We start from the raw sequence: 100,503 nt of genomic DNA, 5'->3' as shown, positions 1-100,503 counted from the left end.
CAGAAGTGAAACGCCGTAGCGCCGATGGTAGTGTGGGGTCTCCCCATGTGAGAGTAGGGAACTGCCAGGCATCAAATAAGTGAAGAGGCCATCCGAAAGGATGGCCTTTTTGCGTTTCTGCGCTGCACAAACTAATCCCCCAACGCCCTGCTTATACGGTAAACTACCTGCGTTTTTGCATCAGGATAGCGTCTATGAACCACTCCCTTAAGCCCTGGAATACCTTTGGCATTCAACGTAATGCTAATCAAATTGTACGTGCCGATACTGCACAGCAGCTGCTGGATGCATGGCAAAGCGCAACAGAAAATAACGAACCCGTACTGATTCTGGGCGAAGGAAGCAATGTCCTGTTTCTCGACGATTTCGCGGGAATGGTGATCGTTAACCGCATCATGGGCATTGGTGTGGAAGAGCATGCCGATAGCTGGCATCTGCACGTGGGGGCCGGAGAAAACTGGCATCAGTTGGTGCAATTTACCCTCGAAAAAGGGATGCCGGGTCTGGAAAACCTGGCGCTTATACCAGGCTGCGCCGGATCGTCACCCATCCAAAACATCGGTGCCTACGGCATCGAACTGAAACATGTCTGTGAATATGTCGACTGCATCGAACTGGCGACCGGAACGGCTAAGCGCTTAACGGCAGAACAGTGTCGGTTTGGCTATCGTGACAGTATCTTCAAGCATGAATATCAGGATCGCTACGTGATTGTCGCCGTGGGCCTGCGTCTGCCAAAGAACTGGCAGCCGGTGCTGACCTATGGCGATTTAACGCGTCTCGATCCAGCAACCGTCACTCCCCGCGACGTATTTGACTCAGTTTGCCATATGCGAATGACCAAACTTCCCGATCCGAAAGTAAACGGAAATGCAGGAAGCTTCTTCAAAAATCCGGTTATTAGCAGCGAAAATGCAAAAGCCTTTCTTGAAGGATGGCCCACTGCGCCACATTATCCTCAGGCAGATGGCAGCGTGAAGCTGGCCGCTGGCTGGCTGATCGATCAATGCCAGTTAAAAGGCACGTCCGTAGGTGGCGCTGCCGTTCACCAGCAGCAGGCTCTGGTACTGATTAATCAATGCGATGCGACCAGCGATGATGTTGTACAGCTGGCGCATTATGTTCGTCAACGTGTGGGCGAAAAGTTTAACGTCTGGCTGGAGCCAGAAGTCCGCTTCATTGGCCGCACAGGTGAAGTGAATGCCGTGGAGACCATTGCGTGAAGGACAATACCATTCCGTTAACCCTGATTAGCATCCTTGCTGACGGGGAGTTTCACTCTGGCGAACAGCTGGGCGAGCAGCTGGGCATGAGCCGTGCCGGCATTAACAAGCATATCCAGACGCTTCGCGACTGGGGCGTCGATGTGTTCACGGTGCCGGGAAAAGGCTACAGCCTGCCGGAGCCAATTCAATTGCTGAATGAAGACGTCATCCGCAGCCAGCTTGGACACGGCAACGTTGCGGTGCTGCCGGTGATTGATTCGACGAACCAGTACCTTATGGATCGGCTGAGCGAACTCTCGTCCGGCGATGCCTGTGTTGCTGAATACCAGCAGGCCGGTCGTGGCCGTCGCGGTCGCAAATGGTTCTCGCCATTTGGCGCCAATCTCTATCTGTCCATGTACTGGCGTCTGGAGCAGGGGCCTGCCGCAGCCATTGGCCTGAGTCTGGTCATTGGTATCGTCATGGCGGAAGTGCTGCACGATCTGGGTGCCGATCGGGTCCGCGTTAAGTGGCCAAACGATCTGTACCTTAACGATCGTAAACTTGCCGGTATTCTGGTCGAACTGACGGGTAAAACCGGTGATGCGGCGCAAATTGTTATTGGCGCGGGGCTCAATATGGTGATGCGTACTGTCCAAAACGACGTGGTGAATCAGGCTTGGACCAATCTCCAGGAGGCGGGGATTGTTATCGATCGTAACACCCTTGCCGTGCGCATGATTAAAGAGCTGCGCAGTTCACTCACGCTTTTTGAACAGGAAGGCCTGGCACCGTTCCTGTCTCGTTGGGAAAAGCTGGATAACTTCATCAACCGTCCGGTGAAGCTGCTGATTGGTGATAAAGAGATTTACGGCATTTCCCGCGGTATTGACGCACAGGGCGCGCTGCTTCTGGAGCAGGATGGCGCGATCAAGCCCTGGGTGGGCGGTGAGATTTCCCTGCGAAGCGCCGAATAACCGGATGGAGTGAACGATGCGAAAATCCGTCTGCGCTACCCTGGCATTTAACGATGGGGCAGCCTTCCGTAGAGCCCGAAATCACCTCTAAAGAAGACGATTCGGCAAGTCTGAAAATGCAGGTGTGGATTTCAGCGCAATAATGACGCACTGACTATCCCCTCTCCCCTGTGGGAAGAGGGGGAAATCAGTTACTGCGGATACGGTACCCAGTCCCCGCCGTTCAGGCGAACGTACGGTTTGTTCTGATACTGAATCACCACCGCGTTGGCGTTCTCGGAGACTTCAGCCGTTTGCGGCAGGTTGCTGGTGAGCTGATCCCAGTTCACGCTATCTTCCACAAACAGCTTCCCGTCAACGGCGCGGGCAACCAGTTCTGAAATCGCCAGATAGCTGCTTGGCTGGGTAATCTCAATTGGTGCGCCCTGGTGCGGTGCCTTCATACCAAAGAATTTAATGCCTGCAGGCACGTTGGTAATGGACGGGCTTGGGATATCGCGCAGACCGGATACCTGCATTCTGTCGCCTTTCAGCGCGCCACCGTGCTCAGGTACCACGACCACCATCACTTTACGGCCAGATTTTTCCAGCTCCGTGAAGAACGCGTCCAGCTCGTCGAAGAATTTCTGCGCCCGCACTTTGTAATCCGCCGTTTTACTCACCCCCGGGAAGTGGTTACCGTCGTGAAGCGGCAGGGTGTTATAGAACGTTGCACTGCGCGGATTACTGTCTTTTTCGATGGTCTGCAGCCAGCGCTGCAGCACGGCGGTATCGTCATAAACCGGCGAGCCATCGAAGCCCAGCAGCGTAACGGGAAGACCGGTTTGATCCATCAGTGGCGCCTGCATGCCTCCCTGTTCACGTACCTCTTTCAGGAAGTTACCGAACTGACCGTTATGCCCCAGCATCAGGTGCTGCGTAAAGCCCAGCTTCGCGAGATTATCGAATAAATAACACTGGTTGCCAGCGGGCTGATACAGGTTTTTATGCGATGCCTGACCGCAGCTTGCTCGCAGCAGGCGGATTGCCGCCGGGCCGCTGTACGAGGTGGCAGAGTTAAAATCTTTAAACTGGATGTCAAAGTGGGACCACAGCGGGTGAGACATCAAACCGGCGGCATCCACGTCAGCCCAGGAGAGGGAACAGATGTTAATCACCAGCAGCTCAAACGGCTGCGCATCGGCTGGCAGCGCATCCGGGAATTTCGTCTGTCGCTTATCTTCAGCGGTATAGAAGCTGGAGAGCCAGGCATTAAGATTGGTGGAGGTCGGCGGTGCAGTCTGAGTTGGAATATCGCCCACCACCGGCGTATCGCCTGCTGTTGTAACGGTAGCCGCTGCGCTTCCTCCCGTCGTGGTCACCGTTGTCGTCGGCTGGCCGGCAGGCCACAGCGAAAAGCTTGGCCCCGCCAGCGTCAGCACGTTAAGCCAGATCATAATGGCGACGACAAACACCGTGACGCGGATCCACTGAGACAGGAACAGCCAGGCAACCAGCAGGACAAAGACGGCGCCAATCATCTGCCAGTTAATGAAACGCTCAGCCAGGTCAAGCATATAGTCTGCGCTGAAGCCCGCGACCTGCGATCCCTGGCTCATTATGCTTTCCGGACCAGGCAGCCAGGTATCGTGCCAGAACAGCGCAAAGCCGATGGGGATGGCCACCCAATGGCGTAAACGATGCAGCCTGATGTTCGGCAGAGGCATCAGCAGGAAGGCCATAAACACCAGGTTAAGCAGGGGATGGAAATTCAGATAACCTGCCCAAAGCAGGCCAAACTTCACCAGAAAGTAGAAGTTCCAGCCGGAAAGGCCGCGCCAGTATTGCCAGAGCGGCGAGGGTGACGAAGCGGTATAGGAAGAATTAGTCATGTTTACGGTCTGCCTTGACGTGTGATGCCCGTGTCAGTGTTCCGGCTGGTTTTACATAGCGAGGTTTTACAAACATTACTCTGGCCGTATCACGGATACGGCGTATGGAATGGCGTGCATAGTAGCCAAGCGGGAAAAAGATCAGCGCGCAGAATACGAACAGTTGGATGATATCGCTGATATTCATGATGGTGCGTTCTCCCCGTTCTCAGTTAATAAGCGAAGGGGTTCCGGAACCCGACGCCAGACATGTCCGTCATGTCTGGCATTGAGGATCGGTTTTACATCGCTCGTGATTGCGAGCGGTTTAACCCATTGTTCAGGCTGGAGAGCGCGCATTTGCACCAGCTCTGCGCTGATAGCATTATCTTCGAACCAAATCATACGGTTCGAGAAAATATCCCCGGTAGGCAGGGGGAAGATATGGTTAAGCGCGGTATCAAGATCGTTGACCCGGCAAAACGACAAAAATAGCACCAGGCGATTGTCGCCAATGGTCATGATGTCCCCTGTACGGTTCGGGCGACACAGGGTGAGCGCCTGCTCAACGCGAATGCCCGGGACCGGCCGCAGGGCAACCATAACCCCTTTCCCGTCCGCCGGAAGTAACGTGTTGCTCATCATGTTGCCGACGGCATCGCAGAACGTATCCCATTTCTGGTAGCCACGCAGCTTCATCGGCTGGGTCATGGAGAGCAGCGTGGAGATATCTTCCGGTACATGGCGGCTGAACTGCTGGCCCTGAACGCTTTCAATAAGCGTCAGGCAGCGTGACAGTGGCGCATTCCAGGGGATAACCATATTTGCCCCGCAGCCCAGAAGCAGACGCTCATCGGTAGCGCGCAGGCTGGTATTATTTTCGCGCACCACAATTTTTAACGCGCTGCCGCGCTGGCGGCGCAGGGTGTGAATTTGTCTCGCCAGCGTTTCAATCTGATTATTCTGCATCAACGAGAAAACGAGGGTGGCTGCCTGGGTGGTGCGGGCTTCATGAAAAAGCGCTTCGTTAGACTCAAACAGTGACCAGTTTTCCGAAAGCGCGGGCGCGCCCTCTAAAACCGCAATATGGCTCAGGATGCGCTTTTCATCGCTGCGCGGCTGCACTACGGTTTCTTCCTGCTGTGCCAGGTGCCATTTCCCCTCAATAGGTTTAAGAGTCAGCTGTTGCCTGGCGCTCACGCCCTTTTCATTGCACCAGAAGGCAATATCGTAGAGATAGCTGCCTGCCTGATCACGAAGACTTGCCAGTCCGAACAGGGAGCGATATTCGCCCATCAAAAGTGAGAACAGCTTGTCATTATTACTGCCGGGGTTGACGACCAATAGCGTGCAATTTTGAAACTTTGCCCATTTATTGATTTTTTCCAGCCACGACAGCAGTTTTTCAGCAGGAATATTTTGCAGTATGTTATTTGCACATTTAAGAATCACTAAATAGTGATCCGGATCTATAGAGCACTGAACGTCGCGGGACAAAAAGTATAGACTATCCGCTTCCGCTGACATAGAAAACAAACGTACTTTCTGGGGGCCGCTGTCGCTTTCGAGCGTAATTATTTTCTTCGGCTCTTCGCCCATGCTAATGACGGCCACGCGGGAATCCTTATCCTGAGCGGCAATTGTCTGGTTTACCAGGCTGATAGCGTCTTCATTACGATCCGTATTAATCCACCAGACTCCACCGACTGGCATGTGGCTCAATTCGTCCCATAATGACTGGATGCCAATAGAAAATATGGAGTCCACGATGTCCCTCTTTTCGTCTAATTTGCCTGTATCTCAGTTTACTAGCGAAAGCGTAGAAATAAACCTAACATTGAAATTAAAGAACATCAGATTTAGCATGTAAATGAAATTTGTCAGGGCAGGATGCCCTGCAACTTCCGAGCGTGCGATTTTCCTCAAAGGGATGGAATAAGAATGGATAATAACGAACCTGCAACCCCAGTCGACTCGACTCTGGGTTACACATTCCAAAACGATTTTCTGGCGCTGGCGCAGGCCTTTTCTCTACCTGAAATAGATTACACCGATATTTCCCAGCGGGAACAGTTGGCTGCTGCTATTAAACGCTGGCCGTTATTAGCTGAATTCGCCCATCAACATTAAGGGAGCCATTGATGGCCATACTCGGATTACAGGGCGTCCGTGGCGGTGTGGGTACCACATCTGTTACCGCGGCGCTGGCGTGGTCATTACAGCTTTTAGGTGAATCGGTGCTGGTGATTGACGCCTGCGCCGATAATTTGCTGCGTATGTCGTTCAACGTCGATTTCACTCGCGAAGAGGGCTGGGCCCGCGCGCTGCTTGATGACAAAGACTGGCGGGATGCTGGGCTACGCTATACCTCCCAGCTGGATTTACTGCCTTTTGGCCAACTGACCACCACAGAACGCGAGAATGAAGCCGCCTATCAGCGTCTGTTCTCGCAGTTCACGCTTGCGCTGCAGAGCCTGAAAGAAAAGGGGCACTACCAGTGGATCCTCCTGGATCTGCCGCACGGCGCCGGGACGCTGACCCGGCAGCTCATCGCCCAGTGCGATCATGTACTTTCCGTGGTGAACGTCGATGCGAACTGCCATATTCGCCTGCATCAGCAGGGGCTGCCTCAGAACGCACATCTCCTGATTAACGATTTACGTATCGGTAGCCAAATCCAGGACGATCTCTATCAGGTGTGGCTGCAAAGCCAGCGCCGCCTGCTTCCCATTGTGATTCATCGGGATGAGGGGATGGCGGAATGCCTCGCCTCCAAGCAGCCGCTGGGCGAATACCGCAGCGACTCGCTGGCAGCAGAAGAGATCCTGACGCTGGCGAACTGGTGTCTGCTGAACTTCGCCAGCAAGGCGGAGCCTGCTGGGAGTTCGGTATGAGTCGACTCGCCAGCTGGCTTCTTATCCCGCCGGTCAGTTCGCGTTTGAGCGACCATTACCGGCACTTTCGCCGGCATGGTGCTCCGGCATTCAGCGCCGCGCTCGGCTGTTTCTGGCTGATTCTGGCCTGGACGTTCATTCCACTCGAGCACCCGCGCTGGCAGCGCATCCGTGCGCGTCACGGCGAATTATACCCACACATTAACCCCGACCGACCACGGCCTTTGGACCCGGCGCGCTATCTTATTCAGGCCGTCTGGCTGGCAATATCGTCATCCCGAACGGAGAAAATAACGCCGCACTGGCGCAGCTATTCCCGCGTACAGCAGTTACGTGAACGCTATCACCAGTGGCTGGATAAACTGCCCGCTAGCGTCAGCGATAAGACCAGCCATCTGGATAACCATAAAGAGCTTGGGCATCTCCACCCAGGCTTGCGGCGTTTTATTCTCGGCGTGATTGTCGTGTTCTCGCTCATTCTGGCGCTGGTCTGTATCACGCAACCTTTCAACCCGCTGGCGCAGTTCATCTTCCTGATCCTGCTGTGGGGCGTGGCGTTACTGGTTCGTCGTATTCCGGGCCGTTTCTCGGCGCTGATGCTGATTGTGCTGTCGCTGACGGTTTCCTGCCGCTACATCTGGTGGCGTTACACCTCAACGCTGAACTGGGACGACCCGGTCAGCCTGGTGTGCGGTCTGGTGCTGCTGTTTGCTGAGACCTACGCGTGGATTGTGCTGGTGCTAGGCTATTTCCAGGTGATCTGGCCGCTCAACCGCCAGCCGGTTCCGCTGCCTAAAGACACCACGCAGTGGCCGACCGTCGATCTCTTCGTCCCGACCTACAACGAAGACCTGAGCGTGGTGAAAAACACCATCTATGCCGCGCTGGGCATCGACTGGCCGAAAGATAAGCTCAAAGTCTGGATCCTGGATGACGGCAACCGTCCGGCGTTTCGCCAGTTTGCGGAAGAGGTCGGCGTTGAGTACATCGCCCGCCCGACGCATGAACACGCTAAGGCGGGGAACATCAACAACGCCCTGAAGTATGCCTCCGGGGAGTTCGTCTCGATTTTTGACTGTGACCACGTGCCGACGCGCTCGTTCCTGCAGATGACCATGGGCTGGTTCCTGAAAGAGAAAGAGCTGGCGATGATGCAGACGCCGCACCACTTCTTCTCGCCGGACCCGTTTGAACGTAACCTTGGCCGCTTCCGCAAAACCCCGAACGAAGGCACGCTGTTCTATGGGCTGGTGCAGGACGGGAACGACATGTGGGATGCCACCTTCTTCTGCGGCTCCTGCGCGGTTATCCGCCGTAAGCCGCTGGATGAAATTGGCGGAATAGCCGTTGAAACGGTAACGGAAGATGCGCATACCTCGCTGCGCCTGCACCGTCGGGGCTATACCTCTGCCTATATGCGTATCCCTCAGGCCGCCGGTCTGGCGACGGAATCACTCTCCGCGCACATCGGTCAGCGTATTCGCTGGGCGCGCGGCATGGTGCAGATTTTCCGCCTCGATAACCCGCTGATAGGCAAAGGGCTCAAGCTGGCGCAACGTCTCTGCTACGTCAACGCCATGTTCCACTTCTTGTCCGGCATCCCGCGGCTGATCTTCCTGACCGCGCCGCTGGCGTTCCTGCTCCTTCACGCCTATATCATTTACGCCCCCGCGCTGATGATTGCGCTGTTCGTTCTGCCGCACATGATCCACGCGAGCCTGACGAACTCGAAGATTCAGGGCAAATACCGGCACTCCTTCTGGAGTGAAATCTACGAAACGGTGCTGGCGTGGTACATCGCGCCGCCGACGATGGTCGCGCTGATTAACCCGCACAAAGGGAAATTCAACGTCACCGCGAAGGGCGGTCTGGTGGAAGAAGAGTACGTCGACTGGGTGATCTCCCGCCCGTATATCTTCCTCGTGCTGCTGAATATTGTCGGCGTGATCGCCGGTATCTGGCGCTACTTCTACGGCCCGGAAAACGAAATCCTGACCGTCTTTGTAAGTATGGCCTGGGTGTTCTACAACCTGATTATCCTCGGCGGCGCGGTGGCGGTGTCGGTAGAGAGTAAACAGGTTCGTCGCGCGCATCGCGTTGAAATCTGCATGCCTGCGGCGATCGCTCGTGAAGATGGTCACCTCTTCTCCTGTACGGTGCACGACTTCTCTGACGGTGGCCTGGGGATCAAAATCAACGGCCAGGCGAAAGTGCTGGAAGGGCAGAAGGTTAACCTGCTGCTTAAGCGCGGTCAGCAGGAGTATGTTTTCCCGACGCAGGTTGTGCGTGTGGCAGGCAGTGAAGTGGGTCTGCAGCTGATGCCGTTGACCAAAAAGCAACACATTGATTTTGTGCAGTGTACGTTTGCCCGTGCGGATACATGGGCTCTCTGGCAGGACAGCTTCCCGGAAGATAAACCTCTGGAAAGCCTGCTGGATATTCTGAAGCTGGGGTTCCGTGGCTATCGTCACCTTGCAGAATTTGCCCCGTCGTCGGTGAAATTAATTTTCCGGTCACTTACTTCGCTGGTTTCCTGGGTCGTGTCGTTCATTCCTCGTCGTCCCGAGCGGGATGAGACGAAGCAGGCGGACCCGGTTATGGCTCAACAATGATGATAACGCGATGAAAACAAAACTTTCCTGGTTATGTGCAGTGGCAATGGGAGTGAGTGCACTTCCCGCAACAATGGCTAACGCAGCACCCGGTAACGCAGCGGCGACGCCTGCGCCGACGGTACCTGTCGTCGCGCAGGCAACCGATCCGGTTGTTACGGCGGCACCCGGTCAAACAGAAAACATCATTCCGAACCAGCCAACGGAGGGGAACACCCTGCCGGTCGAGAATCCGGTCATCGGGCAGGTGATGCCGGGCGTGCGGGGGGCTAACGCGCCCGTTGTCGCGGATAATGTGCCGTCGCGGGACGTGAAGCTGACCTTCGCGCAAATCGCGCCGCCGCCGGGCAGCATGGTGCTGCGCGGCGTCAACCCTAACGGCAGCATTGAATTTGGTATGCGCAGCGATGAGGTTGTTTCAAATGCGGTACTGAACCTTGAATACACCCCGTCGCCATCCCTGCTGCCGACGCAGTCTCAGCTGAAGGTCTACCTGAACGATGAACTGATGGACGTTCTGCCGGTGACCAAAGAGCAGCTGGGTAAGAAAACACAGGCGCAGGTGCCGATTAACCCGCTGTTCATCACCGACTTTAACCGTATCCGTCTGGAGTTTGTTGGTCACTACCGCGATGTCTGCGAAAACCCCGCCAGCAACACGCTGTGGCTGGACGTCGGGCGTAACTCCTCGCTGCAGATGACCTACCAGCCGCTGGCGCTGAAAAACGATCTGTCGGCGTTCCCGGTTCCGTTCTTCGACCCGCGTGATAACCGTCCGCTCACGCTGCCGATGGTGTTTGCATCATCCCCTGACGTGACCGAGCAGCTGGCGGCGACCATTGTGGCCTCCTGGTTTGGCTCCCGCTCCGGCTGGCGCGGTCAGAACTTCCCGGTAATGTATGACAAAATGCCGGACAGGAACGCGATTGTCTTTGCAACCAACGCGAAGCGTCCGGGCTTCCTGCGCGACCACCCGGAAGTCAAAGCGCCAACCATTGAGATGGTAAGTCACCCTGATAACCCGTACGTGAAGCTGCTGGTGGTCTTTGGTCGTGATGATAAAGATCTGGTCCAGGCCGCGAAGGCGATTGCTCAGGGCAACGTCCTTTTCCGCGGCAACAGCGTGGTGGTGGACGAAGTTAAGCCGCTGCTGGCGCGTAAACCTTATGACGCGCCAAACTGGGTGCGTACCGACCGCGCCGTGACGTTTGGTGAACTGAAAACCTATGAAGAGCAGCTGCAGGCCTCCGGCCTTGAGCCATCGCCGATTAGCCTGTCGCTGAACCTGCCGCCGGATCTGTACCTGCTGCGCACCAACGGCATTGATATCAATCTCAACTACCGCTATACCGCGCCAGCGACGAAAGACAGCTCGCGCATGGATATCAGCCTGAACAACCAGTTCCTGCAATCGTTCAGCCTGCAAAGTACCCAGGACACCAACCGTCTGATGCTCCGCCTGCCGGTGCTGCAGGGGCTGCTGGACGGTAAAACGGACGTCTCTATTCCGGCGCTGAAGCTTGGCGCGATCAACCAGCTGCGTTTTGATTTCCAGTACATGAACCCGATGCCTGGCGGTTCGGTGGATAACTGCATCACCTTCCAGCCGGTACAAAACCACGTTGTGATCGGCGATGAGTCGACCATCGACTTCTCGAAGTACTACCATTTCCTGGCGATGCCGGATCTGCGTGCCTTTGCTAACGCGGGTTTCCCGTTCAGCCGCATGGCCGATCTCTCTGAATCCATTGTGGTGATGCCAAAAGCGCCAAACGAAGGCCAGGTGACGACCCTGCTCGACACCATGGCAACCGTAGGCGCGCAAACCGGATTACCGGCAGTTAACGTCACGTTGACGGACGATGGCAGTCAGATCCAGAACAAAGATGCGGATATCATGGTGATTGGCACCATCCCGGACAAGCTGAAGGATGAAAAACGTATCGACCTGCTGGTGAAAGCCACCGAGTCGTGGGTTAACACGCCGCTTCGCCAGACCGAGTTCCCAAGCATTATGCCGGACGTGAACGACCGTAAGGCCAGCGCGCAGACGGCCGTAACCTCTCAGGGGGCGATGGCTGCGTTGGTGGGCTTCCAGTCTCCTTACAACGATCAGCGTAGCGTGATAGCCCTGCTGGCGGACAGCCCGCGTGGCTATGAACTGCTGAATACCGCGATGAACGACAGCGGCAAACGTGCCGCGATGTTTGGTTCTGTGTCGGTGATTCGCGAGTCCGGCGTCAACAGCCTGCGCGTGGGTGATGTATATTACGTCGGCCATCTGCCGTGGTTCGAGCGCCTGTGGTATGCGCTGTCGAACCATCCGGTTCTGCTCGCCATCCTGGCTGCGGTCAGCGTGGTCTTGCTGGCATGGGTGCTGTGGCGTCTGCTGCGCATCATCAGCCGTCGTCGCCTTAACCCGGATGAGTAAGACGTGATGAAAGCCTTTCGCTGGTGTGTAGTCGCAGCGTTGATGCTGGCGGCGATCCCTCTTCGCGCCGCCTGTACCTGGCCTGCCTGGGAGCAGTTTAAAAAGGATTACATCAGCGAGGGCGGGCGCGTCATCGATCCGAGCGACACGCGTAAAATTACAACGTCGGAAGGGCAAAGCTATGCGTTGTTCTTTGCCCTGGCCGCTAACGATCGCAAGGCGTTTGACCAGTTGCTGACGTGGACGCGCGATAACCTCGCCAGCGGCAATCTCAACGATCGTCTACCCGCCTGGCTCTGGGGACAGAAAGACAAAGAAAACTGGGGAGTGATTGATACCAACTCCGCCTCAGATGCCGATGTCTGGATTGCCTGGTCGCTGCTCGAAGCGGGCCGGTTATGGAAAGACCCGGACTATACCCAAACGGGCAAGGCACTGCTAAAACGCATTGCCAGCGAGGAAGTGGTGAAAGTGCCGGGGCTCGGCTCAATGCTGCTTCCCGGTAAAGTCGGTTTTGCCGAAGAAAACGCCTGGCGCTTTAACCCCAGCTACCTTCCTCCACAGTTAGCGAGCTATTTCACCCGCTACGGTGCCCCGTGGACCACGCTGCGTGAAACCAATCTGCGGCTGCTGCTGGAAAGCGCGCCGAAGGGATTCTCGCCGAACTGGGTGCAGTATCAGAAAAACAAAGGCTGGCAGCTACAGCAGGATAAAACGCTGGAAGGGGGCTATGACGCCATCCGTGTCTATCTTTGGGTGGGCATGATGAGCGATAAAGATCCTCAAAAAGCCCGGCTGCTGACGCGCTTCCAGCCGATGGCGGCAAAGACAATCAAACAGGGCGTGCCGCCGGAGAAAGTGGATGTAGCGACGGGTAAACACACCGGCAATGGCCCGGTCGGGTTCTCTGCCGCGATGCTGCCGTTTTTACAGCAGCGCGATGCCCAGGCGGTTCAGCGCCAGCGCGTGGCAGATCATTTTCCCGATAACAATGCCTACTACAGCTATGTATTGACTCTTTTTGGTCAGGGATGGGATCAGCATCGTTTTCGCTTCACCGCTAAGGGTGAATTAATACCGGATTGGGGCCAGGAATGCGCAAGTTCACAGTAAATCTACTCACTCTATCGCTTGGGCTGGCACTGATGCCGCTGGCGCAGGCCGTTAACTCTCCGCAGCAGAAACAGCTGCTGGAGCAGGTTCGGCTGGGCGAATCGACCCATCGCGAGGATTTGGTTCGTCAGTCGCTCTACCGTCTTGAGCTGATCGATCCGAACAACCCTGACGTCATTGCCGCCCGCTTTCGCTACCTGCTGCGCCAGGGCGATAACGCCGGAGCGCAAAAAGAGCTGGACCGCCTGAAGGGGATCGCCCCTGACTCCGGCGCGTACCAGTCCTCACGCAATACCATGCTGCTTTCCACCCCGGATGGTCGCCAGCAGCTTCAGCAGGCGCGCTTACTCGCTACGACAGGGCACACGCAGGAGGCGATTGCCGCCTATGACAAGCTCTTTGACGGCAACCCGCCGGGCGGCGACGTGGCGACGGAATACTGGAATGTGGTGGCGAAAGATCCTGCCCGTCGCGCTTCGGCCATCAACCAGCTGAAAAAAATAAACAGCAGCAGCCCCGGGAATACCCAGCTCCAGACGACGCTGGCCCAGCTTCTGTTCCAGAGCGGACGCCGTGATGAAGGCTTTGCGGTGCTGCAGGAGATGGCTAAATCCACCGGCGGCCGCGGCCAGGCCTCTGACATGTGGTATGAGCAGATCAAAGACCAGCCTGCCAGCAGCGCCAGCGTCACCGCGCTGCAAAAATACCTGACCGTCTTCAGCGACGGCGATAGCGTCGCGGCGGCGCGCGCCCAGCTTGAGGCGCAGCAAAAGCAGCTCGCTGACCCGGCGTTCCGCGCGAAAGCGGAAGGGCTGGCGGCAGTGGATGCCGGGCAGGGGAGTAAGGCGGTGGCGGAGCTGCAAAAAGCCGTCAGCGCCAACCATGCCGACAGTGAAGCGGTGGGGGCTCTGGGGCAGGCCTATTCCCAGAAAGGCGATCGCGCCCGCGCGGTGGCACAGTTTGAAAAGGCGATTGCCCTCGATCCGCAGAGCGATAACCGCGGTAAATGGGACAGCTTGCTGAAGGTTAACCGCTACTGGCTGCTGATCCAGCAGGGGGATGCGGCGCTGAAGGCGAATAACCCGGCGCAGGCGGAGCGTTACTATCAGCAGGCGCGCAACGTCGACAACACCGACAGCTATGCGGTGCTGGGGCTGGGAGATGCCGCTGCGGCGCGTAAAGATAACGACGCGGCGGAGCGTTATTACCGCCAGGCGTTACGTATGGACAGCAGCAACAGCAATGCGGTTCGCGGCCTTGCCAATGTTTACCGTGCGCAGTCCCCGGAGAAAGCCTCGCAGTTTATCCAGTCGCTCTCTGCCAGCCAGCGCCGGAGTATTGATGATATTGAGCGTAGCCTGACTAACGAGCAGCTTTCCGCCCAGGCAGAACAGCTGGAGAGTCAGGGGAAATACGCTCAGGCGGCAGACATTCAGCGTCGCCGTCTGGCACTCTCGCCCGGTGACGTCTGGATAACGTATCGTCTCTCGCGCGATCTCTACAGCGCGGGCCAGCGCAGCCAGGCGGATACCCTGATGCGCCAGCTTGCCAGCCAGAAACCGTCTGACCCGGATCAGGTCTATGCCAACGGGCTCTACCTGTCCGGAAACGATCAGGACCGGGCCGCGCTGGCGCATCTGAATACACTGCCGCGCAGCCAGTGGAACGGCAATATTCAGGAGCTTGCCGACCGTCTGCAAAGCAATCAGGTGCTGGAAACCGCCAACCGCCTGCGCGACAGCGGCAAAGAGCAGGAGGCGGAAAATCTTCTGCGTCAGCAGCCTGCCTCCACCCGCATCGACCTGACGCTGGCGGACTGGGCGCAGCAGCGTGGCGATCTGAACGCGGCGAAAACTACGTACAGCGCCGTCCTGCAGCGTGAGCCGCAGAACAAAGACGCGATCCTCGGTCTGACCGAAATTTACAGCGTGGAAGGTAACAAAGATGCCGCCCGTGCGGAGCTCGTGAAACTGCCCGCCACGCAAAACGGCCAGCCGCTGTCGCTCAATATGCAGCGCCGGATCGCGATGGCGCAGGCAGGTCTGGGCGATTCCGCTGCCGCAGAACAGACCTTCAGCAAAATCATTCCGCAGGCCAAATCGCAGCCCGCCTCCATGGAAAGCGCGCTGGTGCTGCGTGATGCTGCCCGCTTCCAGACGCAAAACGGCCAGCCGCAGCAGGCTCTGGAGACGTATAAAGATGCGATGGTGTCGTCCGGCATCACCACGACGCGTCCGGTGGACAATGACAGTTTCACCCGTCTGACGCGTAACGATGAAAAAGATGACTGGCTGAAGCGCGGCGTGCGCAGTGACGCCGGTGATTTGTACCGTCAGCAGGATGTTAACGTCACGCTCCAGCACGACTACTGGGGCTCCAGCGGCACGGGCGGCTATTCCGACCTGAAAGCGCATACCACCATGCTCCAGGTGGACGCCCCGCTCTCTGACGGGCGCATGTTCTTCAGAAGCGATCTGGTCAACATGGACGCTGGCACCTTTGATAACAATAACGGAACCTACGACCCTAAATGGGGGACCTGCTACGACACGCCGTGTAGCGGCAACACCAGCCAGAGCGACAGCGGCGCCAGCGTCGCCGTTGGCTGGCAGAATAAAACCTGGGCGATGGATATTGGTACCACGCCAATGGGCTTTGACGTCGTCGACGTGGTGGGGGGTATCAGCTACAGCAGCGATTTAGGCCCCATCGGCTACACCGTCAACGCCCATCGTCGGCCTATCTCCAGCTCTCTGCTGGCGTTCGCCGGGCAAAAAGATACCAATACCGGCACCACCTGGGGCGGCGTGCGCGCGACGGGCGGCGGGGTAAGTATCAGCTATGACAAAGGCGAGGCGAACGGCGTCTGGTCAAGCCTGAACGCGGAAACGCTGACCGGTAAAAATGTGGAAGATAACTGGCGCGTCCGCTGGATGACGGGTTATTACTACAAGCTCATTAATAAAAACAACGAGCGCCTGACGGTCGGCGTCTCCAATATGCTCTGGCACTACGATAAGGATCTGAGCGGCTATTCCCTCGGTCAGGGCGGCTACTACAGCCCGCAGGAGTATGTCTCCTTCGCGCTGCCGGTGACCTGGCGTAAGCGTACGGAAAACTGGTCCTGGGAGCTGGGTGGCTCGGTGTCCTGGTCCCACTCCAAAACCAAAGACGAGCTGCGTTACCCGATCCAGAGCCTGATCCCGACCGATGAGCCAGGCCGCTATACCGACCGTGGCGCGATGGAAACCGGCAGCTCCTCCTCCGGGACGGGTTATACCGCGCGGGCAATTATCGAACGCCGGGTCACCTCCAACTGGTTTGTGGGCATGGGCGTAGATATTCAGGAAGCGAAAGATTACACCCCAAGCCATGCGCTAATTTATGTGCGCTACTCTGCTGCAGGCTGGCAGGGCGATATGGACTTACCGCCGCAGCCGCTTATTCCTTATGCGGACTGGTAATCGGATTTTCCTTAATCCATTTGTAAGTCTCTCTTAATAGCGCGGCAATCGGGTATACTCAGGCGCGCCAGGTTTACACCCTGGTGCGCCCTGCGCTTCGAGTTTTGTGGAGAGTCATTTTGCGTGTCAGCCGTTCCTTAACGATCAAACAAATGGCGATGGTCTCTGCCGTCACTATGCTGTTTGTACTGCTCTTCTGCGTAATTTTGCTGTTTCATTCCGTACAGCAGAATCGCTATAACACGGCTTCGCAGTTAGAAAGTATCGCCCGCTCGGTGCGCGGCCCGCTCTCCGCCTCGATCCTGAAAGGGGACATTCCCGAAGCGGAAACCATCTTAAAGCGCATTCAGCCTGCCGGCGTCGTTAGCCGCGCCGATGTCGTCTTACCCAACCAGTTCCAGGCGTTGCGGATGAGTTTTATCCCGGAGCGTCCCGTCCCGATGATGGTGATGCGCCTGTTTGAACTGCCGGTGCAAATTTCTCTGCCTCTCTATTCGCTGGAACGTCCTGCCAATCCGCAGCCACTGGCCTACCTGGTTCTGCAGGCGGACTCGTACCGGATGTATAAATTCGTCATGAGTTGGGTGGTTACGTTAGTGACCACTTGCTTACTTATGACCCTGATCATCAGCGTAGCGCTGACGTGGTGTATAAACCGCCTCATTGTTCACCCGCTGCGCCGTATCGCCCGCGAGCTGAACGGGCTTTCGCCGCAGGATCAACTGGGGCACCAGCTTGAGCTGCCGCGTCTGCATCAAGACGATGAGATCGGTATGCTGGTGCGCAGCTACAACCTCAACCAGCAGCGCATCCAGCGTCATCAGGATGAGCTAAACAACAGCGCCACGCGCTTCCCGGTGTCGGAGCTACCTAATAAAGCGTTTCTGATGGCAATGCTGGAGCAGACCGTTGCGCGGCAGCAAACCACGGCGCTGATGGTGATTGCCTGTGAAACCCTGCAGGACACGGCGGGCGTGCTCAAGGAGAGCCAGCGTGAAATGCTGCTGCTGACGCTGGTGGAAAAGGTGAAGTCTGTCCTTGCCCCGCGCATGGTACTGACACAGGTAAGCGGTTACGACCTGGTGGTGATTGCCAACGGCGTGAAAGAGCCGTGGCACGCCATCACATTAGGTCAGCAAGTACTCACTGTCATAAATGAGCGGCTGCCCGTGCAGGGCATCCAGCTTCGTCCGAGCGCCAGTATCGGTATCGCCATGTACTACGGTGATTTAACGGCGGAGCAGCTGTACCGCCGCGCGTTCTCGGCGGCGTTTACCGCCCGGCGCAAAGGGAAAAATCAGATCCAGTTCTTCGACCCGGAGCAGATGGAAAAGGCGCAGCAGCGCCTGACGGAAGAGAGCGATATCCTGACCGCGCTGGATAACCGTCAGTTCGCCCTCTGGCTACAGCCGCAGGTGAATTTACAGACGGGGGAAGTGAAAAGCGCCGAGGCGCTGCTCCGCCTGCAGCAGCCGGATGGCTCCTGGGAGCTGCCGGAGGGGCTGATTGAGCGCATCGAATCCTGCGGGCTGATGGTCACCGTTGGCTATTGGGTACTGGAGGAGTCCTGCCGCCAGCTTGCCGCCTGGCAGGAGCGCGGCGTAACGCTGCCGCTGTCGGTCAACTTGTCTGCCCTGCAGCTTATGCATCCGACGATGGTCTCCGAGATGCTGGAGCTGATCCACCGCTACCGGATCAAGCCTGATACGCTGACGCTGGAAGTGACGGAGAGCCGGCGCATTGACGATCCTAACGACGCGGTGGCCATCCTGAAGCCGCTGCGCAATGCCGGCATTCGCATCGCGCTGGACGATTTTGGTATGGGCTACGCCGGGCTGCGCCAGCTTCAGCACATGAAAGCCCTGCCGGTGGACGTGCTCAAAATCGATAAATCGTTTGTCGACGGGCTGCCGGAAGACAGCAGCATGGTGCAGGCCATCGTCCAGATGGCGCGCAGCCTCAAGGTGCACCTTATTGCCGAGGGGATTGAAACCGAAGCGCAACGCGTCTGGCTGGCAGAGGCGGGCGTCGAGAGCGGCCAGGGCTACCTTTTTGCCCCCGCGGTGCCGCCAGATGTCTTCGAGCAGCGGTACCTTTCTGGCGCTGACCATAACGCAAAAGTGTAATTTTGTTGCTGGCTTGTGCGAGCCAGTTCAAAGTTCTTAACATTTGTGTTTCAAATTTGAACCGGGTTTATTTCTGTCCTGTTATACGGGTGTTATTTTAGAGCCGCAGGTTAACCATAACCTTACAAAGCCTGTGGTTTTTCTTCCCAAGGACACCCTATGAAAACCTCACTCTTCAAAAGTCTTTATTTCCAGGTCCTGACAGCCATCGCCATCGGTATTCTGCTGGGTCACTATTACCCGGAGCTGGGCGCGCAAATGAAACCGCTTGGCGACGCGTTCGTTAAGCTCATTAAAATGGTCATCGCCCCGGTGATCTTCTGTACGGTGGTAACGGGCATCGCTGGCATGGAAAGCATGAAGGCGGTGGGCCGTACCGGTGCAGTGGCGCTTCTCTACTTTGAAGTGGTCAGTACCCTTGCGCTGATTATTGGTCTGGTCATCGTCAACGTGGTACAGCCTGGCGCGGGTATGAACGTTGATCCCTCTACGCTGGATGCCAAAGCGGTTGCGGTCTATGCCGAACAGGCGAAGGATCAGGGCGTGGTGGCCTTCCTGCTGGACGTCATCCCTGGCAGCGTCATCGGCGCCTTCGCCAGCGGAAACATTCTGCAGGTGCTGCTGTTTGCCGTGATGTTTGGCTTCGCCCTGCACCGTCTGGGCAGCAAAGGCCAGCTTATCTTCAACGTGATTGAAAGCTTCTCGCAGGTCATCTTTGGCATCATCAATATGATCATGCGCCTGGCGCCGATCGGTGCCTTCGGTGCGATGGCCTTCACCATCGGCAAGTATGGCGTTGGCACGCTGGTGCAGCTGGGTCAGCTGATCATCTGCTTCTACATCACCTGTATTCTTTTCGTGGTGGTGGTGCTGGGCTCCATCGCCCGTGCGACAGGCTTCAGCATTTTCAAATTCATCCGCTACATCCGTGAAGAGCTGCTGATTGTTCTGGGGACCTCCTCTTCAGAATCGGCGCTGCCGCGTATGCTCGACAAGATGGAAAAGCTGGGGTGCCGTAAATCGGTGGTCGGCCTGGTGATCCCGACGGGGTACTCCTTCAACCTTGACGGTACCTCGATATACCTGACGATGGCGGCCGTGTTTATCGCCCAGGCGACCAACAGCCATATGGATATTTTCCATCAAATCACCCTGCTGGTGGTGCTCTTGCTGTCGTCTAAAGGGGCTGCGGGCGTGACGGGCAGCGGCTTTATCGTGCTGGCGGCCACCATTTCTGCGGTGGGGCATCTGCCGGTGGCGGGTCTGGCACTGATTCTTGGTATTGACCGCTTTATGTCTGAGGCGCGTGCCCTTACCAACCTGGTGGGTAACGGCGTGGCCACGGTGGTGGTCGCGAAATGGGTGAAAGAGCTGGATCACAAGAAGCTCAACGATACGCTGAATAATCGCGCGTCTGATAGCAAAAATCCTGGTTTAACCTCCTAATCTTGTCACAATTGCCCGCATTCCCTTGTCGGGATGCGGGCTCCTGCGCATAATAACTGTTCATACCTGTCATAATTCGACAAGATTTTTTTTGGGTATATTTCACTTCGGACCGTGACGTTTTGCCGAACGCGCGGTCTAATCGACGTGTTTTCATCGTCATCTTTTAGAGTGCAGCGCGTCGCGAGACACTCTTTTTAACCAGGAATGTTGATCAGGGGTTCACATGCAGGGCACAAAAATTCGACTCTTAACCGGCGGTTTGCTGATGATGGCAGCAGCCAGTTATGTGCAGGCAGATGCGCTCCAGCCAGACCCGGCCTGGCAACAAGGCACGCTAGCGAACGGTTTTCAGTGGCAGGTGTTATCTACTCCACAGCGTCCCAGCGATCGTATTGAAATCCGTCTGTCCGTAAATACCGGCTCCCTTACGGAAAGCACTCAGCAAACCGGTTTTAGCCATTTTATTCCCCGTCTGGCGCTCACGCAGAGCGGCAGCTTGCAGGCAGTACAGGTGCGTTCGCTGTGGCAACAGGCCATCGATCCGAAACGCCCCCTTCCTCCGGCTGTGGTCTCCTATGACTACACCATGTTTAACCTGAGCCTGCCAAATAACCGTAACGACCTGCTTAAAGAAGCCCTTACCTATCTCTCCGATGCCTCTGGCAACCTGGCGATTACGCCAGACACCGTGAACTATGCGTTGAGCAACGGCGACATGGTGGCGACCTGGCCTGCGGATACCAAAGAGGGCTGGTGGCGCTACCGTCTGAAAGGCTCAACGTTGCTGGGGCACGATCCGGCAGAGCCGCTGAAGCAGCCGGTGGACGTTGAACAGGTAAAATCGTTCTACCAGAAATGGTACACCCCGGACGCGATGACGCTGATCGTTGTCGGCAATGTGGATAGCCGCGCGGTGGTTGAGCAGATCAACAAAGCGTTTGGCGATCTGAAGGGCAAACGTGAAACGCCAGCCCCTGTCCCGACGCTCTCTCCGCTGCGCGCCGAGCCTGTCAGCATTATGACGGACACCGTGCGCCAGGACAGGCTCTCCGTGATGTGGGATAACGCCTGGCAGCCTATTCGCGAGTCTGCGGCGCTGCTGCGCTACTGGCGTGCCGATCTGGCGCGTGAAGCGTTGTTCTGGCACGTTCAGCAGACGCTCAGCAAAAACAACGTGAAGAACATTGGCCTTGGCTTTGACTGCCGCGTGCTGTTCCAGCGTGCGCAATGTGCCATTAACGTTGAATCGCCGGGCGATAAACTGAATGCGAACCTGGGTGTGGTGGCGAAAGAGCTGGCAAAAGTGCGTAAAGAGGGGCTCTCTGAAGAGGAGTTCAACGCGCTGCTGGCCCAGAAAAAACTGGAGCTGCAGAAACTGTTTGCCACCTACGCTCGCGCCGATACCGACATTCTGATCAGCCAGCGGATTCGCTCCCTGCAGAATCAGGTTGTCGACATTGCGCCTGAGCAGTACCAGAAGCTGCGTCAGGACTTCCTGAACGGTCTGACTGTGAATATGCTGAATCAGGATTTACGTCAGCAGCTGTCGCAGGATATGGCGTTGATCCTTCTGCAGCCGAAAGGCGAGCCGGAATATGACATGAAGGAACTTCAGAAGACCTGGGATTCCATTATGGCCACCGCGTCGCAGCCGGCGCAGGCTGCAACGGCTGATGATCTACACCAGGACGCGTCGGATATTCCGCAGGGGCAGTAACCCCCTCACGCTGACCCTCTCCCCTTTGGGGAGAGGGTTAGGGGAAACTAAACAGGCATCGCCTCGCGCGGAATAATCGCCCCGCGATACTGAATCACGGTGCTGGCCGTCAGGTGCCCACGCTGTGCCGCCGCTTCCGGCGTTCCCCCCGTCAGGCGTACCGCCAGGTAGCCCGCGCTGAAGGAATCCCCCGCCGCGGTGGTATCAATCACTTTCTCTTTGGCCAGCTTCACCGCAGGGACCTCAATCACCGCTTCACCCGCAATCGCGACCAGGCACGACTCCGCGCCGCGCTTAATCACCACTTCGCTCACGCCTGCTGCGTGCGTGCGGGCAATCACGTCCTCAACCGATTTCTCACCCCACAGGGCGTCTTCATCATCGAGCGTCAGGAAGGCGATATCCGTGCACTGCAGCATCTGCTGATAAACCTGCTGCGTCTCTTCGCGGCTGGCCCACAGGCGCGGGCGGTAGTTGTTATCAAAAATCACCTTCCCGCCGTTGGCGCGGCATTCGCGCAGCAGCGAGAGCAGCTTTTCGCGGCTGGTCGGGCTTAAAATCGCCAGGCTAATGCCGCTCAGATAGAGATAGTCAAACGTCGCCAGCTCTTCGCAGATGGCCCCAGCGGCGTCGCTCTCCAGCCAGAATTTGGCCGCGGCTTCGTTACGCCAGTAATAAAACGTGCGTTCGCCGGTGCTGTCAGTTTCGATGTAGTAAAGCCCAGGCAGGCGGTTTTCCATACGCTGTATAAGCGAGGTGTCAACATGTTCACTCTGCCAGGCTTCCAGCATCTGCTGGCTGAAGCTGTCCGTGCCGAGGGCGGTGACGTAGTTCACGGTGAGTGCCTCAGGCGCAACCTGACGGGCAATGTAAACCGAGGTGTTTAACGTATCGCCACCAAATCCGCGGCTGACTTCCGGGCCTTTTTGTGACAGCTCAATCATGCATTCGCCAATCACGGCAATTTTTTTGGACATAGTCGTGAACCTGAACAGAAGAATTTTCAGCAGTGTGCGCCGAGTGAATTAGATGGTCAACTATATTAAAACGGTGTTCCATTATTTTATTTGAGCCAGCGCGTGTTCCGGCAAATTTCTGTCATCTTAATTTCATTTTCACGGTGAATTGAACATAAAGTTCTCAATTATCGCGCCGATAATCCTGTGACGAGTCCAGAAAGGCTATCCCAACAACAGGACATCTGAAATGAAGTCAGAGCAGGTTATCCAGCGGCTGAGCACTACGCCTGAGGCAAGTATTGAGAACTTGCAGGAGCATCGCTACTGGCTGCAATGTGAGCGCGCGTACACCTGGCAGCCGATCTATCGAACGGACGGTCGGCTGATGGCAATTGAAATTTTGACCGTCGTTACGCATCCCTCAAACCCTACTCAGCGCATCGCGCCGGATCGCTATTTTGCCGAAGTTGCCGTTCGCCAGCGTCTGGACGTGCTGGAAGAGCAGCTCCGTATGCTGGCGACGAAACAGGCCTTTTTCGAGCAGCATACGATCCTCGCCTCGGTGAACGTGGATGGCCCAACTCTGCTGGCGCTGCGTCAGAACGCGAAGCTGCAGGAGCTGATCGCCACCCTGCCGTGGCTGCGCTTTGAGCTGGTGGAGCACGTGCGCCTGCCGCAGGATTCCTCGTTTGCGTCAATGTGTGAATTTGGCCCGCTGTGGCTGGATGACTTTGGCACCGGTATGGCGAACTTCTCGGCCCTCAGCGAAGTGCGCTATGACTACATCAAGGTGGCCCGCGATCTGTTCATCATGCTGCGCCAGACCCCGGAAGGGCGGAATCTGTTTACGCTGTTATTGCAGTTGATGAATCGCTATTGCCAGGGGGTGATCGTTGAAGGCGTGGAAACGCTGGAAGAGTGGCGTGATGTGCAAAACTCTCCCGCAGCGGCGGCGCAAGGCTATTTCCTCTCTCGCCCCGTGCCGATGGATCTCCTCGAAAGCGCCAGAACGACCCTCTAATAGCCCCGTTTCCCTTTGTCTGGACTATAGTTTTACAGGACAGGTCATCAGGAAAGGGGATAAAAATGACAAAAACAACCAGGGTCATTTCCTGGATTACAGGGATTTTCTTGTTGTTGATCGCGATCGTCGTCATCATTATCGCGACGTTTGACTGGAACCGCCTTAAGCCGACCATCAACCAGAAAGTCTCAACTGAGCTGAACCGTCCCTTCGCCATTCGTGGCGATCTGGGTGTGGTATGGGAGCGTCAGAAAGAGGAGACCGGCTGGCGAAGCTGGATCCCCTGGCCGCACGTCCACGCCGACGACATTATTCTCGGCAACCCGCCGGATATCCCCGAAGTGACCATGGTGCATCTGCCGCGCGTGGAAGCCACGCTGGCGCCGCTAGCGCTCCTGACCAAAACCGTCTATCTACCGTGGATCAAGCTCCAGCAGCCCGATGCGCGCCTGATCCGCCTCTCTGAAAAAAACAATAACTGGACGTTTAACCTTGCCAGCGACGGCAAAAAAGATCCGAATGCCCAGCCCTCTTCGTGGTCATTCCGTCTGGACAATATTCTTTTCGATCGCGGGCGGATCGCCATCGACGATAAGGTCAGCAAGGCAGACGTGGAGATCCTGGTCGATCCGCTGGGTAAACCGCTGCCGTTTAGCGAAGTCACGGGCAATAAAGCGAAAGGCGATAGCGCCAAAGCGGGTGATTATGTCTTCGGCCTGACGGCAAAAGGGCGCTACAACGGTCAGCCGCTTAACGGGAAAGGGAAAATCGGCGGCATGCTGGCGCTCCGGAGCGAAGGCACGCCGTTCCCGGTGCAGGCGGATTTCCGCTCGGGGAATACGCGCGTGGCGTTTGTGGGGACGGTCAACGACCCGATGAACATGGGGGGCGTCGACCTGCAGCTCAAGTTCGCCGGTGACTCGCTTGGCGAACTGTATGAACTGACCGGCGTACTGCTGCCGGATACCCCGCCGTTCGAAACGGACGGGCATTTGGTTGCCAAAATTGATACCGAAAAATCGTCCGTTTTTGACTACCGGGATTTCAACGGCCGCATCGGTGACAGCGATATTCACGGCACGCTGACCTATACCACCGGAAAACCACGGCCAAAACTGGAAGGGGATGTCGAATCCCGCCAGCTGCGTCTGGCCGATCTTGGCCCGCTGATAGGCGTGGATTCGGGCAAAGGGACAAAGTCAAAAGAGGTTAAGAAGGACGTTCAGCCTGCGGGAAAAGTGCTGCCTTACGATCGCTTTGAAACCGATAAGTGGGACGTGATGGATGCAGATGTGCGCTTCAAAGGGCGCAAGATTGAGCATGGCAGCACGCTGCCGCTGAGCGATCTCTCGACGCATATCATCCTGAAAAATGCCGACCTGCGCCTGCAGCCGCTGAAGTTTGGCATGGCGGGCGGGACGATTTCCTCCAACATTCACCTGGAAGGCGATAAAAAGCCGATGCAGGGGCGGGCGGAGATCCAGGCGCGTCGATTGAAGCTGAAAGAGCTGATGCCAAACGTGGAGCTGATGCAGAAAACCCTCGGTGAAATGAACGGCGATGCGGACATTCGCGGGGTGGGGAATTCCGTGGCGGCACTGCTGGGCAGCGGCAACGGTAACCTGAAACTGCTAATGAACGACGGTCTGGTCAGCCGCAACCTGATGGAGATCCTGGGGCTGAACGTCGGTAACTTTATCATCGGGCAAATCTTTGGCGATGACGAGGTGCGGGTGAACTGCGCGGCGGCGAATGTGGATCTGGTTAATGGCGTGGCGCGTCCGCAGATTTTTGCCTTCGACACGGAAAACGCGGTGATTAACGTGACCGGTACCGCCAGCATGGCCTCCGAGCAGCTGGATTTGACCATCGATCCGGAAAGTAAGGGAATTCGTATTATTACCCTGCGCTCGCCGCTTTACGTGCGTGGGACCTTCAAAAATCCGCAGGCGGGCGTCAAGCCCGGGCCGCTGATTGCGCGTGGCGCGGTGGCCGCAGCCCTCGCGACGTTGGTCACCCCGGCCGCCGCGCTGCTGGCGTTGATTTCGCCGTCAGAAGGCGAGGCGAATCAATGCCGGACGATTTTGTCGCAGATGAAGAAGTAACGCCTTTCTCCCTCTCCCTGTGGGAGAGGGCCGGGGTGAGGGCATCAGGCCGCAATTAATTACAGCGCCTGATGCTTAGTTTCATGCGTCAGCAGCAGCGCAATCAACGTCAGCGCCGCCATGGCCGCCAGATAAACGCCCACGTAGAACAGACCATAATTTGCCTGCAGCCAGGTGGCGATATACGGTGCCACGGACGCACCCAGAATAGACGAGACGTTATAGGAGAACGACGCGCCGGTATAACGCACTTCCGTCGGGAACAGCTCCGGCAGCAGCGCGCCCATCGGGCCGAAGGTCAGCCCCATCAGGCTCAGGCCAATCAGCAGGTACGCCATCACCAGCGCCGGGCTACCTGAACTCAGCAGCGGCGGGAAGACGAACAGAGCAAACAGAATGATCAGCGTGGTGATCGTAATCATGCTCGCACGACGACCAAACTTATCCGCCAGCAGGCCGGCAATCGGTACCATCACGCCAAACCCAATCACCGCCATCATCAGCATCCACAGCACTTCGTTACGCGGCAGGCCCAGCCCAACCGGTGCGGCAGCGGTACTGTAGGTCATGGAATACACCGTCATGATGTAGAACAGCGTGTAGGTAGCCAGCATGATAAACGTGCCCAGCACGGTCACGCGCACGTGTTTTGTCAGCAGGGTGCCCAGCGGCACTTTTACCTGTTTTTTCGCCGCGGCTACTTTTGCGAACACCGGCGTCTCATGCAGGGAAACACGCACATACAGGCCAATCAGCACCAGCACGGCCGAGAAGACAAACGGAATACGCCAGCCCCAGCTCATGAACTGTTCGTCCGTCAGCAGCCAGGAGAGCAGCAGGAAGGTCCCGTTGGCAAAGAAGAAGCCAATCGGCGCGCCAAGCTGCGGGAATGAACCGTACAGCGCGCGTTTACGCGGCGGGGCGTTCTCGGTCGCCAGCAGCGCCGCGCCACCCCATTCACCGCCCAGCCCCAGACCCTGACCAAAACGCGCCAGCGCCAGCAGGACCGGCGCCAGAATGCCGATGGTTTCGTAGGTCGGCAGCAGGCCGATCGCCACGGTGGAGATGCCCATTGTCAGCAGCGAGGCCACCAGGGTGACCTTGCGCCCAATACGATCGCCGAAGTGTCCAAACAGCGCGGAGCCAATCGGACGCGCCACAAACGCGATAGCAAAGGTCGCCAGAGACTGTAGCGTCGCCGCCGTCGGGTCTCCCTGCGGGAAGAAAATATGCGGGAAAACGATGACCGCTGCGGTGGCGTAAATGTAAAAGTCGAAGAACTCAATGGCGGTGCCAATCAGCGATGCGACGACAACTTTATTGCGCGAGTTTACCGGGACGTTTTCCGCACCAGAGTCGAGTGTTGTGGCTGTTGATTGCATAATATTTTCTTATTTTTTGTCGAACGAAAGGCCATATTACGCACAGCAAAAGCGACATTTCAATCTGTAACAAAATAGCTTACTGATTATAAAATCAACAAAAAGCGGATAATGTTCAGGCCAGCCAAAATGCTTCCATGAAATGCTTCACGTTTTTTAAATATTGGTGGATAAAACTGGTTTTCGGTTAAATAAAAGTTACGGACTGGATTTATATGCTGAAATGATGAGTCGGGCTGAAATATCAGCCCGAGAGCGGAATTAACGGTGTGTTTTTCCGGGCATTCGCGTGTCGCCTTTGTACTCGGCGGTGGCAATCCACGCCGCGCAGAACAGGGTTAAACGCGCAAAGAAGTAGAAGAATGCCATCAGCCCCAGCACCGAGCCAAATGCCGCGCCGGACGGGGATTTCACCAGCGACGGCAGGGTGTAGGTCATCACGATCTTAATCACTTCAAAGCCGATCGCCGCAATCAATGTGCCGCGGAGCAGCGCCTTCTTACGCGGACGATGCCGAGGCAAGCGCCAGAAAATCCAGAAGAACAGCAGGTAGTTGGCGAAGATAGAAATCGCCAGCCCGATCCCGCGCCAGGCGGGCTTCAGCCATTCGATGTAATCAAGATAGAGCGCAGAAATAATCATCTGCTGCGCGGAGCCTGCCACGGAGGTAATGGAGAGCGTGACGACGAGCGCGATAAGCAGGCCAATCAGCGAAATAAAGTCGCGGAAATATTTAACCCAAATTTTCTCCTGATCCTGCGGTTTACGCTCCCACACCTCGCGCGACTGGGCGCGAATAGCTTCGCGGAGGTTGCCCATCCAGTTAACGCCGGAGTAAAGGGCGATGAGCAAACCGACGATACCGACGGTGGTGCGCTGCTGAACGGCGGTGTTTATCGTGCTTTTCAGCGTGGTGCCGAGGGTTGGGTCACTGACGTTATTCAGGATCTTATTGAAAATATCCTGCAGCAGCGTTGGATGTGACGCGAGCACAAAACCGGCCGCTGCAAACGACACCATCAGGATGGGGATCATCGACAGGAATGAAAAATAGGTGATCGCGGCACCAAACTGGTTCCCCATGCGGTCATTGAAGCGCTCGGTCGCACGTATTAGATGCGCAACCATGGGAAACTGCTGAATTCTCTCCGCCAGGCTGGTAACGGTGCCCAGCGCCTTGCTGGCGGTACCAGGGGCTTTAGCCTCTTCCGGCTCGGTTTCCATCTTCTTGATGGGTTCATAATCTAAATGTTGGGTGGGTCGTTGCGGGTTATTTTCCGGCGTCACGCGTCTTTTCCTTTTTCGTTTGGCTGGATGTTACTGAATTATAGCTTGCGACTAGTCCACGTAAGCTTTTGTGAGTTCGGTTAGCCACTCCATAAACAGGTGAACCCGGCGAGAGAGGTTGCGCCGGTGGGGGTAAATCAGGGAGACAGGCATCGGTTCCGCGCGATACTGCGGGAGGATCTCAATCAGTTTCTTTGCGCGCAGCAGGTCGCGCACCCCAACGCGCGGGGCCTGAATGATCCCCAGCCCGGCAAGGCAGGCGGCCTGGTAAGTTTCCGTGCTGTTGACGGTTAGCACCCCGCCCGTTTTTATCCACTGCGTCGTGCTGCCGTTATAAAATTCAAAGCCCTGAGGGCGGCTTCCCAGCATCGCGGCATAATGAATCACGGCGTGCGAGCCTAAATCGTCCAGCGTGTCAGGGTAGCCAAAACGCACCAGATAATCCGGGCTGGCGCAGTTGATCACCGACAGCTTGCCCAGCGGACGGGCTATCAGCCCAGAGTCCTTCAGGGAACCCACGCGGACGACGCAATCAAACCCTTCGCGGACCACATCCACCAGACGATCGCTGCTGCTGAGCTCCAGTTCGATACCCGGATACTGCTGTAAAAACGCAGGCAGTTTGGGGATGACGACATTTCGAGCAACGCCAACGGGCATATCCACGCGCAGCCTTCCGCTGATGCTGGAGGGATCGTGCTGAAACATACCGTCCAGCTCATCCAGGTTCGCCAGCAGATCTTTTGCCCGTTCGTAATAGACCATGCCGTCCTGCGTCAGGCTGACGCGGCGCGTGGTACGGTGCAGTAGCTGGGTGCCAAGCCCGTTTTCCAGTGCCTGAATTTGCCGGGAAACGCTGCCTTTCGGCAGCGTTAATGTCTCTGCCGCGCGGGAAAAACTCTCCAGTTCCGCGACGCGAACAAACAGCTGCATTGCGTGAATTTTATCCATAGATGAAGCTCATTGTTGTTTGCAATGAAACAGTGAAGCGTTATTACCCATCTTTATTGATCTTCTATCACCTAATAAGCTCTTTCTCAATCTCCATAACAGCCAAAACGAGGTTTATGATGACTGAACGTATCGCATTAGTGACGGGTGGTAGCCGCGGCTTAGGTAAAAACGCTGCGTTAAAGCTGGCTGCTGACGGCACGGGAATTATCCTGACCTACAATCGTAGCCAGCAGGAAGCGCTGGAAGTTGTGCGCGAAATTCAGGAAAAAGGCGTCAAGGCGGCGGCATTAAAGCTCAACGTCGGGGATATCGCCAGTTTCGAAAATTTTGCTCAACAGCTTCAGGAGATCCTGAAGAGCGTCTGGCAGCGCGAAACATTTGATTATTTATTGAACAATGCCGGAACGGGTTTATACGCACCCTATACCGAAACGACGGAAGCCCAGTTTGATGAGGCGCTGAACATTCACTTCAAAGGGCCTTTCTTCCTGACGCAGCGCCTGCTGCCTCTGCTTAATGACGGGGGGCGGATCCTCAATGTCTCCAGCGGACTGGCCCGCTTCACCCAGCCAGGCTCAGGAACCTACGCGGCCATGAAAGGGGCGATGGAAGTGCTCACCCGCTATCAGGCGAAGGAGCTTGGAGCGCGCGGTATCTCAGTCAATATTATCGCACCAGGCGCGATCGAAACCGACTTTGGCGGTGGGCGCGTGCGCGACAACGCGCAGCTTAACCAGATGCTGGCGTCGCAGACGGCGCTGGGGCGGGTAGGTTTGCCGGACGATATCGGGGATGCCATTGCGGCGCTGCTTAGCGATAAGCTTGGCTGGATGAACGCGCAACGTATTGAAGTGTCAGGCGGTATGTTCCTGTGATGTCTGATGTTAAGGGGAGGGAACCCCTTAAGGAAATCCTTAATATGGATGTGTCAAAATGCGGATAAATATAAAAACCACTGGTGGATTTGTAACCTCTCCATTCATTGAGTTTTTTCTTAAATAGCGTCTATGTAGAATCCCCCTTCGCTATTCTCAGAGGGAGAAATACGATGCGAGTAATCATGTTTGACAGGCAGTCGATATTTATTCATGGAGCGATACACGGTTTGCAGAAATTAATTCCTGAAATAAATATAACGGGGGCTTGTCAGGCAGATGATTTATGGACGCAAATATCCGCGTCACCGTCTGCTATCGTCATGATTGACGGCAATTTAATTCAGGATGAGGGGAGTTCTTTCCTGGATGAAATCATGCATCGCTTCCCGTCGGTCCGGGTGATGATGGTTCTGGCAAAAAAAGAGACCCGATGGGTTGAACAACTCATGCAGCGAAACGTGATGGCTATTATCCCCCGTAACGCTAACCCTGAGCGGTTTGCCGCCGTGCTGGATTCCGTGTCCAGAGGGATGGTCTGTTTTCCCGCTGAGTGGGTCAGCCAGCAATCGTCAGCGCAGGCGTTACTTTCCTTAAGCGAGCGTCAGCGTGAGGTGCTGAAGCTGCTGGCGGCAGGCGAATCAAACAAAGAAATTGGTCGCAATCTCAATATCAGTGCGGCCACGGTAAAAGCGCATCTGGAAGCGCTTTTTCGCCGGCTGGAGGTAAAAAACCGAACCCAGGCAGCCATGTACTACACTCGGGCGACGGCCTGAAGCAGCGCTTTCGGGAGTGAAGACGTCACGCCGAAACTCAGTATCATCAGTACCAGCGCGTCATGCTGCTGCTGGGTTAATGGATGTATACACTTTTCCCGCAGCAGCGTTTCACACAGCTGAATATCTTCATGGAGTAAATATTCCGCCTGAAGAGGCGTGATAAGGCCGTGAAAATTTTCCCGTTCGCGGATCACATGCCCATAGCCGATAACCCATACACCCTTTTCATCACGATATTTCTCCAGTGAAAGCCCTTGATGTTTCTTTATTAATTCTATGGCGGCAGAAGATATATTTAGCGCATGACCGTTCATATTCGTTTCCTCTTAATGGCGATACTGTAGAGGAATCGCGGTACGAGCAATATCCGCCAAATGGCTGTTGATCAGGAATTATTGTTCAGGTATTCCTGCCGTAATAACCCAAATAACCAGTCATTTTGCCAGCGACCGGAAAGGTAATAGCTTTCACGTAGCTCGCCTTCCAGCTGGAAGCGAGCTTTTTCCAGCAGGCGCCTGGAGGCGACGTTTCCCGCGGTGACGGTGGCGGTGAGCCGACGAATACCGCCCTGATGAAAGGCGTAATCGCAAAGCGCCTGCAGGGATTCGAAGCCGTAACCTTTGCCCTGCGCCTCGGGGGCAAAAAGAAAGCCCACTTCGGCGCAATCTTCTTCCCGATGAATATACCCGGTAACGCCCAGCGGGGCCTGTGAGAGGGCATCACGTACGACGAGGCACAGCCAGTGCGCGCTGCCTGGCGTCCAGGGCGTCAGGCGCGAATCAAACGCCTCCCGGATCGCTGCGACGGGGCGGTTCTCCGCCACAAAGCGCATGACTTCGGGGTGTTGCTGCAACGCCAGAAAAAAGGGCCAGTCTTGTTCCTGCAGGGGCGAGCAGTTCAGGCGTGAGGTCATTAAAACTGGCATTAAGATTCTCCTGAAGCATTTTAAATGATTTTAGGGTTGTCACTTTATTTCAACAGAAAGTCAGGTATGGTTAAGCGCGTATAAATAAAAAGAAAAACGGCCGTTAGTGCCCATTCCGGATGTCTTCGCTGTCGCTTAAGGAAAACAATGACTCTCAGCACATCACATCATATCCGCGAACAGTTTGAACACTGTCTGGCGGTCATTCGCCAGGCGTCGGTGGAAATCTTGCTTCTTCTGAATGTACATGTTTCTGAGGGAAAAGATCCACGCTGGTTTCTGGAACAGCTGGACAGCGCGCGTTTAGGCCTCGGGGGATGGGCTACGGTTGCGAAGAAGCTTAACCTGAATGATGCCGAGATGTCGGAATTTACGCTGCAGCTGCGCCTGCTGCAGCAGCGCGTCCCGCAGTACGAAAGCGGGCAGGATGTCAGTGAAAACCAGCTTATTGCGGCGATGCGGTTTGTGACTACGCTGGAACATCTTCGTCTGCAGCAGCCGCTTCTGACCTACAGCACCGAGCTGGCCCCGGGAAGTGAACTCCAGCAACAGCAGGCGCACAAGCAGGTACGCGCAATTGAGTTAATGATTAAAGGCCTCATTCAGCAGGCCTGGCCCGATCAGGTGCGGCTCAATAATCATCTTAAAACCTTATTTAACGCTGACCGCGTACGGCGCTGGCTGAAGCATGGCGAAATCAACGATGTCCTGAGCGGCATGATGTTCAGTGAACTGGCGCAAATGCTGGTGGATAAAAAAGAGTTCAGCCGCTATTACGCCTCGCTGTTTAACGACCCGTCCATGCTGACGCTCATGGTGGAGCCGCGCAAAACGCTGCAAACCTTCCTCGACGACATCCGGCAAATCCGCAACAGCATTACGGTGCAGAAAACGTTAAGTTCGGCGCAAATTCAGCTGCTGGATAACTACTACATGCAGATCTCCCGTCCGGTTCAACGCGCGTTTGAGGAGGGGAGAACGCGCGTCAACCCGGCCGGATTCATGGCGGTGGATGCCAGCGAGCTGCACGCGTTCTGGGAAAAGGCGCAAAAAATGGATCGGGTTACCGGTGGGGATCTGTTTGAAGTCCGCGACACGATTGAAAAGCCGACCCAACGCGCTCCGCGCACGCCCGAACAGCGTGAGCAGCTTATCTCCGGTGCGCTATGGGGAGCGGTCGGCGTGATGGTGATTGCCATCGTGGTAGGCGGCTTCTGGCTGGTGACCAGCAGCAAACCGCAGCCTGCGGCCGAAAATACGGCGCAAGCGGCGGCTCCGCCGCAGGAGATGCGCGAAACCCCTTCCTCGCGCGAGACGCTGACGCGCATGGGAGTGACCTGGGACGAGAGTAATTTCCGTTCGGCGATTAACCGCAACGATACCCGCGTGGCGCTGCTCTTTTTGCAGGGTGGGATGGACTGGAAGCTGTCATGGACCGAAGAGGCGATGTCGGCAGGCTATGACGACGTTCTGGAGCTTATGCTGCGCTATCGGCAGAACATGGCAGAAGAGAAGCCGTGTCGTCGTTTCATCAATACGCTCAGCCACGCCATGTCAAGCGGCGAGTCCCTGACGTCAATACGTAAAGAGTATCTGAAAGCCTTCTGTACCGTGCCGGCCGTGGTGAAGCGCCAGAAGCACGATCTTGAGATGGCAACGCGACGGGCGCAGTCACAGCCGGATGCCACCACGAAAAAATGGCAGTCTATTCAGACCGCCATTTATGAGGTGATTCGCTAAAATCTTCCCCTCTTCCCAGAGGGGAGAGGGGGGAAAAGACCGCTCCCTCTCAAGGCTCCCCATACAACCCAATCAACCGTCGCACCACGCCGTTCGTCCAGCCGAAGCCATCCTGTAGCGGATACTCCCCGCCGCCCCCTTCGCGCGGCGTACTGCTGGCGATGTGGTACTTCTCAATCAGCTTGTGGTGCGTCTTGTAGAAGTGGTTCACCGTATGCAGCCAGCTCCAGGCGATTTCATCCCCCAGCGAGTCGTTACCGTACTGCTTGAACCCCTGAATCGCCATCCACTGCAGCGGCGCCCAGCCGTTGGGTTTATCCCACTGCTCGCCGGTTTCGTACTCGGTTGCCAGAATTCCACCCGGCGTCAGCAGACGCGCTTTTACCGCGTCAGATAAACGTTCTGCCTGCTCGTGCGTCGCCATTCCAACATACAGCGGCACAATGCTGGCGGCAGAAAACAGCGCCATCTGCTCGCGTCGCCAGTCGTAATCGCGGTAACAGCCACTCTCCTCGTCCCACAGATAGCGGTTCACCGCCGCGCGGCGATCGGTGGCCTTCTGGCGGAACAGCTCGGCCGTCTCTTTATCCCCTTTCGACGCCGAGATATTGGCAATCGCGCTCTCCAGCTTAAACAGGAAGGCGTTCAAATCGATGGGGATAAATTGCGTCGTGCGAATGCTGGCGAGCCGCGCCGGATCGCGCAGCCAGCGGGAGGAGTAGTCCCAGCCAGACGCTGCTCCCGCACGCAGATCGCGATAGACCTCATTCGGCGGACGGCCCGAGTGGCGGGCGGTTTCCACGTCTTCAATCCACGATTCGTCGCGCGGGGTGTCACGGTCGTCCCAGTAGCGGTTGAGCAATGAACCGTCCGGCATGCGCACCGCGCTGCGGTATGCCTGATTAAGCAGGAGCGACTCCGCGCCGTCCATCCAGAAGGCGTGCTCCATTTTGAGATGGTCGAGGTAACGCTTCGCGCCGCGCACGCCGTCCTCTTCAAACAGCTCCACCATCAGGGCAAAGACCGGCGGCTGCGAGCGGCTGAGATAATAGGTGCGGTTGCCGTTAGGGATATGGCCGTAGCGTTCGATCAGCCATGCGAAGTTATCCGCCATGCACTTCAGCAGATCGTTACGGCCACTCTCCGCCAGCCCCAGCATGGAGAAGTACGAATCCCAGTAGTAGGTCTCGCTGAATCGCCCGCCGGGCACGATATAGGCCTGCGGCAGCGCCAGCAGGGACGACCAGGGAATATGGTCCTGCGGTTCGCGCGTCAGGACGGGCCACAGGCTATCAATGTGCTCTTTCAGCGACAGGCCGGGGTCGGAGACATACTCCGTGCTGGAGGTTTCAGGCAGCCAGAAGTGGTTCTCAACGAACTGGCGCAGGTCGAAATCCCGGTGCCGTCTGACCTTACGGTAGCGGATCAGAATATCCAGCGGATCCATCTTCGGCGCGCAGTCGGGGAAGGTTTTGCTGTCCGCAAACAGCCGCGTCGACTGTACGTGCTCGAACAGTTCGAGGTAGCGATCGGCGGGCGTCAGGGCATCGGAGGCGGGTAGCCCCTCGATCATTTCGGGTTCCGGCTCCGCCTCAATCATCTCATCCAGTTTTAACTCGCAGGGATCGGTCTCGTAGCGCAGCTCTTCTGCAATCTCGAATTCGATGTTCTCGGTAGCCTGTAGTTTCTGGTTGAACATGGTGATAGGGACCTCCGGTTGTGTGTTCTGAAGACAGGTTTCTCCGGGCGTCCTATAAGCGTAGACATTCGCTTCGGTAGATGTGGAGGGATATGTGCGGTAGATCACTCTTTTCGGAGCATTCGTTTTGCAACGATTTATGTATGTGAATAAAAAAAGCCCCTCCGGAGAGGGGCTTCTGCATTATCGCATGGTGACAAACTCTTCCGCCGCCGTAGGGTGGATCGCCACGGTGTTGTCGAAGTCTTTCTTGGTCGCACCCATCTTCAGCGCCACCGCAAAGCCCTGCAGGATCTCATCCATGCCGAAGCCGATGCCGTGGATACCGACAATCTTCTCTTCCGGACCCACGCAGACCAGCTTCATGCGGCACGGCTGACGGTGAGAGGTGACGGCGGTATACATCGCGGTGAACGCGGATTTATACACTTTCACCTGGTCGTCGCCGTACTGCTCGCGCGCCTGCGGCTCGGTTAAGCCGACGGTGCCGATTGGCGGGTGGCTAAAGACCACGGTCGGGATATTGCTGTAGTCCAGATGCTCGTCCGGCTTGTTGTTGAACAGGCGCTCGGAGAGACGACGGCCCGCCGCAACGGCCACCGGCGTCAGTTCAACCGCACCAGTGTTATCACCGACGGCGTAAATGCCCGGTACGCTGGTGTTCTGGAACTTATCGACGACGATGTAGCCTTTTTCGTCGGTTTTCACGCCGGTCACCGCCAGGTTAAAGCTGTCGTTCGCCGGTTCACGGCCAATCGCCCAGATCAGGCAATCAACGGTCTGGCTGCGGCCATCTTCCAGCTCAAGGGTCAGGCTGCCGTCCGCGTTTTTAACGACCGCTTTAGGCACGGCGTTGGTGTGCAGGGTTGGGCCTTCGGTGTTCATCACTTCAACCAGCGTATCGACGATCAGCGGGTCAAAGCTGCGCAGCGGTGCGTGTTTACGCACGAACAGGTGCGCTTCTGCACCCAGGCCGTTAATCACGCCAGCCAGCTCAACCGCGATGTAGCCCGCGCCCACCACGGCAACGCGCTCAGGCAAGGCAGGCAGCTCGAAGAAGCCGTCAGAGTCGATGCCGTATTCCGCGCCCGGAATATTCGGGTGGCTCGGGCGGCCGCCGGTGGCGATCAGGATATGATCGGCGGTGATCGTCTCGCCGTTCACTTCGATCGTTTTCGCGTCCACAAAGCGGGCGAAGCCGTGAATCACGTCGACGTTATTTTTGCCCAGCACGTTGTCGTACGAGGTGTGAATGCGGTCGATGTAGGCGGTACGGCTGGCGATCAGCTTGTCCCAGTCGAAATTGTTGATGGTGGTGTCAAAGCCGTAGTCCGGACCGTACATATGGATCGCTTCACGGATTTGCGCCGCGTGCCACATCACCTTTTTCGGTACACAACCCACGTTCACGCAGGTGCCGCCCAGCGCTTTGGCTTCAATCAGCGCACATTTCTGGCCGTACATGGCCGCGCGGTTGATGGAGGCGATGCCGCCGCTGCCGCCGCCGATGGCGATGTAGTCATAATGCTTAGTCATAGCTTTTGTCCTTAATCGTGAATTGCCGCGATTGTATACCTGAAATCAATAGTTTCCACCGATGGCTGCAATTACTCCGGCACGATCCAGCTGACGGTGGCGTGGCCCGTTCCGGCTGGCACCAGCGTTTTGTGCAGCCACGGCAGCACGTTGTTCATCTGCGCTTCCAGCTTCCACGGCGGGTTAATGACGATCATGCCGGAAGCGGTCATGCCGCGCTGGTCGCTGTCCGGGCGTACCGCCAGCTCAATCTGCAGGATTTTACGAATGCCGGTCGCCTCAAGGTCTTTGATCATGCGCTTGATTTGCGCGCGCAGCACCACCGGGTACCACAGGGCATAGGTTCCGGTCGCAAAACGTTTGTAGCCTTCGTTGATGCCGGTCACTACCGCCTGATAGTCGGTTTTGATTTCGTACGGTGGGTCGATCAGCACCAGGCCGCGACGGGAAACCGGCGGCAGCTTGGCTTTCAGTTGCTGGTAGCCGTCGGCTTTGTCGACGCGGGCGCGGTTATCTTTCTGAAATTCCGAACGCAGCAGCGGGAAGTCGCTCGGGTGCAGTTCGGTCAGCTGGAGGCTGTCCTGCTCGCGCAGCAGCTGGCGGGCAATCAGCGGTGAGCCAGGGTAGTAGCGCAGCTGGCCGTTGCGGTTGAAGTGATTCACCACGCCAATGTAAGGCTCCAGCTCGGCGGGCAGGTCGTCCTGCTGCCAGATGCGGGCGATGCCCTCAAGGTATTCGCCGGTACGCTCGGCATGCTCGCCGCTCAGCTGATAACGGCCCGCGCCCGCATGGGTGTCCAGATAGAGAAACGGCTTCTCTTTCTCTTTAAGCGATTCAATGATCAGGCTCTGAACGGTGTGTTTGAGGACGTCGGCATGGTTGCCAGCGTGGAAGCTGTGGCGATAACTGAGCATGGGTAATGGTATTCCGCTGAATTGACGATTTGCCACAGTTTACAGCAGAACGGCACAGATTACCCGCAGGCCCGGTAAGCGCAGCTATTGAAATCCTCTACACTTAACCCCATTACTGAAAACAATATGCACAGCGCCGGATGCGCGCTTCATTCACCTATTTCAACAGGACAGCGTTTATGACCAATCCATTACTGACGCCTTTTTCGTTGCCACCGTTTTCTAAAATCCTCCCTGAGCATGTGGTTCCAGCCGTTACCCAGTCGCTGGACAACTGCCGCGCGGCGGTAGAAAGCGTGGTTGCGCAGGGCGCGCCGTACACCTGGGAGAATCTGTGTCAGCCGCTGGCCGAAGTGGACGACGTGCTGGGGCGTATCTTCTCCCCGGTGAGCCACCTGAACTCGGTGAAAAACAGCCCGGAGCTGCGTGAAGCCTACGAACAAACCCTGCCGCTGCTCTCTGAGTACAGCACCTGGGTCGGTCAGCACGAAGGGCTGTACAAAGCCTACCGCGACCTGCGCGACGGCGACCATTATGCCGAACTGAACACGGCGCAGAAAAAATCGGTTGATAACGCCCTGCGTGATTTCGAACTGTCCGGTATCGGTCTGCCAAAAGAGAAGCAGGTTCGCTACGGTGAAATCGCTGCGCGCCTGTCCGAACTGGGTAACCAGTACAGCAACAACGTCCTTGACGCCACCATGGGCTGGACGAAGCTGATTACCAACGAAACGGAGCTGGCGGGTATGCCGGAAAGCGCCCTGGCGGCGGCGAAAGCCCAGGCCGAAGCGAAAGAGCAGGAAGGCTTCCTGTTAACGCTGGATATCCCGAGCTATCTGCCGGTGATGACCTACTGCGACAACCAGGCCCTGCGTGAAGAGATGTACCGCGCCTACAGCACCCGCGCCTCCGATCAGGGGCCGAACGCGGGCAAATGGGATAACAGCCCGGTGATGGCGGAAATCCTCGCCCTGCGTCACGAGCTGGCTCAGCTGCTGGGCTTCGACAGCTACGCGGATAAATCCCTCGCCACCAAAATGGCCGAGAACCCGCAGCAGGTGCTCGATTTCCTGACCGATCTGGCCAAACGCGCTCGTCCTCAGGGTGAGAAAGAGCTGGCCCAGCTGCGCGCCTTCGCGAAAGCGGAGTTTGGCGTGGACGAGCTGCAGCCGTGGGATATCGCGTACTACAGCGAAAAACAGAAGCAGCACCTCTACAGCATCAGCGACGAGCAGCTGCGCCCGTACTTCCCGGAAAACAAAGCCGTCAACGGCCTGTTTGAAGTGGTGAAACGCATTTACGGCATTACCGCTAAAGAGCGTACTGATATTGACGTCTGGCATCCGGACGTGCGCTTCTTCGAACTGTATGACGAGAAAAACGAGCTGCGCGGCAGCTTCTACCTCGATCTCTACGCGCGTGAGAACAAGCGCGGCGGGGCGTGGATGGACGACTGCGTGGGCCAGATGCGTAAAGCAGACGGTTCCCTGCAAAAACCGGTCGCCTATCTGACCTGTAACTTCAACCGTCCGGTAAGCGGCAAACCTGCGCTGTTCACCCACGACGAAGTGATCACCCTGTTCCACGAGTTCGGTCACGGCCTGCACCACATGCTGACCCGCATCGAAACCGCCGGCGTCGCCGGTATCAGCGGGGTGCCATGGGATGCGGTCGAGCTGCCAAGCCAGTTTATGGAAAACTGGTGCTGGGAGCCGGACGCGCTGGCGTTTATCTCCGGCCACTATGAGACCGGCGAACCGCTGCCCAAAGAGCTGCTGGATAAAATGCTGGCGGCGAAAAACTACCAGGCGGCGATGTTTATCCTGCGTCAGCTGGAGTTCGGCCTGTTCGATTTCCGCCTGCACGCCGAGTTCAGCCCGGAGCAGGGGGCGAAAATCCTCGAAACGCTGGCCGAGATTAAAAAGCAGGTTGCCGTTATTCCAGGGCCTACCTGGGGCCGCTTCCCGCACGCGTTCAGCCACATTTTCGCGGGCGGCTACGCGGCGGGCTATTACAGCTACCTGTGGGCCGACGTGCTGGCGGCGGATGCCTTCTCTCGCTTCGAGGAAGAGGGGATCTTCAACCGCGAAACCGGCCAGTCGTTCCTTGACAACATCCTGACCCGCGGCGGTTCTGAAGAGCCAATGGTGCTATTCAAACGCTTCCGTGGCCGCGAGCCGCAGCTGGATGCGATGCTTGAGCATTACGGGATCAAAGGCTGATTGTTACGTGAAGATCTGCTTAGTGGATGAAACGGGCGCCGGAGACGGCGCCTTATCTGTTCTGGCGGCCCGCTGGGGGCTGGAGCACGATGAAGAGAACCTGATGGCGCTGGTAATGACGTCAGCACATCTCGAATTACGCAAGCGCGATGAACCGAAGCTCGGCGGGATTTTTGTCGACTTCGTTGGCGGCGCGATGGCGCACCGGCGTAAGTTCGGCGGCGGTCGCGGCGAAGCGGTGGCCAAAGCGGTCGGCATTAAGGGGAGCTATCTGCCGGACGTGGTGGACGCCACGGCGGGGCTGGGACGCGATGCGTTTGTGCTGGCGTCGGTGGGCTGTCATGTGCGGATGCTGGAGCGTAATCCGGTTGTCGCCGCGCTGCTCGACGACGGGCTGACGCGAGGCTATGCGGACCCGGAAATCGGCCCGTGGCTGCAGGAGCGATTGCAGCTTATCCACGCGTCAAGCCTGACGGCGCTGACGGACATCACCCCGCGTCCGCAGGTGGTCTACCTCGACCCGATGTTCCCGCATAAGCAGAAAAGCGCGCTGGTGAAGAAAGAGATGCGGGTATTTCAGTCGCTGGTGGGGCCGGATTTAGACGCAGATGGCCTGCTGCAGCCTGCTCGTCAGCTAGCGACGAAGCGGGTGGTGGTGAAGCGTCCGGATTACGCGCCGCCGCTGGCGGACGTTGCTACGACCAACGCGGTGACCACGAAAGGGCATCGGTTTGATATTTATTCGGGTACGCCAGAATAAAAAAAGCCGGGTGGCGGCTTCGCCTTACCCGGCCTACATTCAGTGCCGCTTTTTTTGCACTTACTCGTCTTCTTCGTCGCGCAGCGGAACAATCAGCATGTCCACGTGAACGGTGTTAATCAGCTGGCGTGCTGAAGACATCAGCTTGCTCCAGAAGTCCTGATGGTGACCGCATACCACCAGATCCATATCGTATTTCTTAATCGCATCAACCAGCACCTGACCCAGGTCGCCGCTGCCGCTCAGGGTTTCGGTGATCGGATAGCCCGCGTTGGTGGAGAGCTCGCTCAGCGCGTGATGCGTTTCTTCAGAGATGCGTTTCTGCATATCGCCCAGATTGACGTCGATCAGACCGGTGTAGAGGTCGGAGTAATTCACATCAACGTGAATCAGGGAGACTTTCGCGTTGTAGGGACGTGCCATAGATACCGCTTTATCAACCAGCACTTTGCTCTCCGGGGAGAGATCTACCGCGATAAGAATGTGTTTGTAAGCCATAGTGTTACTCCTTCCTTAAGTTATCGATGACTAAATGGGAAAGCCGTCGTCTGATGCTTTCATTACGGCCCAGTTAAACATATTTTTCAAGCTTTGGTGTTGATAACGATTAACCTTGTGGCAAAAAAATTAACGGATCTCCTACACTATTTAATGAGCCGTTCGGATATTAAAACGCGAACCGGATCGACTTTTAGTCATTCTTTCACTGAACTGTCTGTCAGGGCATTGGGGTGCGGTAGCTCAGGAGCCTTGCTTCGTGGGCGGACGCCGGGGAGGATGTATGATTAGCACCGTCGCATTGTTTTGGGCGTTATGCGTAGTTTGCATAGTGAATATGGCGCGCTACTTCTCATCGTTACGTGCGCTGTTAGTGGTACTTCGTGGTTGCGATCCGTTGCTGTATCAGTATGTGGACGGTGGAGGGTTCTTCACCTCGCATGGACAGCCCAGCAAGCAGATGCGTCTGGTGGGGTATATCTACTACCAGCGCTACCGCGATCATCACGATGAAGAGTTTATCCGTCGCTGCGAGCGTCTGCGTCGTCAGTTCATTTTGACCAGCGCCCTGTGTGGGCTGGTCGTGGTCAGTATGATTGCGTTGATGATTTGGCACTGAGCATAAAAAAAGCGGGTCAGTTTCCTGACCCGCTTTTTGTCGCCTTCAGCCAATCAAATCAGCTTCAGCGAAATCCAGTACAACCCGCCTGACAGCAGGATAGAAGCCGGAAGGGTAAACACCCAGGCCATCAGAATGTTGGTCACGGTTTTGCGCTGCAGACCGCCGCCGTCAACAATCATGGTACCTGCCACGGACGAGGAGAGTACGTGGGTGGTGGATACCGGCATACCGGTGTAGCTCGCCAGACCGATAGACACTGCCGCCGTCATCTGCGCGGACATACCCTGCGCATAGGTCATGCCTTTCTTACCGATCTTCTCGCCGATGGTGGTCGCCACACGACGCCAGCCAATCATCGTACCGATACCCAGCGCCAGCGCGACGGCCATGATGATCCAGATTGGCGCGTACTCAATGGTATTGAGCATATCGCTTTTCAGTTTCTTCAGCAGACGCTTGTCGTCACCATTCACCTCTGGCAGCTTCGCAACTTTATCGGTCACGTCGGAGATACAGAGCATGATACGACGCAGCTGACCACGCTGTTCAACGGCCAGTTTATCGTAGCTTTCGATGTTGCCCAGCATACCTTTGGCACGTTCCAGCGCGTTAATCGCGTTAGCCGGATGGCAATGGAATTCGCCAGGCGCGGTGGTGGCACCGGCTTCCGGAGAAGGGATCAGCTGGTCAACGCCGGTCGCTTTTTTCAACAGCTCAGGGTGCTGCTGGAAATAGGTTTCAACGTTGTTGACCGCATCACGGGTACGGGTGATTTCGTAACCCGAGGCGTTCATATTCACCACGAAGCCCGCCGGTGCGACACCGATCAGAACCAGCATCACCAGACCAATGCCTTTCTGCCCGTCGTTCGCGCCATGAGAGAAGGCCACGCCGATAGCGGAAATGATCAGGGCGATACGCGTCCAGAATGGCGGCTTTTTCTTGCCGTCTTTCTTCTCACGCTCTGCTGGCGTCAGGTGGATACGCGCACGTTTCTTCGTGTTGCTCCAGTAGCGACGCAGGATGAAAATCAATCCACCCGCAACCACCAGACCCACGATAGGGGAGACGATGAGAGAAGCGAAAATGCCCAGTACTTTAGGCAGATTCAGCGCATCAACAACCGATGTCCCGGTCATCAGGGCGTTGGTTAACCCGATACCGATAATCGCACCGATGAGAGTGTGAGAGCTGGATGCAGGCAGGCCAAAATACCAGGTACCGAGGTTCCAGATAATGGCAGCAAGCAGCATTGAGAACACCATGGCGAGGCCATGACCGGAACTCACGTTAAGCAGCAGATCCGTTGGCAGCATATGCACAATCGCATACGCAACGCTCAGTCCGCCCAGGAGGACACCAAAAAAGTTAAATACCGCCGCCATAACAACCGCAAGCTGCGATCGCATTGCGCGAGTGTAGATAACCGTTGCTACTGCGTTTGCAGTGTCGTGGAAGCCGTTGATCGCTTCGTAAAACAGTACAAAAACCAGAGCAAGCAATAGTAAAAGCCCGGTATGTAAATCCAGGCCGGCAAACAAATGTAGCATAGGACGTTACGCCATTTTGAGGACATGAACGCGGCGCATTATCCAGGACAAATGCGCAACGGGCAAAGTGAAATATAGACTTTTTTTGACATACCACCTGATTTGGGAAAAGTGCCTGAAAGGATAATCGTTAAATTTCAATGGAATGGCTTTGTAATATCTTTTTACGCTGGTGTGACCACAGAGGAAACTTTACAATCCGCGGCAGTTAACGAAGAGGGTTTTGACGTGGAAAGGTTTGATGCCGTGGTTATTGGCGCCGGTGCGGCGGGTATGTTTTGTGCGGCGATGGCCGGACAGGCGGGTCGTCGCGTGCTGTTGCTGGACAACGGGAAAAAGCCTGGCCGCAAGATCCTGATGTCAGGCGGCGGGCGCTGCAACTTCACCAATCTTTATGTCGAACCCGCGGCCTATTTGAGCCAGAACCGCCATTTTTGCAAATCAGCGCTGGCGCGTTACACCCAGTGGGACTTTATCGACCTGGTGGGTAAGCATGGCATCGCGTGGCATGAAAAGACGCTCGGGCAACTCTTCTGCGACGACTCCGCGCAGCAGATTGTCGATATGCTGGTGGCCGAGTGCGAGAAGGGCGGCGTGGTCATGCGCCTGCGCACTGAAGTGCTGGAGGTGGCCCGCGACGAGCAGGGCTACACGCTGCTGCTGAACGGTGAAACCGTCAGCGCCGATAATCTGGTGATCGCCAGCGGCGGCCTCTCGATGCCGGGGCTGGGCGCGTCACCGTTCGGCTACAAGATTGCCGAGCAGTTTGGCCTGAAGGTGCTGCCAACCCGCGCCGGGCTGGTGCCGTTCACGCTGCATAAGCCGCTGCTGGAGCAGCTTCAGACGCTGTCCGGCGTCTCTGTTCCCTCCGTTATTACTGCCGAAGACGGGACGGTATTCCGCGAAAACCTGCTCTTTACCCACCGCGGTCTCTCCGGCCCGGCGGTCCTGCAAATCTCCAGCTACTGGCAGCCGGGGGAATTTGTCTCGGTGAATCTGCTGCCGGACAGCGATCTGAACGCGTTCCTCAACGAACAGCGTACCGCGCACCCGAATCAGAGCCTGAAAAATACCCTGGCGATGCAGCTGCCGAAGCGTCTGGTGGAGTGTTTGCAGGGGCTGGGGCAAATCCCGGATGTGTCGCTCAAGCAGCTTAACAGCCGCGAGCAGGAGACGTTGGTGGATACGCTAACGAACTGGCGCGTTCAGCCAAACGGCACCGAGGGGTATCGCACGGCGGAAGTGACGCTGGGCGGCGTTGATACGAATGAGCTTTCTTCACGCACGATGGAAGCGCGCAACGTGCCGGGGCTCTACTTTATTGGCGAAGTAATGGACGTAACCGGCTGGCTCGGCGGGTACAATTTCCAGTGGGCGTGGTCGAGCGCCTGGGCGTGCGCGCAGGCGCTGCAAGGTGCGTAATAAATTGCCGGGGAGTCTCCTCCCCGGCGGTGTTGCCCATTCAGATGATGTAAGCATTAATCCGGTATAGCGTAATCCGCAATGCGGAAGGTGACCTTACCCGTCCAGGTGTTATCACGGTAAGAACCAATGGCGAGACTGTCCTGAGTGAAGCCATTGAAGCTCCCGGCCGCAATGGACGCGCCGAATTTTTCATACTGATTTTTACCCCAGTAGACTTTCGCAACGCCTTCTCTCACCAGCGTATTAATATTGATCATGCCTTCTTCATCGTCAGCGTAGTCATCCAGGCTTTTACCGCCGTTGATGACGTACACGGCGCCCACCTGCGTGCCGCTGCCGTTCACCGCATTCGGATCGCCGATCACCAGGTCTTTTTTACCGTCGCCGTTCAAGTCCACATTACCGAGAATGCTGTTCCCGAACCCTGCCAGCTTGCTGCCAGGCCTGTCGGCGTAAATAGCATAGCCATCGTGTACGCTAAATGTTTTGTTGTAGTTCAGCCGGGTGTGCGCCGCATCGAGGAACAGAGACGATGGCAGCTTACTGCCGTCGGCCTTACCTTTAATAATCCAGACCAGCCCGGAACGTTTTTTATCAATACCCATGTCGGCAGGGGCGCTAATCGCAAAAGCGTTAGCGTGAGCATTCAGGAAATTACCTAATGGCGTAATGGTGCCGTTATTGGGCTTATCCTGCGTATACGCGCTATGATCGTTACTTCCTTCACCTCCGCCGGACTGACCACCCAGGAAAGCCGCCCCCATACCGTGAATGCGGGTTGCCTGCGTCGAGTTTAGCGAGGCGATGTCGAGATTCCCCTGGTTGAAGCTGCTGCCGTAGACGAGATAGGCCGTGCCGCGTCCATCAGTGCCGCTGTTCTCTGATTTACGGCCTTCATTGACCGATTCCGGGTCGACGATCAGGTAATCACTGAAGCCGTCGCCGTTAATATCCCCGACATCGCTGATCTGCTGCCCAAGGTTGTAGTTAAGGGGTTTATCCGGACCGTTGGTGGCGGTCATCTGCGGACGAATATAGGCACCGGTCGCGGCAGGGATCTCCCAGTCGCCCAGGTTGTTGCGCTTAATATCAATGTTCTGCCACTGATCGCCTGGCTTCTGAGCGCCGTAGATAATGACGGCGCCGCCGCGTCCGCCCGTGCCTTCGATATCGCCGATAGCAAGATCGACCATCTTGTTAGCCACGGCAGAATTTTTATATTTAATTGGGCCTACCGCGGCGCCAAACCAGCCGCCGGTATTCGCATTGCCTGAAGAATTCACCGTACGGATGCGAATACCCAGGCGAGCGTCGCCGTTGTCGATATCATTGAGGTCAATCTGATTAGAAAGACGCGCGCCGGTACGGTGATGCGGTCCGCCCCAGATAATATAGACCTGATCATGCCAGTGGGAGGCGATGACTAAATCATCATATCCATCGCCGTTAATATCACCTATTTTACGTACCGCGACGCCCATCCATTTTGTCGTCACTGAGCCAGGCTTATTCGCTTTATTGCTGTGGATAATTTTAAGCGCGTTTTGCGGATCGAATTCACCTACGTTATTGACTTGCTGCATGGGTTTCCCACCGGAAGTCCCGAAAATGACGTACGCGATCCCTTTTGCGCCATCCCCCCAGGGAGCCGTAATGACAATATCTTCACCCGCGATATGCGAACCATTGTCCTTATCGGAAAACTTACCGATCGTGGTCATCGTCATACCGAAATAGTCTTTTTGTTTTTCACCCTTAATAGATACAGGGACAGAATAAGGCTCGATATCGCTGGCGATAACCTGTGATGCCGTGATGCCAGTACCTGATAAAGCTGCAACGCAAAGCGCTACACGCGTTTTCGTTTTGAGTTTCATAGTATATATCCTTATACAAATCCATTTTTCATACCCGGCAACTCATTTGTATAGCGCTATGTGTTGCCGGGAAATAAGAGGTTTCTACGCTGTATTAAGTTTTTTCTTTATTTAAACTCGAAATCCAGCGTGGATGTGGCTTCAAATTTTCCCGGTTGTGGAGACTTTTCTCCTTGTTGGACAGGTGTTGCTATAATAGTGACATTCCCCTCCTGCGTTGGTACGGCCGAACTGCTGCCATCAATTTTATTCCCGTTGTGTTCAAGTTTTATCCCTAAATCATTGCGCTCACCTTCATCATTATGGGTCTTGATAAAACCAGAGCCATTAAAATCGGACGCGCGGAACTTAATACTCACCTTGCTTTCATCTTCAGGGTTTTTGCAAGTCACACGAATATCCACGTTTTTTTGCTTACTGGTGGCCTCGGGCTTAAATTCATTCGCGGTAATACTGCCAAACGGAACTTTGATGGTTTGCCCGTCATTAATCATGCATTGTGGTGGAATATCAATTGACAGTTGGAAATTAAGTGTGACAAAAGGTCTGGAGGTGTCATAACTCCCCGTCTGTTTTTTAGCAAAAATGGTCACTAATTCCTGCATAGGAATATCAATGCGGCCTGAAGGAAGCGGTTTAGTTAATTCCAGAGAGACAGTCCCGCTGGAGCCGGTTGCGAACAGAGTATGGTCGTTTTTATCATCACAGTTATTTGTCGCAGGACGTCCATTATCAACACCGGCGGTATTACTCAAATCAACCGGGATATACCGCAATTCATCCTCGCCACCAAGAACGACATTTATACCGATATTAATACCTTTTTCCGCATCCAGAGGATAATAGATAAAGTCTGCGTTACGTTTGCCGCCTCCTGTACCCAGTTTCGCACTGGTAAATCGAAATAAGATACTTTCTGGCACGCTGGAGTCCTGACAGAGGCAGATACCATTAAAATTACCTTTATTATTCCACGTGGATTGGGTTGTGCCGGGTACGTCGTCAGCAGTAAGGTTTTCGATAATATCAAACTTGTGCGCCTGGCCAGATACGGTTGATGTCGGCCAGCAGCTTCCTACAACATCAGCATAAGCTGGCGCGCCCATCAATCCCCCTGCTGCCAGGCATGCGAGTAACGTTAATTTTTTCATTTTTAATTCCTTTATTTATTAACGGATGATTTGCAGGTCTGCGTTAACTGCACAATTCCGCTAATCGTGGGTTCCTGGCCAGAAAGCTGATAGTGAACCTGGCAACGCTGATCGGGTTTCTTACCCCAGCTCACGTCTAACGTCCCTTTTTCTGCCATCCCGGTGAGGAATACGCTGCCTTCATCACCCACAATGCTTGTGGTGGTATTCTGAGAAACAATGGCACCGAACGGAACGGGTTTGCCCTGCGCATCTTTCAGCGTCATCATCAAGCGTTTACCCACCGCCGTGGTGAAACGTGCCCGAACGATAGCCCCCCGGGTGGGAACGACTTTATGGCTGTTACTTTCCAGCTCGACATCGTCAGGTAATGTATCGGGACGCAGCTGGATATTGCTCTCCTGATAAGGTGTCAGGTAAGGCACCACCGCATAGCCCCAGGGGTCGGTGCGCACGCCAGTGTGGTTACGGACGCTGACACCTGCGGCACCCGGCGCTTCAACCAGAGCGACCGTTTCACCCAGCGACTGCGCCAGCGTGACGCCATGAGGATGAACCAGCACGCCCCCGCGCAGGCTGTAATTCAGCCGCTGCGCGTCCCGACTATAGCCATACCCGGCGCCAACCTGCGCATAGCGTCCGTTATAGCTAAGCGAGGCATCGCTGCTGTTTGCCTGGCTCCCTGGGTTGATATTCTGCTGTACGCTCCAGTTCAGGTTATTGTCCTCAAGGGCGCTGCCGCTCAGGGAAACACTGTGGCCTGGCGAGCGTTTTTCCGCCGCAGAGAAGGTGTAACCGGCACGTGTGGAGCGGAGCCATTTGTCCAGAGGGACGCTCACGCTCAGGCTGAACAGATTGTCCTGGTTATAGAGACGCTGGTTATCCTCTTTTGTCACGTTCAGATAGTGGTTGTAATTCAGGCTATAGCTGATCCCGTTCCAGCTGTTGCCATAGCCCAGCGTGGCGGAGGTCGTGCGTTTTTGGCTCGTGTGGTAGTCCTCGCTGACCAGCATGGCGGAGAGATAGCCGAGGTTTTCTCCCAGGTTTTGGTTTAGCGTCAGTTCTGTACGGCTACGGCGTCGATCCAGGCGCGAGGGTTGCGAGTGATAGCTGCTCAGGGTTTCACCGAGCGTGTAGAAATCGGACGTCGAGTAGCGATAGCCCGCAATCGCAACGTTAGTGCCGGTAGACAGCAAATTTTTGTTATAGCGCAGGCGTAGCGACTGTCCCCGGTTTTTCTCTGCCTGTTTAGTGGTGGCCCAGGCCTGGGTAATATCAAATGACAGTGCGCCAAAATCGCCCATGTTTTTACCCATGCCAAAAAGCAGGGACTGATATTGACTGGCAGCCTGCATGCCTCCGTATATCGAGGTTTCCCACGGCAGACCGTAAATCAGGCTCCCTTGTGAAAACAGGGCATTCTCAGCATCGCTGCTGCTGGAACGATAGCTGCCGCTAATGACTTCATATTTGTATTGCCCTTCCCGCTGCATAACCGCTAACGACGCGTAAGGCACTAAAGAGACTTGTTCGCTGCCATCCGCCTCTTTCACCACAACTTTCAGCTCGCCGCTGCTGCCGAGGTAAAGATCGTTGATGACAAATTCACCGGGCGGGACATAGCTTTGATAAATGCTGTAGCCGTTCTGAAAAATAGTGATCTGGGCATTAGTACGAGCAATACCGCGGATCACCGGCGCATAGCCTCGCAGGCTGCCCGGAAGCATCTGTTCATCCGAGTAAAGCTGAACGCCGCGAAACGGGGTGCTATCAAAGACTTCTGCGGTAGAACTGTTATCCCCAACAATCAGCTGGCTATTCAGGGCGCTGATATCACGCTGCAGATAGGTATAAACCGATTCCCAGCGCCCAGCTTGTCCCTGGCTGTTACTCCAGGTCGAGAAATTGCGTAAACGCCAGGGTCCAACGTTCAGTCCCGGACGCAGGCTGAGGTACTGGCTATCGGTTCCCGTCCCGTTGTGCGAGGTCCACGTGGCGCCGCTGTAGTTGTAGCTGAGCATCAGGCCCGGAATACCCTGTTCCCGACGTGCAGGATCGATGTAGCCGTGAGCATGGCTATTCAGGGCCGCCTGGGGAATGCTGAGCCTTAACGCCTGCTCGCTGAAGTCAAATTCGCTGCTTGCGAGAGGGATCGCCGACAGATTCGCGCAGCCCTGAGTATCGTCCCGGAGCAACGGGAATGCCGCCGTTTTAACACCAAACGACTGGAGCGTCTCCTCGCTGAGGCACGGTGCGAGGATATTTTTATGCTGCGCGTTCTCTTCGAGTCGAAACGTGATATCGCGCGTGTCGAACATTTTATTGTTAAGAAACAGGTCAACACGATAAACGCCGGGTGTCTGGCTCTCTTTGTTCTCAAAGAGAGAAAGATCGACGGCGGTACGCGGCGCGCCACCCGTTTCCAGAAAGGCCGGGTCGAAGTAATCACTGGCGTATAATGCGCTGGGTAATATCCAGGCAAAGCAAAGCGCTGGACGAATGCCCCAAAATATAGTCATGAAAAAATACCCCTGTGAGGTTATTGTTTTAAAATCGTTATTCTATTTTTTGTGTGATTAACTGGCTGTTGCCGCCATAATCATTGATATATTTCCATTGCACGGTGGCATTGTTTTTCAAAAGCGTGTTCCTGAGCGTGAATGTTGTGCTGCTTTTAGGCGCGAGCATGTCAATCTCTGACCATGCTTTGTTATTGATCTTCACCTCCGCGAAGGAAATGTAATAAGACGAGTTGTTGCGTACAATGAGTTCGTTATTTTTAACAGACCATTGCACATTCTTACTAATATCCGTGGGTTCATCCATTAAATTTGACGGACGATAAAATAACTTGATCCGGGTATTTACCGCTATCTGCAGTTTATTAATATCCTCTCTGGAAGAGGAGGGGATCGATTTTACGTTGATCCAGAAAAGCGACTCGCGATCCTGCGGTAAAGGCGCGCCGTTATAGATAATACGTAGCGCGTTGGACTTACCTGCATCCATGCGAAAAAGCGGTGGCGTCACAATAAACGGGGCTTTGGTGCCCTGTGAATCTTTGCCCTGTACCCAGCTCTGTACCAGGAACGGGCTGGCAGTATTATTTCTGACTGTAATATTGCTCTCTTTCTTGTCCGCATGATATACCACTCGCGTATTGGATAAGGTCACACTGGCGTGTGACATACAAGAGCCAAAGAGCAGAGCCAGCAGCGTCAGATAGCGTTTCCTTAACATAAAACGTCCTTGCGTTCCGGGCTGTTATTCATTGCCCGGAACTGAGTTGAATGATTTATTTATAGATAATGGTGTAATCCGCAACCGCATCTGCCTTACCGGCGGTCACAGCATCCAGGGATGCTTTATAACGGGCTGAATACAGCAGGGTGGCTGCCCCCGTGGTGCCATCACCGGTAATAGGAACAAATTTATTCGGGTTGTCGCCCAGTTTTAACGATGTTCCATCTTCATTCAGGAATTCAATACCCAAACCCGTTGCAGCGTCGCCACTGGTTTTAAGCGCGAGCAGATTATTATCATTAGCATCATAGGCACCGCCAAATCGTGCTCCAGCTGATTTAAGGACGGCGGTATCGCAGTTAGACAGTTCTATCTGGATACGGTGAATACCCGCAACGTCACCTTTTTCTTTAAATGCTGAAGACGAGATGGTACCCATATCGATCGTTGGGTTCCCCCCCTGACCGTTAATATCGACATCACAGGTGCTCGCGGTAATCATACCCGTGAATTCAATGGTCCCTGCGCCTTTACCTGGCGCTGCATGGCTGGAAGGACTGGCAATTGCAGCCAATAAAAATCCCATGGTAATAACGGATTTATTCATTTTTTAAAATATTCCTCAGTGTGTAAAAGGTAGAACAGTATTATTTCGGGTTAATCACTCGAAAGCGTTGTTGTGGTCACGGGATGTGGATATTCCGCTAATGTGAAACATTAAGGTGAATATTCATCATCGCTTACCAGTCCATGTGAAAAACTTCCATCACAAGAAGTCTGAATATTTTTCTGGGTCAGGTTAACAAGCGTTTAAAAAAAATAAAGTGAGAACATCATGATTTGTCTTTGGTTGTTTTAAAATCAATGAGTTATGTTGTTTTTATCAGGGTTTTATCAGCAATTCAGTGTGAGAATTTTACGGCTTATTTACTACTTGCCGTATGTCAGGTTCAGCTCAGATAATAAAACTTTCATAATAATGAAAGAATAATCTCCGGAAGAACACGTTGCCTTCCCGGAAGATGTAAGGGGAATCCTGGCGCTTTTAACATCACATTTACATTGCCGGGCTGGCGTCAAGAAGTGTTATTATTATTCTCTTGCCCGGTGATACGGGCGTTTTCTTTTTTTGTTGCAAACGTTGCCTCTGCCAGCGCGCAGATGAAGGTTAAGGATAGATTCATGGCTTCTGCTCATCTCGGTTTCCCGACTGAAACCGTTGTTGTCTTTGTGGTGATGGCCGTTGGGGCGATGTTTATCGACCTCTTCATGCACCGTCACGATAAACCTGTTTCGCTGAAAAGTGCGGCCATGTGGTCCGTTTTCTGGTTCTCGATGGCGATGGCCTTCGCCGGTTTTCTGTACATCCACCACGGCGCCGAGATGGCGAGCCTGTTCCTCACCGGTTACGCGCTGGAAGAGGTGCTCTCCATCGATAACCTGTTCGTGATGATGGCGATCTTTGCCTGGTTCGGCGTGCCGGATAAGTACCGTCACCGTGTGCTCTACTGGGGCGTGCTTGGGGCGATTGTCTTCCGCGGTATTTTCGTGGCGATCGGCACCAGCCTGCTGAGCCTGGGGCCGTACGTGGAGGTTATTTTTGCGCTGGTCGTCGGCTGGACGGCGGTGATGATGCTCAAGCGCAATGAAGAGAGTGACGAAGTGGAAGATTACTCGGGTCACCTTGCCTATCGCCTGGTGAAACGCTTCTATCCCGTCTGGCCCAAAATCAGCAGCCACGCGTTTATCCTGACGCAGAAAGAGGTGGATGCGGAGCTTGAAAAGCCGGAAAACCAGGACGTAACGGTTGGCCGCGTGAAGAAGGCGAAGCGCTATGCAACGCCGCTGCTGCTCTGCGTGGCGGTGGTAGAACTCTCTGACGTGATGTTCGCGTTTGACTCCGTACCGGCGATTATTGCGGTAAGCCGCGAGCCGCTGATTATCTACAGCGCCATGATGTTCGCCATTCTCGGCCTGCGTACCCTCTACTTTGTGCTGGAAGCGCTCAAGCAGTATCTGGTGCACCTGGAGAAAGCGGTGGTGCTGCTGCTGTTCTTCGTGGCGTTCAAGCTGGGTCTGAATGCGACCGATCACTTCTGGCACCACGGTTACAGCATTGGCGCGACGGCCAGCCTGTTTGTGGTGTTAGGTGTGCTGGCGCTGGGGATTATTGCGAGCGTGATGTTCCCGGGGAAACGTGAGGCCTGATGCACCGCTTTTCTCCCTCTCCCTGTGGGAGAGGGCTGGGGTGAGGGCAACAGACCGCACCTAACCCTTAATCGGTGAATTCCGGCGCTTGCGTGGGTGATGGAAGTGCCGCCAGTGAGGATCCTGCGCGGCGGCCAGCAGTTCGTGGTCGCCGCGGGTGTCGCCCCAGGCTCGCAGATGATAGTCGTTCAGATCGCCATACACCTTCTCCAGCCTCGCCACTTTCTGGGCGCAGCGGCAGTTATTGCCCGTAATGCGTCCCGTCAGCTTGCCGTCCTTCACTTCCAGCCGCGTGCCAATCAGCTTAATGCCGAGCCTGTCCGCCCACGGCTGGAGCACCAGCGCCGGCGACGCAGAGCAGATAGTCACTTCCGCGCCGGAATTCACCTCAGCCGCCACCGCCAGAACCCCTTCGGGGCGCATCAGCTTGTTCCAGTATTTTTCGCAGAAGGCTTCCGCCTGCTGGCGTAGCCAGTGTTCGTCCACGCCTGTCAGGAACGTTTTAATCAGCACTTCCTTCAGCTCATCACGCGTCAGCTTGCGGCGCACGCAGTGGAGCGTGGGCAGCGCCATGCGCACCAGACGACCCGCAAAGTAGCGTTTCCCAAAGGCAAAACGCAGGAAAGGGATAAAGCTGTCGTGGTGCGTGAGCGTCCCGTCAAAGTCAAAGACAGAGAGCACGCTGGATTTCGCCACCGTCTCGTCGGCAATCATATTGGTCATAAATACGTCTTAGCTGAATTACACATTCTGTCGATCAGTTTACCTGCTTTATCTGAACAGTCCTTACATCACCACCCTTTTTTTTCTCGATCTTGCGATCTGAAAGTGAGTCCAATTTTGGCCTCAATAATGATTGGTGAAAAAGTGAGCGGTCTATATTATCGCCACATCGAAAGATATTTCGGGGGAACGTTGGCCTCCACAGGTAAGGAAAAATTCACTCTTAGCTCCTGTTTAGATATGACATTCAGATCGCTTATTTCAATCCTCACGTTAAGTTTTGCTTCGTTTTCCGCACTGAGTTTTCAGTTGCCCGCATCGATGATCTCCGCCGATAGCACATTTGCGGAATCGCCGGTGAAGTCGGCCCTGCTTCACCAGGAGACAGGCCCACTCCGCTCCCGGATACTGGATCAATACCAGAAATGGAAAGGGACTCACTATCAGTGGGGCGGCACCACGCACCGCGGAGTGGATTGCTCCGCGCTTATGCAGCATCTGTTCAGCGATGCGGCGCATCTTTATCTGCCGCGCACGACGAGTGAGCAGATCCATCGCGGTGTACAGGTAGCGCAATACCGTCTGAAGGCGGGAGATTTGGTCTTCTTCCAGACGGGACCGAACCGCAGACACGTTGGCGTGTATATCGGTAACAGCCAGTTTATTCATGCCTCCAGCAGCCAGGGCGTAACGGTCTCAACCCTGACTGATGACTACTGGCAGGATCGTTACATTACCGCCCGTCGTATCGCCGGCAGCGCCGCCTGACGACATTAAATAATGTCATCCACCACGCCACCATCGACGCGCAATGCCGCGCCTGAGGTGGCGGAGGCCTGCGGCGAACAGACATAAATCACCATATTAGCCACCTCTTCAACGGTGGCGGCGCGCTGGATAACCGAGCTGGGGCGGTTGGTCATGACAAATTCTTTCGCCAGCTGCTCCAGCGATTTACCGGTTTTCTCGATCTCATCTTTCATCATTTCAGCGAAACCGTCCGACATCGTCGGGCCCGGCAGCACGCTGTTCACCGTCACGCCGCTTCCCGCCACGAACTTCGCCAGCCCGCGCGCCAGCGAAAGCTGTGCCGTTTTGGTCACCCCGTAGTGGATCATGTCTGCCGGGATATTGCAGGCTGACTCGGAGGAGATAAATACCACGCGGCCCCAGCCTTTTTTCACCATGCCCGGCAGCAGGGCGCGGGAGAGGCGCACGCCGGACATCACGTTGGTCTGCCAGTAGCGCTCCCAGGTTTCATCGTCGGTGCCATAGAAATCCTGCGGGCCGTAAATCCCGGCGTTGTTCACCAGAATATCGACGTCGCTCGCAACCTTCAGCAGCGATTCAACCCCTTCCGCGGTGCTGAGATCGGCAATGGCTGCACGCACCTGCACGCCAGGCACAACCTGCTGCAGCTGCTGAATACCTTTGTTCACCGAGTCGGTGCTGCGGCCATTAACGATCACTTCCGCGCCGCTTTCTGCCAGGCCTCTGGCAATGGCAAACCCGATCCCGCCGGTTGAGGCGGTGACCAGGGCCACTTTCCCCGCAAAGTCGATTTTCATCATCAGCTCCTTATCGTTTTAACGTTCGGACCTTAAAGCGTAGCAGGTGATGATGACGGCTCCTGGCTAAAAAGGCGCAGCAGGGTTTCAACCTGCTCATCCAGCGGGGCGAGGGTGCGCTTCACGATCAGATGCAGCGGTGTGGCCCGACGAACGCCGTGGCTCAGCGGGAGGAGTTTCAGTACGCCTTGCTCCAGCTGGGGCTGAATGCGTTCCTCTGGCAGCCAGCCGTAGCCGACCTGCGAGACGACCGCCTCTATGGCAGCGTCGATGGTCGAGAACGTCCACGACTCGCCGGCAGCCCGCGCGGCGTTCTGGCTGTCCGCAATCTGGATTAGCGGCCACGGGCGCAGCATCTCATCATTCAGCGGCGCGTCGAGGCTAAAGAGGGGATGCTGATGATGCGCCACGGCGACAAAGTCAATATTCATCAGCCATTCGCCGAGCCCGGTAATGTCCTGGCGGCGGGTTAAAACCATCACATCGGCCTCGTTGTTCATGGCATCGGCGCGGGTATTTTCCAGCACCTCCGTGAGGCGGACCTGAGTTTGCGGATACTGCTGCTGGAACTGACGCAGAATGGCGAACAGGCGGCGGCGTGGGAAAATCGAGTCCACCACCAGGTCCAGCCGCGTGCGCATCCCGTTACGAAGGGTCGCCGCGCGCGTCTCGACATACGAAAACGCTTTCAGCAGCGGTTTCACCTGGCCGAGAAGCAGTTCACCGGCCGGGGTCAACACCGCCCTGCGCCCCTCCGGCGCCAGCAGCGCCACGCCCAGCCGCTCCTGCAGCAGCGACAGGTTATAGCTCACCGAGGACTGACTGCGGTGGGTTTCTTCCGCAGCTTTGGCAAAGCTGCCCGCGTCCACCACTTTTTCCAGTAAAGCCCACTGTTCCAGCGTCGTCTTGTGCATAATTTATCTAAAATTTGAATGAATTTGATTAAAACATAGCGTTATTCATTCATTTTTTGAAGGCTTAAGATCGTCTCATCAAAACGAAGGAGACATCTTATGAACACATTCGATAAACACGACTTAAGCGGCTTCGTTGGCAAACATCTGGTTTATACCTATGACAACGGCTGGAATTACGAAATTTACGTCAAAAACGAGACTACTCTCGACTACCGTATTCACAGCGGTCTGGTGGCGAACCGTTGGGTTAAAGATCAGCAGGCTTACATCGTGCGGGTAGGGGAGAGCATCTATAAAATCTCCTGGACCGAGCCAACCGGTACGGACGTTAGCCTGATTGTGAACCTGGGCGACAAACTGTTCCACGGCACCATCTTCTTCCCGCGTTGGGTCATGAACAACCCGGAAAAAACCGTCTGCTTCCAGAACGACCATATTCCGCTGATGAACAGCTATCGCGATGCGGGGCCGGCATATCCAACAGAAGTGATTGACGAATTTGCCACCATCACCTTTGTACGCGACTGCGGTGCGAACAACGAAAGCGTGATTGCCTGCGCGGCCAGCGAGTTACCAGAAAACTTTCCCGATAACTTAAAATAAGCGCGACAATTAACTAAAAAGAAAAGTTCCCGGTTATTTCTGCTTTTAAAGAAATAACCGGGATTTTTTTTGTTTGTTGATGTTCGGTTTAAAATAACATTTTGTAAAAATTGAGTTTGATCATGAAATAAATAATTCATAATTACATAAGCTATTGTTTATAAATGAATTAATATTGATTTGGTTACATCTTAATTACGCATCTTAATTTTTCCCTAAGAAATGAACGATACCTTGATATGAGTTTATGGTTCGTTGAAATAAACGAAAAAGTAATTGGTTAATATCAAGCGCGTGCCATTCTTATTGCAAGGAAATTAATGATGAGTGATTTTTTGCCTTTTTCCCGCCCGTCGATGGGTAGTGAGGAATTAGCGGCGTTGCAGGAGGTTTTAACCTCCGGCTGGATCACCACAGGGCCTAAAAATCAGGAACTTGAAGCGGCATTTTGTCAGCTGACGGGGAACCAGCACGCGATTGCCGTCTGCTCGGCGACGGCGGGCATGCACGTCACGCTGATGGCGCTGGATATTGGTCCGGGCGATGAGGTCATTACCCCCTCCCAAACCTGGGTCTCCACGCTGAATATGATCGTGCTGCTGGGCGCTACGCCGGTCATGATCGATGTGGACAACGAGACATTGATGGTGACGCCGGAAGCGGTTGAAGCAGCCATTACCCCGCGTACCAAAGCGATTATTCCCGTGCATTACGCCGGCGCGCCGTGTGATATCGACGCCATTCATGCCGTCGGTGAGCGTCACGGTATTCCGGTGATTGAAGACGCGGCCCATGCCGCCGGAACGTACTACAAGAACCGTCACGTGGGCTGGAAAGGCACGGCGATTTTTTCCTTCCACGCCATCAAAAACATGACCTGCGCAGAAGGTGGTTTAGTCGTCACGGATAACGCCCGGCTTGCCGCGCGGATCCGCAGCCTGAAATTCCACGGCCTGGGCGTGGATGCCTATGACCGCCAGACGCACGGCCGCGCGCCGCAGGCCGAAGTGATCTCCCCGGGCTTTAAGTACAACCTCGCAGATATCAATGCCGCGCTGGCGCTGGTACAGCTGGGCAAGCTGAAAGAGGCCAACCTACGCCGCGAGGCAATCGCGCAACGCTACCTGCGCGAGCTTGCCGATACGCCCTTCCAGCCGCTGAGCATTCCGTCATGGCCACACGTTCACGCCTGGCACCTGTTTATTATTCGCGTTGATGAAGCGCGCTGCGGGATCTCACGCGACAACCTGATGGCGGCGCTGAAGGAGCAAGGCATCGGCACCGGCCTTCATTTCCGCGCGGCGCACACCCAAAAATACTACCGCGAGCGTTTTCCTGATGTATCGCTTCCGAATTCGGAATGGAACAGCGCGCGTATTTGTTCTCTCCCTCTTTTCCCGGACATGACTCATGACGACACAACCCGCGTCATTACCGCGCTCCATCAGCTTGCAGGACATTGATATGTTCAGCGCACCGCCTGTACAAAAAGTTTCTGTGGTCATCCCAGTTTATAACGAGCAGGAGAGCCTGCCCGAGCTGATCCGCCGCACCACGGCAGCCTGCGACACGATGGGCAAAGCCTATGAAATTCTGCTGGTGGACGACGGCAGCAGCGATGATTCCGCGCTGATGCTGACCGAAGCCGCCCAGGCCGAAGGCAGCCATATTGTCGCCGTGCTGCTCAACCGTAACTATGGCCAGCACTCCGCCATTATGGCCGGGTTCAGCCACGTTACGGGCGATCTGATTATCACCCTGGACGCGGATCTGCAAAACCCGCCGGAGGAGATCCCGCGCCTGGTGGCGAAAGCCGATGAAGGCTATGACGTGGTCGGCACGGTGCGTCAGAACCGTCAGGACAGCCTGTTCCGCAAGCTGGCCTCACGCACCATCAATCGTCTTATTCAGCGCACCACCGGTAAAGCAATGGGCGATTACGGCTGCATGCTGCGCGCCTACCGCCGCCATATTGTCGACGCCATGCTGCACTGCCATGAGCGCAGCACCTTTATTCCGATCCTCGCCAACACCTTTGCCCGCAAGGCAACGGAAATTCCGGTCCTGCACGCTGAGCGCGAGCACGGGGAATCGAAGTACAGCTTTATGCGTCTCATCAACCTGATGTACGACCTCGTCACCTGCCTGACCACCACGCCGCTGCGCCTGCTGAGCGTGTTCGGCAGCATCATCGCCCTGGCCGGCTTTACGCTGTCCGTCCTGCTGGTGGTGCTGAGGCTGGTCTTTGGCCCGCAGTGGGCGGCGGAAGGGGTCTTCATGCTTTTTGCCGTGCTGTTTATGTTCATCGGCGCCCAGTTCGTCGGAATGGGCCTGCTCGGTGAATACATAGGCCGTATCTATAACGATGTTCGCGCACGTCCGCGCTACTTTATTCAACGTGTTGTCCGTCAGGAACACAAAGCATCTCAAGAGGAAAACCACCCATGAAAGCCGTTGTATTTGCCTATCACGATATGGGGTGCGCGGGCACGCTGGCCCTGCTGGAAGCGGGCTATGACATTGCTGCAATCTTTACCCATCCGGACGCGGCGGGAGAGAATCACTTCTTCGGCTCCGTGGCGCGTATCGCCGCCGAGCGCGGTATTCCGGTTTATGCCCCGGACGACGTCAACCACCCGCTGTGGGTGGATCGCATCCGCGCGCTCGCACCTGATGTCATCTTCTCGTTCTACTATCGCAACCTGATCTGCGACGAGATCTTAGGTTTAGCCGCTAAAGGGGCCTTTAACCTTCACGGCTCTCTGCTGCCCGCCTACCGTGGCCGCGCGCCGCTGAACTGGGTGCTGGTCAACGGCGAAACGGAAACGGGCGTGACGCTGCACCGCATGGTGCGCCGCGCGGATGCCGGGGCCATCGTCGCCCAGCAGCGCGTGGCAATCGACGCGGATGAAACCGCGCTTGAGCTGCATCATAAACTCTGCACCGCGGCGCAAAGCCTGCTGCGTGACGCGCTGCCAGCCATCCTCAACGGCACCTTCAGCGAGACCGAGCAGGACGAAAGCAAGGCCAGCTGCTTTGGCCGCCGCGCGCCGGAAGATGGTCGCCTGGACTGGAATAAACCCGCCCGCCAGCTGCACAACCTGGTGCGCGCCGTGACCGACCCGTGGCCGGGCGCGTACAGCTTTGCGGGCGTAAGCAAATTTATCGTCTGGAAATCCCGCGTGCGTGACGATATCCCGGCCGCTAAGCCAGGAACCGTCGTCTCCGTCTCCCCGCTGATTGTGAGCTGCGGCGAGCAGGCGCTGGAGATCGTCACCGGGCAGACCGACAACGGCCTGTACGTTCAGGGCACGCAGCTGGCGCAGTCTCTGGGTCTGGTGGCCGGGGCGCTGATCACCAGCGCGCCGGTGGTTGCCATCAAGCGCCGCACGCGCGTGCTGATCCTCGGCGTGAACGGCTTTATCGGGAACCACCTGACCGAACGTCTGCTCAAAGACGATAACTACGAGATTTACGGTCTGGATATCGGCTCTGACGCCATCAGCCGTTTCCTCAACAACCCGCGCTTCCACTTTGTGGAAGGGGATATCAGCATTCACTCCGAGTGGATCGAATATCACATTAAAAAATGCGACGTGGTGCTGCCGCTGGTCGCTATCGCCACGCCAATCGAGTACACCCGTAACCCGCTGCGCGTGTTCGAGCTGGACTTCGAAGAGAACCTGAAGATCATCCGCGACTGCGTGAAATACGACAAGCGCATCATCTTCCCGTCCACCTCTGAAGTGTACGGCATGTGTACCGACAAAAACTTCGATGAGGATGCCTCCAGCCTGGTGGTCGGGCCGATCAACAAGCAGCGCTGGATCTACTCTGTCTCCAAGCAGCTGCTGGACCGCGTAATTTGGGCCTACGGCGAGAAAGAGGGTCTGCGCTTTACCCTGTTCCGTCCGTTTAACTGGATGGGCCCGCGTCTGGATAACCTGAACGCGGCGCGAATCGGCAGCTCCCGCGCGATCACTCAGCTGATCCTGAACCTGGTCGAAGGCTCGCCTATCAAGCTGATTGAAGGCGGGAGCCAGAAACGCTGCTTTACGGACATCAGCGACGGTATCGAAGCCCTGTTCCGCATCATTGAGAACAAAGATAACCGCTGCAACGGTGAGATCATTAACATCGGTAACCCGGAAAACGAGGCGAGCATTCGCGAGCTGGCAGAGATGCTGCTGGCCAGCTTTGAGCGCCACCCGCTGCGCGATCGCTTCCCGCCGTTTGCCGGTTTCCGCGAAGTGGAAAGCAGCAGCTACTACGGTAAGGGCTACCAGGACGTCGAGCACCGTAAGCCAAGCATCCGCAACGCGAAGCGCTGCCTGAACTGGACGCCGACGGTGAAGATGGAGCAGACCATTGATGAAACGCTCGACTTCTTCCTGCGCACCGTGGAGCTGTCGGAACAGGCCTCATGAAAAAAGTCGGTTTACGCATTGATGTCGACACCTTCAGGGGAACGCGTGACGGCGTGCCCAGACTGCTGGAACTGCTGAGCAGGCACGGCGTGCGTGCCAGCATTTTCTTCAGCGTGGGGCCTGACAACATGGGACGCCATTTATGGCGTCTGGTTAAACCGGCATTTCTGTTCAAAATGCTGCGCTCGCGCGCGGCATCGCTCTACGGCTGGGATATTTTGCTGGCCGGCACCGCCTGGCCCGGCAGACGCATCGGCGCGGGTAATGAAGCGGTTATCCGCGCGGCGGCGCAGCAACACGAGGTCGGCCTGCATGCCTGGGATCATCACGCCTGGCAGGCGTGGGCGGGCGTCTGGGATATCCCGCGCCTGTCCCGTGAGGTCGAGCGTGGAATGCTGGAGCTTGAGGCCATCATCGGTCAGCCCGTGCGCTGCTCCGCCGTGGCGGGATGGCGTGCCGACCAGCGGGTGGTTAAAGCCAAAGAGCATTTCGCGTTTCGCTACAACAGCGACTGCCGCGGAACCGGGCCATTTTTGCCGCTGTTAGGCGAAAATCGCTACGGTACCGTGCAAATTCCGGTCACGCTTCCTACGTGGGATGAGGTGGTGGGGCGCGAGGTCAAAGCGGAAGAATTTAATCGCTACATTCTGGACCGCATCCATCGTGACGCCGGAACGCCGGTCTATACCATCCATGCCGAAGTGGAAGGGATTGCCTGGCAGCATAATTTCGATGAACTGCTGACGATGGCCGCCCGGGAAGGCATTGCGTTCTGTCCGATGAGCGAGCTGCTGCCGGACGACCTCAGCAGCCTGCCCGTGGGCAAAGTGGTCCGTAGTGAACTGGCTAGCCGGGAAGGCTGGCTTGGCTATCAACAAATCGTGAGTCCGGTCCCATGAAAACAGCCCGTTATGGCGTAGCGCTTTTCGCACTGTTTATCGTTTATTACTTCATTCCGGTCGATATTCGCCTGCTTTGGCAGCCTGATGAAACGCGCTATGCGGAAATCAGCCGCGAAATGCTGGCATCGGGTGACTGGATTGTCCCGCATTTCCTCGGGCTGCGCTACTTTGAAAAGCCGATTGCCGGCTACTGGATCAACACTATCGGACAATGGCTGTTCGGGCACACGAACTTTGCCGTACGCGCCGGGTCGATCTTCTCCACCGGGCTCGCGGCGCTGCTGGTGATCTGGATGGCCTGGCGTCTCTGGCGGGATAAGCGTACGGCCATTTTCTCCGGCCTGATCTTCCTGACCCTGTTCCTGGTGTATGGCATCGGCACCTATGCGGTCCTGGACCCCATCGTCACCCTGTGGCTGGTGGCGGCGATGTGCAGCTTCTGGCTCGCCTCACAGGCGCGCACCGTGGCCGGAAAAGCGGGCGGCTATGTGCTGCTTGGGCTGGCCTGCGGCATGGGGGTGATGACCAAAGGCTTCCTGGCGCTGGCGGTACCGGTGATCGGCGTGCTGCCGTGGGTGATTGCCCAAAAGCGCTGGAAAGAGGTGCTGATTTTTGGCTGGCTCGCGGTCCTGAGCTGCGTGCTGATTGTTCTGCCGTGGGGGCTGGCCATTGCGCACCGCGAGCCTGATTTCTGGCGCTACTTCTTCTGGGTTGAGCATATTCAGCGTTTTGCCCAGAGCGACGCGCAGCATAAAGCTCCGTTCTGGTATTACCTGCCGTTCCTGCTCGCGGGCAGCCTGCCGTGGCTGGCGCTGCTGCCAGGCGCGCTGCGTCTTGGCTGGAATGACAGACAAAACGTGGGCGGCGGGTTCTACCTGCTGGGGTGGGTGGTGATGCCGCTGCTGTTTTTCAGCATCGCTAAAGGCAAGCTGCCGACCTATATCCTGCCCTGTTTTGCCCCGCTGGCTATCCTGATGGCGCGCTATGCCTGCCTCGCGGCGGAAAAAGGGGCCAGAGCGTTGCGCATTAACGGCAGCATTAACCTGGCGTTTGGCGCTATCGGCGTGGTGGCGGCGCTGGTGGTCTCGCCGTGGGGGCTGGCTAAGCATCCGGTCTGGACATCGGTCGAACTGTATAAAGTCTTCTGCGCGGTGGTGGCGTTCCTTATCTGGGGCGCGGTAGGCTGGTTTACGCTGCGGCAGAGCCAGCGGCGCTGGTGGCTGGCGGCGCTGTGTCCTGCGGGTTTGGCGTTGTTGATTGGTTTTGCCATTCCGAACCTGGTGGTGGATTCCAAGCAGCCGCAGTCGCTGGTGGATACCGTGCGCGAGCCGCTACAGGGCAGCCGCTTTGTGCTGACCAATAACGTTGGCGTGGCCGCGGGCCTGGCGTGGGAGCTGAAGCGCAGTGACATCACGCTGTTTGCTCAGAGCGGCGAGCTGCGCTACGGGCTGGATTATCCCGATGCGAAAGATCGCTTTGTCAGTGAAGACGACTTCGCGCAGTGGCTGGCAACGCATCGTAAGCAGGGAAGCGTGTCGCTGGTGATGCTGCTGTCTAAACGTGACGATATTGCAGAGGCGAATTTACCGCAGCCGGACAATCTCTATATCCAGGGGCGTCTGGCCCTGCTGGAGTATCTGCCGAAGTGATGACCTGGACCTGGCTCATACTGGCAAGCCTGCTGAGCTGCGCGGGACAACTGTGCCAGAAACAGGCTACCCGTCCGGCGAAAGGCGGACGTCGTGGCGCGCACATCATGCGGTGGCTTGGCCTGGCGATGCTGGCGCTGGGCTGCGGAATGCTGGTCTGGCTGGTGGTGCTGCAGCGCCTGCCAGTCGGCGTAGCTTACCCTATGCTGAGCCTCAATTTTGTCTGGGTGACGCTGGCGGCGAAGGTCTTCTGGCGCGAGCACGTTGCTGTGCACCACTGGCTGGGGGTCGGGTTCATTATCATGGGGATTATCGTGCTGGGAGGAAGCCTGTGAAAGGCGCGTTCTGGGCGTTATGCAGCGTACTGTTAGTCAGCGCCGCACAGCTGTTGCTGCGCGATGCCATGCAGGCTCTGCCGCCGGTCAGCGATTTTCTGACGTTTATCCCCGCGCTGTGGCACGTTTCGTCCGGCACGGGCGCGCTGCTGCTGGGGTTAACGGGATACGTTGCCTCCATGGGCTGCTGGTATCTGGCGCTGCATCGCATGGCGCTCAGCAAAGCGTATGCCTTGCTGAGCCTCAGCTATATCCTGGTGTGGGGCGCGGCAATCCTGCTGCCCGGCTGGGGGGAGCACTTCTCCTGGCATGGGCTGCTGGGCGTCGCGTTGATTATGCTGGGTGTACTGGTGATTTTCCTGCCCCGACGTGAATAATCGACTCGGTGGTCAGAGTGTAAGGGGTCGAGGTACAGACGGCAAGGCTCAGAGAACCGAGCTGCAGCTGGCTGACCGAGTGCGACTGCGCCGTGCTGTCGATGCTGACAATCTGCCAGGCGCTGCCGCCGCGCTGTTTCACAATCGCTTCTTTGCGCGTCCAGATACGCCAGAAGGCAGAAAGCTGTTCCTCGGGCGCTTCACGCTCCAGCTCGTCATGCTCTGTCAGGCTGAAAACGGCGTTGGCCAGCGCCTGCCAGTTCTTGCGGGGGCGAATCACTTCGATATCGCAGCCCACTTCGCCTTCATCGCTCATCAGCAGGGCGATATCATCACCGCTATGGCTCAGGTTGAACCACAGCGGGTCCCCCTTCGCAAAAGCCGGCTTCCCCTGCTCGCCGTAAATGATGTCGGGGAGCGGGTGAGGGGATAATGTTCTGGCGAGCAGCGTCCGGCCAGCCAGCCAGGAGGCCTGTCGTGCACCCTGAGGTGCCTTATCTGCAAGCGTTGACGCCAGCGGGTCCGCGCAAAGGGTGGAAATTTTTCCCAGTACAAACCGGTACATAGTTACGCCCAGCGTTTAATGATAATCGAGGTATTGATGCCGCCAAACGCGAAGTTATTGCTCTGCAGATACTCGCAGTCAATCTGACGGGCTTCTCCCATAATATAATCTAAAGCCCCGCATTGCTCATCCGGCTGCGTTAAATTGAGCGTCGGGGCAAACCAGCCTTCGCGCATCATCTGCAGGCTCATCCACGCTTCCAGGGCGCCGCAGGCCCCCAGCGTGTGGCCAAAATAGCTCTTCAGCGAGGAAACCGGCACGCTGTCACCGTAGATGGCGGCCGTGGCCTGGCTTTCGGCGATATCGCCGCGGTCGGTGGCGGTACCGTGCGCGGAGATATACCCCATATCCCGGGCGCTTAACCCCGCCATCGCCAGCGACTGCTCCATGCATATCTGCATGGTGTCACGCTGCGGCTGGGTGATATGGGCCGCGTCACAGTTGGTGGCAAAGCCCACGATCTCACCGTAGATGGTGGCCCCGCGCGCTCTGGCGTGCTCAAGCTCCTCCAGAATCAGGGTGCCTGCGCCTTCCCCAATCACCAGACCATCGCGCTGCGTATCGAACGGCGAGGGGGTGGTTTTGGGTTCGTCGTTGCGCTGGCTGGTGGCAAACAGCGTGTCAAACACCGCCGCTTCAGACGGACAAAGCTCTTCCGCCCCCCCCGCGACCATCACGGTCTGATACCCGTGGCGAATTGCCTCCCAGGCGTAGCCAATCGCCTGGCTGCCGGAGGTACAGGCGCTCGACGTTGGGATCACGCGGCCACGTAGTCCAAAGAACAGGCCGGTATTCACCGCGGTGGTGTGCGGCATCATCTGGACGTAGGTTGTCCCGGTGATGTTATTGGTGTGCTTTTCGGTAAGCATGGTCGCGAATTCGCTGACCGGGCCGGTGCTGCCTGTCGAAGAACCGTAGGCGATGCCGGTTTGCCCGTTGGTGAGCACCGCTTCGCCAATCAGCCCCGCCTGCTCCAGCGCCAGCTCTGTGGCGCGGGTAGACATCAGCGACACGCGGCCCATGGCGCGAATACGCTTGCGGGTATAGTGTTCCGGCAGCGCGAAATCGTCGATCGGCGCGCCCAGCAGGGTGTGCAGGCCATCATAAACCTGCCATTCCGGCATTTTACGCACGGCGTTTTCATACGCCAGCAGTCGGCTGGAAACGGACTGCCAGTTCTCGCCAAAGGCGGTGACGCCGCCCATGCCCGTAATCACCACGCGACGCGTCATAGCATTCCTCCGTTAATCGAAATGACCTGGCGGGTGACGTAGCCCGCGATATCCGACATCAGATAGCTTGCCAGCCCGGCGACCTCCTCAGCCTGGCCCATACGTTTCATTGGGATGATGGACATCGCTTCCTTCAGCGCGGCCTCCTCCATTTCAATCATGCCGGTATCAATCAGCCCTGGCGCAATGCAGTTCACGGTGATTTTTCGTTTTGCCAGTTCGATCGCCAGCGCTTTGGTGGCGCCGATAATGCCCGCTTTGGCCGCACTGTAGTTCACCTGGCCGCGGTTGCCCATCACGCCGGAGACGGAGGATAAGGTAATAATGCGCCCGCCCTGACGGGTGCCGATCATGGGCATAATGCAGGGGTGTATGACGTTATAAAAACTGTCGAGATTGGTGTGGATCACGCTGTCCCAGTCGTCTTCACTCAGTGCCGGAAAAGCGCCATCGCGGGTAATTCCGGCGTTGCTGACCACGCCATACCATGCGCCATGGGCATCAATTTCCTGCTCAAGCACTTCACGGCACTGCTCGCGGTTGCCTACGTCAAACGAGAGTAAACGGCCGCTGCCGCCCGCCTGCGTGATGGCGTCCAGCGTCTCCTGCGCGCCTGCGGCATCACGATGGTAATGCACGCCGACGGTGAACCCGTCAGCGGCAAGCTGGCGGGCGATGGCGCGACCAATGCCTTTGCTGGCCCCTGTGACCAGTACGGAACGACTCATGCTTGGGATCCCTGATTAAAAAGCGATGTTAATTCTTCTGCAGTCGGCTGGAAGGTATTGACCCGGCCCGTGGCCAGCGTCTCTTCACCTGCGCAAATCGTGCATTCAAAACTGCCGAAGCGTTCGTCCTGCATCAGCAGCTTAACGGTAATGTCCAGCGTTAAGCCTTTGGCGAAACGCCCGCTGGCGCAGACCAGCTCGCGCGCGCCGAGCACCATGCCCAGCGCGATATGTTCCTGCCCCTGCTGCTGACGATGCCAGCCCGACCAGACGCCAACGGTCTGCGCCATTAGCTCGAGCGCGTACCAGCCCGGCAGGTCGCCATTGGCATTGAGAAACGGCGCCAGCACGCTTTGCCTGTCAACCGCCACGCGGCAGACCGCCATGTCATCCGTCACATTTTCAACGGACCCCAGCAGCATCATGGGCGCATCGTGCGGCAAATAGGCTTCGGGTGATAGATAGCTCATGACGCTCTCCCCAGCAGAATGCTGGCGTTATTGCCGCCAAACGCGAACGAGTTAGACAAAATCACCGGCTTTTTCAGGGCGGTGCTCTGGTGCAGCAGGCCGCACGGCGCCAGCGTCTCGTCCGGAGCGTAGCGGGAAAAATCCTGCGGCGGCAAGGGCAGATCGCGCGTCAGGATAAGCCAGCTCAAAGCCGCTTCGGTAATGCCGGCAGCGCCCAGCGTGTGGCCGGTAAGGTGTTTGGTTGAACTGCACGGCACGCTTTCTCCGAAGAGATCGTGAACCACCTGTGATTCAATCTGATCGTTGAGCGGCGTGGCCGTGCCGTGCAGGTTGATGTAGCCGATGTCGTCCGGCTGCATGCCCGCTTCGCTGAGCGCCTGAGTGATAGCCCTTATCGCCCCGTCGCCCTGCGGATGCGGGGCGGAAATATGGTACGCATCGCTGGATTCGCCCGTGCCGAGCAGCGCCACGTCCGCGGGTTCCCGGCTTAATACCATCAGCGCCGCCGCTTCACCGATGGTGATCCCCCGGCGGTCCCGGCCAAACGGCTCGCAGAGCGTGGGGGAGAAGGATTCAAGACTGTTAAAGCCGTTCACGGGCATCCGGCTCAGGGTGTCTGCTCCGCCGACAATGGCGATATCTACCAGCCCGGCTTCGATCAGGCGTTTGCCGCCGATCATCGCCCGCGCGCTGGAGGAGCAGGCGGTGGAGATCGTATAAGCCGGGCCTTCAAGCTGCAGCCAGTTGGCGAGAAAGCGGGACGGATCGCCCAGCTCCTGCTGCGGATACTGCCAGCGCGTGCTGGTCTCGCCGTCGGTCATGAGACGCACGTGCTCATCGCCTTCATCCAGCCCGGAGGTGCTGGTTCCCAGCACCACGGCCACCCGGTCACGACCAACGCGGGCGATGGCCTCGTCAACGGCGGGCTGAATCTGCGCCAGCGCGGCCAGCAGCAGCTGGTTGTTGCGGGTGCGGTGTGCAGAGAAGGTGTCCGGGATGAGCGGCAGTTCGCCTTCCACCCCGCCCAGTACCGCTTCGGGCATTCCCTGCAGCCAGCCGGTCCGGGCGTGCATGCCCGGCGCCACGCCCGCAGCCAGGTTGGCGGCAATTTCATCAGGCGAGTTGCCCAGCGCGTTGACCATGCCAACAGCGGATATATAAATCATCTCAGTCACCCAGATATTGAATGGTGATGTGGTATTTGAATACGTGTTGCTCGATGCTGATCGGCTCGCGCTTGCCTTTGCGCTGGAGGTAGACAATCTCCGTCACCAGCTTGCCGCTGGCGTTACGCAGCTCGCGCCGATCGCCATTGTCCGTTAACGTCCAGCCCTTCGGCAACTGCGGCTGCCAGGCGCTAATCGGCCAGTGGCTGAGCATCACGTCGGCCAGCACCTGGCTGGCGGGCGGCAGCTGCGGCACGACGATCGACTGCTCGGTATGAATACCGCTCTCGTCGTACGTTGCCAGGAACAGGCGAATGCCCACGGAAGAGAGGCCGGCCAGCGTGACCTTATGCGCATCCGCGTTGAGCATCACCAGCAGGGACTGCGTTTGCCCGTTAAAGCTGCCGGTCAGCAGCTGCTGGGAGCTTACCGCCGGGCTGATGCCGGGCGGCGGCAGAGTGACTTTGGTGCCAGGCTGTAGCCAGGCCTGAGGCCGCGTCTCTTTGGTATCGGTCGAATGGCTGCAGCCTGCCAGCAGCAACACCGCGGCCAGCGCGACGGCGCGATAAACAGCGTTCATTTACGTTTTCTCTCTTTCTTATCCGGCATCGCCAGCGGTGCCAGCAGGAAGGCGGTGAAAATACCGCTCACCAGCACAATACCAAAGCTGCTGATAGCCTGGGTGGCGCTGAAGACGAGCATGCCCAGCGTCAGCAGGGTGGTCATCATGGCCAGGGTAATCGCCAGCATCGAAGTCAGCGGCGTACCGCGTGGGTTGCTGAAGAACAGCGTGTAGTTAATGCCAATGCCGAGCACCAGTACCAGCGCCAGCAGTGAAAACAGATTTACCGGGTGGCCCGTTGCGGCCAGCGCGGCCAGCCCGCAGCTCAGCGACAGTGCGGACGGCACCAGGCTTATCAGCCCTTTGCGCCAGCCGAGGCGCAGTATCGCCCCGCAGGCAATCACCGCCAGCGCCGCAAACAGTAGCCCCGTCAGCAGCGTGCGGTAGAGGGCAAACAGGCTGTCAAAGCTGCCCTTGCGGTCCACCCAGACGACGCCGTCATGGCGCGCGGCCAGCTCACCGAGCGCCGCGCTGTTTTTTGCGCCGTCCACCGGCACGAGCACGCCGCTTTCCCCGCCCGGCAGGGTCAGCCAGAGCAGACGCCAGCCCTCGCTGGCCGGACTTTCAAGCCACGCGTCCACGCTGACCGGCATGGCGTCCAGATTGGGGGAAACGGCGTTGAGCCCTGCGCTTTTCAGCACGTTCGTCACCGCAGGCGCGGCGTTCCGCAGCAGCGCAAGGTCGCTTTTCTGGCGGGCCAGCGAGTTCAGCGGCAGGGTGCGCCAGCGGGTGAGATCCCCCGCTTTTTGCGCCTCGGCCAGCGCGGGAGTAAAGGCTTCCAGCCGCTCCAGCGTTTGCTGGGGCGAAGCGCCGTGCACCACAAACCATTTCTGATCGACGCTTTGGCCGGTCAGGGCGGTAATGGTTTTCTCCTGCGCCAGAATATCTTTCGGCAGCGCCTGCAGCTGGGCGATGTCGTCGTCCACCTTCAGGGTGCTCATTCCCACGGCGGAGAGCAGCGCCAGCGCGACGGGCAGACCAACGGACAGTTTTTTACTGCGTCGCCAGGCGGCCAGCCAGCGCAACATCAGGACCATAAAGGGAACCGGGCGCACCGGCAAACCCCGGCACAGCCACGGATGCCAGAAAATCACCGTCAGGCAGGAGGCGCTCAGCCCCGTCGCGGCAAATACCGCCATCTGGCGGATCCCGGGGAAGGGGGCCAGCATCATAATCAGGTAGGCAGCGACGGTCGTCAGCAGCGCCAGCAGCAGCGCATTGCGCACTTTGGCCAGGCTTTGCCAGGGAGAGAGCTCAGCGCCGTGCACCATCCGTTCGGTCAGGTAGTAAAGCGTATAGTCGGCCGAAATACCGATGATGCTCATGCTCATCACCAGCGTCATCAGGTGCAGTTCGCCAAAGAGCAGCAGCGTCACCACCGTGCCCGCCAGCGCGCCGATGGCAATGGAGAGCACGCTCAGCAGCAGCGGGCGCAGAGAGCGGAACACCGCCACGATCAGCAGGAACACCCCAAGCAGGGTGGCGATGCCCAGCGTTGAGACGTCGCGTTTAGCCTGCTGGCTGGCATAATCGCTGTAGAACACCGTCCCGCGCGAAAGCAGCTGCGCCTGCGGGTAACGCGCTTTCAGCGTCTGTTGCAGTGCGTTAAGCGTCGTCACGAGCCGGTGGGTCTGCTGCATATCAAATGATGAGCCCGCCAGTTCGCCGTGCAGCAGATACCAGTAGTTTCCCGCTTCATCTTGCGTGACCAGCCAGCCGTCCATCAGCCGCAGCTTCTGGCCGTTTTGCGCCAGGGCGAGCTGCGAGCCGCGCATCAGCATCAGCGGATCGTTTTGCAGCTCTTTACCGCTGACGCCGGAGAAGGCGGAGTAGAGCTGGGATAAAATCCACTGCGCCTGCGCTTCTCCGCCGTTTTGCAGGCGGGCACGGGTGGCCGGATCAATCAGCCCGTTGCGGTGCTGCCAGAAGAACTCTCCCCAGGCCTTTTGCCCGGCGGCGTCCATCGGGCCTTTGACCTCGCGGAGCGCGTCGCTGCTGTGCAGCAGTTCAAGCCACTGCTGCGCCACGCGCGGATCGGGTTCTTTGCCGGGGCTGACCAGCCAGACCAGCTGGCGGTCGAGACGCTGCATAAACCCGTCGTTGAGCGCCGGAGGGATCGCCCCCAGCGTCTGCTTCGGCAGCATGGCCAGCACGCTGCTGTTCAGCCGCGCGCCGGGCAGCAGCGACAGCAGCACGCCCAGCATAACCAGACATACCGTGGCCCACAGCAGCGCCGGGCGCAGGGATTTACGGTGCGGCAAAGCGTTGGCGTTCGTCATCGGTCAGGCTGGCGGGCGTCAATTGGTGGTTTGAAAGGGCGATATCGGTACGGTCGCCCTGCCTGTCGTTCAGGCGGATCGTCTCAAGATAGGTCGCGCCGCCCAGATCGAGGGTGGCGAAAATCTTGTCCAGCGGCGTCGTTTTTGGGGTAAGCACCAGCGACCAGCGGCCCGCGCCCAGGTCTTTAAAATCGATGCGGAAGTTCTCTTCCAGCACCTTGCGGTCGGCCTGGAACAGGGCCCGCAGCAGGTGGTTGAACTGGAACATCTGCGGATTATTGTCGGCGGTGATGGTCTGCGGCGGCTGGCCGTTGATCGCCTGAACCATCCGCTTGTCGTCCAGCAGCAGCGTCATCGGAAACGGCGCTTTTTGATCCCACAGCAGGCCGCTGTCGCGGGCGATCAGCATCTCGCCCTGCGAGCGCAGCGGCTGCGGCATATCTTTTATCGTGCGGACCTGTTCGAAGTGCGCGCGCACCACGGGCTGCTCGGTGAAACGCTGCTGCAGTTCATCCAGCGTCACGGCGCTGACCAGCGGGCTGACGATCAGCGCCAGCAAAGGCAACCATTTCATGGCGTGACTCCCATACGTTCAAACAGTACTGCCGGACTGACAAAGCACATTTCGCGGGTGGCTTCTTCCACCGCCACCTGGATGGTGTAGCCGGTGGTGGTGCGTTTGCCGGTTTGCGCATCGAAAATTTGATAGGCAATGCGCAGGCGGTTTTCATACTCTTCAATCTGCGCGCGAACGCGAATGCGCTGCTCAAAGGTCACCGCATCGCGGTATTTCACCCGCGTGTCGACAACGGGCCAGACGTAGCCGGAGGCTTTCATCTGGCGATAGCCATAGTCAAACTGATTGAGCAGCGCCTCGCGGGCGATCTCAAAGTAGCGGAAATAGTTGCCGTGCCAGACCACGCCCATCATATCGACGTCGTGGAACGGAACGGTGATCTCAACTTCAGTCGTAAAGCGGGGATCGGTCAGCACCCTTTACTCCTTCTCTCGGGACTCTGGCAGATGCCAGAAATCGAAAAAATTAAACCAGTCGAGCGGCGACATCAGGGCGTAATGCTCCAGCCGCTGCGCGTAGCGATCGACGGTAGCCTGCAGCGCCTGCTGGCGTTCCCCGCGCGGCAGGATCAGCGGGTCGGCAAACGGCTCGCTGTGAAGGACGAGCTTCCCCTGCTGGCGCAGGGCGAAAATCAACACCACCGGACAGCGCAGGATGGAGGCCAGGATAAACGGCCCCTGAGGGAACGGTGCGGGCTGGCCCATAAACTGGCTCCAGATCACCCGCCACTCGCCGCCACGCTGCGGGTTGACGGCGATGCGGTCACCCACGATCGCGACCCATTCTCCGCGCTCAAGCTTCTCTTTGATGGCAATGGCGGTGTCCGGGCCGATGTCGGTGACCGACATCAAATTCACGCCGGCCTGGGGCGCCATTTCGCTCATAATTTGCTTAAAACGCCGGGCGTTCTCGCTGAAGACCAGGGCGTTGATGGTTTTGCTGCCGTCCAGCTGGGCCATCGCCCGGCAGGCTTCTACGTCGCCAAGATGCGAGGCCAGCAGCAGCTTGCCCTGCGGCGCCGCGATATTAAGCGTTTCGCTCGCGCCGGGAGCAAAGACCACGTCGCGCTTAAACTTCAGCTCGCCGCGCCAGCTGGCGACTTTGTCCAGCATCGCGTTGCCGAAGCGCATGAAATGGAAAAAGCTGTTGAGATGTGCTGGAACAGGCATGTTCCGCTGCATCAGCACCTGCTTCACGCGTGCAATCCACTGCCGCGAAGCCTGCCGCGCCGGACGCGCGATCAGCCAGTAGACGCCGATCACCGGCCACAGCAGCACGGTAAACGCCCGCCGCCCCAGCAGCTGCCAGACGCGCAGCATCAGGCGCATGCCCCACAGGCCTTTAACCTCGTCCTGCTGCGCCCAGTGTTGGCCGCGTCGACGGAAGAGCAGGCCGGGAATGCGCGGAAGCATGCCGAAGAACAGCCGGGTATGCATCAGGGAGATCCGCACGTTATCTTTCAACGCGTCGAAGTGGGACAACCCGTCCTGCGGATAGGTCACGCGGGTGGGCAGAAAGACGCTGGTGTTACCCTGCCAGTAGAGACGGACCATCACTTCGGTGTCAAAGTCCATCCGTTTACCGAGCGTTTCACGCGCGGCGAGCCGCAGCGTGGGCGAGACCGGGTAGACCCGAAAGCCGCACATGCTGTCTTTAAGCTGCAGGGATAAGGTCTCAATCCATACCCAGACGTGGGTGACCCAGCGCCCGTAGAGCCGCGAGCGCGGGATGGAATCATCGTAAACGGGCTGGCCGGAAATCAGCGCGTCCGGGTGGCGCTCCGCCAGCGCCAGCATTTTCGGAATATCTTCGATGGCGTGCTGGCCGTCCGCGTCCACCTGCAGGGCGTGGGTATAGCCCGCACGCGCGCACTCCTCCAGCCCCCTGATGACCGCGGCACCTTTGCCGGCGTTTTGCGCCAGACGGACCAGCGTCATCTGCGGCAGCTCCGCCGCCAGCCGCTCAAGCTCCTGGCGTGTGGCGGCTTCGCTGCCGTCATCCACCACCAGGCACGGCAGGCCAAACGGCGAGAGGCGCGACAGCACGCTGGCCATCGTGGCGCCGTGGTTGTAGCACGGGATCAGCACGCAGGGGCGAAAGATTACTGACATAGACGAATTTTCCCGCTGCTGGCGGTATGGCGTTCAGCTCCGTCATGACGCAGGTAGCTGAAGGTCAGCAGTTTGCGCCCGGCATGCCACTCAAGCACCAGCGTCACCGTGGTTTCCGGCAGCAGAGGCGCCTGGAACTTCACGTTTTGAATGCTGTGAAAGCGGTAGCCCGGTGCCAGTAAGGTCGTTGCGTAGTGCATCACCCAGTCAAGCTGCGCAACGCCGGGCAGCAGCGGCTGTACGGCAAAATGGCCCTGAAACCAGAACAGAGAGGCGTCGAGATGCAACACGATCTCCAGCTTCTCCGGCTGTGCCTGATGGCGCTCGATTTCATGAATTTTCATGAAATAACTCCTCTAACTGCGCATAGACACGCTTGTTCATACTGTTTACCGGCATCTCATCGACAATGCGCCAGTAGCGTGGAACGGCGACCGGCTCAAGCCACGGCAGCAGGGCGCGTCGCCAGGCGAACTCCTGCGCTTTTTTATCCTGCAGATGCCAGCGCTGACGAACCACCTCATCCAGCACCAGCAGGACGCCAATCCCCTGACGGCCCCCGCGCGTAACCGGCAGCGCAGCCGCCTCGCAAACGCCGTCGAGCTCCAGCAGGCGACGCTCAATCTCGTTAAGCGAGATGCGCTTTTCTTCAATTTTGACCACCCGCCCGCGACGACCGGCGATGCTAAACAGCCCCGCACTGTCGAAGTGGAGGATATCGTCCAGCTGGAGTCCTTCAGCCTCATGGATAAGCGGCGAAGTGACGCGGCAGGCGTCATCTTCATGATGGAAGTTTACGCCGGGGAAGGGTAGCCACGGCAGGTTATCTTCCACGCGATGGCGCCAGGCGAGGATCCCGGTTTCGGTGCTGCCATAAATTTCGTCCGGCCAGATGTTAAGCCAGCCAACCGTGGTGGAGACGTCACGCCAGGGCAGCATTCCGCCCGCGGAAATCAGCATCCTGACGGGCGGCGCGGCCAGTTCGGTATCCAGGCGCTTCAGGAACGCCGGGCTGCTGATGAACAGGTAATGCCGGTCATGAGGAAGGGCGGCCAGCTGCTCTGCGTAGTAGAGCATCGCGGCATGCAGCGGCAGGCCCATCGCCATCGGCAGTACGATGCGAAATGTCAGGCCATAGAGATGTTGCGGGACGACGGAGGCCACAACGCTACAGCCAGCCAGACGTTCACCGAAGCGGTCAGCCAGCAGGCGGGCTTCGCGATCCAGGCTGACGATGTGCTTAACCACCCGGCGCGGCGTTCCCGTGGAGCCGGAGGTGAACAGCTCGACGAAGCGGTTTTCGTTAATCTCCGGCAGGGGTACCCAGCGGGCGATCGTCTGGTGGCGGGAGGCTACCACAATCAGCTGCCCGTCAATATCGAGGGACCGATCGCTCAGGACGCCGCTAAACAGCGGCTGCTGCTCCTCAAGCAGCGAAACGCGGCTATGGCCGGGAATGACCGGCGTTTTACCGGCATGCAGCGAGGCCAGCAGCGCAACGATAAACAGATAGCTGTTTTCAAAGCACAGCGCCCAGCGCTCGCCTTCCTGCTGACGCAGGGTGTCGACCAGTAACGTCACGTCGTGGCGCAGCTGGCCCAGCGTCCAGGTACGATCGTCGAGCCAGGCGACGGGCGTGTCGTCAGGGCGGGGCGCGTTTAACCACTGGCCCAGCGGAAGGGGGTTATTCATTGTGCATCTCTTTTTTTATCACCCGCTGGCGCACCAGCCACTCTGCCGCCATCAGCGTCCCCATCAGGATGTAAGCCACCATACCGTTCCACAGCGTCCACAGATGCATGTCGCCGTGCAGGACGGTATACAGCGCCATCGCCCCGTTGCCGATGAAAAATCCGCACCAGACGAGGGTCACCCTGCGGGTATAGCGCACGCCCTCCGGCGGCAAATTGGGCTCTCGCAGGCGCGCCAGGCGTTCGACCAGCGGCATCGCTGTCCAGAGCGAACCGCCGAAGACGGCCAGCATTACAAGATTAACGACCACAGGGTAAAACAGCAGCCACTGGTGGGTTTTCAGCAGATAGCTTGCCGCGCAGAGCGCGATCCCCGCCAGCGCCACGCACTGCACCACATACCGCATCGGGCCGGTGTTACGCCGCGCCTGACGCAGCCGCAGCAGCAACAGCAGCGCCATCACCGGCAGCAGCCACGGCAGGCTGTTATGCGTCAGCCCAAATCCAATCAGGAAGGGCCACGCCAGCAGCATCAGCCCCGTCAGAAGTGGGATGACCGGGAGCGTCCGTCCACCACGCACGGTGTCTTACTCTTCGCGCAGCAGCTGTTCGACGGCGTCTACCACATCCTGAACGGTACGAACCGATTTGAAGGTTTCCGGCTTGATTTTCTTACCGGTTTTCTTCTGCAGATGGACAATCATGTCCACCGCGTCAATGCTGTCCAGCTCCAGGTCTTCGTAAAGACGGGCTTCGGGCGTAATGTCCTGCGGGTCGATTTCAAAGAGTTTGGTCAGAAGGCCGCAGACTTCCTGATAAATGGTTTCTTGTTCGGTCATAGTTCACATCTCAGGCGCGTTGGGCGTGGATAAAGGACGCCAGGGTGGCGACGGAAAAGAAGTGCTGGCGCATCTCTTCGCTTTCGGCAGAAAGCACCACGCCATACTGGTTTTTCACCGCCAGACCCAGCTCCAGCGCGTCGATAGAGTCGAGACCCAGCCCGTCGCCAAACAGCGCGGCATCGGTATCAATATCCTCTGCGGTAAGCTCGTCCAGATTCAGCGTGGTGATAATGAGATTCTTAATTTCAAGATAAAGCGCTTGCATCATTAATTCCTGACAAAGATTGAAGGCCTGATGTTAATCGATGCTGCAGGTGCCGGTTTAACTGCCTTGCCGCCAGTGCCGGTTCTTGTTGCCTTGCATCGTAAAATTCGTCGATGTTCACGCGATCGCGCACATCGACGGTAAAGACAGGTTTTGCGGGCGGTACATCATACCAGCGGCATTTTTTATCCAGCAGGTGCTCGCTGCAGTGGATGAGTACGATCCGCAGATCGCTGCGGCAGCGCACGGCGATATTTGCCGCGCCGCGCTGGAGGGACATTGCCTCACCCGGGCGGGTACGCGTCCCTTCCGGGAAGATTAACAGCGTGTCGCCCTGGGCCAGACGCTGCTGGCTGGCGGCGAGCAGAGGCTCGGCCTCGCTGTTAATCAGATAATCCGCCGCGCGGATAACGCCGCTGACAAACGGATTGCGCAGCAGCGCGCTTTTCACCAGACAGTCGGTTTCGGGCATTACCGACGCCAGAATCACGTAGTCAATTAACGTAGGGTGGTTAGCCACCACCAGGCAGCCCCGATCGCCGCGCAGGGCATCAAGATTGTGGATGCGATAGTCCAGCACCCCGGTGCCGCGGGCAACGGTTAAGAAGAAGCGGAAGCTGGCCGCGACGCTGCGGCGCGCCAGGCGACGGCGTTTGGCGCGATCGCGCTGGGCAATCAGCAGCAGGTTGAACCAGACCAGCGACAGCAGCAGCCCGCCCGCGCCAAACAGCACGAAGCAGAATCCGGTCATGACCAGACGCCATAGCCAGTTGATCCGGGCGGTCAGGCGGTTCATTGGCGCGCCCACTGCCACAGCAAACGTTCGCCGGGCACCACAAACTGTTGTTCCTCACGGAGATAGCGTTGCAGGAACATCAGGCTTTGCGGCAGGGCGGCTTCCTCACCCGTGCTGCCGCTGCGGGTTTCGCACTGCCATTCGCTGCCGGCTTCAATCACCAGCGCCACCGCGTACGGCCAGGTAGGCATCTGCGGCGGTAACGCCGGATGGTAAAATTCCGGCAGCGCGCCGTCAAAATCCACCAGCAGGACGCGGGAGTAGCCCGCATGCAGCAGGCTCAGCACTTCACACAGGGCCTGCTGGAAGGTGTCCAGCCCGGCGGAAATGGATGACGAGACAACAGGCTGGCGAGCGGCGATCGTGAGATTGCCCACCGCGGAATTGTGCACGGACATGGCGAAGTCGGTAGGCGAGACGGCCTGCCCGGTCGCCAGCGTATGCAGAATACGGTAATTGCGCTCCAGCTCGCCGTGGCGGCTGGAATAGACGACGGCGTCTATGGCGTGGCTTTGCAGCATGGCAAGACCAATATCCACCGCCAGCTTACTGCCTGAGTTAAGGCGGCGCGCGGTCATCATGGGTAACGCGGTCAGGCGGGGTAGAGGAGCCGTCGGGTCGATGGTCGACTGCAGGCGCGACCACGCCTGCCACTCTGCGGCATCGCTTAGTCCTGGCGCTCTTGCCTGCCAGTCAATAATGTTCAGTGAAAATTTCATCTACGCGCGTCCGCGGAATACCGTATTCAAAGGGCAGCCAGGCTGCGCTATTGTTCACGTTTGGTGCAAATTAACAGGGTATGACCTACCCCAAGGTTATCCAGCCGCTGTGCTATGCTGAAGCCCGCCCTTTCCAGGTAGTGATAAAACTTCTCTACGCTGTAAAACCGGCTATTGCCATTCGCCATACAGGTGAAATAGAGCGAGGTGGCATTCAGGCTGAAAGCCGCCGCTTCATATTTCTGAGCATCCCAGAAAAGCTCCATGATGCATAACCGTGCGCCAGGCTTCATGACCTCTGCGACGCGCGTCAGCATGGCGACAATCTGATCCGGAGAGAAACAGTCGAGGAACTGGCTCATCCACCAGACGTCGGCATCTCCCGGCAATGCCGACGGACTAAGCATATCGACAGCATGGAATCCAATACGATGAGAAAAACCTGCTTTTTCGATGTTTTCCTGCGCCAGCGCTATCTGTTGCGGGAGATCGAGGATCGTCACGGCAACATTGTCGTCATAGCGGCAGCAGCGTAACGACCATTTACCTGTATTTCCGCCCACATCGTACAATTTTGTCGGCGAGCTTGCGAATATATATGGCAACGCAGCGTCAAAAGCGGCGTCGGAATAGTAATGATCGAAGGCAAACCAGCTCTCTTTTGCCGGGGCAGGAAGCTGGGATAAAGCCGGATAGATGGTTGGCCAGTCGCCAAACACGGATAATCCAGTCGGTTTTTCTTTCTGCAGGGCATCGGCCAGATGAAATAACCCCTGGTAACAGACGTCCTGCGTGAAATCCATATTAACGCGGGTCATGGTATCGTGGAGTAAGAAATGGCCCACTTTCGCCAGGAAATAACGACCTTCTTTATAAGTAATTATCCGCCCGCTTAATCCCATGTCTAACAATACGCTGACGGCATAACTGCTCAGGGTACTGTTTTCGGTTATTTCGTCGAGGCTCGCCCCCTTATTACCCTGTTTATCGAGCCAGGCGAGAACGCCCGAGTTACGCAGACAAAGCGCGGTCTGAAATAACATCGGCGCAAAAGCGATGCGTTGCGCTTCGGTAATGGCATCCAGCGCGCTGAGCGTGTCCTTTTCGTACATTGTTGCGTAACCTTTCAGGGTAAGAAATGAGGTTATCGGGCCATGTCCGGCCCGACTTTAGAAAAATATTACAGCGCGGCACCCGCAGAAAGGTTCAGCTGAATATCATGGTCGAGGTTGTTCACCCAGCGGTTATAATTTTTGTGAATTTTACCGTCTGCCGCTTTCAGGTTCAGGCTGCTTTCGTAATTAATTGAATAACTTGTCGCAGAGTAGGGAATACGCACCTGGACCGAGTGATCGCGTGCCTGCAGACGGCCCTTAATCACGCCCGGGCCCGCTTCCGTCATGATCCAGTCACGCTTCTGGCCTGCTTTCAAAATGGCTGTTTTCACCTGATCGGCAGTATGACCCGCGCTCACGACAGAGTGAACCTGAGCAATAGGGGCGGTACGCGCACAGCCAGCCAGTGCGCCAACGAATACGGCGGCAGTGCACCATTTAACGAGCTTTTTCATCAACAACTCCATATCAATAATAACAATTAAAGGTAGTGTTTTTTACAAATAAGCATCACCAGGCTTAGGGATTAAGTCAGGTGTGTTTTAATCAATATTAATGTTTACATTACGTCGTCGCTAAGGCGGGGTATAATATCACGCAAAATAATTAATCATTCCGTTTTTTTTAATTTGCTTTAAGGGGGGGGTTGCATTTAAGCGAAATCTGGGTGAGTTGATAAAAAAACGGAAGGAATAAGCCTTAACGCAAATAAAAATACCGCGACGGTGAGCGTCGCGGTATTTGACGGTATAAACCCGTTTACACAGACAGATACGTTACCCCGGCAACCGGCTTTTCGGCCGCCCCGGCCCAAGCAGGATCGCCAGCTTGCTGCCCCCTTTGGTGGTTTCCATCCAGATTTTACATACGCTGGTCAGCGGGACCGACAGCAGCATGCCGACAGGGCCCAGCAGCCATCCCCAAATCAGCAAGGATAAAAACACCACCAGCGTCGACATGCCCAGCCGGTGCCCCATCATGCGCGGTTCAAGAATGTTACCCAGCACCATATGCACGACGAGGAACAGCGCTCCGACCAGCATACATTCGTAGAAACCGTTAAACAGAAACGCCTGAATCATCGGCGGCACGGCGGAAAGCACCGCGCCAATATTCGGCACGTAGTTCAGCAGAAACGCCAGCACCCCCCACATCAGCGCGAACTGGACGTCCATCAGCATCAGCCCCAGCCAGACAATAATCCCGGTCCAGACGCTTAGCAGCGTTTTCAGCGCCAGATATTTGGAGACGCCCTTTAAGGCGCGGTGTAGGCCGGCAATGTGTATTTGCGGGTTATTTAAAGCAAAGCGCAGCTTATACGGAACATGGCGCACTTCGAACAGCATAAATACCACCGTCATGACCAGCAGCAAAATGCTGGCCATCGCGCCGGAAAGACCGGTCATCAGCGTGGTGGCGTAGGTCATGACCTTCTCGGAATCCATCCTGCGCAGCATCCGTTCTGGCGAAATATGCAGGTTAAGAAAGGGCATCATCTCCTGCAGCGCGACGATTTTACGCGTCAGCTCTTTATTGTACTGCGGCAACATGGTGGAGAATTCGCTCAGCGATGCCGCCAGTACGCCGAAGAGCGCCGTCAGGCCAATCAGCATCACGATAACCACGATGGTGATGGCCACCGGGCGGCTCACGCCCCGGCGTAAAAACCAGGTCACCAGCGGATTGAGGACAATAGCAAAAAAGAGCGCCAGCAGGAGCTGGACGATAATGTCAGCGGCAGCATGTATACCCGCAAGGATAACCACCAGACAGGCGAGTTTTAATAAGATGTGGAGTCCTGCTTTATCAGGCTGGGGAGCTAACATGCGTGTTCCTTAGTAAGATGACCCGATAAGTGTAGTGCCTTAGGGCCGCTTCGTCTGGCACCGATAATCTGAAAGTCGGGGCTGATTTTCTTATTGCTCCGTGGTAATAGTGAAACACTGTTGCAAAAAATTCAGGTAGAACCCCATGCCAGAACCTGCCGCCGAACCGGCGCTGAGCGGATTGCGCCTCAATCTGCGCATTGTTTCCGTCGTTATCTTCAACTTTGCCAGCTATTTAACGATCGGCCTGCCGCTGGCGGTTCTGCCGGGCTACGTCCATGACGTGATGGGTTTTAGCGCGTTCTGGGCGGGGCTGGTCATCAGCCTGCAGTATTTCGCCACGCTCCTTAGCCGCCCGCACGCCGGGCGCTACGCCGACCTGTTCGGTCCCAAAAGCATTGTGGTAGTGGGATTGTGCGGCTGTTTCCTCAGTGGTCTGAGCTACCTGCTGGCTGCCGCTACCAGCCACTGGCCGCTGGTCAGCCTGGCGCTGCTTTGCCTGGGCCGCGTCATTCTCGGGATTGGGCAAAGCCTGGCAGGAACCGGCTCGACGCTATGGGGTGTGGGGGTTGTCGGTGCACCACACATTGGCCGGGTTATCTCGTGGAACGGGATCGTCACCTACGGGGCGATGGCGCTCGGCGCGCCGCTTGGCGTGGCCTGTTACGCCTTTGGCGGTCTGTATGGACTGTCGCTGACCATTATAGCGGTCGCGCTTGTGGCGATACTGTTTGCGCTGCCGCGCCCGAAGGTGAAGGCCAGCAAGGGCAAGCCGCTGCCGTTTCGGGCCGTGCTGGGGCGCGTCTGGCCGTACGGCATGGCGCTGGCCCTGGCGACCACCGGCTTCGGCGTCATTGCGACCTTCATTACCCTGTTTTATGACGCCAAAGGCTGGGAGGGCGCGGCCTTTGCGTTAACCCTCTTCAGCGGTGCGTTTGTTGGCGCACGCCTGCTTTTCCCGAACGGTATCAACCGTCTGGGTGGGCTGAACGTGGCGATGATCTGCTTTACGGTAGAGATTGTCGGGCTGCTGTTAACCGGCATCGCCAGCGCGCCCTGGATGGCGAAAATTGGCGTATTCCTGGCGGGAGCCGGTTTCTCGCTGGTCTTCCCGGCGCTGGGCGTGGTGGCGGTTAAAGCGGTGCCGCAGCAGAACCAGGGGGCGGCGCTGGCGACCTATACGGTATTTATGGATATGTCTTTAGGCATAACCGGGCCGCTGGCGGGGCTGGTGATGGCCTGGGCGGGGGTACCGGTGATCTATCTTGCCGCGGCGGGTCTGGTGATAATTGCCCTGCTGCTGACGTGGCGGCTAAAAAAATGGCCCCCGGTGCAGGCACCGGAGGCCACGTCATCGTCGTGAAGGGTTACTGGATCACGATGGTGTTAATGATGTTTTCAGCAGCCGTCTGCGCTTTCTGCTGATCTTCCGCTGGCAGGGTGATCTGCAGGGTCAGCAGTTTGTTATCAACCTTGCCCAGCACCACAGAAGACCAGGCGGTCTGGCCTTTTGCGGAGATGATGCTGTCCAGCTGCTGCAGCTTATGGCCTTTCAGCTCGATGGATTTATTGGTTACCACCTGCAGCTGCGGATCGCGGCCGCGCTGCTGGTCTTCCAGACGTTTGGACAGGACGGCCAGGTCTTCGCTGGTGTCGTCGCCCACAATCACAATGACCGCTTTCTGGCCGGTTGCGTCGGAGTAAACATGCATGTTATTCGCCTGGGTGCCCAGCTTGCCGCTCTGGTCAGTCATATCGGCTGGCAGAGAGAAACTGAGTTTGCCATCCATCAGATTCACCGGCTGACCGGTCGCGTTGCTTTCTGCGGATGCGCCCTGAGCAGGCGTTTTCGTGTCGCTGTTATCACAGGCTGCAAGACCCACAACCAGCAGGCCAATCCCGACATATTTAACCAGATTGCGCATTGACTTCTTCCTTTCGATAAACGGCCATAGCGGCTCATTCACCCATCTTATCACAACTGATAAAGCGAACCCTTAACCAGCCTGCAATGCCGTGATTTCAGATTTATCTGCCAGCCTTTTCAGCAGCATATTCAGCAGCACGCCGTACATCGGCAGGAAGAAAACAATGCTGATGAGCACCTTGAAGCAGTAGTCCACCAGCGCGATCTCCATCCAGTGCTCGGCCATAAAGGCATCCGGGCTGCGCCAGAAGGCGATGAAGAAGAAGGCCAGCGTATCGCTTACGTTGCCGAACAGCGTGGACGCGGTCGGCGCCATCCACCAGCGGTGATTCTGACGCAGGCGGTTAAACACGTGCACGTCGAGGATCTGCCCCAGCGCGTAGGCCATAAAGCTTGCCGCGGCGATACGGGCGACAAACAGGTTGAAGTGTGTCAGCGCCTCAAAGCCCTGCCAGCTTCCCATGTAAAACAGGGAAGAGATCACGTACGAGATGAACAGTGCCGGAAGCATGACCGCAAAGATAATGCGGCGAGCCAGCGGTGCGCCGAAGATACGCACGGTCAGATCGGTGGCGAGGAAAATAAACGGAAAGCTGAACGCGCCCCAGGTGGTATGAAAACCAAAAATGGAGATCGGGAGCTGCACCAGGTAGTTGCTGGAGGTGATCACCAGCAAATGGAAAAGCGAAAGCCAGAACAACGCTTTTACGCGCTGTGATTCAGAGAACTGCGTCATATTGTGACCTTTTTATACGTTGGGGTGAGGGAACCCAATAAAAACCGCAGCATGATACTGCTTTGGCTGGACATTGCAATGGTTAGTTTTTGCGCAATCGTTAACCTGGTTTGCATTGCCCGCGCCGGGGCGTAAACTACTGCCGTTTTTATCTGACCGAGAAGATCATGACCGACCTGTTTTCCAGCCCAGACCACACCCTTGATGCCCAGGGCCTTCGCTGCCCGGAGCCGGTAATGATGGTACGTAAGACCGTGCGTAACATGCAGACCGGTGAAACGCTGCTGATTATTGCCGACGATCCGGCCACCACGCGCGATATTCCCGGTTTTTGTACCTTTATGGAGCATGAGCTGGTGGCGCAGCAGACGGAAACGCTGCCGTACCGGTATTTGATTCGTAAGGGTTAGGAGGGCTGTCCTCTGCGGCCTGATGCCCTCACTCCGGCCCTCTCCCACGGGGAGAGGGAGAAAGTCATCCTTTCATCCACGCCCTGATCCCGTCCAGGAACATCTGCGTCGCCATCATTACCAGAATCAGCCCCATCAGACGCTCCAGCGCGTTCACCCCTTTCTCACCCAGCAGGCGCAGGAACAGCGACGACTGCAGCAGGATAATAAACGTTCCGCCCCAGGCAATCAGCAGGGCAATGACCAGATGGCTCATTTGATTCGGATACTGATGCGACAGCAGCATCAGCGTCGCCAGAATGGTTGGCCCCGCGACGAGGGGAATCGCCAGCGGCACAATAAACGGCTCTTCGCCCGCGGGCAGGCCGCTGCTGCTGCCTTCGGCGCTCGGGAAGATCATCTTAATGGCAATCAGGAACAGAATAATCCCGCCGGAAATGGAGACCGTTTCGGCGCGCAGGTTCAGGAACGCGAGGATTTTTTCACCGGCAAACAGGAAGATAAACATCACCAGCAGGGCAATAAGCAGCTCGCGGATCATGATCGCCCGGCGGCGCTTCGGCTCGGTGTGCTTCAGCACCGACATGAAGATGGGCAGGTTGCCCAGTGGATCCATTATCAGGATCAATAAAACCGCTGCTGAAATGATTTCACTCATGTAAATTATCCCTGAAACTCTCTATGGTTATTATGATAATTAGCTGTATTTCTGATTGCCGGGCAATCATCGATTAATTTCGCTTGCGACTTTGGCAGCATTTTGTAATGTGAAGCATATCCCAGTTCAATACTGGCTTGCACAATCAGCACACACCCTCAGCAGGAAAAAAATGCTATGAAAAACGTTGGTTTCATCGGCTGGCGCGGTATGGTCGGCTCTGTACTCATGCAACGCATGGTTGAAGAGCGCGATTTCGACGCTATCCGCCCGGTTTTCTTCTCCACTTCCCAGCTCGGCCAGGCTGCTCCGTCCTTTGGGGGTACCACAGGCACGTTGCAGGACGCTTACGATCTGGAAGCGCTGAAGGCACTCGACATTATTGTGACCTGCCAGGGCGGCGATTATACCAACGAAATCTATCCAAAGCTGCGTGAAAGCGGCTGGCAGGGCTACTGGATTGACGCGGCCTCTTCACTGCGCATGAAAGACGATGCCATCATTATTCTCGACCCGGTTAACCAGGACGTCATCACCGACGGCCTGAACAACGGCGTGAAAACCTTTGTTGGCGGTAACTGCACCGTCAGCCTGATGCTGATGTCACTCGGCGGCCTGTTCGCGCAGGACCTGGTGGAGTGGGTCTCCGTGGCGACCTACCAGGCCGCGTCCGGCGGCGGCGCGCGCCACATGCGCGAGCTGCTGACCCAGATGGGCCAGCTGCATCAAAGCGTCGCGACCGAGCTGGCAAACCCGGCGTCCGCCATCCTCGACATCGAGCGCAAAGTCACTCAGCTGACCCGCAGCGGCGAGCTGCCGGTGGATAACTTTGGCGTACCGCTGGCCGGTGGCCTGATCCCGTGGATCGACAAACAGCTGGATAACGGCCAGACCCGCGAAGAGTGGAAGGGCCAGGCGGAGACCAACAAAATTCTCGCCACCGCGAATACCATTCCGGTTGACGGCCTGTGCGTGCGTATCGGCGCGCTGCGCTGCCACAGCCAGGCCTTCACCATTAAACTGAAAAAAGATGTGTCTATTCCGACCGTGGAAGAGCTGCTGGCCGCGCACAACCCGTGGGCGAAAGTGGTACCAAACGATCGCGATATAACCATGCGTGAACTGACCCCGGCTGCCGTTACCGGCACGCTGACCACGCCGGTTGGCCGCCTGCGCAAGCTGAACATGGGGCCGGAGTATCTCTCCGCATTCACCGTCGGCGACCAGCTGTTGTGGGGTGCCGCCGAGCCGCTGCGCCGCATGCTGCGCCAGCTGGCGTAATAATTTGTTAAACACAGGGGGTGATTGTCACCCCCTTTTTTTGCGTACTACATGGAGTAAAACGCAGATGTCTTATTTTTTATCAGGAGGAACCACGACGTTGGCTATGCTTTAAGGAAGATTTATTTCTCACCTGAGGGTAGGGCGGAGCAGAGAGGATCAACTGCACCGTTTAGGTCACATTAAAAGTCGTCCCGGAGCGCGTAAAAAGGGCGACATAAAAAAACAGGATGAATACCATGTCCGATCGTATTTCGAGAGACGTGATTAATGCGCTTATTGCGGGTCATTTTGCCGACCCCTTTTCTGTGCTAGGGATGCACCGTACAGAGGCCGGACTGGAAGTTCGGGCGCTGTTGCCGGATGCGACAGAAGTGTGGGTTATCGAACCCAAAACCGGCCGCAAGGTGGGTAATCTGGAATGCCTCGACTCGCGCGGCTTCTTCTCGGGCGTCATGCCCCGCCGTAAAAACCCCTTTCGCTATCAGCTCGCCGTTATCTGGCACGGCCAGCAAAACCTGATTGACGATCCCTACAGCTTTGGGCCGCTCTTAAAAGAGATGGACGCCTGGCTGCTGTCCGAAGGGACCCATTTACGCCCCTACGAAACGCTGGGTGCCCATGCGGATACCATGGACGGTATCACCGGCACGCGCTTTGCCGTATGGGCGCCAAACGCCCAGCGCGTCTCCGTTGTCGGGCAGTTCAACTACTGGGACGGTCGCCGCCACCCGATGCGCCTGCGCCGTGAGACGGGCATTTGGGAGCTGTTTATCCCCGGGGCGCATAACGGCCAGCTCTACAAATTTGAGATGATCGACGCGCACGGCAAGCTGCGCATTAAAGCCGACCCGTACGCCTTTGAGGCGCAGATGCGCCCGGATACCGCATCGCTGATCTGCGGCCTGCCGGAGAAGGTCGTTCAGACCGAGGAGCGCAAGCAGGCCAACCGCTTTGATGCGCCAATCTCCGTTTACGAAGTGCATCTCGGCTCCTGGCGCCGCCACACGGACAACAACTTCTGGCTCAGCTACAGGGAGCTCGCCGACCAGCTGGTGCCGTACGCCAAATGGATGGGCTTTACCCACCTCGAACTGCTGCCGGTTAACGAGCACCCGTTCGATGGCAGCTGGGGCTATCAGCCCACCGGGCTGTATGCGCCCACGCGGCGCTTCGGCACGCGAGATGATTTCCGTTATTTCATTGATGCTGCGCACGCCGCCGGGCTGAACGTGATCCTCGACTGGGTGCCGGGCCATTTCCCGTCGGACGATTTTGCGCTGGCAGAGTTCGACGGCACGAAGCTGTACGAGCACAGCGACCCGCGCGAAGGCTATCACCAGGACTGGAACACGCTGATCTACAACTACGGTCGCCGTGAAGTGTCAAACTACCTGGTGGGGAATGCGCTGTACTGGATCGAACGCTTCGGCATTGATGCCCTGCGCGTGGATGCGGTGGCCTCGATGATCTACCGCGACTACAGCCGCAAAGAGGGGGAGTGGATCCCGAACGAGTATGGCGGCCGTGAAAACCTCGAAGCGATTGAATTTCTGCGCAACACCAACCGCATCATTGGCGAGCAGGTGGAAGGCGCCGTGACCATGGCGGAAGAGTCGACGGACTTTGCGGGCGTCTCCCGCCCTCCGTCATCAGGCGGCCTGGGGTTCTGGTACAAGTGGAACCTGGGCTGGATGCACGATACGCTCGACTACATGAAGCTCGACCCGGTTTATCGTCAGTATCACCACGATAAGCTCACCTTCGGGCTGCTCTATAACTACACCGAAAACTTCATGCTGCCGCTGTCGCACGATGAAGTGGTGCACGGCAAAAAATCCATTCTCGACCGCATGCCGGGCGACGCGTGGCAGAAGTTTGCCAACCTGCGCGCCTACTACGGCTGGATGTTTGCCTTCCCGGGCAAAAAGCTGCTGTTTATGGGCAATGAGTTCGCCCAGGGTCGCGAGTGGAACCACGACACCAGCCTCGACTGGCATCTGCTGGAGGGCGGCGACAACTGGCACCACGGCGTACAGCGTCTGGTGCGCGACCTGAACCTGACCTACCGCCACCACAAAGCGCTACACGAGCTGGACTTCGACCCGTACGGCTTTGAGTGGCTGGTGGTGGACGACCACGAGCGCTCGGTGTTTGTCTTTGTACGTCGCGATAAAGCGGGCAACGAGATTATCGTCGCCAGCAACTTCACGCCGGTGCCGCGCGAACACTACCGCTTCGGCATTAACCAGCCGGGCAAATGGCGCGAGATCCTGAATACCGATTCCATGCATTACCACGGCAGTAACGCCGGTAACGGCGGGCTGGTGCAGAGCGATGCGATTGAAAGCCACGGGCGTCCCAACTCCCTGAGCCTGACGCTGCCGCCGCTTGGCACCATCTGGCTGATGCGGGAGGGAGAATGACGCAGCTTACGGCAGGTAAACCCGAACCGCTCGGCGCGAGTTTTGACGGAAAGGGGGTGAACTTCACGCTCTTTTCTGCTCACGCGGAGCGGGTGGAGCTCTGCGTGTTTGACGGGGAGGGTAACGAGCGCCGTTACGATTTACCGTCCCGCACGGGAGACATCTGGCACGGTTACCTGTCCGGTGGGCGTCCGGGAATGCACTACGGTTTTCGCGTACACGGCCCGTGGGAGCCTTCTCAGGGGCACTGGTTTAACCCGGCGAAGCTGCTGATTGACCCGTGCGCGCGCCGCGTGGACGGCGAGTTTAAAGACGACCCGCTGTTCCACGTCGGCTACGGCGAACCGGACCACCGCGACAGCGCGCCCGTCGCGCCGAAAAGCGCGGTGGTGCACGATCTCTACGACTGGGAAGACGATGCCCCGCCGCGCACGCCGTGGGGTAACACCGTCATCTATGAAGCGCACGTCAAAGGGCTGACCTACCTGCACCCGTCGATCCCCAAAGAGATGCGCGGCACCTACAAAGCGCTGGGGCATCCGACCATGGTCGCTTACCTGAAGCATTTGGGCATCACTGCGCTGGAGCTGCTTCCGGTGGCGCATTTCGCCAGCGAGCCGCGTCTTCAGCGTCTTGGGTTAAGCAACTACTGGGGCTACAACCCGCTGGCGATGTTCGCTCTCGACCCGCGCTACGCGGTGCATCCGGAGAAAGCGCGGGACGAGTTTCGCGACGCGGTGAAGGCGCTCCACGCCGCGGGCATTGAGGTCATTCTGGACGTGGTGCTGAACCACAGTGCGGAAAGCGATCTTGACGGCCCGACGCTCTCACAGCGCGGAATCGATAACCGTAGCTATTATTGGATCAGGGACGACGGTGATTACGAGAACTGGACCGGGTGCGGTAACACCCTCAACCTCAGCCATCCGGCCGTTACGCATTACGCGTACGAGTGCCTGAAATACTGGGTTGAGACGTTCCACGTGGACGGTTTTCGCTTCGACCTGGCGCCGGTGATGGGGCGCACCCCGGCATTCAGCCAGCAGGCACCGCTGTTTGAGGCGATAAAAAACTGCCCGGTGCTCTCAACGGTGAAGCTGATTGCGGAACCCTGGGACATTGGTGAAGGCGGTTATCAGGTGGGGAACTTCCCGCCGCTGTTTGCCGAGTGGAACGACCACTACCGCGATGCCATCCGCCGCTTCTGGCTGGCGCGCGATTTGTCGCTGGGCGAGTTCGCCGGACGCTTTGCCGGCTCCAGCGATCTCTTTAAGCGCGACGGAAAACGTCCGTCGGCCACCATCAACCTGGTGACGGCGCATGACGGTTTTACGCTGCGCGACTGCGTTTGTTTCAATCAGAAACACAATGAGGCCAACGGCGAAGAGAATCGCGATGGCACTAACAATAACCATAGCTTCAATCATGGTATAGAAGGATTAGGCGGAAGTCTGGATGTGATCGAGCGGCGACGCGCCAGCGTTCATGCGCTGCTGACGACGCTTTTACTGTCTCAGGGCACGCCGATGCTGCTGGCGGGCGACGAGCACGGCCACAGCCAGCACGGCAATAACAACGCCTATTGCCAGGACAATACCTTAACCTGGCTCGACTGGGGGGAGGCGAACAGCGGGTTGACCCATTTCACCGCGGCGCTGATCCACCTTCGCCAGCAGATCCCCGCCCTTACCGCCGACAGCTGGTGGGAAGAGGGCGACGGCAACGTTAGCTGGCTGAATAAAGACGCGCAGCCGTTGAGCGCGCAAGAGTGGCAACACGGCATCACCTGCCTGCAAATCCTGCTTTCGGATAAGTGGCTGGTGACGCTGAACGCGACGGACGACGTCGCAGAGATTGTTTTACCTGACGGGGAGTGGCGAGCTGTTCCCCCCTTTGCCGGAGCGGATAATCCGGTAGTAATGGCTGTCTGGCACGGGCCTGCGCACGGAGTGTGCGTATTCCAAAGATGATAAAAAAGGAGTTAGTCATGGTTAGATTAGAGAAGAACGATCCGTTAATGTTGGCGCGCCAGCTACCATTAAAAACTGTTGCCCTGATACTTGCGGGCGGGCGTGGTACCCGTCTGAAAGATTTGACCATCAAGCGCGCCAAGCCGGCCGTTCACTTTGGTGGTAAGTTCCGCATTATCGACTTTGCGCTCTCAAACTGCCTGAACTCGGGCATTCGCCGCATTGGCGTCATTACTCAGTATCAGTCGCACACCCTGGTGCAGCACATTCAGCGCGGCTGGTCATTCTTCAGCGAAGAGATGAACGAGTTTGTCGATCTGCTCCCGGCGCAGCAGCGCGTACACGGGGAAAACTGGTACCGCGGCACGGCGGATGCGGTGACCCAGAACCTCGACATTATTCGCCGCTACAGCGCGGAATACATCGTGATCCTCGCGGGTGACCACATCTACAAGCAGGATTACTCGCACATGCTGATCGACCATGTCGAAAAAGGGGCGCGCTGCACCGTGGCGTGTCTGCCGGTGCCCGTTGCCGAGGCGACGGCGTTTGGCGTGATGCACGTGGATGCGGACGACAAGATTATCGACTTCGTTGAAAAACCGGCGAACCCGCCAACCATGCCGGGCGATGACACCAAATCGCTCGCCAGCATGGGGATCTATGTCTTTGATGCAGATTATCTTTATGAGCTGCTCGAAGAAGACGACAAAGACGAAAGCTCCAGCCACGACTTCGGTAAAGACATCATCCCGAAAATTACCAAAGCTGGCATGGCCTATGCACATCCCTTCCCATTGTCCTGCGTGCAGTCCGATCCGAATGCGGAGCCATACTGGCGTGATGTGGGAACCCTGGAAGCGTACTGGAAAGCCAACCTCGATCTGGCGTCCGTGACGCCTGAGCTGGATATGTACGACCAGAACTGGCCGATTCGTACCCACATGGAATCCCTGCCGCCGGCGAAGTTCGTGCAGGACCGCTCCGGCAGCCACGGCATGACCCTGAACTCGCTGGTCTCCGGAGGGTGCATCATCTCCGGTTCGGTGGTGGTGCAGTCCGTGCTGTTCCCGCGCGTGCGTATAAACTCATTCTGTAATATCGATTCGGCGGTTCTGCTGCCGGATGTCTGGGTAGGGCGTTCGTGTCGTCTGCGTCGCTGCGTGATCGACCGCGCCTGCGTCATTCCTGAGGGAATGGTGATTGGTGAAAACGCGGAAGAAGATGCGCGTCGCTTCTACCGTTCTGAAGAGGGGATCGTGTTAGTCACACGGGAAATGTTGCGGAAGCTGCAGATCAAACAGGAGCGATGATGCAGGTTTTACACGTATGTTCTGAGATGTTCCCGTTGTTAAAAACGGGCGGCCTGGCGGATGTTCTTGGTGCATTACCGGCGGCGCAAATCGCCGGTGGAGTCGATACCCGCGTCCTGCTGCCCGCCTTCCCGGATATCCGGCGCGGCATACCTGATGCAAAGGTCGTGACCCGCCGTGAAACGTTTGCCGGACGCATCACCCTGCTGTTTGGGCACTACAACGGCGTAGGGATCTACCTGATCGACGCGCCGCATCTGTATGACCGTCCGGGCAGCCCGTATCACGATACCAACCTGTTCGCCTATACCGACAACGTGCTGCGCTTTGCGCTGCTCGGCTGGGTGGGGGCGGAGATGGCCGTCGGGCTGGATCCATTCTGGCGTCCGGATGTGGTCCACGCGCACGACTGGCACGCCGGGCTGACGCCAGCGTATCTGGCGGCAAAAGGGCATCCGGCAAAATCGGTGTTTACGGTGCACAACCTGGCGTATCAGGGCATGTACTATGCGCATCATATGAATGACATCGATCTGCCATGGTCGTTCTATAACATGCACGGGCTGGAGTTCAACGGGCAAATTTCGTTCCTGAAGGCCGGGCTGTACTACGCCGACCACATCACGGCGGTGAGCCCCACCTACGCGCGTGAAATTACCCAGCCGGAGTTTGGCTACGGTCTGGAAGGGCTGCTGCAGCAGCGCCATCGTGAAGGCCGCCTGTCGGGCATTCTGAACGGCGTGGATGAGCAGATCTGGAGCCCTGAAACCGATCTCCTGCTGGCCGCGCGCTATGGCCGCGACTCGGTGGAAGATAAAGCCGAAAACAAACGCCAGCTGCAAATTGCGATGGGGCTGAAGGTCAACGACAAGGTGCCGCTGTTTGCGGTGGTCAGCCGCCTGACCAGCCAGAAAGGGCTGGATCTGGTGCTGGAGGCGCTGCCCGGTTTACTGGAGCAGGGCGGACAGCTGGCGCTGCTCGGCGCGGGCGACCCGGTGCTGCAGGAAGGTTTCCTCGCCGCCGCCGCGGAACATCCGGGGCAGGTGGGCGTGCAGATTGGCTATCACGAAGCATTCTCGCACCGCATTATGGGCGGCGCAGACGTGATTCTGGTGCCGAGCCGTTTCGAACCCTGCGGCCTGACGCAGCTCTACGGCCTGAAATACGGCACGCTGCCGCTGGTGCGCCGCACGGGCGGGCTGGCGGATACGGTGTCGGATAGCTCTCTGGAAAACCTGGCGGACGGTATCGCCAGCGGGTTTGTCTTTGAAGACAGTAATGCCTGGTCGCTGCTTCGGGCGATTCGGCGTGCGTTCGTCTTGTGGTCCCGTCCATCCCTGTGGCGTTACGTTCAGCGTCAGGCGATGTCCATGGACTTTAGCTGGCACGTTGCGGCGCAGTCGTACCGCGACCTTTATCAACGCTTGATGTAACGAGGCGAAGTTACTGATATGAACGCTCCATTTAGCTACTCTTCCCCCACGCTCAGCGTTGAGGCGTTAAAGCACTCCATCGCCTACAAGCTTATGTTTACCATCGGGAAAGATCCGGTCATCGCCAACAAGCACGAGTGGCTGAACGCCACCCTGTTTGCGGTGCGTGACCGCATGGTCGAACGCTGGCTGCGCTCTAACCGCGCCCAGCTTTCGCAGGAGACGCGGCAGGTTTACTACCTGTCGATGGAATTTTTGATTGGCCGCACCCTCTCCAACGCGCTGCTGTCGCTCGGTATCTACGACGACGTCAAAACCGCGCTGGAAGAGATGGGGCTGGATTTAGAAGAGCTGATTGACGAAGAGAACGACCCGGGGCTGGGTAACGGCGGTCTCGGGCGTCTTGCCGCCTGCTTCCTTGACTCGCTGGCAACGCTGGCGCTGCCGGGGCGCGGCTACGGTATTCGCTACGACTACGGCATGTTCAAGCAGAACATCGTTGATGGCCGGCAGAAAGAGTCCCCGGACTACTGGCTGGAATACGGCAACCCGTGGGAGTTCAAGCGCCACAACACGCGCTACAAGGTGCGCTTTGGCGGACGCATTCAGCAGGAAGGGAAAAAGTCCCGCTGGGTGGAAACCGAAGAGATCCTCGCCGTGGCCTATGATCAGATCATCCCCGGCTATGACACCGATGCGACCAATACGCTGCGCCTGTGGAATGCCCAGGCGAGCAGCGAAATCAACCTCGGTAAATTTAACCAGGGCGACTACTTTGCGGCGGTGGAAGATAAAAACCACTCCGAGAACGTCTCCCGCGTGCTGTACCCGGATGACTCAACCTACTCCGGGCGCGAGCTGCGCCTGCGTCAGGAGTATTTCCTTGTCTCCGCGACGATTCAGGACATCCTCAGCCGCCACCATCAGCTGCACAAAACCTACGCCAACCTGGCGGAGAAAACCGCGATTCACCTTAACGACACCCATCCGGTGCTCTCCATTCCCGAGCTGATGCGCCTGCTGATCGACGAGCACAAGTTCAGCTGGGACGACGCGTTTGAAGTGACGTGCCAGGTGTTCTCCTATACCAACCACACCCTGATGAGCGAAGCGCTGGAGACCTGGCCGGTGGACATGCTCGGCAAAATTCTGCCGCGCCACCTGCAAATCATCTTCGAGATCAACGACTACTTCCTCAAGACGCTGCAGGAGCAGTACCCGAACGATACCGGGCTGCTGAGCCGTGCCTCGATCATTGATGAATCAAACGGTCGTCGCGTGCGCATGGCCTGGCTGGCGGTGGTGATCAGCCACAAGGTCAACGGGGTGTCTGAGCTGCACTCGAACCTGATGGTGCAGTCCCTGTTTGCGGACTTCGCGAAGATCTTCCCGACACGCTTCTGCAACGTCACCAACGGCGTTACGCCGCGCCGCTGGCTGGCGCTGGCCAACCAGCCGCTCTCTGACGTGCTGGATGAGAATATCGGCCGCACCTGGCGCACCGATTTGAGCCAGCTGAGCGAGCTTAAGCAGCATATTGATTTCCCGACGGTGAACAAGGCCGTGCGGGAAGCCAAGCTGCTGAACAAGAAACGTCTGGCGGTCTGGCTGGCGATGCACCTCAACGTGGTCGCAAACCCAAAAGCGCTGTTTGACGTGCAGATCAAGCGCATCCACGAATACAAGCGTCAGCTGATGAACGTGCTACACGTGATCACTCACTACAACCGCATTAAGGCCGATCCAACCGCAGAGTGGGTGCCGCGCGTGAAGATCTTCGCCGGTAAGGCGGCTTCCGCTTACTACATGGCGAAGCACATTATTCACCTGATCAACGACGTGGCGAAGGTGGTTAACCAGGATCCGGAGATTGGCGACAAGCTGAAGGTGGTATTCATCCCGAACTACAGCGTCAGCCTGGCGCAGCTGATCATCCCGGCGGCAGATCTCTCCGAGCAGATCTCCACGGCGGGAACGGAAGCGTCCGGCACCAGCAACATGAAGTTTGCCCTCAACGGCGCGCTGACCATCGGCACCCTGGACGGGGCGAACGTCGAGATGCTGGAGCACGTAGGAGAAGAGAATATCTTTATCTTCGGCAATACCACCGAAGAAGTGGAGGCGCTGCGCAGGAAAGGCTACTCCCCGCGTGAGTTCTATGAAGGGGATGAAGAGCTACGTCAGGTCCTGACGCAGATTGCGACCGGTGTGTTCAGCCCCGACGAGCCGGGCCGCTATCGCGATCTGGTGGATTCGCTGATTAACTTTGGCGACCACTATCAGGTGCTGGCGGATTATCGCAGCTACGTGGACTGCCAGGATAAAGTGGACGAGCTGTACCGTCAGCAGGAGAAGTGGACCAGCGCGGCGATGCACAACATCGCCAACATGGGGTATTTCTCGTCTGACAGGACCATCAAGGAGTATGCCGAGAACATCTGGCATATTGATCCGGTACGGTTGTAAAAACAAAGCCCGGTGGCGCCACCGGGCTTTTTTACATCACGACGCCAGCGACAGCTCACGCTTCCCCGCATGCTGCTGCAGCCACTGCGCCACGCGAGACTGCTGCTCGGCGTTAAGCCACATCCCTTCTTTGGTACGACGCCAGATGGCATCTTCAAGGCGGCGAACCCACTCGTGCTTAACCAGGTAGCGCAGCTCGGCCTCGTACAGCTCGTGGCCGAAATGTTCACCCAGATCGGCAAGCGATTTCGCGTCGCCCAGGAACAGCTCGGTATTGCTGCCGTAGGTGCGGGCGTAGTGGCGCGCCATCCCTTCGGTAATGAACGGGAAGCGACGGCGCAGCTTCGCGGCGTAATCGTCGCGGTTTCCGCCAATATCTCCGCCGGGCAGCACTGCCTCTTTGGTCCACGCCGGGCCAATACCTTTGTAGTACGGCGCCAGTTTTTCCAGCGCGTGCTCGGCCAGCTTGCGGTAGGTAGTCAGCTTGCCGCCAAACACCGACAGCAGCGGTGCCTGACCGTCTACGTCGTGGATATCAAGCGTGTAGTCGCGGGTGATGGCCTGCGGTGAGTCAGACTCGTCATCGCACAGCGGACGCACGCCAGAGTAGGTCCAGACCACGTCGTCGCGCGACAGCTGTTTCTTAAAGTGTGCGTTATACACTTTCAACAGGTAGTTCACTTCGCTCTCGTCGATCTCGACGTTCTTCGGATCGCCTTTGTACTCCACGTCGGTGGTGCCGATGATGGAGAATTCGTCCATCCACGGGATCACAAACACGATGCGTTTATCTTCGTTTTGCAGGATATAAGCCTGCTTCTGGGTATGCACGCGCGGCACCACAATGTGGCTGCCCTTGATCAGGCGGATGCCGTACGGCGAAGGCAGGTGCATGCCGTCGTCGAAGAACTGCTTCACCCACGGGCCGGTAGCGTTCACCAGGCCGCGTGCTTTCCAGCTGAACTTCTCGCCGGTATCCACGTCTTCCGCTTCCACAATCCACAGGCCGTTTTCACGACGGGCGGCGGTCGCGCGGGTGCGGGTTTTCACCTCGCCGCCTTTCTTCTCGACCATCTGCGCATTCGCCAGAACCAGACGCGCATCGTCCACCCAGCAGTCTGAATATTCGAAACCGCGCACGATTTCCGGCTTAAGGACCGATTCTGAGCCAAAACGCAAACCGTTCGAACCCGGCAGGCTGGTGCGTTTGCCCAGATGATCGTACATAAACAGGCCGATGCGGATCATCCACGCCGGACGCAGGTGCGGGCGGTGCGGCAGGCGGAAGCGCATCGGGATCGCCAGATGCGGGGCCATTTTAAGCAGCACTTCGCGTTCGGCCAGCGCTTCGCTGACCAGGCGGAATTCGTAGTGTTCCAGGTAGCGCAGGCCACCGTGGATCAGCTTGGAGCTGGCGGACGACGTCGCGCAGGCGAGATCGTTAGCTTCCAGCATCAGCACGGATAAACCGCGTCCTGCGGCATCAACCGCAATACCGGCACCGTTGATGCCACCGCCTATCACAATCAGATCTTTGGTTTCCATAACACCCTCATGCACTTTCGTTAAAGCTCAAAAATGTTCGATATCGCTCATAATAGCAAAGGAACGCGCTTTTGGTAACATCAAAAAAACAATTTAGAGTGATATGGATAACATAATGGCGTTTACCCGCCGCCAGGACGTACACTACGGGGTAAAATCTTGTCGTTGACCACTGTAAAGAGAACACCATGGATCAGTTTGAATGTATTAACGTAGAAGAAGCCCACCAGAAGATGCACCAGGGAAAAGCGGTGCTGGTGGATATCCGCGACCCGCAGAGTTTTGCGATGGGCCACACGCCGGGCGCGTTTCATCTGACCAACGACACGCTGGGCGCGTTTATGCGCGATAACGACTTCGAAACGCCCGTTATGGTCATGTGCTACCACGGCAACAGCAGCAAAGGCGCGGCGCAGTATCTGATTCAGCAAGGCTATGACGCGGTATACAGCGTCGACGGCGGCTTTGATGCCTGGCATCGTCATTTCCCGGCAGAAGTGGAATACGCGTTTGAGCGCTAATCCCGCTATACTGTCCCCTTTTGTGTGGAAATAAGCGACCGCTGCCCATGTTGATGATCACCTCTTTTACCAACCCGCGCGTCGCCCAGGCGTTTGTCGACTATATGGCGACGCAGGGCGTTATTCTGACCATTCAGCAACATACTCAGACCGACGTCTGGCTGGCCGATGAGAGCCAGGCAGGGCGGGTCAACGAGGAGCTGGCGCGTTTCCTTGAGAACCCCGGCGACCCGCGTTATCTGGCGGCCAGCTGGCAATCCGGGCAGACCGGCAGCGGACTGCATTACAGCCGCTTTCCCTTCCTTGCCACGATACGCGAGCGCGCGGGCCCGTTTACGCTGCTGCTGATGGCGGCCTGCATTATTGTCTTCATTATTATGAACGTGGTGGGCGACCAGAGCGTGATGATCGCGCTGGCGTGGCCGTATGATCCGTCGCTGGATTTTGACGTCTGGCGCTACTTTACCCACGCGCTGATGCATTTCTCGGTGATGCATATCCTCTTTAACCTGCTGTGGTGGTGGTATCTCGGCGGTATCGTTGAGAAGCGGCTCGGCAGCGGCAAGCTGATTGTCATCACCGTAATCAGCGCCCTGCTGAGCGGCTATGTACAGCATAAATTCAGCGGCCCGTGGTTCGGCGGGCTGTCGGGTGTCGTCTACGCTTTGATGGGCTACGTCTGGCTTCGCGGGGAGCGCGACCCGGAAAGCGGCATCTATTTACAACGCGGATTAATAGCCTTTGCGTTAATATGGCTAATTGCCGGATGGTTTGATCTGTTTGGTATGTCTATCGCCAATGGTGCGCACGTCACCGGCCTCGCCGTCGGTCTTGCAATGGCGCTTGCCGACACGCTCCATGCGCGAAAACGAACATAATTCTCAGGGATAATTGATGAAACAAACACAACGTCATGACGCCATTATCGAACTGGTCAAAAAACAGGGATACGTCAGCACCGAAGAGCTGGTCGAGCAGTTTGCCGTCAGCCCGCAAACCATCCGTCGTGACCTGAACGATCTGGCCGATCAGAACCGTATTTTGCGCCACCACGGCGGCGCGGCGCTGCCGTCCAGCTCGGTCAATACCTCCTGGCACGACCGTAAAGCCACGCAGACGGCAGAGAAAGAGCGCATTGCGCGTAAAGTGGCGAGCCAAATCCCGAACGGTGCGACGCTGTTTATTGATATCGGCACCACGCCAGAAGCGGTTGCTCATGCGCTGCTGGATCACGAGAACCTGCGCGTGGTGACCAACAACCTGAATGTCGCCAACACGTTGATGCAGAAAGATGATTTCCGCATCATCCTTGCGGGCGGCGAACTGCGCAGCCGCGACGGCGGGATTATCGGCGAAGCGACGCTCGACTTTATCTCTCAGTTCCGCCTCGACTTCGGCATCCTGGGGATCAGCGGCATCGACACCGATGGCTCACTGCTGGAGTTTGATTATCACGAGGTGCGCACCAAGCGCGCGATTATTGAGAACTCGCGCCACGTGATGCTGGTGGTGGACCATTCGAAGTTTGGCCGAAACGCGATGGTGAACATGGGCAGCATCAGCATGGTGGATGCGGTCTATACCGACGTGATGCCGCCAGCGGGCGTGATGCAGGTGATTAAGGATAATAATTTGCAGTTAGAGTTGTGTTGAAAAGCCGTTCTCCCTCTCCCTGTGGGCTGAGGGATCCCCACAAAATAATACCAGCACGGACGACCCCCTCTCCCTTGAGGGAGAGG

At 57.2% G+C, this 100,503-nt stretch carries 87 protein-coding genes; 41 read left to right on the top strand and 46 right to left on the bottom strand.

What is annotated here, in order from left to right:
- Window positions 1-194: 194 nt before the first annotated feature.
- Both murB and birA read left to right on the top strand, forming a co-directional pair.
- Entirely contained in the window at window positions 195-1,223 is a 1,029-nt protein-coding gene (gene murB, locus IM314_RS17890) for a UDP-N-acetylmuramate dehydrogenase (RefSeq protein ID WP_048957436.1), read from the top strand.
- On the top strand, window positions 1,220-2,182 hold the full coding sequence (birA, locus tag IM314_RS17885) for a bifunctional biotin--[acetyl-CoA-carboxylase] ligase/biotin operon repressor BirA (protein WP_028014765.1): 963 nt from the start codon (window positions 1,220-1,222) through the stop codon (window positions 2,180-2,182). Before murB ends, birA begins: the two co-directional genes overlap by 4 nt.
- A 191-nt stretch (window positions 2,183-2,373) precedes the next feature.
- Here the strand turns inward: birA and bcsG are convergent, their stop codons facing one another.
- The 3 genes from bcsG to bcsE are packed head-to-tail and all read right to left on the bottom strand — an operon-like array spanning window position 2,374 to window position 5,799.
- Window positions 2,374-4,053, bottom strand: a complete 1,680-nt coding sequence (bcsG, locus tag IM314_RS17880; RefSeq protein WP_153657380.1) for a cellulose biosynthesis protein BcsG — start codon at window positions 4,051-4,053, stop codon at window positions 2,374-2,376.
- Window positions 4,046-4,240 (bottom strand): cellulose biosynthesis protein BcsF, encoded by a 195-nt coding sequence (gene bcsF, locus IM314_RS17875; RefSeq protein WP_193359184.1) that lies wholly within the window; start codon window positions 4,238-4,240, stop codon window positions 4,046-4,048. Before bcsF ends, bcsG begins: the two co-directional genes overlap by 8 nt.
- The gene (bcsE, locus tag IM314_RS17870; RefSeq protein ID WP_059354449.1) at window positions 4,237-5,799 is read right to left on the bottom strand and encodes a cellulose biosynthesis c-di-GMP-binding protein BcsE; all 1,563 of its coding nucleotides are present in this window, start codon (window positions 5,797-5,799) and stop codon (window positions 4,237-4,239) included. Before bcsE ends, bcsF begins: the two co-directional genes overlap by 4 nt.
- Before the next feature lie 174 nt (window positions 5,800-5,973).
- Here bcsE and bcsR point away from each other — a divergent pair, with 174 nt between their 5' ends.
- From bcsR to IM314_RS17825, 9 genes are all read left to right on the top strand, one after another.
- Window positions 5,974-6,162, top strand: a complete 189-nt coding sequence (gene bcsR / locus IM314_RS17865) for a cellulose biosynthesis protein BcsR (RefSeq protein WP_028014761.1) — start codon at window positions 5,974-5,976, stop codon at window positions 6,160-6,162.
- A gap of 11 nt (window positions 6,163-6,173) precedes the next feature.
- Complete coding sequence (bcsQ, locus tag IM314_RS17860; protein ID WP_028014760.1) at window positions 6,174-6,926, top strand: cellulose biosynthesis protein BcsQ; 753 nt, start codon at window positions 6,174-6,176, stop codon at window positions 6,924-6,926.
- Window positions 6,923-9,538: a UDP-forming cellulose synthase catalytic subunit gene (gene bcsA / locus IM314_RS17855; RefSeq protein ID WP_028014759.1), complete on the top strand. Its 2,616-nt coding sequence runs from the start codon at window positions 6,923-6,925 to the stop codon at window positions 9,536-9,538. Before bcsQ ends, bcsA begins: the two co-directional genes overlap by 4 nt.
- A 10-nt stretch (window positions 9,539-9,548) precedes the next feature.
- On the top strand, window positions 9,549-11,969 hold the full coding sequence (gene bcsB, locus IM314_RS17850; RefSeq protein ID WP_193359185.1) for a cellulose biosynthesis cyclic di-GMP-binding regulatory protein BcsB: 2,421 nt from the start codon (window positions 9,549-9,551) through the stop codon (window positions 11,967-11,969).
- A 6-nt stretch (window positions 11,970-11,975) separates the two neighbouring features.
- Window positions 11,976-13,082, top strand: a complete 1,107-nt coding sequence (gene bcsZ / locus IM314_RS17845; protein ID WP_047363559.1) for a cellulose synthase complex periplasmic endoglucanase BcsZ — start codon at window positions 11,976-11,978, stop codon at window positions 13,080-13,082.
- Window positions 13,064-16,546 carry a cellulose synthase complex outer membrane protein BcsC gene (gene bcsC / locus IM314_RS17840; RefSeq protein WP_193359186.1) on the top strand — a complete coding sequence of 1,161 codons (3,483 nt, stop codon included), beginning with the start codon at window positions 13,064-13,066 and terminating at the stop codon, window positions 16,544-16,546. Before bcsZ ends, bcsC begins: the two co-directional genes overlap by 19 nt.
- Window positions 16,547-16,665: 119 nt before the next feature.
- Entirely contained in the window at window positions 16,666-18,672 is a 2,007-nt protein-coding gene (gene hmsP, locus IM314_RS17835) for a biofilm formation regulator HmsP (protein ID WP_028014755.1), read from the top strand.
- Between the two features lie 159 nt (window positions 18,673-18,831).
- Window positions 18,832-20,118 (top strand): dicarboxylate/amino acid:cation symporter, encoded by a 1,287-nt coding sequence (locus IM314_RS17830; protein WP_028014754.1) that lies wholly within the window; start codon window positions 18,832-18,834, stop codon window positions 20,116-20,118.
- A gap of 226 nt (window positions 20,119-20,344) precedes the next feature.
- On the top strand, window positions 20,345-21,838 hold the full coding sequence (locus tag IM314_RS17825) for a pitrilysin family protein (protein WP_041911852.1): 1,494 nt from the start codon (window positions 20,345-20,347) through the stop codon (window positions 21,836-21,838).
- Window positions 21,839-21,885: 47 nt separating this feature from the next.
- Here IM314_RS17825 and IM314_RS17820 read toward each other — a convergent pair whose 3' ends face one another.
- Complete coding sequence (locus tag IM314_RS17820) at window positions 21,886-22,815, bottom strand: sugar kinase (RefSeq protein ID WP_193359187.1); 930 nt, start codon at window positions 22,813-22,815, stop codon at window positions 21,886-21,888.
- A 229-nt stretch (window positions 22,816-23,044) separates the two neighbouring features.
- On the opposite strand from IM314_RS17820, the gene pdeH reads away from it, so the two are divergent.
- Window positions 23,045-23,818: a cyclic-guanylate-specific phosphodiesterase gene (gene pdeH / locus IM314_RS17815; RefSeq protein ID WP_041911854.1), complete on the top strand. Its 774-nt coding sequence runs from the start codon at window positions 23,045-23,047 to the stop codon at window positions 23,816-23,818.
- Between the two features lie 65 nt (window positions 23,819-23,883).
- On the top strand, window positions 23,884-25,926 hold the full coding sequence (locus tag IM314_RS17810; RefSeq protein ID WP_163333508.1) for an AsmA family protein: 2,043 nt from the start codon (window positions 23,884-23,886) through the stop codon (window positions 25,924-25,926).
- 59 nt (window positions 25,927-25,985) lie between these two features.
- On the opposite strand, the gene IM314_RS17805 is transcribed toward IM314_RS17810, so the two are convergent.
- The 3 genes from IM314_RS17805 to IM314_RS17795 all read right to left on the bottom strand — a co-directional run bounded on the left by IM314_RS17805 (window position 25,986) and on the right by IM314_RS17795 (window position 29,546).
- Window positions 25,986-27,308 (bottom strand): MFS transporter, encoded by a 1,323-nt coding sequence (locus IM314_RS17805; RefSeq protein ID WP_028014749.1) that lies wholly within the window; start codon window positions 27,306-27,308, stop codon window positions 25,986-25,988.
- A gap of 261 nt (window positions 27,309-27,569) precedes the next feature.
- Window positions 27,570-28,595 carry an inner membrane protein YhjD gene (gene yhjD, locus IM314_RS17800; protein WP_193359188.1) on the bottom strand — a complete coding sequence of 342 codons (1,026 nt, stop codon included), beginning with the start codon at window positions 28,593-28,595 and terminating at the stop codon, window positions 27,570-27,572.
- A gap of 51 nt (window positions 28,596-28,646) precedes the next feature.
- Window positions 28,647-29,546 (bottom strand): LysR family transcriptional regulator, encoded by a 900-nt coding sequence (locus IM314_RS17795; RefSeq protein WP_193359189.1) that lies wholly within the window; start codon window positions 29,544-29,546, stop codon window positions 28,647-28,649.
- Window positions 29,547-29,665: 119 nt separating this feature from the next.
- Between IM314_RS17795 and IM314_RS17790 the strand changes: the two genes are divergently transcribed.
- Together IM314_RS17790 and IM314_RS17785 are read left to right on the top strand one after the other, a co-directional pair.
- A complete protein-coding gene (locus IM314_RS17790) occupies window positions 29,666-30,424 on the top strand; it encodes an SDR family NAD(P)-dependent oxidoreductase (protein ID WP_028014746.1) in 759 nt (252 codons plus the stop codon).
- Between the two features lie 173 nt (window positions 30,425-30,597).
- On the top strand, window positions 30,598-31,200 hold the full coding sequence (locus IM314_RS17785) for a response regulator transcription factor (RefSeq protein WP_045259401.1): 603 nt from the start codon (window positions 30,598-30,600) through the stop codon (window positions 31,198-31,200).
- On the opposite strand, the gene IM314_RS17780 is transcribed toward IM314_RS17785, so the two are convergent.
- Both IM314_RS17780 and IM314_RS17775 read right to left on the bottom strand, forming a co-directional pair.
- Window positions 31,179-31,517, bottom strand: a complete 339-nt coding sequence (locus IM314_RS17780; protein WP_028014744.1) for a lysozyme — start codon at window positions 31,515-31,517, stop codon at window positions 31,179-31,181. The two genes, IM314_RS17785 and IM314_RS17780, sit on opposite strands and share 22 nt — an antisense overlap.
- A 71-nt stretch (window positions 31,518-31,588) precedes the next feature.
- On the bottom strand, window positions 31,589-32,128 hold the full coding sequence (locus tag IM314_RS17775; RefSeq protein ID WP_028014743.1) for a GNAT family N-acetyltransferase: 540 nt from the start codon (window positions 32,126-32,128) through the stop codon (window positions 31,589-31,591).
- Window positions 32,129-32,275: 147 nt separating this feature from the next.
- Here IM314_RS17775 and IM314_RS17770 point away from each other — a divergent pair, with 147 nt between their 5' ends.
- Window positions 32,276-33,868, top strand: a complete 1,593-nt coding sequence (locus tag IM314_RS17770) for an STY4199 family HEPN domain-containing protein (RefSeq protein ID WP_060571562.1) — start codon at window positions 32,276-32,278, stop codon at window positions 33,866-33,868.
- 49 nt (window positions 33,869-33,917) lie between these two features.
- Here the strand turns inward: IM314_RS17770 and IM314_RS17765 are convergent, their stop codons facing one another.
- From IM314_RS17765 to IM314_RS17755, 3 genes are all read right to left on the bottom strand, one after another.
- Window positions 33,918-35,567 (bottom strand): alpha,alpha-trehalase, encoded by a 1,650-nt coding sequence (locus IM314_RS17765; protein WP_193359190.1) that lies wholly within the window; start codon window positions 35,565-35,567, stop codon window positions 33,918-33,920.
- A 183-nt stretch (window positions 35,568-35,750) separates the two neighbouring features.
- Complete coding sequence (gene gorA / locus IM314_RS17760) at window positions 35,751-37,103, bottom strand: glutathione-disulfide reductase (protein ID WP_041911861.1); 1,353 nt, start codon at window positions 37,101-37,103, stop codon at window positions 35,751-35,753.
- 71 nt (window positions 37,104-37,174) lie between these two features.
- Window positions 37,175-38,017 (bottom strand): 23S rRNA (adenine(2030)-N(6))-methyltransferase RlmJ, encoded by an 843-nt coding sequence (locus tag IM314_RS17755; protein WP_041911862.1) that lies wholly within the window; start codon window positions 38,015-38,017, stop codon window positions 37,175-37,177.
- Window positions 38,018-38,196: 179 nt separating this feature from the next.
- Between IM314_RS17755 and prlC the strand changes: the two genes are divergently transcribed.
- Together prlC and rsmJ are read left to right on the top strand one after the other, a co-directional pair.
- Entirely contained in the window at window positions 38,197-40,239 is a 2,043-nt protein-coding gene (prlC, locus tag IM314_RS17750; RefSeq protein ID WP_060571563.1) for an oligopeptidase A, read from the top strand.
- A gap of 7 nt (window positions 40,240-40,246) precedes the next feature.
- The gene (gene rsmJ / locus IM314_RS17745; protein WP_041911864.1) at window positions 40,247-40,999 is read left to right on the top strand and encodes a 16S rRNA (guanine(1516)-N(2))-methyltransferase RsmJ; all 753 of its coding nucleotides are present in this window, start codon (window positions 40,247-40,249) and stop codon (window positions 40,997-40,999) included.
- 60 nt (window positions 41,000-41,059) lie between these two features.
- Here the strand turns inward: rsmJ and uspA are convergent, their stop codons facing one another.
- Window positions 41,060-41,497, bottom strand: a complete 438-nt coding sequence (gene uspA, locus IM314_RS17740; RefSeq protein WP_003861223.1) for a universal stress protein UspA — start codon at window positions 41,495-41,497, stop codon at window positions 41,060-41,062.
- A gap of 283 nt (window positions 41,498-41,780) precedes the next feature.
- Between uspA and uspB the strand changes: the two genes are divergently transcribed.
- Complete coding sequence (gene uspB / locus IM314_RS17735) at window positions 41,781-42,116, top strand: universal stress protein UspB (RefSeq protein ID WP_003861224.1); 336 nt, start codon at window positions 41,781-41,783, stop codon at window positions 42,114-42,116.
- 53 nt (window positions 42,117-42,169) lie between these two features.
- Here uspB and pitA read toward each other — a convergent pair whose 3' ends face one another.
- Window positions 42,170-43,669: an inorganic phosphate transporter PitA gene (gene pitA, locus IM314_RS17730; RefSeq protein WP_028014734.1), complete on the bottom strand. Its 1,500-nt coding sequence runs from the start codon at window positions 43,667-43,669 to the stop codon at window positions 42,170-42,172.
- 228 nt (window positions 43,670-43,897) lie between these two features.
- Between pitA and IM314_RS17725 the strand changes: the two genes are divergently transcribed.
- The gene (locus IM314_RS17725; protein ID WP_193359191.1) at window positions 43,898-45,091 is read left to right on the top strand and encodes an NAD(P)/FAD-dependent oxidoreductase; all 1,194 of its coding nucleotides are present in this window, start codon (window positions 43,898-43,900) and stop codon (window positions 45,089-45,091) included.
- Window positions 45,092-45,147: 56 nt separating this feature from the next.
- Here IM314_RS17725 and IM314_RS17720 read toward each other — a convergent pair whose 3' ends face one another.
- The 5 genes from IM314_RS17720 to IM314_RS17700 all read right to left on the bottom strand — a co-directional run bounded on the left by IM314_RS17720 (window position 45,148) and on the right by IM314_RS17700 (window position 51,972).
- The gene (locus IM314_RS17720) at window positions 45,148-46,971 is read right to left on the bottom strand and encodes an integrin alpha (RefSeq protein ID WP_041911866.1); all 1,824 of its coding nucleotides are present in this window, start codon (window positions 46,969-46,971) and stop codon (window positions 45,148-45,150) included.
- 107 nt (window positions 46,972-47,078) lie between these two features.
- Window positions 47,079-48,122 (bottom strand): fimbrial protein, encoded by a 1,044-nt coding sequence (locus tag IM314_RS17715; RefSeq protein WP_041911867.1) that lies wholly within the window; start codon window positions 48,120-48,122, stop codon window positions 47,079-47,081.
- An 11-nt stretch (window positions 48,123-48,133) separates the two neighbouring features.
- Window positions 48,134-50,641 carry a fimbria/pilus outer membrane usher protein gene (locus tag IM314_RS17710; RefSeq protein WP_193359192.1) on the bottom strand — a complete coding sequence of 836 codons (2,508 nt, stop codon included), beginning with the start codon at window positions 50,639-50,641 and terminating at the stop codon, window positions 48,134-48,136.
- Window positions 50,642-50,678: 37 nt separating this feature from the next.
- On the bottom strand, window positions 50,679-51,362 hold the full coding sequence (locus tag IM314_RS17705; protein WP_041911869.1) for a molecular chaperone: 684 nt from the start codon (window positions 51,360-51,362) through the stop codon (window positions 50,679-50,681).
- Window positions 51,363-51,417: 55 nt separating this feature from the next.
- Window positions 51,418-51,972, bottom strand: a complete 555-nt coding sequence (locus IM314_RS17700) for a fimbrial protein (RefSeq protein ID WP_045631435.1) — start codon at window positions 51,970-51,972, stop codon at window positions 51,418-51,420.
- 575 nt (window positions 51,973-52,547) lie between these two features.
- Between IM314_RS17700 and IM314_RS17695 the strand changes: the two genes are divergently transcribed.
- Window positions 52,548-53,573 carry a TerC/Alx family metal homeostasis membrane protein gene (locus tag IM314_RS17695; protein WP_100171191.1) on the top strand — a complete coding sequence of 342 codons (1,026 nt, stop codon included), beginning with the start codon at window positions 52,548-52,550 and terminating at the stop codon, window positions 53,571-53,573.
- Between the two features lie 60 nt (window positions 53,574-53,633).
- On the opposite strand, the gene IM314_RS17690 is transcribed toward IM314_RS17695, so the two are convergent.
- Entirely contained in the window at window positions 53,634-54,296 is a 663-nt protein-coding gene (locus IM314_RS17690) for an HAD family hydrolase (protein WP_193359193.1), read from the bottom strand.
- Between the two features lie 240 nt (window positions 54,297-54,536).
- On the opposite strand from IM314_RS17690, the gene IM314_RS17685 reads away from it, so the two are divergent.
- Window positions 54,537-55,064 carry an NlpC/P60 family protein gene (locus IM314_RS17685; RefSeq protein WP_041911872.1) on the top strand — a complete coding sequence of 176 codons (528 nt, stop codon included), beginning with the start codon at window positions 54,537-54,539 and terminating at the stop codon, window positions 55,062-55,064.
- Window positions 55,065-55,069: 5 nt separating this feature from the next.
- Here IM314_RS17685 and IM314_RS17680 read toward each other — a convergent pair whose 3' ends face one another.
- Together IM314_RS17680 and IM314_RS17675 are read right to left on the bottom strand one after the other, a co-directional pair.
- Window positions 55,070-55,864 carry an SDR family NAD(P)-dependent oxidoreductase gene (locus IM314_RS17680; protein ID WP_041911873.1) on the bottom strand — a complete coding sequence of 265 codons (795 nt, stop codon included), beginning with the start codon at window positions 55,862-55,864 and terminating at the stop codon, window positions 55,070-55,072.
- Between the two features lie 32 nt (window positions 55,865-55,896).
- Window positions 55,897-56,778, bottom strand: a complete 882-nt coding sequence (locus IM314_RS17675; protein ID WP_041911874.1) for a LysR family transcriptional regulator — start codon at window positions 56,776-56,778, stop codon at window positions 55,897-55,899.
- A gap of 99 nt (window positions 56,779-56,877) precedes the next feature.
- Here IM314_RS17675 and IM314_RS17670 point away from each other — a divergent pair, with 99 nt between their 5' ends.
- The 8 genes from IM314_RS17670 to arnF all read left to right on the top strand — a co-directional run bounded on the left by IM314_RS17670 (window position 56,878) and on the right by arnF (window position 65,074).
- Window positions 56,878-57,384, top strand: a complete 507-nt coding sequence (locus IM314_RS17670; RefSeq protein ID WP_059357264.1) for a phenolic acid decarboxylase — start codon at window positions 56,878-56,880, stop codon at window positions 57,382-57,384.
- A gap of 323 nt (window positions 57,385-57,707) precedes the next feature.
- Complete coding sequence (gene arnB / locus IM314_RS17665) at window positions 57,708-58,847, top strand: UDP-4-amino-4-deoxy-L-arabinose aminotransferase (protein WP_059355356.1); 1,140 nt, start codon at window positions 57,708-57,710, stop codon at window positions 58,845-58,847.
- 1 nt (window position 58,848) lies between these two features.
- Complete coding sequence (gene arnC / locus IM314_RS17660; RefSeq protein WP_045631456.1) at window positions 58,849-59,832, top strand: undecaprenyl-phosphate 4-deoxy-4-formamido-L-arabinose transferase; 984 nt, start codon at window positions 58,849-58,851, stop codon at window positions 59,830-59,832.
- Entirely contained in the window at window positions 59,829-61,811 is a 1,983-nt protein-coding gene (gene arnA, locus IM314_RS17655) for a bifunctional UDP-4-amino-4-deoxy-L-arabinose formyltransferase/UDP-glucuronic acid oxidase ArnA (protein ID WP_041911877.1), read from the top strand. The genes arnC and arnA overlap by 4 nt, the downstream gene beginning before the upstream one ends.
- Window positions 61,808-62,710, top strand: coding sequence for a 4-deoxy-4-formamido-L-arabinose-phosphoundecaprenol deformylase (arnD, locus tag IM314_RS17650; protein WP_193359194.1), 903 nt, complete (start codon window positions 61,808-61,810; stop codon window positions 62,708-62,710). Before arnA ends, arnD begins: the two co-directional genes overlap by 4 nt.
- A complete protein-coding gene (gene arnT / locus IM314_RS17645; protein ID WP_193359195.1) occupies window positions 62,707-64,362 on the top strand; it encodes a lipid IV(A) 4-amino-4-deoxy-L-arabinosyltransferase in 1,656 nt (551 codons plus the stop codon). The genes arnD and arnT overlap by 4 nt, the downstream gene beginning before the upstream one ends.
- The gene (arnE, locus tag IM314_RS17640) at window positions 64,362-64,697 is read left to right on the top strand and encodes a 4-amino-4-deoxy-L-arabinose-phosphoundecaprenol flippase subunit ArnE (protein ID WP_041911880.1); all 336 of its coding nucleotides are present in this window, start codon (window positions 64,362-64,364) and stop codon (window positions 64,695-64,697) included. The genes arnT and arnE overlap by 1 nt, the downstream gene beginning before the upstream one ends.
- Complete coding sequence (arnF, locus tag IM314_RS17635) at window positions 64,694-65,074, top strand: 4-amino-4-deoxy-L-arabinose-phosphoundecaprenol flippase subunit ArnF (RefSeq protein WP_193359196.1); 381 nt, start codon at window positions 64,694-64,696, stop codon at window positions 65,072-65,074. Before arnE ends, arnF begins: the two co-directional genes overlap by 4 nt.
- On the opposite strand, the gene acpT is transcribed toward arnF, so the two are convergent.
- From acpT to IM314_RS17535, 20 genes are all read right to left on the bottom strand, one after another.
- Window positions 65,031-65,639 (bottom strand): 4'-phosphopantetheinyl transferase AcpT, encoded by a 609-nt coding sequence (acpT, locus tag IM314_RS17630; RefSeq protein ID WP_028014714.1) that lies wholly within the window; start codon window positions 65,637-65,639, stop codon window positions 65,031-65,033. The genes arnF and acpT overlap by 44 nt on opposite strands.
- A gap of 2 nt (window positions 65,640-65,641) precedes the next feature.
- Window positions 65,642-66,871, bottom strand: coding sequence for a beta-ketoacyl-ACP synthase (locus tag IM314_RS17625; RefSeq protein ID WP_028014713.1), 1,230 nt, complete (start codon window positions 66,869-66,871; stop codon window positions 65,642-65,644).
- Window positions 66,868-67,599: a 3-ketoacyl-ACP reductase FabG2 gene (locus IM314_RS17620; protein WP_028014712.1), complete on the bottom strand. Its 732-nt coding sequence runs from the start codon at window positions 67,597-67,599 to the stop codon at window positions 66,868-66,870. The genes IM314_RS17625 and IM314_RS17620 overlap by 4 nt, the downstream gene beginning before the upstream one ends.
- On the bottom strand, window positions 67,596-68,069 hold the full coding sequence (locus tag IM314_RS17615; RefSeq protein ID WP_041911881.1) for a 3-hydroxy-fatty acyl-ACP dehydratase: 474 nt from the start codon (window positions 68,067-68,069) through the stop codon (window positions 67,596-67,598). The genes IM314_RS17620 and IM314_RS17615 overlap by 4 nt, the downstream gene beginning before the upstream one ends.
- The gene (locus tag IM314_RS17610) at window positions 68,066-69,235 is read right to left on the bottom strand and encodes a beta-ketoacyl-[acyl-carrier-protein] synthase family protein (RefSeq protein ID WP_041911882.1); all 1,170 of its coding nucleotides are present in this window, start codon (window positions 69,233-69,235) and stop codon (window positions 68,066-68,068) included. Before IM314_RS17610 ends, IM314_RS17615 begins: the two co-directional genes overlap by 4 nt.
- Before the next feature lies 1 nt (window position 69,236).
- Window positions 69,237-69,815, bottom strand: coding sequence for a DUF3261 domain-containing protein (locus IM314_RS17605; RefSeq protein WP_049138150.1), 579 nt, complete (start codon window positions 69,813-69,815; stop codon window positions 69,237-69,239).
- Entirely contained in the window at window positions 69,812-72,136 is a 2,325-nt protein-coding gene (locus IM314_RS17600; protein WP_193359197.1) for an MMPL family transporter, read from the bottom strand. Before IM314_RS17600 ends, IM314_RS17605 begins: the two co-directional genes overlap by 4 nt.
- Window positions 72,105-72,710: an outer membrane lipoprotein carrier protein LolA gene (locus IM314_RS17595; RefSeq protein WP_045631452.1), complete on the bottom strand. Its 606-nt coding sequence runs from the start codon at window positions 72,708-72,710 to the stop codon at window positions 72,105-72,107. Before IM314_RS17595 ends, IM314_RS17600 begins: the two co-directional genes overlap by 32 nt.
- Window positions 72,707-73,129, bottom strand: a complete 423-nt coding sequence (locus IM314_RS17590) for a thioesterase family protein (protein WP_028014706.1) — start codon at window positions 73,127-73,129, stop codon at window positions 72,707-72,709. Before IM314_RS17590 ends, IM314_RS17595 begins: the two co-directional genes overlap by 4 nt.
- Window positions 73,130-73,132: 3 nt before the next feature.
- Window positions 73,133-74,824, bottom strand: coding sequence for a glycosyltransferase (locus IM314_RS17585; protein WP_045631451.1), 1,692 nt, complete (start codon window positions 74,822-74,824; stop codon window positions 73,133-73,135).
- On the bottom strand, window positions 74,815-75,168 hold the full coding sequence (locus IM314_RS17580) for a hydroxymyristoyl-ACP dehydratase (protein WP_028014704.1): 354 nt from the start codon (window positions 75,166-75,168) through the stop codon (window positions 74,815-74,817). The genes IM314_RS17585 and IM314_RS17580 overlap by 10 nt, the downstream gene beginning before the upstream one ends.
- Window positions 75,155-76,516: an acyl-CoA synthetase gene (locus IM314_RS17575; protein ID WP_193359198.1), complete on the bottom strand. Its 1,362-nt coding sequence runs from the start codon at window positions 76,514-76,516 to the stop codon at window positions 75,155-75,157. The genes IM314_RS17580 and IM314_RS17575 overlap by 14 nt, the downstream gene beginning before the upstream one ends.
- On the bottom strand, window positions 76,509-77,096 hold the full coding sequence (locus IM314_RS17570) for a hypothetical protein (RefSeq protein WP_045631449.1): 588 nt from the start codon (window positions 77,094-77,096) through the stop codon (window positions 76,509-76,511). The genes IM314_RS17575 and IM314_RS17570 overlap by 8 nt, the downstream gene beginning before the upstream one ends.
- Window positions 77,097-77,102: 6 nt before the next feature.
- Entirely contained in the window at window positions 77,103-77,354 is a 252-nt protein-coding gene (locus tag IM314_RS17565; protein ID WP_024908875.1) for an acyl carrier protein, read from the bottom strand.
- A 10-nt stretch (window positions 77,355-77,364) separates the two neighbouring features.
- Window positions 77,365-77,622 carry a phosphopantetheine-binding protein gene (locus tag IM314_RS17560; RefSeq protein WP_028014701.1) on the bottom strand — a complete coding sequence of 86 codons (258 nt, stop codon included), beginning with the start codon at window positions 77,620-77,622 and terminating at the stop codon, window positions 77,365-77,367.
- Window positions 77,603-78,418, bottom strand: coding sequence for a 1-acyl-sn-glycerol-3-phosphate acyltransferase (locus tag IM314_RS17555; protein ID WP_193359199.1), 816 nt, complete (start codon window positions 78,416-78,418; stop codon window positions 77,603-77,605). Before IM314_RS17555 ends, IM314_RS17560 begins: the two co-directional genes overlap by 20 nt.
- On the bottom strand, window positions 78,415-79,137 hold the full coding sequence (locus IM314_RS17550) for a beta-ketoacyl synthase chain length factor (RefSeq protein WP_045631447.1): 723 nt from the start codon (window positions 79,135-79,137) through the stop codon (window positions 78,415-78,417). The genes IM314_RS17555 and IM314_RS17550 overlap by 4 nt, the downstream gene beginning before the upstream one ends.
- Before the next feature lie 47 nt (window positions 79,138-79,184).
- Window positions 79,185-80,249, bottom strand: a complete 1,065-nt coding sequence (locus IM314_RS17545) for a class I SAM-dependent methyltransferase (protein ID WP_182034979.1) — start codon at window positions 80,247-80,249, stop codon at window positions 79,185-79,187.
- A gap of 68 nt (window positions 80,250-80,317) precedes the next feature.
- Window positions 80,318-80,707, bottom strand: coding sequence for a hypothetical protein (locus tag IM314_RS17540; RefSeq protein ID WP_028014697.1), 390 nt, complete (start codon window positions 80,705-80,707; stop codon window positions 80,318-80,320).
- A 321-nt stretch (window positions 80,708-81,028) separates the two neighbouring features.
- Window positions 81,029-82,078 carry an AI-2E family transporter gene (locus tag IM314_RS17535; protein WP_041911893.1) on the bottom strand — a complete coding sequence of 350 codons (1,050 nt, stop codon included), beginning with the start codon at window positions 82,076-82,078 and terminating at the stop codon, window positions 81,029-81,031.
- 145 nt (window positions 82,079-82,223) lie between these two features.
- Here IM314_RS17535 and IM314_RS17530 point away from each other — a divergent pair, with 145 nt between their 5' ends.
- Window positions 82,224-83,441 (top strand): MFS transporter, encoded by a 1,218-nt coding sequence (locus IM314_RS17530; RefSeq protein WP_041911894.1) that lies wholly within the window; start codon window positions 82,224-82,226, stop codon window positions 83,439-83,441.
- Window positions 83,442-83,445: 4 nt separating this feature from the next.
- Here IM314_RS17530 and IM314_RS17525 read toward each other — a convergent pair whose 3' ends face one another.
- Window positions 83,446-84,003 carry a DcrB family lipoprotein gene (locus tag IM314_RS17525; protein ID WP_028014694.1) on the bottom strand — a complete coding sequence of 186 codons (558 nt, stop codon included), beginning with the start codon at window positions 84,001-84,003 and terminating at the stop codon, window positions 83,446-83,448.
- A gap of 72 nt (window positions 84,004-84,075) precedes the next feature.
- Window positions 84,076-84,741 (bottom strand): 7-cyano-7-deazaguanine/7-aminomethyl-7-deazaguanine transporter, encoded by a 666-nt coding sequence (locus IM314_RS17520; RefSeq protein ID WP_028014693.1) that lies wholly within the window; start codon window positions 84,739-84,741, stop codon window positions 84,076-84,078.
- 167 nt (window positions 84,742-84,908) lie between these two features.
- Here IM314_RS17520 and tusA point away from each other — a divergent pair, with 167 nt between their 5' ends.
- Window positions 84,909-85,151 carry a sulfurtransferase TusA gene (tusA, locus tag IM314_RS17515; RefSeq protein WP_032653764.1) on the top strand — a complete coding sequence of 81 codons (243 nt, stop codon included), beginning with the start codon at window positions 84,909-84,911 and terminating at the stop codon, window positions 85,149-85,151.
- Between the two features lie 64 nt (window positions 85,152-85,215).
- Here tusA and yhgN read toward each other — a convergent pair whose 3' ends face one another.
- Complete coding sequence (gene yhgN / locus IM314_RS17510; RefSeq protein ID WP_003861574.1) at window positions 85,216-85,809, bottom strand: NAAT family transporter YhgN; 594 nt, start codon at window positions 85,807-85,809, stop codon at window positions 85,216-85,218.
- Window positions 85,810-85,986: 177 nt separating this feature from the next.
- Between yhgN and asd the strand changes: the two genes are divergently transcribed.
- The 6 genes from asd (at window position 85,987) to glgP (ending at window position 96,698) form a co-directional block, all read left to right on the top strand.
- On the top strand, window positions 85,987-87,090 hold the full coding sequence (gene asd / locus IM314_RS17505; RefSeq protein ID WP_022649649.1) for an aspartate-semialdehyde dehydrogenase: 1,104 nt from the start codon (window positions 85,987-85,989) through the stop codon (window positions 87,088-87,090).
- Between the two features lie 239 nt (window positions 87,091-87,329).
- Window positions 87,330-89,516, top strand: coding sequence for a 1,4-alpha-glucan branching enzyme (gene glgB, locus IM314_RS17500; protein WP_045259374.1), 2,187 nt, complete (start codon window positions 87,330-87,332; stop codon window positions 89,514-89,516).
- Window positions 89,513-91,486, top strand: coding sequence for a glycogen debranching protein GlgX (gene glgX / locus IM314_RS17495; protein WP_041911897.1), 1,974 nt, complete (start codon window positions 89,513-89,515; stop codon window positions 91,484-91,486). The genes glgB and glgX overlap by 4 nt, the downstream gene beginning before the upstream one ends.
- Before the next feature lie 17 nt (window positions 91,487-91,503).
- The gene (glgC, locus tag IM314_RS17490; RefSeq protein WP_028014690.1) at window positions 91,504-92,799 is read left to right on the top strand and encodes a glucose-1-phosphate adenylyltransferase; all 1,296 of its coding nucleotides are present in this window, start codon (window positions 91,504-91,506) and stop codon (window positions 92,797-92,799) included.
- A complete protein-coding gene (glgA, locus tag IM314_RS17485) occupies window positions 92,799-94,232 on the top strand; it encodes a glycogen synthase GlgA (RefSeq protein ID WP_041911898.1) in 1,434 nt (477 codons plus the stop codon). Before glgC ends, glgA begins: the two co-directional genes overlap by 1 nt.
- An 18-nt stretch (window positions 94,233-94,250) precedes the next feature.
- Window positions 94,251-96,698 carry a glycogen phosphorylase gene (gene glgP / locus IM314_RS17480; protein ID WP_041911899.1) on the top strand — a complete coding sequence of 816 codons (2,448 nt, stop codon included), beginning with the start codon at window positions 94,251-94,253 and terminating at the stop codon, window positions 96,696-96,698.
- Window positions 96,699-96,734: 36 nt separating this feature from the next.
- Here glgP and glpD read toward each other — a convergent pair whose 3' ends face one another.
- On the bottom strand, window positions 96,735-98,243 hold the full coding sequence (glpD, locus tag IM314_RS17475; RefSeq protein WP_045631443.1) for a glycerol-3-phosphate dehydrogenase: 1,509 nt from the start codon (window positions 98,241-98,243) through the stop codon (window positions 96,735-96,737).
- 188 nt (window positions 98,244-98,431) lie between these two features.
- Between glpD and glpE the strand changes: the two genes are divergently transcribed.
- The 3 genes from glpE to IM314_RS17460 are packed head-to-tail and all read left to right on the top strand — an operon-like array spanning window position 98,432 to window position 100,417.
- Window positions 98,432-98,764, top strand: a complete 333-nt coding sequence (glpE, locus tag IM314_RS17470) for a thiosulfate sulfurtransferase GlpE (RefSeq protein ID WP_028014686.1) — start codon at window positions 98,432-98,434, stop codon at window positions 98,762-98,764.
- A gap of 47 nt (window positions 98,765-98,811) precedes the next feature.
- On the top strand, window positions 98,812-99,642 hold the full coding sequence (gene glpG, locus IM314_RS17465) for a rhomboid family intramembrane serine protease GlpG (protein WP_045259371.1): 831 nt from the start codon (window positions 98,812-98,814) through the stop codon (window positions 99,640-99,642).
- Window positions 99,643-99,658: 16 nt separating this feature from the next.
- Window positions 99,659-100,417, top strand: coding sequence for a DeoR/GlpR family transcriptional regulator (locus IM314_RS17460; RefSeq protein ID WP_028014684.1), 759 nt, complete (start codon window positions 99,659-99,661; stop codon window positions 100,415-100,417).
- Window positions 100,418-100,503: the final 86 nt, after the last annotated feature.

Source organism: Enterobacter cloacae complex sp. P42RS, from assembly GCF_014930595.1.
Lineage (GTDB): Bacteria > Pseudomonadota > Gammaproteobacteria > Enterobacterales > Enterobacteriaceae > Enterobacter > Enterobacter bugandensis.
The sequence above is the reverse complement of the archived record's forward strand: the minus strand, read 5'-3'. Positions and strand labels throughout refer to the sequence as shown.

What these genes read in the sequence shown, in the direction of transcription:
- murB (WP_048957436.1), top strand. Translation starts at nt 195, where the DNA reads ATGAACCACTCCCTTAAGCCCTGGAATACCTTTGGCATTCAACGTAAT.
- bcsG (WP_153657380.1), bottom strand. Translation starts at nt 4,053, where the DNA reads ATGACTAATTCTTCCTATACCGCTTCGTCACCCTCGCCGCTCTGGCAA.
- bcsF (WP_193359184.1), bottom strand. Translation starts at nt 4,240, where the DNA reads ATGAATATCAGCGATATCATCCAACTGTTCGTATTCTGCGCGCTGATC.
- bcsR (WP_028014761.1), top strand. Translation starts at nt 5,974, where the DNA reads ATGGATAATAACGAACCTGCAACCCCAGTCGACTCGACTCTGGGTTAC.
- bcsQ (WP_028014760.1), top strand. Translation starts at nt 6,174, where the DNA reads ATGGCCATACTCGGATTACAGGGCGTCCGTGGCGGTGTGGGTACCACA.
- bcsA (WP_028014759.1), top strand. Translation starts at nt 6,923, where the DNA reads ATGAGTCGACTCGCCAGCTGGCTTCTTATCCCGCCGGTCAGTTCGCGT.
- bcsB (WP_193359185.1), top strand. Translation starts at nt 9,549, where the DNA reads ATGAAAACAAAACTTTCCTGGTTATGTGCAGTGGCAATGGGAGTGAGT.
- bcsZ (WP_047363559.1), top strand. Translation starts at nt 11,976, where the DNA reads ATGAAAGCCTTTCGCTGGTGTGTAGTCGCAGCGTTGATGCTGGCGGCG.
- bcsC (WP_193359186.1), top strand. Translation starts at nt 13,064, where the DNA reads ATGCGCAAGTTCACAGTAAATCTACTCACTCTATCGCTTGGGCTGGCA.
- IM314_RS17830 (WP_028014754.1), top strand. Translation starts at nt 18,832, where the DNA reads ATGAAAACCTCACTCTTCAAAAGTCTTTATTTCCAGGTCCTGACAGCC.
- IM314_RS17825 (WP_041911852.1), top strand. Translation starts at nt 20,345, where the DNA reads ATGCAGGGCACAAAAATTCGACTCTTAACCGGCGGTTTGCTGATGATG.
- IM314_RS17820 (WP_193359187.1), bottom strand. Translation starts at nt 22,815, where the DNA reads ATGTCCAAAAAAATTGCCGTGATTGGCGAATGCATGATTGAGCTGTCA.
- pdeH (WP_041911854.1), top strand. Translation starts at nt 23,045, where the DNA reads ATGAAGTCAGAGCAGGTTATCCAGCGGCTGAGCACTACGCCTGAGGCA.
- IM314_RS17810 (WP_163333508.1), top strand. Translation starts at nt 23,884, where the DNA reads ATGACAAAAACAACCAGGGTCATTTCCTGGATTACAGGGATTTTCTTG.
- IM314_RS17805 (WP_028014749.1), bottom strand. Translation starts at nt 27,308, where the DNA reads ATGCAATCAACAGCCACAACACTCGACTCTGGTGCGGAAAACGTCCCG.
- IM314_RS17795 (WP_193359189.1), bottom strand. Translation starts at nt 29,546, where the DNA reads ATGGATAAAATTCACGCAATGCAGCTGTTTGTTCGCGTCGCGGAACTG.
- IM314_RS17790 (WP_028014746.1), top strand. Translation starts at nt 29,666, where the DNA reads ATGACTGAACGTATCGCATTAGTGACGGGTGGTAGCCGCGGCTTAGGT.
- IM314_RS17785 (WP_045259401.1), top strand. Translation starts at nt 30,598, where the DNA reads ATGCGAGTAATCATGTTTGACAGGCAGTCGATATTTATTCATGGAGCG.
- IM314_RS17780 (WP_028014744.1), bottom strand. Translation starts at nt 31,517, where the DNA reads ATGAACGGTCATGCGCTAAATATATCTTCTGCCGCCATAGAATTAATA.
- IM314_RS17775 (WP_028014743.1), bottom strand. Translation starts at nt 32,128, where the DNA reads ATGCCAGTTTTAATGACCTCACGCCTGAACTGCTCGCCCCTGCAGGAA.
- IM314_RS17770 (WP_060571562.1), top strand. Translation starts at nt 32,276, where the DNA reads ATGACTCTCAGCACATCACATCATATCCGCGAACAGTTTGAACACTGT.
- IM314_RS17765 (WP_193359190.1), bottom strand. Translation starts at nt 35,567, where the DNA reads ATGTTCAACCAGAAACTACAGGCTACCGAGAACATCGAATTCGAGATT.
- gorA (WP_041911861.1), bottom strand. Translation starts at nt 37,103, where the DNA reads ATGACTAAGCATTATGACTACATCGCCATCGGCGGCGGCAGCGGCGGC.
- IM314_RS17755 (WP_041911862.1), bottom strand. Translation starts at nt 38,017, where the DNA reads ATGCTCAGTTATCGCCACAGCTTCCACGCTGGCAACCATGCCGACGTC.
- prlC (WP_060571563.1), top strand. Translation starts at nt 38,197, where the DNA reads ATGACCAATCCATTACTGACGCCTTTTTCGTTGCCACCGTTTTCTAAA.
- uspA (WP_003861223.1), bottom strand. Translation starts at nt 41,497, where the DNA reads ATGGCTTACAAACACATTCTTATCGCGGTAGATCTCTCCCCGGAGAGC.
- uspB (WP_003861224.1), top strand. Translation starts at nt 41,781, where the DNA reads ATGATTAGCACCGTCGCATTGTTTTGGGCGTTATGCGTAGTTTGCATA.
- pitA (WP_028014734.1), bottom strand. Translation starts at nt 43,669, where the DNA reads ATGCTACATTTGTTTGCCGGCCTGGATTTACATACCGGGCTTTTACTA.
- IM314_RS17720 (WP_041911866.1), bottom strand. Translation starts at nt 46,971, where the DNA reads ATGAAACTCAAAACGAAAACGCGTGTAGCGCTTTGCGTTGCAGCTTTA.
- IM314_RS17715 (WP_041911867.1), bottom strand. Translation starts at nt 48,122, where the DNA reads ATGAAAAAATTAACGTTACTCGCATGCCTGGCAGCAGGGGGATTGATG.
- IM314_RS17710 (WP_193359192.1), bottom strand. Translation starts at nt 50,641, where the DNA reads ATGACTATATTTTGGGGCATTCGTCCAGCGCTTTGCTTTGCCTGGATA.
- IM314_RS17705 (WP_041911869.1), bottom strand. Translation starts at nt 51,362, where the DNA reads ATGTTAAGGAAACGCTATCTGACGCTGCTGGCTCTGCTCTTTGGCTCT.
- IM314_RS17700 (WP_045631435.1), bottom strand. Translation starts at nt 51,972, where the DNA reads ATGAATAAATCCGTTATTACCATGGGATTTTTATTGGCTGCAATTGCC.
- IM314_RS17695 (WP_100171191.1), top strand. Translation starts at nt 52,548, where the DNA reads ATGGCTTCTGCTCATCTCGGTTTCCCGACTGAAACCGTTGTTGTCTTT.
- IM314_RS17690 (WP_193359193.1), bottom strand. Translation starts at nt 54,296, where the DNA reads ATGACCAATATGATTGCCGACGAGACGGTGGCGAAATCCAGCGTGCTC.
- IM314_RS17685 (WP_041911872.1), top strand. Translation starts at nt 54,537, where the DNA reads ATGACATTCAGATCGCTTATTTCAATCCTCACGTTAAGTTTTGCTTCG.
- IM314_RS17680 (WP_041911873.1), bottom strand. Translation starts at nt 55,864, where the DNA reads ATGAAAATCGACTTTGCGGGGAAAGTGGCCCTGGTCACCGCCTCAACC.
- IM314_RS17675 (WP_041911874.1), bottom strand. Translation starts at nt 56,778, where the DNA reads ATGCACAAGACGACGCTGGAACAGTGGGCTTTACTGGAAAAAGTGGTG.
- IM314_RS17670 (WP_059357264.1), top strand. Translation starts at nt 56,878, where the DNA reads ATGAACACATTCGATAAACACGACTTAAGCGGCTTCGTTGGCAAACAT.
- arnB (WP_059355356.1), top strand. Translation starts at nt 57,708, where the DNA reads ATGAGTGATTTTTTGCCTTTTTCCCGCCCGTCGATGGGTAGTGAGGAA.
- arnC (WP_045631456.1), top strand. Translation starts at nt 58,849, where the DNA reads ATGTTCAGCGCACCGCCTGTACAAAAAGTTTCTGTGGTCATCCCAGTT.
- arnA (WP_041911877.1), top strand. Translation starts at nt 59,829, where the DNA reads ATGAAAGCCGTTGTATTTGCCTATCACGATATGGGGTGCGCGGGCACG.
- arnD (WP_193359194.1), top strand. Translation starts at nt 61,808, where the DNA reads ATGAAAAAAGTCGGTTTACGCATTGATGTCGACACCTTCAGGGGAACG.
- arnT (WP_193359195.1), top strand. Translation starts at nt 62,707, where the DNA reads ATGAAAACAGCCCGTTATGGCGTAGCGCTTTTCGCACTGTTTATCGTT.
- arnE (WP_041911880.1), top strand. Translation starts at nt 64,362, where the DNA reads ATGACCTGGACCTGGCTCATACTGGCAAGCCTGCTGAGCTGCGCGGGA.
- acpT (WP_028014714.1), bottom strand. Translation starts at nt 65,639, where the DNA reads ATGTACCGGTTTGTACTGGGAAAAATTTCCACCCTTTGCGCGGACCCG.
- IM314_RS17625 (WP_028014713.1), bottom strand. Translation starts at nt 66,871, where the DNA reads ATGACGCGTCGCGTGGTGATTACGGGCATGGGCGGCGTCACCGCCTTT.
- IM314_RS17620 (WP_028014712.1), bottom strand. Translation starts at nt 67,599, where the DNA reads ATGAGTCGTTCCGTACTGGTCACAGGGGCCAGCAAAGGCATTGGTCGC.
- IM314_RS17615 (WP_041911881.1), bottom strand. Translation starts at nt 68,069, where the DNA reads ATGAGCTATCTATCACCCGAAGCCTATTTGCCGCACGATGCGCCCATG.
- IM314_RS17610 (WP_041911882.1), bottom strand. Translation starts at nt 69,235, where the DNA reads ATGATTTATATATCCGCTGTTGGCATGGTCAACGCGCTGGGCAACTCG.
- IM314_RS17605 (WP_049138150.1), bottom strand. Translation starts at nt 69,815, where the DNA reads ATGAACGCTGTTTATCGCGCCGTCGCGCTGGCCGCGGTGTTGCTGCTG.
- IM314_RS17600 (WP_193359197.1), bottom strand. Translation starts at nt 72,136, where the DNA reads ATGACGAACGCCAACGCTTTGCCGCACCGTAAATCCCTGCGCCCGGCG.
- IM314_RS17595 (WP_045631452.1), bottom strand. Translation starts at nt 72,710, where the DNA reads ATGAAATGGTTGCCTTTGCTGGCGCTGATCGTCAGCCCGCTGGTCAGC.
- IM314_RS17585 (WP_045631451.1), bottom strand. Translation starts at nt 74,824, where the DNA reads ATGTCAGTAATCTTTCGCCCCTGCGTGCTGATCCCGTGCTACAACCAC.
- IM314_RS17580 (WP_028014704.1), bottom strand. Translation starts at nt 75,168, where the DNA reads ATGAAAATTCATGAAATCGAGCGCCATCAGGCACAGCCGGAGAAGCTG.
- IM314_RS17575 (WP_193359198.1), bottom strand. Translation starts at nt 76,516, where the DNA reads ATGAATAACCCCCTTCCGCTGGGCCAGTGGTTAAACGCGCCCCGCCCT.
- IM314_RS17565 (WP_024908875.1), bottom strand. Translation starts at nt 77,354, where the DNA reads ATGACCGAACAAGAAACCATTTATCAGGAAGTCTGCGGCCTTCTGACC.
- IM314_RS17560 (WP_028014701.1), bottom strand. Translation starts at nt 77,622, where the DNA reads ATGCAAGCGCTTTATCTTGAAATTAAGAATCTCATTATCACCACGCTG.
- IM314_RS17555 (WP_193359199.1), bottom strand. Translation starts at nt 78,418, where the DNA reads ATGAACCGCCTGACCGCCCGGATCAACTGGCTATGGCGTCTGGTCATG.
- IM314_RS17550 (WP_045631447.1), bottom strand. Translation starts at nt 79,137, where the DNA reads ATGAAATTTTCACTGAACATTATTGACTGGCAGGCAAGAGCGCCAGGA.
- IM314_RS17545 (WP_182034979.1), bottom strand. Translation starts at nt 80,249, where the DNA reads ATGTACGAAAAGGACACGCTCAGCGCGCTGGATGCCATTACCGAAGCG.
- IM314_RS17540 (WP_028014697.1), bottom strand. Translation starts at nt 80,707, where the DNA reads ATGAAAAAGCTCGTTAAATGGTGCACTGCCGCCGTATTCGTTGGCGCA.
- IM314_RS17535 (WP_041911893.1), bottom strand. Translation starts at nt 82,078, where the DNA reads ATGTTAGCTCCCCAGCCTGATAAAGCAGGACTCCACATCTTATTAAAA.
- IM314_RS17530 (WP_041911894.1), top strand. Translation starts at nt 82,224, where the DNA reads ATGCCAGAACCTGCCGCCGAACCGGCGCTGAGCGGATTGCGCCTCAAT.
- IM314_RS17525 (WP_028014694.1), bottom strand. Translation starts at nt 84,003, where the DNA reads ATGCGCAATCTGGTTAAATATGTCGGGATTGGCCTGCTGGTTGTGGGT.
- IM314_RS17520 (WP_028014693.1), bottom strand. Translation starts at nt 84,741, where the DNA reads ATGACGCAGTTCTCTGAATCACAGCGCGTAAAAGCGTTGTTCTGGCTT.
- tusA (WP_032653764.1), top strand. Translation starts at nt 84,909, where the DNA reads ATGACCGACCTGTTTTCCAGCCCAGACCACACCCTTGATGCCCAGGGC.
- yhgN (WP_003861574.1), bottom strand. Translation starts at nt 85,809, where the DNA reads ATGAGTGAAATCATTTCAGCAGCGGTTTTATTGATCCTGATAATGGAT.
- asd (WP_022649649.1), top strand. Translation starts at nt 85,987, where the DNA reads ATGAAAAACGTTGGTTTCATCGGCTGGCGCGGTATGGTCGGCTCTGTA.
- glgB (WP_045259374.1), top strand. Translation starts at nt 87,330, where the DNA reads ATGTCCGATCGTATTTCGAGAGACGTGATTAATGCGCTTATTGCGGGT.
- glgX (WP_041911897.1), top strand. Translation starts at nt 89,513, where the DNA reads ATGACGCAGCTTACGGCAGGTAAACCCGAACCGCTCGGCGCGAGTTTT.
- glgC (WP_028014690.1), top strand. Translation starts at nt 91,504, where the DNA reads ATGGTTAGATTAGAGAAGAACGATCCGTTAATGTTGGCGCGCCAGCTA.
- glgA (WP_041911898.1), top strand. Translation starts at nt 92,799, where the DNA reads ATGCAGGTTTTACACGTATGTTCTGAGATGTTCCCGTTGTTAAAAACG.
- glgP (WP_041911899.1), top strand. Translation starts at nt 94,251, where the DNA reads ATGAACGCTCCATTTAGCTACTCTTCCCCCACGCTCAGCGTTGAGGCG.
- glpD (WP_045631443.1), bottom strand. Translation starts at nt 98,243, where the DNA reads ATGGAAACCAAAGATCTGATTGTGATAGGCGGTGGCATCAACGGTGCC.
- glpE (WP_028014686.1), top strand. Translation starts at nt 98,432, where the DNA reads ATGGATCAGTTTGAATGTATTAACGTAGAAGAAGCCCACCAGAAGATG.
- glpG (WP_045259371.1), top strand. Translation starts at nt 98,812, where the DNA reads ATGTTGATGATCACCTCTTTTACCAACCCGCGCGTCGCCCAGGCGTTT.
- IM314_RS17460 (WP_028014684.1), top strand. Translation starts at nt 99,659, where the DNA reads ATGAAACAAACACAACGTCATGACGCCATTATCGAACTGGTCAAAAAA.